At 72.6% G+C, this 112,752-nt stretch carries 102 protein-coding genes, 7 tRNA genes and 1 pseudogene (2 of these 110 only partly in view); 28 read left to right on the top strand and 82 right to left on the bottom strand.

Annotated features, from left to right (window positions below; translation table 11 throughout):
* The 6 genes from carB to pyrR form a co-directional block, all read right to left on the bottom strand.
* On the bottom strand, positions 1-2,458 hold the 5' portion of the coding sequence (carB, locus tag ACIQ9G_RS27680; RefSeq protein WP_403614617.1) for a carbamoyl-phosphate synthase large subunit. The gene continues 851 nt to the left of window position 1, outside the view; the window shows 2,458 of its 3,309 coding nt (coding positions 1-2,458); its start codon is at positions 2,456-2,458; its stop codon lies beyond the left edge, outside the window.
* A complete protein-coding gene (gene carA, locus ACIQ9G_RS27675) occupies positions 2,451-3,596 on the bottom strand; it encodes a glutamine-hydrolyzing carbamoyl-phosphate synthase small subunit (RefSeq protein ID WP_403614615.1) in 1,146 nt (381 codons plus the stop codon). Before carA ends, carB begins: the two co-directional genes overlap by 8 nt.
* Positions 3,593-4,186 carry a hypothetical protein gene (locus ACIQ9G_RS27670; protein ID WP_403614612.1) on the bottom strand — a complete coding sequence of 198 codons (594 nt, stop codon included), beginning with the start codon at positions 4,184-4,186 and terminating at the stop codon, positions 3,593-3,595. Before ACIQ9G_RS27670 ends, carA begins: the two co-directional genes overlap by 4 nt.
* Entirely contained in the window at positions 4,183-5,469 is a 1,287-nt protein-coding gene (locus ACIQ9G_RS27665) for a dihydroorotase (RefSeq protein ID WP_392193801.1), read from the bottom strand. The genes ACIQ9G_RS27670 and ACIQ9G_RS27665 overlap by 4 nt, the downstream gene beginning before the upstream one ends.
* A 5-nt stretch (positions 5,470-5,474) precedes the next feature.
* Positions 5,475-6,455 carry an aspartate carbamoyltransferase catalytic subunit gene (locus tag ACIQ9G_RS27660; protein WP_356185202.1) on the bottom strand — a complete coding sequence of 327 codons (981 nt, stop codon included), beginning with the start codon at positions 6,453-6,455 and terminating at the stop codon, positions 5,475-5,477.
* Between the two features lie 101 nt (positions 6,456-6,556).
* Positions 6,557-7,144: a bifunctional pyr operon transcriptional regulator/uracil phosphoribosyltransferase PyrR gene (pyrR, locus tag ACIQ9G_RS27655; protein WP_403614608.1), complete on the bottom strand. Its 588-nt coding sequence runs from the start codon at positions 7,142-7,144 to the stop codon at positions 6,557-6,559.
* A 253-nt stretch (positions 7,145-7,397) separates the two neighbouring features.
* Here pyrR and bldD point away from each other — a divergent pair, with 253 nt between their 5' ends.
* Entirely contained in the window at positions 7,398-7,901 is a 504-nt protein-coding gene (gene bldD / locus ACIQ9G_RS27650; RefSeq protein WP_004990661.1) for a transcriptional regulator BldD, read from the top strand.
* A gap of 178 nt (positions 7,902-8,079) precedes the next feature.
* Here bldD and nusB read toward each other — a convergent pair whose 3' ends face one another.
* The 17 genes from nusB to ACIQ9G_RS27565 all read right to left on the bottom strand — a co-directional run bounded on the left by nusB (position 8,080) and on the right by ACIQ9G_RS27565 (position 26,888).
* Complete coding sequence (nusB, locus tag ACIQ9G_RS27645; protein ID WP_392193799.1) at positions 8,080-8,511, bottom strand: transcription antitermination factor NusB; 432 nt, start codon at positions 8,509-8,511, stop codon at positions 8,080-8,082.
* 2 nt (positions 8,512-8,513) lie between these two features.
* Positions 8,514-9,080 carry an elongation factor P gene (efp, locus tag ACIQ9G_RS27640; protein WP_365649288.1) on the bottom strand — a complete coding sequence of 189 codons (567 nt, stop codon included), beginning with the start codon at positions 9,078-9,080 and terminating at the stop codon, positions 8,514-8,516.
* A gap of 56 nt (positions 9,081-9,136) precedes the next feature.
* Positions 9,137-10,243, bottom strand: coding sequence for an aminopeptidase P family protein (locus ACIQ9G_RS27635; protein ID WP_403614604.1), 1,107 nt, complete (start codon positions 10,241-10,243; stop codon positions 9,137-9,139).
* Positions 10,244-10,442: 199 nt separating this feature from the next.
* Positions 10,443-11,468, bottom strand: coding sequence for a Pro-rich N-terminal domain-containing protein (locus ACIQ9G_RS27630; RefSeq protein WP_403614601.1), 1,026 nt, complete (start codon positions 11,466-11,468; stop codon positions 10,443-10,445).
* A 164-nt stretch (positions 11,469-11,632) separates the two neighbouring features.
* Complete coding sequence (gene aroB / locus ACIQ9G_RS27625; RefSeq protein ID WP_403614598.1) at positions 11,633-13,279, bottom strand: 3-dehydroquinate synthase; 1,647 nt, start codon at positions 13,277-13,279, stop codon at positions 11,633-11,635.
* The gene (gene aroC / locus ACIQ9G_RS27620; RefSeq protein WP_403614596.1) at positions 13,276-14,460 is read right to left on the bottom strand and encodes a chorismate synthase; all 1,185 of its coding nucleotides are present in this window, start codon (positions 14,458-14,460) and stop codon (positions 13,276-13,278) included. Before aroC ends, aroB begins: the two co-directional genes overlap by 4 nt.
* Before the next feature lie 222 nt (positions 14,461-14,682).
* A complete protein-coding gene (locus ACIQ9G_RS27615) occupies positions 14,683-15,522 on the bottom strand; it encodes a shikimate dehydrogenase (RefSeq protein ID WP_403614593.1) in 840 nt (279 codons plus the stop codon).
* On the bottom strand, positions 15,503-17,215 hold the full coding sequence (mltG, locus tag ACIQ9G_RS27610; RefSeq protein WP_403614591.1) for an endolytic transglycosylase MltG: 1,713 nt from the start codon (positions 17,213-17,215) through the stop codon (positions 15,503-15,505). Before mltG ends, ACIQ9G_RS27615 begins: the two co-directional genes overlap by 20 nt.
* 120 nt (positions 17,216-17,335) lie before the next feature.
* Complete coding sequence (gene ruvX / locus ACIQ9G_RS27605) at positions 17,336-17,800, bottom strand: Holliday junction resolvase RuvX (RefSeq protein WP_403614588.1); 465 nt, start codon at positions 17,798-17,800, stop codon at positions 17,336-17,338.
* A gap of 14 nt (positions 17,801-17,814) precedes the next feature.
* Positions 17,815-20,487 carry an alanine--tRNA ligase gene (gene alaS, locus ACIQ9G_RS27600; RefSeq protein WP_403614585.1) on the bottom strand — a complete coding sequence of 891 codons (2,673 nt, stop codon included), beginning with the start codon at positions 20,485-20,487 and terminating at the stop codon, positions 17,815-17,817.
* Positions 20,487-20,840, bottom strand: a complete 354-nt coding sequence (locus ACIQ9G_RS27595) for a hypothetical protein (RefSeq protein WP_403614582.1) — start codon at positions 20,838-20,840, stop codon at positions 20,487-20,489. Before ACIQ9G_RS27595 ends, alaS begins: the two co-directional genes overlap by 1 nt.
* Positions 20,841-20,849: 9 nt before the next feature.
* A complete protein-coding gene (locus ACIQ9G_RS27590) occupies positions 20,850-21,299 on the bottom strand; it encodes a DUF948 domain-containing protein (protein ID WP_403614579.1) in 450 nt (149 codons plus the stop codon).
* 209 nt (positions 21,300-21,508) lie between these two features.
* The gene (gene rpsD, locus ACIQ9G_RS27585; protein ID WP_356185249.1) at positions 21,509-22,123 is read right to left on the bottom strand and encodes a 30S ribosomal protein S4; all 615 of its coding nucleotides are present in this window, start codon (positions 22,121-22,123) and stop codon (positions 21,509-21,511) included.
* A 301-nt stretch (positions 22,124-22,424) separates the two neighbouring features.
* Positions 22,425-23,780 (bottom strand): replication-associated recombination protein A, encoded by a 1,356-nt coding sequence (locus ACIQ9G_RS27580; RefSeq protein ID WP_403614576.1) that lies wholly within the window; start codon positions 23,778-23,780, stop codon positions 22,425-22,427.
* Between the two features lie 107 nt (positions 23,781-23,887).
* Complete coding sequence (locus ACIQ9G_RS27575; protein ID WP_392193787.1) at positions 23,888-24,544, bottom strand: vitamin K epoxide reductase family protein; 657 nt, start codon at positions 24,542-24,544, stop codon at positions 23,888-23,890.
* Between the two features lie 360 nt (positions 24,545-24,904).
* Complete coding sequence (gene hisS, locus ACIQ9G_RS27570; RefSeq protein WP_403614574.1) at positions 24,905-26,167, bottom strand: histidine--tRNA ligase; 1,263 nt, start codon at positions 26,165-26,167, stop codon at positions 24,905-24,907.
* 13 nt (positions 26,168-26,180) lie between these two features.
* Complete coding sequence (locus tag ACIQ9G_RS27565; protein ID WP_403614571.1) at positions 26,181-26,888, bottom strand: MBL fold metallo-hydrolase; 708 nt, start codon at positions 26,886-26,888, stop codon at positions 26,181-26,183.
* Positions 26,889-27,078: 190 nt separating this feature from the next.
* On the opposite strand from ACIQ9G_RS27565, the gene ACIQ9G_RS27560 reads away from it, so the two are divergent.
* The 4 genes from ACIQ9G_RS27560 (at position 27,079) to ACIQ9G_RS27545 (ending at position 30,179) form a co-directional block, all read left to right on the top strand.
* Entirely contained in the window at positions 27,079-27,906 is an 828-nt protein-coding gene (locus ACIQ9G_RS27560; RefSeq protein WP_403614569.1) for a peptidylprolyl isomerase, read from the top strand.
* 137 nt (positions 27,907-28,043) lie between these two features.
* Positions 28,044-29,273: a DUF349 domain-containing protein gene (locus ACIQ9G_RS27555; protein WP_403614566.1), complete on the top strand. Its 1,230-nt coding sequence runs from the start codon at positions 28,044-28,046 to the stop codon at positions 29,271-29,273.
* A 217-nt stretch (positions 29,274-29,490) separates the two neighbouring features.
* The gene (locus ACIQ9G_RS27550; RefSeq protein ID WP_403614563.1) at positions 29,491-29,976 is read left to right on the top strand and encodes a hypothetical protein; all 486 of its coding nucleotides are present in this window, start codon (positions 29,491-29,493) and stop codon (positions 29,974-29,976) included.
* Positions 29,977-29,999: 23 nt separating this feature from the next.
* Complete coding sequence (locus tag ACIQ9G_RS27545; RefSeq protein WP_403614561.1) at positions 30,000-30,179, top strand: hypothetical protein; 180 nt, start codon at positions 30,000-30,002, stop codon at positions 30,177-30,179.
* 54 nt (positions 30,180-30,233) lie between these two features.
* On the opposite strand, the gene ACIQ9G_RS27540 is transcribed toward ACIQ9G_RS27545, so the two are convergent.
* The 16 genes and pseudogenes from ACIQ9G_RS27540 to pgsA all read right to left on the bottom strand — a co-directional run bounded on the left by ACIQ9G_RS27540 (position 30,234) and on the right by pgsA (position 45,704).
* The gene (locus tag ACIQ9G_RS27540) at positions 30,234-32,771 is read right to left on the bottom strand and encodes a RelA/SpoT family protein (protein ID WP_403614558.1); all 2,538 of its coding nucleotides are present in this window, start codon (positions 32,769-32,771) and stop codon (positions 30,234-30,236) included.
* Positions 32,772-33,071: 300 nt separating this feature from the next.
* Entirely contained in the window at positions 33,072-33,611 is a 540-nt protein-coding gene (locus ACIQ9G_RS27535) for an adenine phosphoribosyltransferase (RefSeq protein WP_403614555.1), read from the bottom strand.
* Positions 33,608-34,723: a protein translocase subunit SecF gene (secF, locus tag ACIQ9G_RS27530; RefSeq protein ID WP_403614552.1), complete on the bottom strand. Its 1,116-nt coding sequence runs from the start codon at positions 34,721-34,723 to the stop codon at positions 33,608-33,610. The genes ACIQ9G_RS27535 and secF overlap by 4 nt, the downstream gene beginning before the upstream one ends.
* A gap of 1 nt (position 34,724) precedes the next feature.
* Positions 34,725-36,500 carry a protein translocase subunit SecD gene (gene secD / locus ACIQ9G_RS27525; protein WP_403614549.1) on the bottom strand — a complete coding sequence of 592 codons (1,776 nt, stop codon included), beginning with the start codon at positions 36,498-36,500 and terminating at the stop codon, positions 34,725-34,727.
* Positions 36,487-36,741: pseudogene (locus ACIQ9G_RS27520) on the bottom strand (hypothetical protein); the annotation flags it as partial. The pseudogene ACIQ9G_RS27520 and the gene secD, both read right to left, overlap by 14 nt.
* Positions 36,632-37,216 (bottom strand): preprotein translocase subunit YajC, encoded by a 585-nt coding sequence (gene yajC, locus ACIQ9G_RS27515; RefSeq protein WP_403614547.1) that lies wholly within the window; start codon positions 37,214-37,216, stop codon positions 36,632-36,634. The pseudogene ACIQ9G_RS27520 and the gene yajC, both read right to left, overlap by 110 nt.
* Positions 37,217-37,382: 166 nt before the next feature.
* Positions 37,383-38,453, bottom strand: coding sequence for a Holliday junction branch migration DNA helicase RuvB (gene ruvB / locus ACIQ9G_RS27510; protein WP_403614545.1), 1,071 nt, complete (start codon positions 38,451-38,453; stop codon positions 37,383-37,385).
* Between the two features lie 31 nt (positions 38,454-38,484).
* Positions 38,485-39,090, bottom strand: coding sequence for a Holliday junction branch migration protein RuvA (gene ruvA, locus ACIQ9G_RS27505; protein WP_403614543.1), 606 nt, complete (start codon positions 39,088-39,090; stop codon positions 38,485-38,487).
* A complete protein-coding gene (gene ruvC / locus ACIQ9G_RS27500) occupies positions 39,087-39,617 on the bottom strand; it encodes a crossover junction endodeoxyribonuclease RuvC (protein WP_403614541.1) in 531 nt (176 codons plus the stop codon). The genes ruvA and ruvC overlap by 4 nt, the downstream gene beginning before the upstream one ends.
* Before the next feature lie 127 nt (positions 39,618-39,744).
* Positions 39,745-40,497 carry a YebC/PmpR family DNA-binding transcriptional regulator gene (locus ACIQ9G_RS27495; RefSeq protein ID WP_403614538.1) on the bottom strand — a complete coding sequence of 251 codons (753 nt, stop codon included), beginning with the start codon at positions 40,495-40,497 and terminating at the stop codon, positions 39,745-39,747.
* Between the two features lie 48 nt (positions 40,498-40,545).
* A complete protein-coding gene (gene pdxT / locus ACIQ9G_RS27490; RefSeq protein WP_403614536.1) occupies positions 40,546-41,151 on the bottom strand; it encodes a pyridoxal 5'-phosphate synthase glutaminase subunit PdxT in 606 nt (201 codons plus the stop codon).
* Positions 41,152-41,182: 31 nt separating this feature from the next.
* Positions 41,183-42,031, bottom strand: a complete 849-nt coding sequence (gene pdxS / locus ACIQ9G_RS27485) for a pyridoxal 5'-phosphate synthase lyase subunit PdxS (RefSeq protein WP_403614849.1) — start codon at positions 42,029-42,031, stop codon at positions 41,183-41,185.
* A gap of 215 nt (positions 42,032-42,246) precedes the next feature.
* Positions 42,247-42,789 carry a hypothetical protein gene (locus tag ACIQ9G_RS27480; protein WP_356185297.1) on the bottom strand — a complete coding sequence of 181 codons (543 nt, stop codon included), beginning with the start codon at positions 42,787-42,789 and terminating at the stop codon, positions 42,247-42,249.
* A gap of 49 nt (positions 42,790-42,838) precedes the next feature.
* Positions 42,839-44,002, bottom strand: a complete 1,164-nt coding sequence (locus ACIQ9G_RS27475; protein ID WP_403614533.1) for a glycosyltransferase family 4 protein — start codon at positions 44,000-44,002, stop codon at positions 42,839-42,841.
* Positions 43,999-44,928, bottom strand: coding sequence for a phosphatidylinositol mannoside acyltransferase (locus ACIQ9G_RS27470; protein WP_403614530.1), 930 nt, complete (start codon positions 44,926-44,928; stop codon positions 43,999-44,001). Before ACIQ9G_RS27470 ends, ACIQ9G_RS27475 begins: the two co-directional genes overlap by 4 nt.
* Positions 44,925-45,704 carry a phosphatidylinositol phosphate synthase gene (gene pgsA / locus ACIQ9G_RS27465; RefSeq protein WP_403614528.1) on the bottom strand — a complete coding sequence of 260 codons (780 nt, stop codon included), beginning with the start codon at positions 45,702-45,704 and terminating at the stop codon, positions 44,925-44,927. Before pgsA ends, ACIQ9G_RS27470 begins: the two co-directional genes overlap by 4 nt.
* A 281-nt stretch (positions 45,705-45,985) precedes the next feature.
* Here pgsA and ACIQ9G_RS27460 point away from each other — a divergent pair, with 281 nt between their 5' ends.
* Positions 45,986-48,184 (top strand): elongation factor G-like protein EF-G2, encoded by a 2,199-nt coding sequence (locus tag ACIQ9G_RS27460; RefSeq protein WP_403614525.1) that lies wholly within the window; start codon positions 45,986-45,988, stop codon positions 48,182-48,184.
* Positions 48,185-48,631: 447 nt separating this feature from the next.
* Positions 48,632-50,287 (top strand): hypothetical protein, encoded by a 1,656-nt coding sequence (locus tag ACIQ9G_RS27455; RefSeq protein ID WP_403614522.1) that lies wholly within the window; start codon positions 48,632-48,634, stop codon positions 50,285-50,287.
* Between the two features lie 191 nt (positions 50,288-50,478).
* Here the strand turns inward: ACIQ9G_RS27455 and ACIQ9G_RS27450 are convergent, their stop codons facing one another.
* The 4 genes from ACIQ9G_RS27450 to ACIQ9G_RS27435 form a co-directional block, all read right to left on the bottom strand.
* The gene (locus ACIQ9G_RS27450; protein WP_356185315.1) at positions 50,479-51,039 is read right to left on the bottom strand and encodes an HIT domain-containing protein; all 561 of its coding nucleotides are present in this window, start codon (positions 51,037-51,039) and stop codon (positions 50,479-50,481) included.
* 80 nt (positions 51,040-51,119) lie between these two features.
* Positions 51,120-53,096, bottom strand: a complete 1,977-nt coding sequence (thrS, locus tag ACIQ9G_RS27445; protein ID WP_403614519.1) for a threonine--tRNA ligase — start codon at positions 53,094-53,096, stop codon at positions 51,120-51,122.
* Between the two features lie 95 nt (positions 53,097-53,191).
* Entirely contained in the window at positions 53,192-54,478 is a 1,287-nt protein-coding gene (locus tag ACIQ9G_RS27440) for a hypothetical protein (protein ID WP_403614516.1), read from the bottom strand.
* 34 nt (positions 54,479-54,512) lie between these two features.
* Entirely contained in the window at positions 54,513-55,079 is a 567-nt protein-coding gene (locus tag ACIQ9G_RS27435; protein WP_403614514.1) for a DUF4365 domain-containing protein, read from the bottom strand.
* Positions 55,080-55,247: 168 nt separating this feature from the next.
* On the opposite strand from ACIQ9G_RS27435, the gene ACIQ9G_RS27430 reads away from it, so the two are divergent.
* A complete protein-coding gene (locus tag ACIQ9G_RS27430) occupies positions 55,248-55,973 on the top strand; it encodes a 3'-5' exonuclease (RefSeq protein ID WP_403614512.1) in 726 nt (241 codons plus the stop codon).
* Positions 55,974-56,028: 55 nt separating this feature from the next.
* Here the strand turns inward: ACIQ9G_RS27430 and ACIQ9G_RS27425 are convergent.
* A tRNA-Val gene (locus tag ACIQ9G_RS27425) sits at positions 56,029-56,100 on the bottom strand.
* Between the two features lie 39 nt (positions 56,101-56,139).
* Entirely contained in the window at positions 56,140-56,586 is a 447-nt protein-coding gene (locus tag ACIQ9G_RS27420; protein ID WP_403614510.1) for an SRPBCC family protein, read from the bottom strand.
* An 86-nt stretch (positions 56,587-56,672) separates the two neighbouring features.
* Between ACIQ9G_RS27420 and ACIQ9G_RS27415 the strand changes: the two genes are divergently transcribed.
* Positions 56,673-59,321: an SCO7613 C-terminal domain-containing membrane protein gene (locus tag ACIQ9G_RS27415; protein WP_403614507.1), complete on the top strand. Its 2,649-nt coding sequence runs from the start codon at positions 56,673-56,675 to the stop codon at positions 59,319-59,321.
* 499 nt (positions 59,322-59,820) lie between these two features.
* Here ACIQ9G_RS27415 and ACIQ9G_RS27410 read toward each other — a convergent pair.
* Positions 59,821-59,892 (bottom strand) — tRNA-Val (locus tag ACIQ9G_RS27410).
* Between the two features lie 148 nt (positions 59,893-60,040).
* Complete coding sequence (locus tag ACIQ9G_RS27405; RefSeq protein WP_403614504.1) at positions 60,041-60,493, bottom strand: TIGR02611 family protein; 453 nt, start codon at positions 60,491-60,493, stop codon at positions 60,041-60,043.
* A 191-nt stretch (positions 60,494-60,684) separates the two neighbouring features.
* Here ACIQ9G_RS27405 and ACIQ9G_RS27400 point away from each other — a divergent pair, with 191 nt between their 5' ends.
* Positions 60,685-61,098: an SsgA family sporulation/cell division regulator gene (locus tag ACIQ9G_RS27400; protein WP_004002642.1), complete on the top strand. Its 414-nt coding sequence runs from the start codon at positions 60,685-60,687 to the stop codon at positions 61,096-61,098.
* A gap of 359 nt (positions 61,099-61,457) precedes the next feature.
* On the top strand, positions 61,458-62,018 hold the full coding sequence (locus ACIQ9G_RS27395) for a CGNR zinc finger domain-containing protein (protein ID WP_403614501.1): 561 nt from the start codon (positions 61,458-61,460) through the stop codon (positions 62,016-62,018).
* A 203-nt stretch (positions 62,019-62,221) separates the two neighbouring features.
* Here ACIQ9G_RS27395 and ACIQ9G_RS27390 read toward each other — a convergent pair whose 3' ends face one another.
* On the bottom strand, positions 62,222-62,374 hold the full coding sequence (locus ACIQ9G_RS27390) for a hypothetical protein (RefSeq protein ID WP_356185338.1): 153 nt from the start codon (positions 62,372-62,374) through the stop codon (positions 62,222-62,224).
* A gap of 173 nt (positions 62,375-62,547) precedes the next feature.
* Positions 62,548-62,973: a hypothetical protein gene (locus ACIQ9G_RS27385; protein ID WP_403614497.1), complete on the bottom strand. Its 426-nt coding sequence runs from the start codon at positions 62,971-62,973 to the stop codon at positions 62,548-62,550.
* A 218-nt stretch (positions 62,974-63,191) separates the two neighbouring features.
* Here ACIQ9G_RS27385 and ACIQ9G_RS27380 point away from each other — a divergent pair, with 218 nt between their 5' ends.
* Positions 63,192-63,716 (top strand): DsbA family protein, encoded by a 525-nt coding sequence (locus tag ACIQ9G_RS27380; protein WP_403614495.1) that lies wholly within the window; start codon positions 63,192-63,194, stop codon positions 63,714-63,716.
* Positions 63,717-63,749: 33 nt separating this feature from the next.
* Here the strand turns inward: ACIQ9G_RS27380 and ACIQ9G_RS27375 are convergent, their stop codons facing one another.
* From ACIQ9G_RS27375 to ACIQ9G_RS27365, 3 genes are all read right to left on the bottom strand, one after another.
* Positions 63,750-64,574 (bottom strand): GNAT family N-acetyltransferase, encoded by an 825-nt coding sequence (locus tag ACIQ9G_RS27375; RefSeq protein WP_403614492.1) that lies wholly within the window; start codon positions 64,572-64,574, stop codon positions 63,750-63,752.
* Between the two features lie 72 nt (positions 64,575-64,646).
* On the bottom strand, positions 64,647-65,468 hold the full coding sequence (locus ACIQ9G_RS27370) for an aminotransferase class IV (protein WP_403614489.1): 822 nt from the start codon (positions 65,466-65,468) through the stop codon (positions 64,647-64,649).
* Positions 65,465-66,520, bottom strand: coding sequence for a chorismate-binding protein (locus ACIQ9G_RS27365; RefSeq protein WP_403614487.1), 1,056 nt, complete (start codon positions 66,518-66,520; stop codon positions 65,465-65,467). Before ACIQ9G_RS27365 ends, ACIQ9G_RS27370 begins: the two co-directional genes overlap by 4 nt.
* 177 nt (positions 66,521-66,697) lie before the next feature.
* Here ACIQ9G_RS27365 and ACIQ9G_RS27360 point away from each other — a divergent pair.
* The 5 genes from ACIQ9G_RS27360 (at position 66,698) to ACIQ9G_RS27340 (ending at position 67,168) form a co-directional block, all read left to right on the top strand.
* A tRNA-Gly gene (locus ACIQ9G_RS27360) sits at positions 66,698-66,770 on the top strand.
* Positions 66,771-66,807: 37 nt separating this feature from the next.
* Positions 66,808-66,881, top strand: a tRNA-Cys gene (locus tag ACIQ9G_RS27355).
* A 1-nt stretch (position 66,882) separates the two neighbouring features.
* Positions 66,883-66,954: transfer RNA gene (locus tag ACIQ9G_RS27350), tRNA-Val, on the top strand.
* A gap of 36 nt (positions 66,955-66,990) precedes the next feature.
* Positions 66,991-67,062, top strand: a tRNA-Val gene (locus ACIQ9G_RS27345).
* A gap of 34 nt (positions 67,063-67,096) precedes the next feature.
* Positions 67,097-67,168 (top strand) — tRNA-Val (locus tag ACIQ9G_RS27340).
* Between the two features lie 119 nt (positions 67,169-67,287).
* Here the strand turns inward: ACIQ9G_RS27340 and ACIQ9G_RS27335 are convergent.
* The 3 genes from ACIQ9G_RS27335 to ACIQ9G_RS27325 all read right to left on the bottom strand — a co-directional run bounded on the left by ACIQ9G_RS27335 (position 67,288) and on the right by ACIQ9G_RS27325 (position 69,196).
* Entirely contained in the window at positions 67,288-67,578 is a 291-nt protein-coding gene (locus ACIQ9G_RS27335) for a zf-TFIIB domain-containing protein (protein WP_356185352.1), read from the bottom strand.
* 80 nt (positions 67,579-67,658) lie between these two features.
* Positions 67,659-68,789, bottom strand: a complete 1,131-nt coding sequence (locus ACIQ9G_RS27330) for a phosphotransferase (RefSeq protein WP_403614485.1) — start codon at positions 68,787-68,789, stop codon at positions 67,659-67,661.
* A 200-nt stretch (positions 68,790-68,989) separates the two neighbouring features.
* The gene (locus ACIQ9G_RS27325) at positions 68,990-69,196 is read right to left on the bottom strand and encodes a hypothetical protein (protein WP_403614483.1); all 207 of its coding nucleotides are present in this window, start codon (positions 69,194-69,196) and stop codon (positions 68,990-68,992) included.
* Positions 69,197-69,798: 602 nt separating this feature from the next.
* On the opposite strand from ACIQ9G_RS27325, the gene ACIQ9G_RS27320 reads away from it, so the two are divergent.
* Positions 69,799-71,280 carry a protein kinase gene (locus ACIQ9G_RS27320; RefSeq protein WP_403614481.1) on the top strand — a complete coding sequence of 494 codons (1,482 nt, stop codon included), beginning with the start codon at positions 69,799-69,801 and terminating at the stop codon, positions 71,278-71,280.
* A 245-nt stretch (positions 71,281-71,525) separates the two neighbouring features.
* Here the strand turns inward: ACIQ9G_RS27320 and ACIQ9G_RS27315 are convergent, their stop codons facing one another.
* The 9 genes from ACIQ9G_RS27315 to ACIQ9G_RS27275 form a co-directional block, all read right to left on the bottom strand.
* Complete coding sequence (locus ACIQ9G_RS27315) at positions 71,526-73,256, bottom strand: RecQ family ATP-dependent DNA helicase (RefSeq protein ID WP_403614478.1); 1,731 nt, start codon at positions 73,254-73,256, stop codon at positions 71,526-71,528.
* A gap of 136 nt (positions 73,257-73,392) precedes the next feature.
* The gene (locus tag ACIQ9G_RS27310) at positions 73,393-74,292 is read right to left on the bottom strand and encodes a TrmH family RNA methyltransferase (protein WP_403614476.1); all 900 of its coding nucleotides are present in this window, start codon (positions 74,290-74,292) and stop codon (positions 73,393-73,395) included.
* Between the two features lie 58 nt (positions 74,293-74,350).
* On the bottom strand, positions 74,351-75,592 hold the full coding sequence (cobA, locus tag ACIQ9G_RS27305) for a uroporphyrinogen-III C-methyltransferase (protein WP_403614473.1): 1,242 nt from the start codon (positions 75,590-75,592) through the stop codon (positions 74,351-74,353).
* Positions 75,593-75,737: 145 nt separating this feature from the next.
* A complete protein-coding gene (cobT, locus tag ACIQ9G_RS27300; RefSeq protein WP_403614470.1) occupies positions 75,738-80,288 on the bottom strand; it encodes a nicotinate-nucleotide--dimethylbenzimidazole phosphoribosyltransferase in 4,551 nt (1,516 codons plus the stop codon).
* 347 nt (positions 80,289-80,635) lie between these two features.
* Positions 80,636-81,844, bottom strand: a complete 1,209-nt coding sequence (gene cbiE, locus ACIQ9G_RS27295; protein ID WP_403614468.1) for a precorrin-6y C5,15-methyltransferase (decarboxylating) subunit CbiE — start codon at positions 81,842-81,844, stop codon at positions 80,636-80,638.
* Positions 81,845-81,969: 125 nt separating this feature from the next.
* On the bottom strand, positions 81,970-82,608 hold the full coding sequence (locus ACIQ9G_RS27290; protein ID WP_403614465.1) for a GNAT family N-acetyltransferase: 639 nt from the start codon (positions 82,606-82,608) through the stop codon (positions 81,970-81,972).
* A 172-nt stretch (positions 82,609-82,780) separates the two neighbouring features.
* Positions 82,781-83,611 carry a MetQ/NlpA family ABC transporter substrate-binding protein gene (locus ACIQ9G_RS27285; RefSeq protein WP_403614463.1) on the bottom strand — a complete coding sequence of 277 codons (831 nt, stop codon included), beginning with the start codon at positions 83,609-83,611 and terminating at the stop codon, positions 82,781-82,783.
* Between the two features lie 65 nt (positions 83,612-83,676).
* Entirely contained in the window at positions 83,677-84,414 is a 738-nt protein-coding gene (locus ACIQ9G_RS27280; protein WP_403614461.1) for a methionine ABC transporter permease, read from the bottom strand.
* Entirely contained in the window at positions 84,411-85,454 is a 1,044-nt protein-coding gene (locus ACIQ9G_RS27275; protein ID WP_403614458.1) for a methionine ABC transporter ATP-binding protein, read from the bottom strand. The genes ACIQ9G_RS27280 and ACIQ9G_RS27275 overlap by 4 nt, the downstream gene beginning before the upstream one ends.
* A 640-nt stretch (positions 85,455-86,094) precedes the next feature.
* Here ACIQ9G_RS27275 and ACIQ9G_RS27270 point away from each other — a divergent pair.
* Entirely contained in the window at positions 86,095-86,454 is a 360-nt protein-coding gene (locus tag ACIQ9G_RS27270; protein WP_403614455.1) for a hypothetical protein, read from the top strand.
* 1 nt (position 86,455) lies between these two features.
* Positions 86,456-86,887 carry a hypothetical protein gene (locus ACIQ9G_RS27265; protein WP_403614452.1) on the top strand — a complete coding sequence of 144 codons (432 nt, stop codon included), beginning with the start codon at positions 86,456-86,458 and terminating at the stop codon, positions 86,885-86,887.
* A 4-nt stretch (positions 86,888-86,891) separates the two neighbouring features.
* Here ACIQ9G_RS27265 and ACIQ9G_RS27260 read toward each other — a convergent pair whose 3' ends face one another.
* The 3 genes from ACIQ9G_RS27260 to ACIQ9G_RS27250 form a co-directional block, all read right to left on the bottom strand.
* Complete coding sequence (locus ACIQ9G_RS27260) at positions 86,892-87,389, bottom strand: GNAT family N-acetyltransferase (RefSeq protein ID WP_403614448.1); 498 nt, start codon at positions 87,387-87,389, stop codon at positions 86,892-86,894.
* Between the two features lie 45 nt (positions 87,390-87,434).
* Entirely contained in the window at positions 87,435-87,941 is a 507-nt protein-coding gene (locus ACIQ9G_RS27255) for an RNA polymerase sigma factor (protein WP_403614445.1), read from the bottom strand.
* A 75-nt stretch (positions 87,942-88,016) separates the two neighbouring features.
* Entirely contained in the window at positions 88,017-89,192 is a 1,176-nt protein-coding gene (locus ACIQ9G_RS27250) for a glycerophosphodiester phosphodiesterase (RefSeq protein ID WP_403614442.1), read from the bottom strand.
* Between the two features lie 370 nt (positions 89,193-89,562).
* Here ACIQ9G_RS27250 and ACIQ9G_RS27245 point away from each other — a divergent pair, with 370 nt between their 5' ends.
* Complete coding sequence (locus tag ACIQ9G_RS27245) at positions 89,563-90,234, top strand: lysophospholipid acyltransferase family protein (RefSeq protein ID WP_403614439.1); 672 nt, start codon at positions 89,563-89,565, stop codon at positions 90,232-90,234.
* A 110-nt stretch (positions 90,235-90,344) separates the two neighbouring features.
* Here ACIQ9G_RS27245 and ACIQ9G_RS27240 read toward each other — a convergent pair whose 3' ends face one another.
* The 5 genes from ACIQ9G_RS27240 to ACIQ9G_RS27220 form a co-directional block, all read right to left on the bottom strand.
* Entirely contained in the window at positions 90,345-91,868 is a 1,524-nt protein-coding gene (locus tag ACIQ9G_RS27240; RefSeq protein ID WP_403614436.1) for an MFS transporter, read from the bottom strand.
* On the bottom strand, positions 91,865-92,416 hold the full coding sequence (locus tag ACIQ9G_RS27235; RefSeq protein ID WP_403614434.1) for a TetR/AcrR family transcriptional regulator: 552 nt from the start codon (positions 92,414-92,416) through the stop codon (positions 91,865-91,867). The genes ACIQ9G_RS27240 and ACIQ9G_RS27235 overlap by 4 nt, the downstream gene beginning before the upstream one ends.
* A 132-nt stretch (positions 92,417-92,548) precedes the next feature.
* Positions 92,549-93,520, bottom strand: a complete 972-nt coding sequence (locus tag ACIQ9G_RS27230) for an aldo/keto reductase (protein ID WP_403614432.1) — start codon at positions 93,518-93,520, stop codon at positions 92,549-92,551.
* A gap of 75 nt (positions 93,521-93,595) precedes the next feature.
* Positions 93,596-95,032: an argininosuccinate lyase gene (gene argH / locus ACIQ9G_RS27225; RefSeq protein WP_403614429.1), complete on the bottom strand. Its 1,437-nt coding sequence runs from the start codon at positions 95,030-95,032 to the stop codon at positions 93,596-93,598.
* A 105-nt stretch (positions 95,033-95,137) separates the two neighbouring features.
* On the bottom strand, positions 95,138-96,331 hold the full coding sequence (locus ACIQ9G_RS27220) for an argininosuccinate synthase (RefSeq protein WP_403614427.1): 1,194 nt from the start codon (positions 96,329-96,331) through the stop codon (positions 95,138-95,140).
* A 213-nt stretch (positions 96,332-96,544) separates the two neighbouring features.
* On the opposite strand from ACIQ9G_RS27220, the gene ACIQ9G_RS27215 reads away from it, so the two are divergent.
* Entirely contained in the window at positions 96,545-97,132 is a 588-nt protein-coding gene (locus ACIQ9G_RS27215; protein WP_403614425.1) for a pyridoxamine 5'-phosphate oxidase family protein, read from the top strand.
* A 5-nt stretch (positions 97,133-97,137) separates the two neighbouring features.
* Here ACIQ9G_RS27215 and ACIQ9G_RS27210 read toward each other — a convergent pair whose 3' ends face one another.
* Together ACIQ9G_RS27210 and ACIQ9G_RS27205 are read right to left on the bottom strand one after the other, a co-directional pair.
* Positions 97,138-98,634: a sensor histidine kinase gene (locus ACIQ9G_RS27210; RefSeq protein WP_403614423.1), complete on the bottom strand. Its 1,497-nt coding sequence runs from the start codon at positions 98,632-98,634 to the stop codon at positions 97,138-97,140.
* Positions 98,631-99,398, bottom strand: coding sequence for a response regulator transcription factor (locus ACIQ9G_RS27205; RefSeq protein ID WP_403614420.1), 768 nt, complete (start codon positions 99,396-99,398; stop codon positions 98,631-98,633). Before ACIQ9G_RS27205 ends, ACIQ9G_RS27210 begins: the two co-directional genes overlap by 4 nt.
* Before the next feature lie 325 nt (positions 99,399-99,723).
* Between ACIQ9G_RS27205 and ACIQ9G_RS27200 the strand changes: the two genes are divergently transcribed.
* From ACIQ9G_RS27200 to ACIQ9G_RS27180, 5 genes are all read left to right on the top strand, one after another.
* Entirely contained in the window at positions 99,724-101,076 is a 1,353-nt protein-coding gene (locus ACIQ9G_RS27200) for a ferric reductase-like transmembrane domain-containing protein (protein WP_403614418.1), read from the top strand.
* Between the two features lie 7 nt (positions 101,077-101,083).
* Positions 101,084-101,596, top strand: coding sequence for an FMN-binding protein (locus ACIQ9G_RS27195; protein ID WP_403614416.1), 513 nt, complete (start codon positions 101,084-101,086; stop codon positions 101,594-101,596).
* Positions 101,597-101,689: 93 nt separating this feature from the next.
* The gene (locus tag ACIQ9G_RS27190) at positions 101,690-103,072 is read left to right on the top strand and encodes a ferric reductase-like transmembrane domain-containing protein (RefSeq protein ID WP_403614413.1); all 1,383 of its coding nucleotides are present in this window, start codon (positions 101,690-101,692) and stop codon (positions 103,070-103,072) included.
* A 53-nt stretch (positions 103,073-103,125) separates the two neighbouring features.
* On the top strand, positions 103,126-104,028 hold the full coding sequence (locus ACIQ9G_RS27185; RefSeq protein ID WP_403614410.1) for an FMN-binding protein: 903 nt from the start codon (positions 103,126-103,128) through the stop codon (positions 104,026-104,028).
* 58 nt (positions 104,029-104,086) lie between these two features.
* A complete protein-coding gene (locus ACIQ9G_RS27180) occupies positions 104,087-104,824 on the top strand; it encodes an FAD:protein FMN transferase (RefSeq protein WP_403614407.1) in 738 nt (245 codons plus the stop codon).
* Between the two features lie 90 nt (positions 104,825-104,914).
* Here the strand turns inward: ACIQ9G_RS27180 and ACIQ9G_RS27175 are convergent, their stop codons facing one another.
* From ACIQ9G_RS27175 to argC, 5 genes are read right to left on the bottom strand one after another with little or no spacing between them, the layout of a single operon-like run.
* Positions 104,915-105,460 (bottom strand): arginine repressor, encoded by a 546-nt coding sequence (locus tag ACIQ9G_RS27175; protein ID WP_403614405.1) that lies wholly within the window; start codon positions 105,458-105,460, stop codon positions 104,915-104,917.
* A gap of 19 nt (positions 105,461-105,479) precedes the next feature.
* Entirely contained in the window at positions 105,480-106,664 is a 1,185-nt protein-coding gene (locus ACIQ9G_RS27170) for an acetylornithine transaminase (protein WP_403614402.1), read from the bottom strand.
* A complete protein-coding gene (argB, locus tag ACIQ9G_RS27165; RefSeq protein WP_403614400.1) occupies positions 106,661-107,626 on the bottom strand; it encodes an acetylglutamate kinase in 966 nt (321 codons plus the stop codon). Before argB ends, ACIQ9G_RS27170 begins: the two co-directional genes overlap by 4 nt.
* The gene (argJ, locus tag ACIQ9G_RS27160; RefSeq protein WP_403614398.1) at positions 107,623-108,774 is read right to left on the bottom strand and encodes a bifunctional glutamate N-acetyltransferase/amino-acid acetyltransferase ArgJ; all 1,152 of its coding nucleotides are present in this window, start codon (positions 108,772-108,774) and stop codon (positions 107,623-107,625) included. The genes argB and argJ overlap by 4 nt, the downstream gene beginning before the upstream one ends.
* Entirely contained in the window at positions 108,771-109,799 is a 1,029-nt protein-coding gene (gene argC / locus ACIQ9G_RS27155) for an N-acetyl-gamma-glutamyl-phosphate reductase (protein ID WP_403614396.1), read from the bottom strand. Before argC ends, argJ begins: the two co-directional genes overlap by 4 nt.
* 188 nt (positions 109,800-109,987) lie before the next feature.
* On the opposite strand from argC, the gene ACIQ9G_RS27150 reads away from it, so the two are divergent.
* A complete protein-coding gene (locus ACIQ9G_RS27150; protein WP_403614394.1) occupies positions 109,988-110,449 on the top strand; it encodes a DUF6314 family protein in 462 nt (153 codons plus the stop codon).
* On the opposite strand, the gene ACIQ9G_RS27145 is transcribed toward ACIQ9G_RS27150, so the two are convergent.
* The 3 genes in view from ACIQ9G_RS27145 to ACIQ9G_RS27135 are tightly spaced (at most 52 nt apart) and all read right to left on the bottom strand, a layout consistent with a single transcriptional unit that may run on beyond the window.
* Positions 110,431-111,024: a histidine phosphatase family protein gene (locus ACIQ9G_RS27145; protein ID WP_403614392.1), complete on the bottom strand. Its 594-nt coding sequence runs from the start codon at positions 111,022-111,024 to the stop codon at positions 110,431-110,433. The genes ACIQ9G_RS27150 and ACIQ9G_RS27145 overlap by 19 nt on opposite strands.
* A gap of 52 nt (positions 111,025-111,076) precedes the next feature.
* Positions 111,077-111,535, bottom strand: coding sequence for a GNAT family N-acetyltransferase (locus tag ACIQ9G_RS27140; protein ID WP_403614390.1), 459 nt, complete (start codon positions 111,533-111,535; stop codon positions 111,077-111,079).
* Positions 111,536-111,570: 35 nt separating this feature from the next.
* A protein-coding gene (locus tag ACIQ9G_RS27135; RefSeq protein ID WP_403614388.1) for a PLP-dependent aminotransferase family protein crosses the window boundary here: on the bottom strand, positions 111,571-112,752 show its 3' portion. Its footprint extends 294 nt past the window's final position; only the last 1,182 of its 1,476 coding nucleotides appear in the window; its start codon lies off the right edge, out of view — the gene reads right to left on this strand; its stop codon occupies positions 111,571-111,573.

Below are 112,752 nucleotides of genomic sequence, written 5' to 3'. Positions count from 1 at the left end.
CGATGCCCTCGGTGGAGGCGCGCAGGCGCTTGATGTCGAACCCGCCGAGGGTGATCGGCGGCAGCGCGCACGCCGAGTCGCCGGAGTGGATGCCGGCCTCCTCGATGTGCTCCATCACGCCGCCGAGGTAGAGCTCCTCGCCGTCGTAGAGCGCGTCGACGTCGATCTCTATGGCGTCGTCGAGGAACCGGTCGACGAGCACCGGCCGGGAGGGGCTGATCTCGGTCGACTCGGCGATGTACGACTCCAGGCGGGCCTCGTCGTACACGATCTCCATGCCGCGCCCGCCGAGGACGTACGACGGCCGCACGAGGACCGGGTAACCGATCTCGTCGGCGATGGCCTTGGCCTGGGCGAAGGTGGTGGCGGTGCCGTGCTTGGGGGCGGGCAGGCCGGCCTCCGCGAGGACCCGGCCGAAGGCGCCGCGGTCCTCGGCGGCGTGGATCGCCTCGGGGGACGTGCCGACGATCGGCACGCCGTTGTCCTTGAGCGCCTGCGCGAGGCCCAGCGGGGTCTGGCCGCCGAGCTGGACCACGACGCCGGCGATCGGGCCGGCCTGCTGCTCCGCGTGGACGATCTCCAGCACGTCCTCAAGCGTGAGCGGCTCGAAGTACAGCCGGTCGGAGGTGTCGTAGTCGGTGGAGACGGTCTCCGGGTTGCAGTTGACCATCACGGTCTCGTACCCGGCGTCGGACAGCGCGAAGGAGGCGTGGACGCAGGAGTAGTCGAACTCGATGCCCTGGCCGATGCGGTTCGGGCCGGAGCCCAGGATGATCACCGCGGGCTTCTCGCGGGAGGCCACCTCCGTCTCCTCGTCGTAGGAGGAGTAGAAGTACGGCGTCCGCGCGGCGAACTCGGCGGCGCAGGTGTCGACCGTCTTGTAGACCGGGCGGATGCCGAGCGCGTGCCTGACCTCGCGGACGACGTCCTCGCGCAGGCCGCGGATCTCGCCGATCTGCTGGTCCGAGAAGCCGTGCCGCTTGGCCTCGGCGAGCAGGTCGGCGGTGAGCTCGGGGGCCCCGGCCAGTTCGTCCGCGATCTCCTTGATCAGGAAGAGCTGGTCGACGAACCACGGGTCGATCTTCGTGAAGTCGAAGACCTCCTCCGGGGTGGCGCCCGCGCGGATGGCCCGCATGACCGTGTTGATCCGGCCGTCGGTCGGGCGCACGGCCTCGCGCAGCAGCTCGTCCTTGTCCCCGGCCTCGCCGACGAAGGTGAACTGGCTGCCCTTCTTCTCCAGCGAGCGCAGCGCCTTCTGGAAGGCCTCGGTGAAGTTGCGGCCGATGGCCATGGCCTCGCCGACCGACTTCATGGTCGTGGTCAGCGTGGAGTCGGCCTGCGGGAACTTCTCGAAGGCGAAGCGCGGGGCCTTCACGACCACGTAGTCGAGGGTCGGCTCGAAGGAGGCCGGGGTCTCCCGCGTGATGTCGTTCGGGATCTCGTCGAGGGTGTAGCCGACGGCGAGCTTGGCGGCGATCTTGGCGATCGGGAAGCCGGTCGCCTTGGAGGCGAGGGCCGAGGAGCGCGACACACGCGGGTTCATCTCGATGACGATGACCCGGCCGTCCTCGGGGTTCACCGCGAACTGGATGTTGCAGCCGCCGGTGTCGACGCCGACCTCGCGGATGACCGCGATGCCGACGTCGCGCAGAACCTGGTACTCGCGGTCGGTCAGCGTCATCGCCGGGGCGACGGTGATCGAGTCGCCGGTGTGCACGCCCATCGGGTCGAAGTTCTCGATGGAGCAGACGACCACGACGTTGTCGTGCTTGTCGCGCATCAGCTCCAGCTCGTACTCCTTCCAGCCGAGGATGGACTCCTCCAGGAGCACCTCGGTGGTCGGGGAGAGCGTCAGGCCCTGGCCGGCGATGCGGCGCAGCTCGTCCTCGTCGTGGGCGAAGCCGGAGCCGGCGCCGCCCATGGTGAACGACGGGCGGACGACGACCGGGTAGCCGCCGAGCTCGTCGACGCCGGCCACCACCTCGTCCATGGTGTGGCAGATCACGGAGCGGGCGGACTCGCCGTGGCCGATCTTGCGCCGGACGGCCTCCACGACCTCCTTGAACTGGTCGCGGTCCTCGCCCTTGTGGATGGCCTCGACGTTGGCGCCGATCAGCTCGACGCCGTACTTCTCCAGGACGCCGTTCTCGTGCAGCGAGATCGCCGTGTTGAGGGCCGTCTGGCCGCCCAGGGTGGGCAGCAGGGCGTCGGGGCGCTCCTTGGCGATGATCTTCTCGACGAATTCCGGGGTGATCGGCTCGACGTAGGTGGCGTCGGCGATCTCCGGGTCGGTCATGATCGTCGCCGGGTTGGAGTTGACCAGGACGACCCTCAGGCCCTCGGCCCGCAGGACGCGGCACGCCTGGGTGCCGGAGTAGTCGAACTCGGCGGCCTGGCCGATCACGATCGGGCCGGAGCCGATGACCAGGACGGACTGGATATCGGTGCGCTTAGGCACGCTGGCCCTCCATCAGGGAGACGAAGCGGTCGAACAGGTAGGCGGCGTCGTGCGGGCCCGCTGCCGCTTCGGGGTGGTACTGGACGCTGAAGGCCGGCCGGTCGAGGAGCTGGAGGCCCTCCACCACGTTGTCGTTCAGGCAGACGTGGGAGACCTCGGCGCGGCCGAAGGGGGTGTCGGAGACCCGGTCGGCCGGGGCGTCGACGGCGAAGCCGTGGTTGTGCGCGGTGACCTCGACCTTGCCGGTCGTACGGTCCTGCACCGGCTGGTTGATGCCGCGGTGGCCGTACTTGAGCTTGTAGGTGCCGAAGCCCAGCGCGCGGCCCAGGATCTGGTTGCCGAAGCAGATGCCGAACAGCGGCGTGCCACGCTCCAGGACGCCCCGCATGACGGAGACGGGGTGGTCGGCGGTGGCCGGGTCGCCCGGCCCGTTGGAGAAGAACACGCCGTCGGGGGCGACCGCGTACACGTCCTCGACCGTGGCCGTGGCGGGCAGCACGTGCACCTCGATGCCGCGCTCGGCCATCCGGTGCGGGGTCATGCCCTTGATGCCGAGGTCGATCGCGGCGACGGTGTACTTCTTCTCGCCGATCGCGGGGACGACGTAGGCCTCCTTGGTGGCCACCTCCGCGGACAGGTCGGCGCCCACCATCTCGGGCGCCTGCTGGACGCGGGCCAGCAGCGCGGCGTCGTCGGCGATCGCGTCGCCGCTGAAGATGCCGACGCGCATGGCGCCGCGCTCGCGCAGATGGCGGGTGAGGGCGCGGGTGTCGATGCCGCTGATGCCGACCACGTTCTGCGCGGCGAGTTCCTCGTCCAGGGAGCGCACGGAGCGCCAGTTGGACGGCACGCGCGCGGGGTCGCGCACCACGTAGCCGGAGACCCAGATCCGCTTCGACTCGGGGTCCTCGTCGTTGACGCCGGTGTTGCCGACGTGCGGGGCGGTCATCACGACGACCTGGCGGTGGTACGACGGGTCGGTGAGGGTCTCCTGGTACCCGGTCATGCCGGTGGAGAACACGGCCTCGCCGAACGTCTCCCCCACGGCCCCGTAGGCACGGCCGCGGAAGACCCGGCCGTCCTCCAGGACGAGTACGGCGGGAACCCTTTGTCCGGTTCCCCTGGTGGAGGTGGTCATCGTTCGGCGCCTTCCGTGGTGTTCGTTTCGGTCATGGAGTTGAGTGCGGCGACCCACTCGGCGTGCTCGGCCGCGCGGTCCGAGCGGAACCCGGAGTCGATCAGCCGCTCGCCGTGCGCCCAGGTCACCACCAGCAGGCCGCCCTCGGTGAGGACCTTGCCGGCGATGCCCTTGTCGAGCCGGGCCCCGCGCAGCCGCTCCGCCGGGACGAAGAAGTCCGTCGCCCCGGGGCGTACGACGTCCAGGCCCGCGTCCGTCAGCGTGAGCTCGGCCCGGCTTCGGGTGCCCAGGCCGCGCGCCACGATGCGGTCCAGCCACTGACCGGCGGTGGTGGAGCCGTGGTAGCGCCCGCTCATGGTCAGTCTGGCCTCGCCGGGTTCATCCGGCGCGCCCGGCAGCTCCGGCAGGTCGCCCTGGAGGGTGCCGCGCCACTTCCAGCCCTCGCGCATCAGCCAGTAGACGAGGGCGACGAAGAGGGCGAGACCGACGAGCCAGCCGAGCCGTGCGGCCCAGTCGGTGACCGCGGCCGACTTCCTTTCGGCCGCGAGCCCGCCGGCGAGCCCGGCTGCGAGCAGAGGTGCAGGTGTCACGTGAGCTTCCCGTCGACGAGCGTGGCCTTGCCCCGGAGCCACGTGTGGGTGACACGGCCCGGCAGCTCGCGTCCCTCGTACGGGGTGTTGCGGCTGCGCGAGGCGAAGCCCGCGGGGTCCACCTGCCCACGGTATGCCGTGTCGACGAGCGTGAGGTTGGCGGGCTCACCTGCCGAGACGGGGCGGCCGTGGCCGGTGGCCCGGCCGATCCGGGCGGGCTCGAAGGACATGCGGTCGGCGACGCCCGCCCAGTCCAGCAGGCCGGTGTCGACCATGGTCTCCTGGACCACCGACAGCGCGGTCTCCAGGCCGACCATGCCCATGGCGGCCGCGGCCCACTCGCAGTCCTTGTCCTCGTGCGGGTGCGGGGCGTGGTCGGTGGCGACGATGTCGATCGTGCCGTCGGCGAGCGCCTCGCGCAGGGCGTGCACGTCGCGCTCGGTGCGCAGCGGCGGGTTGACCTTGTAGACCGGGTCGTAGGTGCGCACCAGTTCGTCGGTGAGCAGCAGGTGGTGCGGGGTGACCTCGGCGGTGACGTCGATGCCGCGGGACTTGGCCCAGCGGACGATCTCGACGGACCCGGCGGTCGACAGGTGGCAGATGTGGACCCGGGAGCCGACGTGCTCGGCGAGCAGCACGTCGCGGGCGATGATCGACTCCTCGGCGACGGCCGGCCAGCCGCCGAGGCCCAGCTCGGCGGAGACGACGCCCTCGTTCATCTGGGCGCCCTCGGTCAGCCGCGGCTCCTGCGCGTGCTGGGCGACGACCCCGCCGAAGGCCTTCACGTACTCCAGCGCCCGGCGCATGATCACCGCGTCGTCGACGCACTTGCCGTCGTCGGAGAAGACGGTGACCCCGGCGGCCGACTCGTGCATGGCGCCGAGTTCGGCGAGCTTCCTGCCCTCCAGGCCGACGGTGACGGCGCCGATGGGCTGCACGTCGCAGTAGCCGTGCTCCCGGCCCAGCCGCCAGACCTGCTCGACGACGCCGGCGGTGTCGGCGACCGGGAAGGTGTTGGCCATGGCGAACACGGCGGTGTAGCCGCCGGAGGCGGCCGCCCGCGTACCGGTCAGGACGGTCTCGGAGTCCTCCCGGCCGGGCTCGCGCAGATGGGTGTGCAGGTCGACCAGGCCGGGGAGGAGCACCTTGCCGTCCGCCTCGACGACCTCGGCGCCCTCGGCGCTCAGACCGGTTCCGACCTCTGCGATCGTCTCGCCGTCGATCAGGACGTCCTGCGGGTCGCCGCCGAGCACCTTCGCACCACGGATCAGGATCTTGCTCATCGTCGTTACTTCTCCTCGGTGACGCGGGTGTGGGTGACGGCGGGTTCGTTGCCTCCGAGCAGCAGGTACAGCACGGCCATCCGGATGGAGACGCCGTTGGTGACCTGCTCGACGGCGGTGCAGCGCTCGGAGTCGGCGACCTCGGCGGTGATCTCCATGCCGCGGACCATCGGGCCGGGGTGCATCACGACGGCGTGCTCGGGCAGTTTCGCCATGCGGTCGCCGTCGAGGCCGTAGCGCCGCGAGTACTCGCGCTCGGTCGGGAAGAAGGCGGCGTTCATGCGCTCGCGCTGGACGCGCAGCATCATCACCGCGTCGGACTTGGGAAGGGTGCTGTCGAGGTCGTACGACACCTCGCAGGGCCAGGTCTCGACACCGACCGGGACCAGGGTGGGCGGGGCGACCAGGGTGACCTCGGCGCCGAGGGTGTGCAGCAGGTCGACGTCGGAGCGGGCGACCCGGCTGTGCAGGATGTCGCCGACGATGGTGATCCGCTTGCCGGACAGGTCCTGGCCGATCCCGGCGTCCCGGCCGACCAGGCGGCGGCGCATGGTGAAGGCGTCCAGCAGGGCCTGGGTGGGGTGCTGGTGGGTGCCGTCGCCGGCGTTGATGACGGCGGCGTCGATCCACCCGGAGTTGGCGAGGCGGTAGGGCGCTCCGGAGGCGCCGTGCCGGATGACGACGGCGTCGACGCCCATGGCCTCCAGGGTCTGGGCGGTGTCCTTCAGGGACTCGCCCTTGGACACGCTGGAGCCCTTGGCGGTGAAGTTGATGACGTCCGCGGACAGCCGCTTCTCGGCGGCCTCGAAGGAGATCCGGGTCCGGGTGGAGTCCTCGAAGAAGAGGTTGACGACGGTGCGGCCGCGCAGGGTCGGCAGTTTCTTGATCGGCCGGTCGGCGACCCGGGCCATCTCCTCGGCGGTGTCGAGGATCAGGACGGCGTCGTCGCGGGTGAGGTCGGCGGCCGAGATGAGATGACGCTGCATCTGTCAGGCTCCGTAAGGCAGTTCATTCGGGAGGATTCGGGCACGCGGGCGCGCGGCGGGGCGCAGCCGCGGGGCGTACGCCGGTGACGTACGCCGGAGCGCTATCGCTGCCGCTCGCCCGGGGCGTCCGGCGTGGCGCCGAGCAGCACGGTGTCGCGGCCGTCCTCCTCGGCGAGCTGGACCTTGACCGTCTCCCGCAGCGACGTGGGGAGGTTCTTGCCGACGTAGTCGGCGCGGATGGGCAGTTCGCGGTGGCCGCGGTCGACGAGGACCGCGAGCTGCACCGCTCGGGGGCGCCCGATGTCGTTCAGGGCGTCCAGGGCGGCGCGGATGGTGCGGCCGGAGAAGAGCACGTCGTCGACGAGGACGACCAGCCGGCCGTCGATGCCGTCACCGGGGATCTCGGTGCGGGCCAGCGCGCGCGGCGGGTGCATGCGCAGGTCGTCGCGGTACATGGTGATGTCGAGCGAGCCGCAGGGGACCTTGCGCTCGGTGATCTGCTCGAGCTTGGCGGCGAGCCGCTGGGCGAGGAAGACGCCCCGGGTCGGAATGCCGAGGAGCACCACGTCGTCGGCGCCCTTGGCGCGCTCGACGATCTCGTGGGCGATGCGGGTCAGTACCCGGGCGATGTCGGGCCCTTCGAGGACGGGCCTCGCGTCGGACGCTGGAGTGTGAGCGTTCGTGTCCATACGAAACGGACCTCCTTCTCCGCCTCACGGGACGGACCTTAAAGGACGTCGGATTTGCGCCACCAACGGTAGCAGGCCCGGGAGAGTGCCCTCATCACCCCCCTGGCCCTGCCGGACTCCACCGGAACGGAAGAGGCGTCCGGACCGTTCGGCTTGACGCGGCAGAGTAACGCTGCGTAACCTCACAGTGAGTTACCAGCCGCGCGGCCTGGAAGCCAAGCCAGTCGCGTCGACACAGTGTCCGGGGAGCCATATGTCCAGCGAATACGCCAAACAGCTCGGGGCCAAGCTCCGGGCGATCCGCACCCAGCAGGGCCTTTCCCTCCACGGTGTCGAGGAGAAGAGCCAGGGACGCTGGAAGGCGGTCGTGGTCGGTTCTTACGAACGCGGCGACCGCGCCGTGACCGTGCAGCGCCTCGCCGAGCTGGCGGACTTCTACGGAGTCCCCGTGCAGGAGCTGCTGCCGGGCACCACCCCGGGCGGCGCCGCCGAGCCCCCGCCGAAGCTGGTCCTGGACCTGGAGCGGCTGGCCACGGTGCCGGCCGAGAAGGCGGGCCCGCTGCAGCGCTACGCGGCGACGATCCAGTCCCAGCGCGGTGACTACAACGGCAAGGTGCTCTCGATCCGCCAGGACGACCTGCGCACACTCGCCGTCATCTACGACCAGTCGCCCTCGGTCCTCACCGAGCAGCTGATCAGCTGGGGCGTGCTGGACGCGGACGCGCGCCGCGCCGTGGCGTCCCACGAGGAGAGCTGAGCCGCAAGGACCACCGCAGAAACGTGCCGCCGGGGTGGCCGGAACTTCATGGTTCCGGCCACCCCGGCGGCGTTCTGCGGCCCTGCCCGGGGCTCGGGGCACGGGAACACGCCGGAGGGCCCGCAGCGTCACCGCTGCGGGCCCTCCGGCACGTCCGGCGCCTCTCGCACCCCGCTTCTCACGCCTCGCGGCGCAGCGAGGGCTTGAGGTCCTTCAGGCGGCCGAGCAGCCCGTTGACGAAGGAGGGCGACTCGTCGGTGGAGAACTCCTTCGCGAGCTGCACCATCTCGTCCAGCACGACGGCGTCGGGGGTCTCGTCGACCCAGATCAGCTCGTACGCGCCGAGGCGCAGCAGGTTGCGGTCGACGACCGGCATCCGGTCCAGCGTCCAGCCGACCGCGTACTGCGCGATCAGCTCGTCGATCCGCCTCGCGTGCTCGGCGTACCCCTCGACCAGCTGCATCGTGTACTCGCTCACCGGCGGCTGCCGGGTGTCGGAGCGGGCGTGCCGGATCCAGTCCGCGAGCACGGTCAGGACGTCGGTGCCGCGCTGGTCGCCCTCGAAGAGGATCTGGAAGGCGCGCTTGCGGGCCGTGTTGCGGGCAGCCACGGTTAGCTGTTCACCCGGCCGAGGTAGTCGCTGGTACGGGTGTCGACCTTGATCTTCTCACCGGTGGTGATGAAGAGCGGGACCTGGATCTGGTGGCCCGTCTCCAGCGTGGCGGGCTTGGTGCCGCCGGTGGAGCGGTCGCCCTGGACGCCGGGCTCGGTCTCGGCGATGGTCAGCTCGACGGCGGCCGGGAGCTCCACGAAGAGCACCTCGCCCTCGTGCTGGGCGACGGTCGCGGTGAAGCCCTCGACCAGGAAGTTCGCGGCGTCGCCGACGGCCTTCCGGTCGATGTGCAGCTGGTCGTAGGTCTCCATGTCCATGAAGACGAAGTAGTCGCCGTCCATGTAGGAGAACTGCATGTCGCGCTTGTCGACGGTGGCCGTTTCGACCTTGACGCCGGCGTTGAAGGTCTTGTCGACCACCTTGCCGGACAGCACGTTCTTGAGCTTGGTGCGCACGAAGGCGGGGCCCTTGCCGGGCTTGACGTGCTGGAACTCGACGACGGACCAGAGCTGGCCGCCTTCGAGCTTGAGCACCATGCCGTTCTTGAGGTCGTTCGTGGAAGCCACGGTTGCGGAATCTCCTGGACTGACGTACGACCCGGGGGCAGGCGCACAGCGCGAGGCTAGAGCGCGAGCAGCTCCTTGGTCGTGATGGTGAGTAGCTCGGGTCCGCCGTCCGCCTCGGGGCGTACGACGAGCGTGTCATCGATCCGGACACCGCCCCGGCCCGGGAGGTGGACCCCCGGTTCGACGGTGACCGGCACGCAAGCGTCCAGTTTACCCATGGCCGCGGGAGCCAACTGCGGGTCCTCGTCGAATTCGAGCCCGACGCCGTGTCCCATGAGGGGTTGCAGGCCCTCGCCGTACCCGGCGCAGTCCAGGACCTGGCGTGCGGCACGGTCGACGTCGCGGTAGCCGGCGCCGGGGGCCAGGGCCTCCCGGCCGGCGCGCTGGGCGGCGAAGACCAGGTCGTAGAGCTGGATCTGCCAGTCCGCGGGGGACGTGCCGATGACGAAGGTACGGCCGATCTCGCAGCGGTAGCCGCGGTAGGCCGCGCCCAGGCACACGGAGAGGAAGTCGCCCTCCTCCACCCGCCGGTCGGTGGGCCGGTGGCCGCGGCGACCGGAGTTCGGGCCGGTGGCGACCGAGGTCGGGAAGGCGGGGCCGTCCGCCCCGTGGTCGACGAGCCGCCGCTCCAGTTCCAGCGCGAGATGGCGCTCGGTGCGGCCGACGAGGATGGACTCCAGCAGCTCGCCGAGGGCCTGGTCGGCGATCTCGGCGCCGATCCTCAGACAGGAGATCTCCTCCTCGTCCTTGACGACCCTGAGCTGTTCGACCGCGTGGCCCAGGTCGGCGAGGCGGAGCCGGGGTACCACCGAGGCGAGGGCGCGGTGCCGGGCCACGGTGAGGTGGTGCTCCTCGACGGCCAGGGAGTCGGCGCCCTGGCCCTCGGCGAGGTCTGCGGCGGCGACGGCCGCATCGGCGCCCGGGCGGGGCAGGACCTGCACACGCAGCGCCTCGTCCGGCCGTCCCTCGTAGGGCCGGTCCTCCGGTGGGCTCGTGCACACCAGCAGGTCCTCGCGCTTTCCGAGGAGCAGGACGGCACACCGCGGGGCCGCGCCCGCGAGGTACCGCACATTGGCGGGACGAGTCACCAACGCCGCCGCGCTGCCGCCCGCGTTGCAGCGCTCCCGTAGCCGGGTCCGGCGGGCCGCGTACACCTCTGACATGAACCGAGCGTAAGAGCGCGCGCCGGATGTCGCCGGTCGGGAGGGCCGAGTGGGCGGTGAGGAGGCGGCGCGCACGCGCCCGGAGGGGGCGCCGGAGGGTGGTCCTGCCGCAGGTGGGAGCGGCTGCGCCGACGCTGCGGTCCGCACCTCCCGGCCTGTCGCCCGTCCCACCCTCCCGCCGGGACCGGTCAGGGCGTGGTCACCACTGCGGGGGGCTGGCGATGGCGCGGGACAGGACCTCGTCGAGGACCTGGGCGGTGGCCGGGACGTCGAGCTGGGAGTTGTCGATGATCGGGAGGCCCGAGCCGTACCAGCCGGCCATGCGGCCGTGGATGCGGGCGACCTCCTCGTCGGTGAGGCGGCGGTTGCCGGTGCGCTCGGCGTTCCGCTCCAGGACGACGTCCAGGCCGGGCAGGAGCACGACCGGGAGCAGTCCGGGACCGACGTGCCGCTTCCAGCCGCCGAGCCCGACGACCGGGCGGTCGGGGAAGACCGCGTCGTCGAGGATGCAGGAGATGCCGTTGGCGAGGAAGTTGCGCGCGGCGAAGCCGCAGGTGCGGCGGGCCAGGCGGTACTGCGCCTCGGAGTTGTCGTTCCAGCCGGACTGGGGGTCGGCGAAGCCCGAGCGGACCCATTCGCGTACGTCGTCGAGGCTGATGTGGGCGGTGGGGACCCGGCGGTGGTCCGCCCAGTACTTGGCCACGCTCGTCTTGCCCGCGCCGGCCGGTCCGATCAGCAGCACCGCGAGGGTGGTGCCGGACGGGTCGGGCACGGCCTGGGCGGCCGGGGCGCTCGGCATGGCGACCGGGCCGCCCGGGGGCAGCCGCACATGGCCGGTGGTGTCCGGAGCCGGGACGGGCGGTCCGGAGACGGACTGCGGCGCCGCCGGCGGAACCGGGACGGGCTGCTGCGGAACACCCGGCGGAACCGGAACGCCCTGCTGCGGCGCACCCTGCGGGACCGGAGCGGGCTGCCGCGGCCCGGCGGGCGGGGCCGGGACCGGGGCGGGCTGGGGCGCGGGCTGCGGCGGAACCACCGGCTGGGGCGCGTGCGACGCCGGGGCGGCGCCCGGGTAGCCCGGTGGGGGCGGGGGCACGGGGGCGGAGCCCCGGTGCCCGCCCGCGTGGTGCGGACCCGGCTGGTGTGCGGCCGACGACCAGCCGGCGGCCGGTCCGTGCCCCGGCTGGTGGGGCGGCGGCAGCGGATTCCCCACTGCGTGCTGCATCCGGTGCCACTCCGTCTCGTACAAGGCAATGAGCGCTGGCAGCGGGGCGGGCCCGCCGTGCTACCGAACGGTACCGTCCCCGGCCGTCGCATGGTGAACGGCCGGGGACGGTCCGAAGTGCCCGGCGCCGCAGGCGAAACGGATGGACCGGAGCGAGGCGGGACTTACTGCCCGACCTCTCCGTACGCGGCGAGCAGCACCGCCGGGTCCGGCCCCTCCAGGACGGTCGGCTTGGCGAGCCCGTCGAGGACGATGAAGCGCAACAGGTCGCCGCGGGACTTCTTGTCCACCTTCATGGCCTCCAGCAGCTTGGGCCACTGGTCGTAGCGGTAGTGCAGCGGCAGCCCGACGGACTCCAGGACGGTGCGGTGACGGTCGGCGGTCGCGTCGTCCAACCGGCCCGCGAGACGGCCGAGTTCGGCGGCGAAGAGCATGCCGACCGCCACGGCCGCGCCGTGCCGCCACTTGTAGCGCTCGTTCTTCTCGATGGCGTGGCCGAGGGTGTGCCCGTAGTTGAGGATCTCCCTGAGGCCCGACTCCTTCAGGTCCGCGGAGACGACGTCCGTCTTGACCCTGATGGAGCGTTCGATCAGCTCGGCGGTGTGCGGGCCCGCCGGGGTGCGCGCCGCCTCCGGGTCGGACTCGATGAGGTCGAGGATCACCGGGTCGGCGATGAAACCGGCCTTGATGACCTCCGCGAGACCGGAGACATAGTCGTTGACCGGGAGCGAGTCGAGGGCCGCCAGGTCGCACAGCACTCCGGCCGGCGGGTGGAAGGCGCCCACCAGGTTCTTGCCCTCGGCGGTGTTGATGCCGGTCTTGCCGCCGACCGCCGCGTCCACCATGGCGAGCACGGTGGTCGGAACGGCGATCCAGCGCACCCCGCGCAGCCAGGTCGCGGCCACGAAACCGGCGAGGTCGGTGGTGGCGCCGCCGCCCACGCCGACGATGACGTCGGTGCGGGTGAAGCCGGACTGGCCGAGCGCCTTCCAGCAGTAGGCGGCGACCTCGGCGGTCTTGGCCTCCTCGGCGTTCGGCACCTGGATGGCGACGGCCTGGTAGCCCTGCGCGGCCAGGTCGGCGCGGAGCGCGTCACCGGTCTCGGCGAGCGCCTCGGGGTGGATCACCGCGACACGCTTGGCCTTCGGCCCGACCAACCCGCCCAGCTCGCCGAGGAGTTGCCGGCCGACCAGCACCTCGTACGGGTCCGTGCCCGCCGTGCCGGCCACCTGAATCCTTGTCACCTGGTCTGCCACGACGTCCTCCGGCCGGGGGTCCGGGGTGTGTCCCCCGGGGAATGCGGTCTTCAACTCCAGTGCGTCCAGGGCGGCTCGGGTGACCTCCTCGGGCGTACGCCCGTCGGTGGGCACGACCGCCGTGGCGACCTCCTCGTAGAGGTGCCGGCGGGCCTCCATCAGCTCGCGCCACTGCTTGCGCGGGTTGACGGCGAGCAGCGGGCGGGCCGCGTTGAGTCCCGTACGCCTGACCGCTTCCTCGACGTCCATCGACAGGTAGACCACGCGGTGGCCGGCCAGCAGCGCCCGGGTGTCCGCGTCGAGGATCGCGCCGCCACCGAGGGCGAGGACGCCGTCGTGCCCGGCGAGCGCCGTGTGCACCGCGCGCTTCTCGACGGCGCGGAAGACCGGCTCGCCCTCGTCGACGAAGATCTCCGCGACGGTCCGGCCCTCGGCGGCGACGATGTCGTCGTCGGTGTCCCGGTAGCCGACGCCGAGGCGCTCGGCGAGCATCCGGCCGACGGTGGACTTGCCCACGCCCATCGGCCCGACCAGGACGACCAGGGGCGCGCTCATCGGATGGGGAGGTGGTCGAGGTACGACCGGACGTTGCGGCGGGTCTCGGCCACGCTGTCGCCGCCGAACTTCTCCGCCACGGCGTCCGCCAGGACGAGCGCGACCATGGCCTCCGCGACGATGCCGGCCGCGGGGACCGCGCACACGTCGGAGCGCTGGTGGTGGGCCTGCGCCGGCTCGCCGGTGCTGACGTCGACGGTCCGCAGCGCCCGCGGCACGGTGGCGATCGGCTTCATGGCGGCGCGCACGCGCAGCAGCTCGCCGGTGGTCAGCCCGCCCTCGGTGCCGCCGGAGCGGCCGGTGGCCCGCCGGATGCCCTCGTCCGTGGTGACGATCTCGTCGTGCGCCTTGGAGCCGGGCACCCGGGCCAGCTCGAAGCCGTCACCGACCTCGACGCCCTTGATGGCCTGGATGCCCATGAGGGCGGCGGCGAGGCGCGCGTCCAGACGGCGGTCCCAGTGCACGTGCGAGCCGAGGCCGACCGGCACGCCGTACGCCAGGACCTCGACGACCCCGCCGAGGGTGTCGCCGTCCTTGTGGGCCTGGTCGATCTCGGCCACCATCGCCTTCGAGGCGTCGGCGTCCAGGCAGCGCACCGGATCGGCGTCCAGGCGCTCGACGTCGGCCGGGGTCGGGTGGACGCCGTAGGGCGCCTTGGCCGCGGCCAGCTCGACGACGTGGGAGACGATCTCGATGCCGGCCGTCTCCTTCAGGTACGACCGGGCCACCGCGCCGAGCGCGACCCGCGCGGCCGTCTCACGGGCGGAGGCGCGTTCCAGGATCGGACGGGCCTCGTCGAAGCCGTACTTCTGCATACCGGCCAGGTCGGCGTGGCCGGGGCGGGGGCGGGTCAGCGGGGCGTTGCGCGCGAGTTCGGCCAGCTCCGCCGGGTCGACCGGGTCGGCGGCCATGACCTTGTCCCACTTGGGCCACTCGGTGTTGCCCACCATGATCGCGACCGGGGAGCCGAGGGTGAGGCCGTGCCGGACACCGCCGAGGAAGGTGACCTCGTCCCGCTCGAACTTCATCCGCGCACCGCGGCCATAGCCGAGCCGCCGCCGCGCGAGGTGGTCCGCCACCATGTCGGTGGTGATCGGCACGCCGGCGGGAAGGCCCTCCAGCGTCGCGACGAGTGCGGGACCGTGGGACTCCCCCGCGGTCAGCCAACGCAGCCTGCTCAACGGTGCTCCTCAGTGCTCGCGCCCTGGTACTGCCCTGCGTACGCGTGTCCTCGCGTACGGCGACGGCGCGGCCGGGTGCGCGGCTCCGGCCCGCCACCTCCGATCCTCCCACGTCCCGGGGCACGAACCGGTCGTCGGTCCAGGAAGCGGACGCGTCCGTGGAGCGGGCTCCCGGGGGCGCGGCCCCGCACCGGTCTCCCGGCCGGTCCGCGCGGAGGGCCGTCAGCGTTCCGACAGGGCCTTCTCGCCCGCCGCGCGCAGGGCGTCCAGCGGGACCGGGGAGCGGCCGGTCATCAGCTCCACCTGCAGCACCGCCTGGTGCACCAGCAGGTCCAGGCCGCTGATCACGGCGCCGCCGGCCAGGGACCAGCGGGCCGCCAGGGCGGTCGGCCAGGGCTCGTACAGCACGTCGAAGAGGACGGCGGGCCGCTCCGGCACGGCGGTGGCGAGCGCGTCCGTGGTCCCGGCCGGGGTGGTGGCGACGACCAGGGGTGCGCGCAGCGCCTCGGCCGCGTCCGCCCAGTCGGCGGTGCGGACCTCGACGTCCAGCCGCTCGCCCCACTGCCGCATCTCGGCGGCCCGCGCCTCGCTGCGGACGTAGGAGGTGACCTCGCCGGTGCAGACGCGGGCGAGGGCGGCCAGCGCGGAGGAGGCGGTGGCTCCGGCGCCGAGGACCGCCGCCGAGTCGACCTGCTCGATGCCGCGCTCGCGCAGGGCGGCGACCATGCCGGGGATGTCGGTGTTGTCGCCGACCCGGCGGCCGTCCTCGGTGAACACGACGGTGTTGACCGCCTCGACCGAGGCCGCCGTCTCGCTGATCTCGTCGAGCAGCGGGATGACCGCCCGCTTGAGCGGCATGGTCAGCGACAGCCCCGCCCACTCCGGACCGAGGCCCTCGAAGAACGCGGGCAGCCCGGCCTCGTCGACCTCGAACCGGTCGTACGACCAGCCGGTGAGCCCCAGTTCGCCGTAGGCGGCACGGTGCAGCACCGGCGAGAGGGAGTGGCCGATGGGCGAACCGAGCACGGCGGCCCGGCGGGCGTCAGTGGCCCGAGCTGGCATTGAACTTGTCCTTGAGCTTCTGGAACTCGGCGTAGGTGCGGGCGAACTCGGTCTTGTTCATGCCGTCGGTCGCCACGAAGTAGATCCAGCCGTCACCGGTCGGATTGAGTGCCGCCTTCAGCGCGTCGTCGCCGGGATTGCCGATCGGCCCGGGCGGCAGACCCTTGTTGGTGTACGTGTTGTACGGGCTGGTGTTGCTGTTGATCTCCTTCTCGCTGATATGGATGTTGCTCTCGCCCTTGAGGTAGTTGAAGGTCGAGTCGAACTGCAGCAGCTGGTTGGTCTCGGTGTTGGTGGGCTTGAGGCGGTTGTAGACCACCTCCGCCATCTTGCGGAAGTCGTCGTGGGTCTTGCCCTCGGCCTGGACGAGGCTCGCGACCGTGACGAGCTGGAGCGGGTTCTGCAGGTTGAGCGCCTTGGCCTTCGCGGCGAGGTCGACCTGGCCGTAGGCGCCCCTGGCCTCGCTCACCATCTCCTTGAGCACCGCTTCCGGCTTCATGCCCTTGGCGGCGGGATAGGTGCCCGGGTAGAGGAAGCCCTCCAGCGGGTCGAGGATCCTGGAGTTGCTGTTCGCCCAGCTCGGCAGGCCGAGGGTCTTGTACTGCTTCGCGGCGGTCTTCTTCGTGGTGCCGGCGGACAGCTCGAGCTGCTTGTCGATCGCCGCGTAGACCTGGGCGTTCCGGTCGCCAGGCCTGACCAGCACATTGCTCTGGCTCTTGGGGTCGAGCATCAGCTCGACCGCGCTCGCCGCGGACATCTGCTTCTTCAGCAGATAGGCGCCCGCCTGGATCTGCTTGCCCCGGGGGTTCTGCGACTGGGCGGCCACGAAGGCGTCGACGCTCTTGACGACGCCGGCCTCCTTGAGCGCGCGGCCGATGTCGTTGCCGAGGGCGCCCTTGGGGATCTCGACGGTCACCATCTCGCCGGTGCCGTCGCCCGCGTAGTCCGGGGCCGCGCCGAAACGATTTTGGTAGAAGGTGTAGCCGAAGTAGCCGACCCCGGCCACGCCGCCACCGAACACCAGCACGACCACCAGGCAGGCGCAGCCGTTGCGGCGCTTCTTGCCCTTGCCGCCCTTGCCCTTGCCCTTGTCCCCCCGGCCCCGGCGCCCCCGGTCGTCGGTGGAGTCCGCGGCGAGGTCGTCGTCATCGTCGCCGCCGCCCGTGAAGAACGGGTGCTCCTCCGGGCCCTGGTCCGCCTCGGGGTCCCAGTCCGGCCGCGGCTCGGGCTCGGCGCGCCTGCGGCTCGGCGGCTCCGGCGGGGGGTACGCGCCGGGGGTGGCGTAGAAGTCGGGCTGCTCACCCTCGTAGGACGCGGCCTGCTGTCCGTAGGGGTCGGCCGGGTCGGCGGGGTACGGGACGTGCGGCTGCCCGCCGGTCTCGCCCGGGTAGGGGACCTGCGGCTGCGCACCGGTGCCGTCCCAGCCGCCCTGCTGGTACTGCGGATGGCCGGCGTAGGTCTGGTGCCCCTGGTCGCCGTACTGCTGCTGCGGGTACTGGCCGCCGTAGCCGCCCTGCTCGTGGCCCTGGCTCCAGTCGCCGTACTGCGGCTGCTGCGGATGCTGCTGCGGCCGGCCGCCGTAGGGGGACTGCCGGCCGTCGTGGGCCTGCTGTCCTCCCCATCCGCCGTCCCCGTACAACGGGTCCTCCGGATGCCACGGTTCGGAGCCTGGGCCCCGGCCATACTCAGTCATCGATCCCCTAGAGCCGCGAGACGGCGGTCACACGGCCCTGGGCCCGGTTCCCGTTCCGCCTCTCCTGTGCGTCGGCTGTTCGAACACCGGCGCATCGCGCGGAACGTTACCGTATCGCGATCAGATGACCACTTCGACGCCCTCGCCGGGTGCTTTCCCTGACACCCGTTCGGATTCCAGGGCCTGCTGGAGAATGACGACGGCGGCCGCCTGGTCGATCACCGAACGGCCCTTCCTGGACTTCACGCCCGATGCGCGCAGCCCCTGACTGGCTGTCACGGTCGTCATCCGCTCGTCGACGAGTCTGACCGGTACCGGCGCGATCATGCGCGCCAGGTCCTGGACGAATCCGCGGACCTTCACGGCGGCCGGGCCCTCCCCCCCCTTGAGAGAGCGAGGGAGACCGACGACGACCTCGATCGGCTCGTACTCCTCGACGAGCTGCCTCAGACGGCGCTGAGCAGCCGGGACGTCACGGCCGGGGACCGTCTCCACCGGGGTGGCGAGGATCCCGTCGGGGTCGCAGGAGGCGACCCCGATACGGGCGTCCCCGACGTCGATCGCGAGCCGGCGTCCTCTTCTCATCTCTTGACCGTTTCTTACTTGGCGGTCTCGGCGACCATGCGCTCCACGGCCTCGACGGCCTCGCCGAGCGCGGCCGGGTTCTGGCCGCCGCCCTGGGCGACGTCCGGCTTGCCGCCACCGCCGCCGCCGAGCGTCTTGGCGGCCGTGCGGACCAGGTCGCCGGCCTTCAGACCGCGGTCGCGGGCCGCGTCGTTGGTGGCGATGACGGTCAGCGGCTTGCCGTTGTTCACCGTGAACAGGGCGACCACGGCGGCCCGGCCGCCCTGGATGCGGCCGCGCACGTCGAGGACCAGCCTGCGCAGGTCGTCCGGCGTGGTGCCGTCCGGGACCTGCCCGGTGACCACGGCGACCCCGCGGACGTCCTTGGCGGACTCGGCGAGACCGGCGGCGGCCTGCAGCACCTTCTCGGCGCGGAACTTCTCGATCTCCTTCTCGGCGTCCTTCAGCTTCCCGAGCATGCCGGCGACCTTCTCCGGCAGCTGCTCCGGGCGGCCCTTGAGCAGCTCGGTGAGCTGGTTGACGACCGTGTGCTCGCGGGCGAGGAAGGAGTAGGCGTCGACACCGACGAGGGCCTCGATACGGCGCACACCGGAGCCGATGGAGGACTCGCCGAGCAGCTTCACCAGACCGAGCTGGGCGGTGTTGTGGACGTGCGTGCCGCCGCACAGCTCCTTGGAGAAGTCGCCGATGGTGACCACGCGAACGCGCTCGCCGTACTTCTCGCCGAACTCGGCGATGGCGCCCTGCTTCCTGGCGTCGTCGATGCCCATGACCTCGGCGTGCACGTCGAGGTCGCGGGCGAGCACCTCGTTGATCTTCTGCTCGACGTCGGTCATCACGGCCGTCGGAACGGCGGACGGCGAGCCGAAGTCGAAGCGGAAGCGGCCGGGCTGGTTCTCGGAACCGGCCTGGGCTGCCGTCGGGCCGAGCGCGTCGCGCAGGGCCTGGTGGGTGAGGTGCGTGGCCGAGTGGGCGCGGGCGATGGACTTGCGGCGGCGGGCGTCGATCGAGGCGTGGGCCCGGGCGCCGACGGTGATCTCGCCGACCTGGACCACGCCCTTGTGGACGTACACGCCCGGCACCGGCTTCTGGGTGTCGCGGACCTCGACGACGGCACCGGAGTCGGTCCTGATGCGGCCGGTGTCGCCGATCTGGCCGCCGCCCTCGGCGTAGAACGGGGTGCGGTCCAGGACGACCTCGACCTCGTCACCCTCGGAGGCGGCCGGGGAGGAGACGCCGTCGACCAGCAGGCCGACGACCGTGGTCTCGGACTCGGTGTCGGTGTAGCCGGTGAAGTCGGTGGCGCCGGCCGAGTCGGCGATCTCGCGGTAGGCGCCGAGGTCGGCGTGGCCGGTCTTCTTGGCCCGGGCGTCGGCCTTGGCGCGCTCCCGCTGCTCCTTCATCAGGCGGCGGAAGCCGTCCTCGTCCACGGAGAGCCCCTGCTCGGCGGCCATCTCCAGGGTGAGGTCGATCGGGAAGCCCCAGGTGTCGTGGAGCAGGAAGGCCTTGTCGCCGGACAGCACGGAGGAGCCGGAGGCCTTGGTCTCGGTCACGGCGGTGTCGAGGATGTTGGTGCCGGCCTTGAGCGTCTTGAGGAAGGCGTTCTCCTCGGCGAGGGCGACCTTCTCGATCCGCTCGCGGTCGGTGACCAGCTCCGGGTACTGCTGCCCCATCATGCCGATGACGACGTCGATGAGGTCCTTGACGACCGGGCCGGTGGCGCCGAGCAGGCGCATGTTGCGGATGGCGCGGCGCATGATGCGGCGCAGCACGTAGCCGCGGCCCTCGTTGCCGGGGGTGACGCCGTCGCCGATGAGCATGGTGGCGGTGCGCATGTGGTCGGTGACCACGCGCAGGGACACGTCCGAGGCGTGGGCGTCGCCGTAGGCCACGCCGGTCAGCTCGGTGGCCTTGTTGATCACGGCCATGGAGGTGTCGATCTCGTACATGTTCTGCACGCCCTGCAGAATCATGGCGAGCCGCTCCAGGCCGAGGCCCGTGTCGATGTTCTTGCTCGGCAGTTCGCCGAGGATCTCGAAGTTGTCCTTGCCGGTGCCCTCGCCCCGCTCGAACTGCATGAAGACGAGGTTCCAGATCTCCACGTACCGCTCGTCGTTGACGGCGGGGCCGCCCTCGACGCCGAACTCGGGGCCGCGGTCGTAGTTGATCTCGGAGCAGGGGCCGCAGGGTCCGGGGACGCCCATGGACCAGTAGTTGTCCTTCATGCCCAGGCGCTGGATGCGCTCCTTGGGCACGCCGACGACCTCGTGCCAGATGCGCTCGGCCTCGTCGTCGTCCTTGTAGACGGTGATCCACAGGCGCTCGGGGTCGAGGCCGTAACCGCCCTTGTCCTGGGGCGCGGTGAGCAGCTCCCAGGCGAGCTTGATGGCGCCTTCCTTGAAGTAGTCGCCGAAGGAGAAGTTGCCGCACATCTGGAAGAAGGTGCCGTGCCGCGTGGTCTTGCCGACCTCTTCGATGTCGGGCGTGCGCACGCACTTCTGCACGCTGGTGGCACGCGGGAACGGCGGCTTGACCTCACCCAGGAAGTAGGGCTTGAAGGGCACCATGCCGGCCGGGACGAGGAGCAGAGTCGGGTCGTCCGCGATGAGCGACGCCGAAGGGACGACGGTGTGCCCGCGCTCCTCGAAGAAGCTCAGCCAGCGGCGGCGGATCTCAGCCGACTCCATCAGTGGTCCTCATTCCGGTTGTACGAATGCGTCTGGTACGTCGAACCCTCGACGTACTTCGGGTGGTTGCGGTTCTCGATGGCGGGGTGGCGCCGGGGGGCGGGGAGTTCGGGGTCCGCGTTGATGCCCAGCGCGTCGCCGAGTTCGGCCTCCCGCCGGGCCATGTTCTCGCGGACGTCGACGGCGAACCCCACCGCTCGGTCCTTGAGCCGGTGGCCCGCCTCGATGGCCCGGTTCGCCGCGGCCGCGGCGAGGTTCTCGGGGGTGAGCTGCCTGAGCTTGCGGTTGACCTTGGTGGTGGCCCACACTCCGGCGGCGACACCGGTGGTGAACCAGAACGTACGGCGGAACATCGCTAGTCCTTACTTCTCCCGGTTGTTCCGCTTCCCCCGCCGCGCGGCCGGGACGGTGCGGCCCACGATCACCGTACGCCTGGGCGTACGGGCGGGCCCCTCCTCCTTGCTGCCGGCGAGGGCGCGGCGCACGCCGTATCCGAAGGCGGCGACCTTGACCAGAGGGCCGCCGAAGGTGGAGGCGACGGTCGTCGACAGCGCGGACGCGTTGGACGTGACCTCCTGGACGTCGGAGGCGATCGCGTCGACGCGGTCGATCTGGGTCTGTGCCGAGCGCACCGCCTGCGAGGCGTCGGACAGCAGCGGGACGGCCTGGTCGGTCACGTCCGCCACGAGCTTGGTGGTCGCCCTGAGCGTCTGGGCCAGCCTCGCCAGTGCCACGGCGAGGAAGGAGACCAGGATCGCCCAGAAGACGGCCACCAGGATCCCGGCCACCTCTCCACCGGACACAGTGCGCACCCGCTCCCTGAAATGTGCGTGATCATCGGAACCAAAAGAATCAGTGCACCGAGCCTATCGCGCCGGGAGCGGGGCTCCGTACCGGATTAAGGCCCGCGCACCGCGTGGTCCACGGCGGGCACACACGAGCCCGCCGCCTCACCCGCCCGGAAGGGCGGGGAGACGGCGGGCTGCGGTGGTGCTGCGGTGGTGCTACGGCCTGCTGAGGATCAGCGGGCGTAGTACTCGACGACGAGCTGCTCGTCGCAGATCACCGGGATCTCCTTGCGGTTCGGCTCGCGGTCCAGGCGGAACGCCAGGGCCTTGAGGTTCACCTGGAGGTAGCGCGGGGTCTCGCCCTCGGGAGCGAAGCCACCCTCGCGGGCGATCTGGAAGAGCGTCTTGTCCTTGCTGCGGTCGCGGACCTGGATCACGTCGTCGGGACGGACGCGGAAGGACGGCTTGTCGACCTTCTGACCGTTGACCGCGATGTGACCGTGGACGACCATCTGGCGGGCCTGGTAGATCGTGCGGGCGATGCCCGAACGCAGGACGAGCGCGTCGAGACGGCGCTCGAGCTCGACGATCAGGGCCTCACCGGTCTTGCCCTGGACCTTGGAGGCACGCTCGTAGGCGCGGACGAGCTGGCGCTCGGACACGTCGTACTGCGCGCGCAGACGCTGCTTCTCGAGCAGACGGACCTTGTAGTCCGAGTTCTGCTTGCGGCCGCGGCCGTGCTCACCCGGCGGGTAGGGGCGGGCCTCGAAGTACTTGACGGCCTTCGGGGTCAGCGCGATGCCGAGGGCACGCGACTTCTTGACCTTGGGGCGGGACTGGTTCGCCACTGTGTGTCTCTTTCCTGGTTTCCGGCTTGTCAGGGTGATGGGAGGTCGCATCCGCAGCCGGGGAATCCCGTCGGGTCCACATCGGACCTGCCGGGCAGCCGCTCCCCTGGTCTGGGCACATACGTGCAGCACGCGAGTGGCCCACCGACCTCTCCCGGGCTCCGGGTGGTGGTGGGCTGCCCGCGACACCGATCGACGGTGCGCGACGCTCCTGGAGTCGGTCCCGAGGGACCGGGTCTCCGGCCGGCTGTCCCGCTCTGACTGCGCGGGACTCGGCGCTTCGGGGAAGTCTACAGGGCGCTCAGGACCGCTTCCGACCGAGGTGCTTCCGGGTCCACTCCACCGCGTCCGCGTACCGCGCCTCGGCGCCGTGCCGGGTCGGGGTGTAGTACTCGCGCTCCTTGAGGGCGTCCGGCGCGTACTGCTGTGGGGCGATGCCCTCGGGCAGGTCGTGCGGGTAGACGTAGCCCTGTGCGTGGCCGAGCTTGGCCGCGCCCTTGTAGTGGCCGTCCCGCAGGTGCGGCGGCACCGGTCCGGCCAGGCCCTTGCGCACGTCGTCCAGGGCGGCGCCGATCGCGGTGGTCGCGGCGTTGGACTTGGGGGCCAGCGCGAGGGCGATGGTGGCGTGGCTGAGGGTGAGCGCGGCCTCCGGGAAGCCGATCATGGCCACGGCCTGGGCGGCGGCCACCGCCGTCGGCAGGGCGTTCGGGTCGGCCAGGCCGATGTCCTCGCTGGCGGAGATCATCAGCCGGCGGGCGATGAAGCGGGGGTCCTCCCCGGCCTCGATCATCCGGGCCAGGTAGTGCAGGGCCGCGTCGACGTCGGAGCCGCGGATGGACTTGATCAGGGCGCTGGCCACGTCGTAGTGCTGGTCGCCGTCGCGGTCGTACTTCACGGCGGCGCGGTCGACCGTCTCCTCCAGCGTCCGCAGGCCGATCTTCGCCTCGCCCTTGTCCAGGGCGGCCCCGGCGGCGGCCTCCAGGGCGGTGAGGGCGCGGCGGGCGTCGCCGCCGGCGATCCGCAGCAGGTGGTCCTCGGTGTCCTCGGGGAGGGCGACGGTCTCCTTCAGGCCGCGCTCGTCGGTGAGCGCGCGGCGCAGCAGGCCGCGGACGTCGTCGTCGGTGAGCGGTTCGAGGGTGAGCAGCAGGGAGCGGGACAGCAGCGGGGAGATCACCGAGAAGTACGGGTTCTCCGTGGTCGCCGCGATCAGGGTCACCCAGCGGTTCTCCACGGCCGGGAGCAGGGAGTCCTGCTGGGCCTTGCTGAAGCGGTGGATCTCGTCGAGGAAGAGGACCGTCTCCTGGCCGTAGCCGCCGGAGGCGCGGCGGGCGCCGTCGATGACCGCGCGGACCTCCTTGACGCCCGCGGTGATCGCCGACAGCTCCACGAAGCGCTTGTTGGTGGCCTTGGAGACGACGTACGCGAGGGTCGTCTTGCCGGTGCCGGGCGGGCCCCAGAGGATCACCGAGGACGGTCCCGCCGGGCCGCCCGCGCCCTCGCCCACCAGCCGGCGCAGGGGCGAGCCGGGCTTGAGCAGATGCTGCTGGCCCACCACCTCGTCGAGGGTGCGCGGGCGCATCCGGACGGCCAGGGGGCTTGCGGCCGGGTCCTTCTCCTGGCGTTCTTCTGCTGCGGCGGTGAACAGGTCGGGCTCCACGTCGGCAACCCTATGTCACCCCACCGACAACGCCGCCGGGCCCGGATCCGGGGGCCCGGCGGGGCCCCGGATCCGGGCCCGGAGACTGCTTGCGCGTGGGGAACGGCTCAGGCCCAGAGGCTGCTGCCCCAGCGGGTCAGGATCAGCATGGCGATGACGCCGGTGTGCGTGACCGGCAGGACCCAGGTGAACTCGGCGAGGAAGTTCTTCACCGGGCGCGGGGCGGGCAGGAAGTCGTTGCGGACGTTGAACGAGGTCACGTACCAGAACATGGTGAGCGTGGCGACCCAGGCCAGCGAGCACCACAGGCACAGGGCGTTGATGCGGTACAGCGACTGGAACATCAGCCAGGTCACGAAGCACACGCCGAAGAGCGTGCCGAAGTTGAAGGTCAGCCAGTACCAGCGGGGGAAGCGGGCGCGGGCGAGCAGGCTCATGCCGACGCAGATCACGATGCCGTAGGCGACCAGTCCGAGCATCGGGTTGGGGAAGCCGAAGACGCCGGCCTGCTTGCTCTCCATGACGCTGCCGCAGGAGACGATCGGGTTGAGGCTGCAGCTCGGGGTGAACGTCTTGCCGCTCACCTTGCCCTCGAGGATCTTGAACTTGTCGATCGTGATGACCCACGCGGCGAGCAGACCGGCGGCGCCGGTGATCACCAGGAGCAGGGCGAAGGCGCGGCTGCCGCCCTCCGTCCGTGGCGCGCGCACCGCGTGCTCCGGCTCGGGCTCGGTGGAGACGTCCTTGACTGTCGTCTTGCTCATCACGCCGATTCCGTCACTAGAGGGTCGGGCTTTCTTCGGTCACGGCCATTGTGCCGCACCCGGGCCCGGGTCCACCGTGCGGCGGACACCGGAAGATACGCACGAACGCCCCCGGACGTTCGATTTTCGGCCGGGTTCGGCCGGGCGGGAGGGGCGTCCCCGCCGTCGGCGGCGTCCGTCGCGGGCGGCGCCGCTCGCACACCGAAATCGCCTGGCCGGACGAACCGGCGTGCGCGGAGTTGACCTGCCGGATTGACGGATCGCGGCGACGGCCCGCCCGGCCCGTCCCATGACGAAGGCGCCGGGCACCCTGTGCGGGCGACCGGCGCCTTCGCGGGACGCGCGGGCGGGGCTCCGCCGCTAGCCGAGCCGCGACTCCAGTTCCGCCACGATCTCGTTGACGCCGATCGCCGACTGCTCACCGGACTCCATGTCCTTGAGCTGCACCACGCCCTCGGCGAGGTCGCGCTCGCCGGCGACCAGGGTGTAGCGGGCGCCGCTGCGGTTGGCGCTCTTCATGGCCCCCTTGAGGCCCTTGTGGCCGTAGGAGAAGTCCGCGGCGATGCCGACCTTGCGCAGCTCGGTGACCTTCGCGAACAGCACGCGGCGCGCCTCCTCGCCGAGCGGGACCGCGAACACGCTGGTCGACGCGGGGAGTTGGAGCTCGATGCCCTCGGCCTCCAGCGCGAGCACCGTGCGGTCGACGCCGAGCGCCCAGCCCACCGAGGGCAGCGCGGGACCGCCGATCATCTCCGACAGTCCGTCGTAGCGGCCGCCGCCGCCCACCGCGGACTGCGAGCCCAGGCCGTCGTGGACGAACTCGAAGGTGGTCCGCGTGTAGTAGTCCAGGCCGCGCACCAGCTTGGGGTCGTCCTCGAAGGAGACACCCGCCGCCGTGATCAGCTCGCGGACCTCCTCGTGGTACGCCTTGCAGCCGTCGCACAGGTAGTCGCGCAGCAGCGGGGCGCCGGTGAGCTGCTTCTGGACGGACTCCCGCTTGTCGTCGAGCACCCGCAGCGGGTTGATGTCGACACGGCGGCGGGTGTCCTCGTCGAGGTCCAGGCCGCGCAGGAAGTCCTGGAGCGCGGCGCGGTAGACCGGGCGGCACTCCTTGTCACCGAGGGAGTTGAGCAGGATGCGGAACTCGCGCAGGCCCAGCGAGCGGTACGCCTGGTCGGCGAGGATGATCAGCTCGGCGTCCAGCGCCGGGTCCTCGGCGCCGATGGCCTCCGCGCCGACCTGGGAGAAGTGGCGGTAGCGGCCCTTCTGGGGACGCTCGTAGCGGTAGTACGAGCCCGAGTACCAGAGCTTGACCGGCAGGTTGCCCGCCTTGTGGAGGTTGGCCTCCAGCGCGGCGCGCAGCACGGACGCCGTGCCCTCGGGGCGCAGGGCGAGCCGGTCGCCGCCCTTGGTCTCGAAGGCGTACATCTCCTTGGTCACGATGTCGGTGGACTCACCGACGCCGCGCGCGAACAGCTCGACGTTCTCGAAGCCGGGCGTCTCGACGTAGCCGTAGCCGGAGTTGCGCAGCGGGGCCGCGATCGCCTCACGGACGGCCAGGTACTTGGCGGAGTCCGGCGGGATCAGGTCGTACGTGCCCTTGGGGGCCTTGAAGGTGCTCACGGGAGGTCTCTCGTCACATTCCTCGTCGGGGAGCGGGCTGCGCTCCCTGGCCGGCGGCCACCTGCCGCAGATACGGGTTGGTGGCGCGCTCCTGGCCGATGGTCGTCTGGGAGCCGTGGCCGGACAGCACCACGGTCGAGTCGTCGAGCGGCAGGCACACGCGGGCCAGCGAGTCGAGCATCTCGGCCATGTCGCCGCCGGGCAGGTCGGTGCGTCCGACGGAGCCGGCGAAGAGCAGATCCCCGGAGAACAGGACCGACGGGATGTCGGCCGTCTCGGGCATCCGGAAGGTCACCGACCCCTTGGTATGGCCCGGCGCGTGCGCGACCGACAGCTCCAGACCGGCCAGTTCCAGCTTCGCGCCGTCGGTCAGCTCCGCGACGTCGTCGGGCTCCCCCACGGTCAGCTCGCCCATCAGCGGCATCCCGATGGAACGGCCGAGCGCCTTCTCCGGGTCGCTCATCATGTACCGGTCGGCGGGGTGGATCCAGGCGGGCACGTCGTGGGCGCCGCAGACGGGGACGACCGAGGCCACATGGTCGATGTGGCCATGGGTGAGGACGACCGCGACGGGCTTGAGCCGATGCTTTCTGATCGCGTCCTCGACGCCCTGGGCGGCCTGGTGGCCGGGGTCGATGATCACGCACTCCTCACCGGCGGCGGGGGCGACGAGGTAGCAGTTCGTCGCCCAGGCCCCGGCGGGGAACCCGGCAATGAGCACGATCGTCCTTCGTTGTGTCGGTTGGGGTGGACTTCGGCGGGGCCGCGCGTGGCTGAGCCCGTCGTCAGAGCCTACCGGCGCTGCCGAATCCTCAGCGAACCCATATACGGTACGGGTCACACCCCCAGCGGTCGGCTCACTCGACGCACGTGCACCGGTCGACCCAACAGACGCATGAGGAGAGAACCCGGTGGTCAGCCAGGAACAGCGGCGGCGTCAGCTCGCCCGGGAGAAGTTCTTGCGGCAGCAGCAGCGGCGCACCGCCTCGCGGCGCAAGGCCCGCGTGCGCAACTCCGTGATCGCGTCGGTCCTCGGCGTGGTGGTCATCGGCAGTGTGGCGCTCTACACGACCGGCGTTCTCAAGAACGACGACAAGGCCAAGGCGAGTTCGGACGTCTCCCCCAGCCCCTCCGCGCCCAGCAAGGCCCCGGACCCGTGCGCGAAGCCCGCCGCCGGCTCGGTGAAGAAGCTGAGCTGGAAGAAGGAGCCGGCGATGACGGTCGACACGTCGGCGAAGTACACGATGAAGCTCGCGACGACGTGCGGCGACATAGACCTGGCGATGAAGACGGCGGCCGCGCCGCACACGGTCAACTCCTTCGCCTTCCTCGCGGGCAAGGGCTTCTTCGACCACACCAAGTGCCACCGGCTCACCACCAGCGGCATCTACGTCCTGCAGTGCGGCGACCCGACGGGCTCGGGCAGCGGCGGTCCCGGGTACACGATTCCCGACGAGAACCTCAAGGACCCGAGCCTCAAGGGCAACGTCTACCCGGCGGGTACGGTGGCGATGGCGAACACCGGGCAGAAGCACACCGGAGGAAGCCAGTTCTTCCTCGTCTACCAGGACAGTCAGCTTCCGCCCAGCTACACACCGTTCGGCACCGTTTCCGAATCGGGTATGAAGGTGCTGAAGAAGATCGCCGCCGCCGGCGCGCAGCCGGCCGATCCGAGCACGGGCAACACCGCCCCGAACGCAACGGTCGTGGTCAACAAGGCCTCGGTCGGCAAATCCTGACCGTCAACTGCGAAATTTCGGTCGCGCTGGATGCGGACAGGCCGCCCGCCGGTCGCCTATGTTGGCCGTGACGAAACTGTGGACGATGCCCGGGGGAGCTTCGAGGCCCCTCGCAGGCATCATGTGGAGGAGGCGCTGTGAGCAGCGACCCGTGGGGCCGCGTCGACGAGACGGGGACCGTGTACGTGCGGACGGCCGAGGGCGAGCAGGTCGTCGGTTCCTGGCAGGCCGGCTCCCCTGACGAGGCACTGGCCTACTTCGAGCGCAAGTACGAGGGCCTGGTTGTCGAGATCGGCCTCCTCGAGAAGCGAGTGCAGACCACCGATCTGTCGGCCAAGGACGCGCAGGTCGCCATCGACCACATCCGTGAGCAGGTCGACGCGCACCACGCGGTGGGCGACCTGGACGCGCTGCGGGTCCGGCTGGACAAGCTGGTCGCGGCGGTCGAGTCGCGCCGCGAGGAGCGCAAGGCGCAGCGCGCCCGGCAGACGGACGAGGCCCGGCACGCCAAGGAGGCGCTGGTCACCGAGGCGGAGGAGCTCGCGCGGTCCGACCAGTGGCGGGCGGCCGGCGAGCGGCTGCGGTCCCTGGTGGACACCTGGAAGGGGCTGCCGCGGCTCGACCGCAAGTCGGACGACGAGCTGTGGCACCGCTTCTCGCACGCGCGGTCGGCGTTCTCCAAGCGGCGCAAGGCGCACTTCGCGCAGCTTGACGCGCAGCGCGAGGAGGCGCGGAAGGCCAAGGAGCGGCTGGTCGCCGAGGCGGAGGCGCTGTCGGACTCGACGGACTGGGGACCGACGGCGGCCCGCTACCGCGAGCTGATGGCGGAGTGGAAGGCGGCGGGCCGCGCCCAGCGCGAGCACGAGGACGACCTGTGGAACCGCTTCCGCGGCGCCCAGGACGTCTTCTTCGCCGCCCGCGGCTCGGTCTTCGCCGAGCGCGACGCCGAGCAGGCGGAGAACCTGAAGCTGAAGGAGGAGCTGGCCGAGGAGGCCGAGAAGCTCCTGCCGATCACGGATCTGAAGGCCTCCCGGGCCGCCTTCCGCTCGATCAACGAGCGGTGGGAGGCCATCGGTCATGTGCCCCGGGACGCCCGTCCGCGGGTCGAGGGCCGGATGCACGCGGTCGACCGGGCGCTGCAGGACGCCGAGGAGACCGAGTGGCGCCGGACCAACCCGGAGGCGCGCGCGCGTGCCGAGGGTCTGACCGGCCAGCTCCAGGCCGCCGTGGACAAGCTGCGGGGCCAGGTCGAGCAGGCCCGGGCCCAGGGCAACACCGCCAAGGCGGACAAGCTGGAGAAGGAGCTGGAGGGCCGTCAGGCGCTCCTCGACCAGGCTCTGAAGGGGCTGCACGAGTTCGGAGGCTGAGACGGACGTCGGCCGCCGCGGCCGACGTAGCGTGGGAGGATCCCGGCCCAGGGCCGGGATCCTCCCACGACTCTTTTTCGGGACAGTCGGTTCCACCCGGCGCGGTGATGCTTCCCTCAGGGCCCGCGTTTGAAGGCGGGCGATCTTCTGTGATTCAGTTGATCACACGGCGGAATTAACCAATCCACCGTATGACGAACTGAAAAACGAGGGGAAAATGCGAATCCGCATCGCAGGGATCGCCGTGACGCTGGCTGCCGCCACCGTCACGGCGGGCACGGTCATGACGTCGAATGCCTACGCCGCAAATCATGTCTCCAGCCAGGAATACAGGTTCTACCCTGGCGGCGGAGCAGGCAGCACCCGGACCGGGGAAATCGACTTCATAGTGACCACCACCCGCGACGGCAAGGGGAAGCTGGTCGACGTCAAGGCCACGCTGTCCGGGCACAACAACATGCAGGGCCAGGCCCTGGGCATCAAAATGGATTTCACCCAGCCTTATGTGAAAAAGGGCGAGAGCGGGCGTTACCACGTCCAGGGAAAGGTTGTGCTCCAGGCGTGCATTGCCAAGAAACTGCCCGTGTGCGGCCCCTCGGGAACCGTGACATTCAGTGATGTGGTGAACATGTACGGCCCGCAGAGTCCGGCAACCGCCACGAGTTCCAATCCGCGGGTGTGGCCGATTTACACGAGCCCCTGAACAACAGAACCGGGGAGGCAGGGTTGAAAAAGATCTGGGCCGAGGTGGCGGGCGTCGTACTGGCCCTGATCCTCATGGCAGTGGGCCTCGGCTATCTGGCGGACGAGCCGGACAAGTCTCCGTGGATCGCGGGTGCCGGCGGTTTCCTCGTCGTGGCCGGGACCGTCCTCTTCGTGAAGTACGTCCGACGGCTCCGGTCCTGACGGGTCCGAGGCAATGGAAGCGGGCCGGGCGGACGGACTGCCCGGCCCGCTTCGTCACGCCCGGCTGCGGGCCGACGTCATCCGGTACACGTCGTAGACGCCCTCCACGCCGCGGACCGCCTTCAGGACGTGCCCCAGATGCTTGGGGTCGCCCATCTCGAAGGTGAAGCGGGAGATGGCGACGCGGTCGCGGGAGGTCTGGACGGCCGCGGACAGGATGTTGACGTGCTGGTCGGACAGCACGCGCGTGACGTCCGACAGGAGCCGGGAGCGGTCCAGGGCCTCGACCTGGATGGCGACCAGGAAGACCGAGGACTGCGTGGGCGCCCACTCGACGTCGAGGATCCGCTCCGGCTCCCGGGACAGTGACTCCACGTTGGCGCAGTCGCTGCGGTGAACCGATACGCCGTTACCGCGGGTGACGAAACCGATGATCGGATCGCCGGGGACGGGCGTGCAGCAGCGGGCCAGCTTGACCCACACGTCGTCGACGCCCTTGACGACCACGCCCGGGTCGGCGCTGGTGCGACGCTTGCGGCCGCGCCCGCGCGACGGCGGCACGCTCTCGTCGATCTCCTCGGTGGCCGCCTCCTCGCCGCCGAGCGCCTGGACCAGCTTCTGCACGATGTTCTGGGCGGAGACATGGCCCTCGCCGATCGCCGCGTAGAGCGCGGAGATGTCGGAGTAGCGCATCTCGTGCGCGAGGGTGACCAGCGAGTCTCCGGTCAGGATGCGCTGGATCGGCAGGTTCTGCTTGCGCATCGCGCGGACGATGGCGTCCTTGCCCTGCTCGATCGCCTCGTCGCGCCGCTCCTTGGAGAACCACGCCCGGATCTTGTTGCGGGCGCGCGGCGACTTCACGAAGCCGAGCCAGTCGCGGGAGGGGCCCGCGCCGGTCGCCTTGGAGGTGAACACCTCCACCAGGTCGCCGTTGTCGAGGGTCGACTCCAGCGGGACGAGGCGGCCGTTGACCCGTGCTCCTATGGTGCGGTGGCCCACCTCGGTGTGGACCGCGTACGCGAAGTCCACCGGGGTCGCCCCGGCCGGAAGCGCTATGACGTCGCCCTTGGGCGTGAAGACGAAGACCTCGTTGCGGGAGAGGTCGAAGCGCAGCGACTCCAGGAACTCGCTGGGGTCCTCGGTCTCCTTCTGCCAGTCCAGCAGCTGCCGCAGCCACGCCATGTCGTTGATGGCGTCCTTGTCCTTGCCGGACGCCTTGGGCACGTCGGTGCGCACCTTGGAGGCGCCCGCGACGGCCTCCTGCTTGTACTTCCAGTGCGCGGCGATGCCGTACTCGGCGCGGCGGTGCATGTCGAACGTGCGGATCTGGAGTTCGACCGGCTTGCCGCTCGGTCCGATGACCGTCGTGTGCAGCGACTGGTACATGTTGAACTTGGGCATCGCGATGTAGTCCTTGAACCGCCCCGGAACCGGGTTCCAGCGGGCGTGGACCGTGCCCAGAGCCGCGTAGCAGTCGCGGACGGTGTCGACCAGGACGCGGATGCCGACCAGGTCGTAGATCTCCGCGAAGTCGCGGCCGCGGACGATCATCTTCTGGTAGACGCTGTAGTAGTGCTTCGGGCGTCCGGTGACGGTGGCCCGGATGCGGGCGGCGCGCAGGTCGGCCTGGACCTCGTCGATCACCTTGGCGAGGTACTCGTCGCGCTTGGGGGCGCGCTCGGCGACCAGGCGGACGATCTCGTCGTACATCTTGGGGTAGAGGATCGCGAAGGCGAGGTCCTCCAGCTCCCACTTGATGGTGTTCATGCCCAGGCGGTGGGCGAGCGGCGCGTAGATCTCCAGGGTCTCGCGGGCCTTCTTCTCCTGCTTCTCGCGCTTGAGGTAGCGCATGGTGCGCATGTTGTGCAGGCGGTCGGCGAGCTTGATGACCAGGACCCGCGGGTCCTTGGCCATGGCGACGACCATCTTGCGCACGGTCTCCGCCTGCGCGGCCTCGCCGAACTTGACCTTGTCCAGCTTGGTGACACCGTCGACGAGCAGCGCGACGGTGTCACCGAAGTCGCGGCGCAGCTGGTCCAGGCCGTACTCGGTGTCCTCGACGGTGTCGTGCAGCAGGCCGGCCATGAGCGTGGCCGGGTCCATGCCGAGCTCGGCGAGGATGGTGGTGACGGCGAGCGGGTGCGTGATGTACGGGTCGCCGCTCTTGCGCTTCTGGCCGCGGTGCCAGCGCTCGGCGACCTGGTAGGCGCGCTCGATCTGGCGGAGCGTGGCGGCGTCGATCTTCGGGTCGTTGCTGCGCACTATCCGCAGCAGCGGCTCCAGCACCGGGTTGTACGGGTTGGCGCGCTGGACGCCGAGACGGGCGAGGCGGGCGCGGACGCGGTTCGAGGAGCCGGAGCGGGCGGGCTGGCCCGCGGACGGCCGCACGGCCGGCGGGTTCACCGGACGCTCGGACGAGGCCGGCTTGGGGCGCGAGGGCTCCGACGACTTGCCGACGGGCGCGGCCTGGGCGTGCTCGACCGCCCCGCGGCTGTCGTTGACCGCGTGGGGCGCGGTCGGCGCGGGCTTGGCCGCGGGCGCCGAGCCGGGCTCGGGCTTGGCGGCGGTCAGTGGCTGGGCCTCGTCTGGCAAGAGGGCTCCTCGTGCGCGGTCCGGGTCCCCCGGTCAGGCTCCGGAGACCCCATGGTATCGATCCCGGGCTCCGGGATCGCCTCCAGCCCGGTGCGCGGGCCGGCTGCTCGGGGAAACACCGCGGGCGGCCGTAGGATTCCTCCGGCCCCGGGTCTCCCCTACCCAAGGGTACGGGCGAGGAGGTGCCTGTGGAGTGCCCACGGCACGGGCGGGGACACGGGAACGGGCGCCCCGGGACGAATCCCGGGGCGCCCGTCGGGTCCGTGGGGCATGCCCCCGGACGGTGCTCGGTGCCTGCCGTCAGACCGTGATCAGCGCCTTCAGCGGAGCCCCGGCGAGCGCGGGCTCCAGCCGGGCGCGGCCGGCCAGAAAGGCGAGCTCCATCAGGACCGCCACGCCCGCCACCTCGGCGCCCGCCCTGCGGATGAGCTGGAGCGAGGCCTCGGCGGTGCCCCCGGTGGCGAGGACGTCGTCGACCACCAGAACGCGATCGTCCCCACAGAGGTCCTCCGCGTGCACCTCGATCTCGGCGGAGCCGTACTCCAGGTCGTACGCCTGGCGGAGGGTGGCCCCGGGGAGCTTGCCCGCCTTGCGCACGGGGATGAAGCCGAGGCCCGCGCGGACGGCGACCGGGGCGCCGAGGATGAAGCCCCGGGCCTCCAGGCCGACGACCTTCGTCGCGTCGGTGCGCACGGCGATCTCCGCCAGCGCGTCGGTGAGCGCGGTGAAGGCCGGCGGGTCCGCCAGGAGCGGGGTGATGTCCTTGAACATCACGCCCGGCTCCGGATAGTCGGCCACGTCCCGGATCCGGCTGAGCAGCAGCTCTTCTATGTCGGTCATCGGCGCTTCCCGGACGGGCGGCCGCGGCCGCGGCCACGGGAGGCGGGCTGGTTGCGCGGGCCCACGACGGCAGCGGCGGCGACGTCCTCGGAATCGTCGCCGTGCGCGTCGGCCGCGGCGGCGGCGAGGGGCTCGTCCTGGGCCGGGCCCTGCGCCCGCTTGGCGAGGACGCGCTTGCGCAGCGCCTTCATCTGCGGCTCGCGCTCCTTGAGGTCGGCGACGAGCGGCGTGGCGATGAAGATCGAGGAGTACGCACCGGCCGCGAGGCCGACGAACAGCGACAGCGAGATGTCGTTGAGCATGCCGGCGCCGAGCACACCGCCGCCGATGAACAGCAGGCCCGCCACCGGCAGCAGCGCGACGACGGTCGTGTTGATCGACCGCATCAGGGTGCTGTTGATGGAGCGGTTGGCGACGTCGCTGTAGGTCCAGCGGGTCTGCTTGGTGATGTCCTTCGTCTGCTCCTTGAGGCTGTCGAAGACGACGACCGTGTCGTAGAGCGAGTAACCGAGGATGGTGAGCAGACCGATCACCGTGCCCGGCGTGACCTCGAAGCCGACGAGGGCGTAGATGCCGGTGGTGATGGTGATGTCGTGGACCAGGGCGACGAGCGCGGCCACGGCCATGCGCCACTCGAAGGCGATCGCGAGGTAGATCACGACCAGGACCATGAAGATCGCCAGGCCCTCCCAGGCCTTGTTGGCGATCTGCTCGCCCCAGCTGGGGCCGACCAGGTCGGCGTTGATCTTGTCGGAGGGCAGGCTCAGGTCCTTGGCCAGCTCCTCCTTGATCTGGTCGGACTTGCCGGTGTCGATGCCCGCGATCTGGATGCGCAGACCGCCGTTGCCGAGCTTCTGCACCACCGCGGTGTGGCCGGAGGCGTCCTGGGCGAAGCTCTCCCCCTGGGCCACCGACGCGCTCGTCTTCGGGGTGGTGAAGACCGCTCCGCCCTGGAACTCGATGCCCATGTTCAGGCCGCGCACCGCCAGGCCGAGCACGGCCGTGATGGTGATCAGGATGGAGACGCCGTACCAGATCTTGCGGTTGCCGACGAAGTCGTAGCCGACCTCGCCACGGTGGAGTCGGGCGCCGAGGTTGCCGAGCTTCGACATCTCACGCCTCCTTCGGGTCGACAGGACGGGCGGGGCGGCGGGTGCGGCGCAGCGGGGGCTTGGCACCCAGGGCCTTCGGGTCGAGGCCGGACCACTTGTGGCCGTTCGCGTAGAACTTCCTGCGGGCGAGGATCGTCATCAGCGGCTTGGTGAAGAGGAAGACGACGACCACGTCGAGGAGGGTGGTCAGGCCCAGCGTGAACGCGAAGCCCTGGACCTTGCCGACGGTGACGATGAACAGCACCGCGGCGGCGAGGAACGACACGAAGTCGGAGACCAGGATGGTGCGCCGGGCACGCGGCCAGGCACGCTCGACGGCGGGGCGCAGGGAGCGGCCCTCCCGGATCTCGTCGCGGATCCGCTCGAAGAAGACGATGAACGAGTCCGCCGTGATGCCGATGGCGACGATGGCGCCGCAGACGGCCGGCAGGTTGAGCGCGAAGCCGATGGTCGGGCCGAGCAGGGCCATGATCACGTAGGTGAGGATCGCGGAGACCAGCAGCGACGGAACGGCGATGACCGACAGGCCGCGGTAGAAGAGCAGCAGGTAGATGACGACCAGGGCCAGGCCGATCGCGCCCGCGATCAGGCCGGCGTGCAGCTGCTCACCGCCGAGCGCGGCGGTCACCGTGGTGACGCTCGCCTCCTTGAAGGTGAGCGGGAGCGCACCGTAGGACAGCATGTTGGACAGGCTCTGCGCGTCCTCCTGCGTGAAGCTGCCGGAGATCTCCGCGCTGCCGCCGGTGATGGACGTCTGCACGTACGGGTGCGAGACGACCTCGTCGTCGAGGACGATCGCGAACTCGTTCTGCGGGGTCTGCTTCTGGGAGAGCTGACCGGTGATGTCCGCGAACTTCTTCGTGCCGCTGTCGTTGAAGGTCATCTGGACCTGCCAGCCGGCGCCGCCCTGCGTGTCGAAGACCGCCTGGGCCTTCTTGACCTCGGTGCCGTCGACGGCGACCGGGCCGAGCAGGAACTTGCTCCAGGTCTTGCCGTCCTTGCCGCAGGCGACGGTGGGGTCGCCGGGCTGGGCGCCCTTGCCGGCGTTCGCCCGCTGGTCGGGCTTGGCGCAGTCGAGGGCGGTGTACGCGGCGGCGAGCTTGCCGGTCGCGTCGCCCGCGCCACCGCTCGGGGTGGGCGAGGCGGGGGTGGAGGGCTTGGCGGAGCCGGAGGGCTTGGCGGAGGCCGAGCCGGTCGCGGACGGGGTGGCGTCCGCCTTCAGCCCGTCGGTGACGGCGCGGCCCTGCGAGGTCGCGGACGCGGTGGGGGCGGCGGAGCCGGGGGTCGCCTTGCCCTTGGCGCCGCTCGACGCGCTCGGAGAGGGGCTGCCGCTCGGGCTGGTGCCGGGGCTCGGGGAGGCGCCGGTCGTGGAGGCCTCGCGCTGGAGGACCGGACGGAAGTAGAGCTTCGCGGTGGTGCCGACCTGGTCCCGGGCCTCCTTGGAGTTGGTGCCCCGGGGGATGTTGACGATGATGTTGCGATCGCCCTGGGTCTGGACCTCTGCCTCGGAGACACCCAGACCGTTGACACGGCGGTTCATGATGTCGACCGCGGTGGCCATGTTGGTCTTGTTGATCGCGTTCGGCTGGCCCGGCTCGTTGACCGCCTCCAGCGTGATGCTCGTACCGCCGGCCAGGTCGATGCCGAGACGCGGGGTGGTGTGCCCGGAGGCGAACATGCCTCCGGTGAGCGCCACGATGGCGATCAGGATGAGGGCCAGCGAGCGCCACGGCCTGCTCTGGGCGCCCGCGCTCCGGCCCTTCTTAGGTGCTGCCACCTTCTCGTACTCCCTCTCGGGCCGCCCCGGGCCGGGTGGGCTCGGTGGCGGCCATGACAGTGTGTCGGGATCCCGCGCAACTAGAGCACGTCCCAGGGCGCGCGGCCGGTGCCGCGCGCCCTGGGAGGTGACTACTTCGCGTCGGAGTCGCCGTCGGTCTTCTTCGGCTCTTCGTCCGCCTTCGCCTCGACAGCCGGCTTCTCGACAGCCGGCTTCTCGACAGCCGGCTTCTCGACAGCCGGCTTCTCGACAGCCGGCTTCTCGACAGCCGGCTTCTCGACAGCCGGCTTCTCGGCCGCGTCCTTCTTGCCGAGGTCGAGGGGCTTGTCGTCGGAGGCGGCGGCGGCGCCGGCGGCGGCGGCGGGCTCGTCGGTCGCGGTGAGGGAGGAGGCGTCGTCGGGGACGAGGTCGGCGTCGGACTTCAGGTCGTGCTCGATGCCGTGGACGATGCGGTTGTACTCGTCGTCGGACAGGACGGCGCCGATCGAGTTCTTGGCGAAGAGCAGCTCGACACCCGGGCCGGCGTCGAGGAGGACCGTCTCGTCGCTGACCTCCTTGACCGTGGCGTACATGCCTCCGATGGTGCGGACGCCACTGCCGGGCTGCATCTGGTTCCGCATGTTGGCGGCCTGCTGCTGCTTCTTCTTGGCCGACCGGGTCATCAGGAACATGGCCCCGATGAGCACGATGAACGGGAGGAGGGTCACGAGACTCACGGGTCGGAACTTCCTTCACACGACCGCGGTGGTGAGCGGCCTGATGGATGGGGGTGTATGTGTGCTGCCGACAACGGCGGCATCGGCGGAGTCTAAGCGAGTCCGCGTGCAAGGAACAACGCTCAGCATGGCACCTGGGTTCCTCCTCCGGCGAATGCGCTCGCCGTCACGCCCCGAAGAGGTCCTGTTGTCCGTTTCCCACGGCTGACGTGCCGGGCGGGGTCAGACCGAGGTGGGCCCAGGCGGCGGGGGTGGCGATCCGTCCGCGCGGGGTGCGGGCGAGGAGGCCCTCCCGGACGAGGAAGGGTTCGGCGACCTCCTCCACGGTCTCACGCTCCTCCCCCACCGCGACCGCGAGCGTGGACAGGCCGACGGGCCCGCCGCCGAAGAGCTTCAGCAGTGCCTGGAGGACGGCCCGGTCGAGCCGGTCGAGGCCGCGGGTGTCGACCTCGTACACCGCCAGGGCCGCCGCGGCGATCTCCTGGGTGACCAGGCCGTCGGCCTTGACCTGCGCGTAGTCGCGCACCCGGCGCAGCAGGCGGTTGGCGATGCGGGGCGTGCCGCGGGAGCGGCCGGCGATCTCCGCGGCGCCGGGGGCGTCTGTCTCGACCTCGAGGAGGTTCGCCGAGCGGTGGATGACGCGCTCCAGCTCGGCGGGCTCGTAGAACTCCATGTGCGCGGTGAAGCCGAAGCGGTCGCGCAGCGGGGGCGGCAGCAGGCCCGCGCGGGTGGTGGCGCCGACCAGGGTGAACGGCGGCAGCTCCAGCGGGATGGCGGTGGCGCCGGGGCCCTTGCCGACGACGACGTCGACCCGGAAGTCCTCCATCGCCATGTAGAGCATCTCCTCTGCGGGCCGGGACATGCGGTGGATCTCGTCGAGGAAGAGGACCTCGCCCTCCTGGAGGGAGGACAGGATCGCGGCGAGGTCCCCGGCGTGCTGGATGGCGGGACCGCTGGTGATGCGGATGGGGGCGCCCATCTCGGCCGCGATGATCATGGAAAGGGTGGTCTTGCCGAGGCCGGGGGCGCCGGAGAGGAGCACGTGGTCGGCGGTGGCGCCGCGGGCGCGGGCGGCGCGCAGCACGAGGTCGAGCTGCTCGCGCACCTTCTCCTGGCCGATGAACTCGTCCAGGTCCTTGGGGCGCAGGGCGGCTTCGACGGCCTGGTCCTCACGGTCGGCGACGGAGCCCACCAGCCGCTCGGAGGCGGGGGTGCCGGTCGTGTCGTCCCAGTTCACTGAGATCTCCTAGCTGGGGTGGCGCAGGTGGTCAGCGGGCGCGGTTCAGGGTCTGCAGGGCCGCCTTCAGCAGCCGGCCGACCTGGGGGGTGCCCTCGGTCGCCTCGGCCTGCGGGGCCACGGCGGCCACCGCCTCGTCGGCCTCGCGGGTCGCGTAGCCGAGGCCGATCAGGGCGGCGTGCAGCTGGTCGCGCCAGCCCTGGGTGACCGGAGCGCCGACCGCCGGGGCGCCGATCGGCTCGCCGAGGCGGTCCTTCAGCTCCAGGAGCAGCTTCTGGGCGCCCTTCTTGCCGATGCCGGGGACGGCGGTGAGCGCCTTCTCGTCGCCGGTGGCCACCGCGCGGCGCAGCGCGTCCGGGCGGTGCACGGCGAGCATCGCCTGGGCCAGTCTCGGGCCGACGCCGCTGGCCGTCTGGAGCAGTTCGAAGACCTGGCGCTCGTCGTCGTCCGCGAAGCCGTACAGCGTCAGCGAGTCCTCCCGGACGACCAGGGAGGTGGCGAGCCTGGCCTGCTGGCCCCGGCGCAGTCCGGACAGCGTGTCGGGCGTGCACTGGACGGCGATGCCGATCCCGCCCACCTCGACCACGGCGGAGTCCGGGGCGAGGGCGGCGACCGGGCCGCTGACGAAGGCGATCATGCCGTACGGCCTTTCGATGCGTGCAGGGCGACGGCCTGCTGCAGACGGTTCTGGGCGGGGGCCCGCCAGATGTGGCAGATGGCGAGCGCGAGGGCGTCGGCGGCGTCGGCGGGCTTCGGGGGCGCGTCGAGCCGGAGCAGCCGGGTGACCATGGCGCCGACCTGGGCCTTGTCGGCGCGGCCGCTGCCGGTGACGGCGGCCTTGACCTCGCTGGGGGTGTGCAGGGCGACGGGGATGCCGCGGCGGGCGGCGCAGAGCATGGCGACGGCGCTGGCCTGGGCGGTGCCCATCACCGTGCGGACGTTGTGCTGGCTGAACACGCGCTCCACGGCGACGAATTCGGGCCGGTGCTCGTCCAGCCACGCCTCGATGCCCTGCTCGACGGCGACGAGACGGTTGCCCAGTTCGGCGTCCGCGGGCGTGCGGACGACGCCGACGCCGAGCATCGTGAGCGGCCGTCCGGGGACCCCCTCGACGACGCCGACACCGCACCGCGTGAGTCCGGGGTCCACCCCGAGTACGCGCACGCGTCCCTCCCCTCCTCGCGACGGCGATCTTCGACTGCCGCAAGGCTAGCCGCTGCCACCGACAACGGCTGCGGGCCGGTGGGACGTGTCCCACCGGCCCGCCGAAAACGCTGTGCCCGCGGCGGCGTTACGCCTCGACCTTCTCCATGATCTCGTCGCTGACGTCGAAGTTGGCGAAGACGTTCTGCACGTCGTCGCTGTCCTCGAGCGCGTCGATCAGCCTGAAGATCTTCTTGGCGCCCTCCTCGTCCAGCTCGACCTGCATGGTCGGGACGAAGTTGGCCTCGGCGGAGTCGTAGTCGATCCCGGCGTCCTGGAGGGCGGTGCGGACGGCGACCAGGTCGGTGGCCTCGCTGAGCACCTCGAAGGACTCGCCGAGGTCGTTGACCTCCTCGGCGCCGGCGTCCAGGACGGCGCCGAGGACGTCGTCCTCGGTCAGCTCGCCCTTGGGGACGATGACGACGCCCTTGCGGTTGAACAGGTACGACACCGAGCCCGGGTCGGCCATGGAGCCGCCGTTGCGGGTCATGGCGACGCGGACGTCGGAGGCGGCGCGGTTGCGGTTGTCGGTGAGGCACTCGATGAGCACCGCGACACCGTTCGGGCCGTAGCCCTCGTACATGATCGTCTCGTAGTCGGCGCCGCCGGCCTCGAGACCGCCGCCGCGCTTGATCGCGGAGTCGATGTTCTTGTTCGGGACCGACTGCTTCTTGGCCTTCTGGACGGCGTCGTAGAGCGTCGGGTTGCCCTCGAGGTCGACACCGCCCATCCGCGCGGCGACCTCGATGTTCTTGATCAGCTTCGCGAAGAGCTTGCCGCGCTTGGCATCGATGACGGCCTTCTTGTGCTTCGTCGTGGCCCATTTAGAGTGGCCGGACATCTGCCTGTCTCCTTCGCGTAACCCATCTCTGCAACGAACGCAGAGATCCTACAAGGACTCGGGTGTCCGGTTCGCCCGCACCATGTCGACGAACAGGGCGTGCACCCGGTGGTCGCCGGTCAGTTCCGGGTGGAACGACGTGGCCAGCGCGTTGCCCTGGCGGACGGCGACGATGTGGCCTTCGTGCTCGGCGAGCACCTCGGCCCCGGCGCCGACGGACTCGACCCAGGGGGCGCGGATGAAGACACCCTCCACAGGATCGCCCTCGACGCCCCGGACGTCGACCGCCGCCTCGAAGGACTCGTTCTGCCGTCCGAAGGCGTTGCGACGCACGATCATGTCGATGCCGCCGATGGTCTCCTGGCCCGAGCGCGGGTCGAGGATCTTGTCGGCGAGCATGATCATGCCCGCGCAGGTGCCGTAGACGGGCATGCCGTCCCGCACGCGCGCGCGGAGGGGGTCCATCACTCCGAAGAGGACGGCCAGCTTGGAGATGGTGGTGGACTCGCCGCCGGGCAGGACGAGGGCGTCGACCTCGGCGAGTTCTTCGGGGCGCCGCACCGGCCTGGCCACGGCGTCCGCCGCGGCCAGGGCGATGAGGTGCTCCCGGACGTCGCCCTGGAGGGCCAGGACGCCGATGACAGGAGTGTTCATGAGGAAGTGACCAGGTCCTTCGCCGGGCTCGTCACCAACCGCGGTTGGCGTAGCGCTCGGCCTCGGGGAGGTTGTCGCAGTTGATGCCGACCATGGCCTCGCCGAGGTTGCGGGAGGCGTCCGCGATGATCTTCGGGTCGTCGTAGAAGGTGGTGGCCTTCACGATGGCGGCGGCGCGCTTGGCCGGGTCGCCGGACTTGAAGATGCCGGAGCCCACGAAGACGCCCTCGGCGCCGAGCTGGCGCATCAGGGCGGCGTCGGCCGGGGTGGCCACGCCACCGGCGGAGAACAGCACCACCGGGAGCTTGCCGAGCTCGGCGACCTCCTTGACCAGTTCGTACGGGGCGCGCAGCTCCTTGGCGGCGGCGAAGAGCTCGTGGTTGTCGAAGCCGCGCAGCTTGGCGATCTCGTTCTTGATCTGGCGCAGGTGACGGACGGCCTCGACGACGTTGCCGGTGCCGGCCTCGCCCTTGGAGCGGATCATCGCGGCACCCTCGGCGATGCGGCGCAGGGCCTCGCCGAGGTTGGTGGCACCACAGACGAAGGGGGTGGTGAAGGCCCACTTGTCGGAGTGGTTGACCTCGTCGGCCGGGGTGAGGACCTCGGACTCGTCGATGTAGTCGACGCCGAGGGACTGGAGCACCTGGGCCTCGACGAAGTGGCCGATGCGGGACTTGGCCATGACCGGGATCGAGACGGCGTCGATGATGCCCTCGATCATGTCCGGGTCGGACATGCGCGCCACGCCGCCGTCCTTGCGTATGTCGGCCGGGACCCGCTCCAGGGCCATGACGGCGACGGCGCCCGCGTCCTCGGCGATCTTCGCCTGCTCCGGCGTGACGACGTCCATGATCACGCCACCCTTGAGCTGCTCGGCCATGCCGCGCTTCACGCGCGCGGTGCCGGTCTCGGGGGTCTGGGCGGAGTCGGGAATCGTGGTGGACACGGGTGACCTCACTCGGTGAAGACGGTGTTGTGCTGCACCGAGGAAACGTGAGTGGACCAGGCCACGACAAGGGCCAATGGCAACCCGGTGGATCCTTTTTCTCGTGAAACGCCCCGGGCCGGCCGCGCGGACCGTGCCGTCGGCAGCCCCTACGCCGCCCGGTCCACCAGGGCGGCCGGCGGCTCGTCGTCCATTTCGAAGGCCAGCGGGAACGGGGCGTGACCGGCCAGCCGGAACCAGCGCACCTTGCGGTGTTCGCGCAGCCTGCGGGCCGCTCCGACGGCGTCGTTGTGGAAGCGGCGGGCCATCGGCACCCTGCGCACCGCCTCGGTCAGCTCGCGGGCCGCCGCCTCGCCGCCGGGTGCCGCGCGGACCGCCTCCACCTGCTGGGCCTCCGCGAAGACGGCCCGCAGCGCCTGGGTCAGTTCGCTCTCGGCGACCTCCCGCTGGTCCTCCTCGGCCTGGCGGGCGGCGTGCGCGGCCTCGTACAGCACGATGGAGGCGGCCGGGTCGAGCACGCCGGAGGTGGCCAGTTCCTGGGCCACCGAGGCACGGCGCAGCAGTTGGGCGTCGAGCGCGGCACGGGCGGCGTCGATGCGGGCGTGCAGCCGGTCCAGCCGCCCCGCCGTCCAGCTCAGGTACAGGCCGACGGCGACGAGCGCGACGAGGATCCAGATGAGGGTTGCGGTCACGGGCGGCAAGGCTACCGGGATGATCCAAGGCCCTGGCCGCCGGTTCTGCTCAGTCCCGGGCCAGCCCCAGTCGGGCCCGCAGGCCCGTGGCCCGCTCGTCGGTGGCCACCGCGGCGGCTCCGGCCGTCACCGTCTCGTACACCGACAGGATGTCCGCGCCGACCGTCGACCAGTCGAAGCGGCGCACATGGGTGCTCCCGCGTTCGCGCAGTTCGTGCAGCCGGTCCGGGTCGGCCAGCAGCCGTACGGCCGCGTCGGCGAGCGCGTCCGCGTCCTCGTTGGCGAACAGCTCGCCGGCCTTGCCCTGGTCCAGGACCTGGGCGAAGGCGTCCAGGTCGGAGGCGAGGACGGGGGCGCCGGCGGACATGGCCTCGACGAGGATGATGCCGAAGCTCTCGCCGCCGGTGTTGGGAGCGACGTAGAGGTCGACGCTGCGCAGGAAGCGCGCCTTGTCCTCGTCGCTGACCATGCCGAGGAACTCCACGCGCGAGCGCAGTTCGGCGGGCAGCGTCCGCACGGCCTCCTCCTCGTCCCCGCGTCCGGCGACCAGCAGCCTGGTCCGCGGGCGGGCGGCGAGGATCTTCGGCAGGGCCCGCATCAGCACCGGCAGCCCCTTGCGGGGCTCGTCGATGCGGCCGATGAAACCGATCGTGTCGCCCTGCCACTCGGCCTTCGGCTCCGCCTCGGCGAAGAAGTCGACGTCGACGCCGTTCGGGATGACCACCGCGTCGCCGCCGAGGTGCTCGACGAGGGTCCGCCGGGCGTACTCGCTCACCGCGATCCGCGCGCTGATCTTCTCCAGGGCGGCCTGCAGGATCGAGTAGGCGGCGATCATCGCCCGGGAGCGCGGGTTGGAGGTGTGGAAGGTGGCGACGATCGGGCCCTGGGCCGCCCAGCAGGCCAGCAGACCGAGGGAGGGCGAGGTCGGCTCGTGGATGTGGATGACGTCGAACGCGCCGTCGTGCAGCCAGCGGCGCACCCGGGCCGCCGACAGGAAGCCGAAGTTCAGCCGGGCCACCGAGCCGTTGTACGGCACCGGGACCGCGCGGCCGGCCGAGACGACGTACGGCGGCAGCGGCGTGTCGTCGTCGGCGGGCGCGAGGACGGACACCTGGTGTCCGAGGCCGACGAAGTACTCGGCCAGATCGCGGATGTGGAACTGGACGCCGCCCGGCACGTCCCAGGAGTAGGGGCAGACGATGCCGATCCTCACGGGGTTCCCTTCGCGGGGCTTTCAGGATCCCTCGCGGGATCGAGGTCGGCGAGCCAGAGCCGCTGCAGCATGTGCCAGTCCTCCGGGTGGCCGGCGATGCCGGTGGCGAAGGCGTCCGCCAGCGCCTGTGTCATGACGGACGTCTTCTCGGCCCGCGCACCTGTCTCGGGCACCTCGACCGGGGGGTGCACCCGGCCCCGCATGACGGGCGAGTCGTCGTACCAGAGCGTGACGGGCAGCAGCAGTGCGCCGGTCTGCTGGGCGAGCAGGGCCGGTCCCGCGGGCATCCGGGCCGTCTCGCCGAAGAACTTCACCTCGACTCCGGAGGCCGACAGGTCACGGTCGGCGACCAGGCAGACCAGGCCGCCGTCGCGGAGCCTGCGGGCCAGCGTGCCGAAGGCGGAGCCGCCGTTGTGCGGGAGGACCTCCATGCCCAGGCCCTCGCGGTAGGCGACGAAGCGGTCGTACAGCGTCTCCGGCTTCAGGCGCTCGGCGACGGTCGTGAAGGGCACTCCCAGCTTGGTGGTGACCCAGGCGCCGGCCAGGTCCCAGTTGGCCAGGTGGGGCAGGGCGAGGACGACGCCCCGGCCGGAGGCGAGGCCGTCGGTCAGGTGGTGCAAATCCTCGGGGTCGAAGCCGTCCGCTATCCGCCGCGCGCTCCAGGCCGGGAGCCGGAAGGACTCCATCCAGTAGCGCAGGTACGAGCGCATGCCCGCGCGGGACAGTTCGGCCAGGCGCTCGGGGGTCGCGTCGGGCACCACGCGCGCGTAGTTGCCCTCCAGCCGCCGCACCCCCTTACCGCGCTGCTTCCAGGCGAGGTCGGCGATGCCGCGGCCGAGCCGCACGGCTACCGGCTCGGGCAGCGTCTTCACGGTGCTCCAGCCGAGGCCGTACAGAGCGTCGGTCAGCCGCTCACGTGCGCTCACTTCGCCGCCTCGCTGCCCCGGGGGGCGTTCTTCGGACGGTCAGGGGCCGTCTCGCTGCCGCGGGAGGCGTTCTCCGGCCGGTCCTGGGCCGCCTCACTCCCCCGCGGGGCGTTCCCCGGCTCGTCCAGGGCCGACTCGCCCGCCTGCGCCTCCGCCTCCGCGGACTCCCGGCGGACGGTGACGACGCGCTGGATCAGCGTGACCAGGCTGCCCACGGCGACGATCCACAGGGCGATCGGCAGCAGGTACTGGATGCCGGGCACCCCGAACTTGTGCAGGCCCGCCAACCCGGCCGCGACCAGCGAGATCACCAGCCGCTCGGCGCGCTCGACCAGCCCGTTGACCGCGACCGGCAGGCCGATCGACTCGCCGCGGGCCTTGGTGTACGACACCACCTGGCCGCTCGCCAGGCAGAAGATCGAGACGGCGCACAGGACGTTGTCGGCGCCGTTGCCCGCGTACCACAGGGCGAAGCCGCCGAAGACGGCCCCGTCGGCGACCCGGTCCAGGGTGGAGTCGAGGAAGGCGCCCCACCGGCTGGAGCGGCCGAGCTGGCGGGCCATGTTGCCGTCGACGAGGTCGGAGAACACGAACAGCGTGATCACGACCGTGCCCCAGAAGAACTCGCCCCGGGGGTAGAAGACCAGCGCGCCCACGACCACACCGGCCGTGCCGATGAGCGTGACCGTGTCGGGGCTCACGCCCCGGCGGATCAGAAACGCGGCGAACGGTGTGAGGACACGCGTGAAGAAAGCACGCGCGTACTTGTTCAGCATGGCCTGCCCAAGGGTCGGGTCGCCGGGCGCCCCTGCTGGCCACCGGCTGGCCCATCGTAGCCACGCGCGCGCGTACGCGACCGTCTGGCACCCGGACCCCCGCCGGCGGACCGGCGCGGGACACGGGAGCGCGGTGGACGGTGGGATCGGGTCGCTCGTATGGACGCAGCGTGACGGGAGTGGAAAGCTCGAAGGACCGCGGGCGTCGCCGGAGCCGCCAGAGCACGCGGTCCCGCGTGTCCGCGCCCACAGTGACCTCACCGTGCACGGGAGGCAGGATCATGGGCGACAAGGCGCATACACACCCCGGAGCCGCCGGCAGGGCAGTGGCGGCCGACCACCCCGCGTCCGTACGGAATGTGGTGCTGGTCGGCCACTCCGGTTCGGGCAAGACGACTTTGGTGGAGGCTCTCGCGCTCACCGCGGGGGCCGTCAACCGGGCGGGCCGCGTGGAGGACGGCGGCACCGTCTCCGACCACGACGACATCGAGCACCGGCAGCAGCGTTCCGTACAGCTGTCCCTGGTGCCCGTCGAATGGGACGGCATCAAGATCAATCTTCTGGACACCCCCGGCTACGCCGACTTCGTCGGGGAGCTCAGGGCCGGTCTGCGGGCGGCGGACGCGGCCCTCTTCGTCGTCTCGGCCTCGGACGGCGTCGACGGCTCGACGCGCATGGTGTGGGAGGAGTGCGCGGCCGTCGGCATGCCCCGGGCCATCGTCGTCACGCACCTGGAGGCCGCCCGCGCGGACTTCGAGGAGATGACGCGGGTGTGCGCCGAGGCGTTCGGCGCGGACGACCCCGACGCCGTGCTGCCGCTCTACCTGCCGCTGCGCGGCCCGCAGGGGCCCGACGGGCACGCGCCGGTGACCGGCCTGACCGGGCTGCTGTCGCAGAAGCTGTACGACTACTCCACCGGGGAGCGCAAGGAGTCCGAGCCCGGCGAGGACGAGCTGCCGCGGATCGAGGAGGCCCGCAACCGCCTCATCGAGGGCATCATCGCCGAGAGCGAGGACGAGACGCTCATGGACCGCTATCTCGGCGGTGAGCGCATCGACATCAAGACGCTGATCCAGGACCTGGAGCGGGCCGTCGCCCGCGGGGCCTTCTTCCCCGTCCTGGCCGCCGCCCCCGCGGCCGAGGGCGCCCGGCAGGGTCTCGGCACGGTCGAGCTGCTGGAACTGGTGACCGGCGGCTTCCCGACCCCGCTGGAGCGCGAGGCGCCCCGGGTCACCACCGTGGACGGCGCGCCCCGCGAGCTGGAACCGGGCGATCCGGACGGGCCGCTGGTCGCGGAGGTGGTGAAGACCGCGTCCGACCCCTACGTCGGCCGCGTCTCGCTGGTGCGGGTCTTCTCCGGCAGGCTGCGCGCCGACGAGACGGTGCACGTCTCCGGGCACGGGCTGGCCGACCGCGGGCACGAGGACCACGACGTCGACGAGCGCGTCGGGGCCCTGTCCACGCCGTTCGGCAAGCAGCAGCGCGCGGTGACGCACGCCGTGGCGGGCGACCTCGTGTGCGTAGCCAAGCTGAACCGCGCCGAGACCGGGGACACCCTCTCCGCGAAGGACGACCCGCTGCTCATGGAGCCGTGGGAGATGCCCGACCCGCTGCTGCCGCTCGCCATCCAGGCGCACAGCAAGGCGGACGAGGACAAGCTGTCCCAGGGCCTGTCCCGGCTGGCCGCCGAGGACCCGACGATGCGTCTCGAGCAGAACCAGGACACCCACCAGGTGGTGCTGTGGTGCCTGGGCGAGGCCCACGCGGACGTCGCCCTGGAGCGGCTGCGCAGCCGGTACGGCGTCCAGGTGGACGTGGTCCCGCACCGGGTGTCCCTGCGGGAGACGTTCGCCGGGCGGTCGGCGGGGCGCGGGCGGCACGTCAAGCAGTCCGGCGGGCACGGGCAGTACGCCATCTGCGAGATCGAGGTGGAACCGCTGCCCGGCGGCTCGGGCATCGAGTTCGTCGACAAGGTCGTCGGCGGAGCCGTGCCGCGGCAGTTCATCCCGTCGGTGGAGAAGGGCGTACGGGCCCAGGCCGCCAAGGGCGTCGCCGCCGGCCATCCGCTGATCGACGTGCGGGTCACGCTGCTCGACGGCAAGGCGCACTCGGTGGACTCCTCCGACGCCGCGTTCCAGACGGCGGGCGCGCTCGCGCTGCGGGAGGCCGCGGCCGACGCGAAGATCCACCTGCTGGAACCGGTCGCCGAGGTGAGCGTGCTGGTCGGCGACGACTACGTGGGCGCCGTGATGAGCGATCTGTCCGGGCGGCGCGGCCGGGTGCTGGGCACCGAGCAGACGGCCGGCGGCCGCACCCTGGTGCGCGCCGAGGTGCCCGAGATCGAGATCGGCCGGTACGCGGTCGACCTGCGGTCCCTGTCGCACGGCACGGCCCGGTTCGGCCGCCGGTACGCGCGGCACGAGCCGATGCCACCGCAGGTCGCCGAGCGGCTTCGGCAACAGGAGCGGGAGGCGTCCTAGCCGGGTCCGGGAAGCCGCGCGGGCGCGAGCCGGCCGGCGGGCGTCGCACGCCTGTCCGGCCGGGTGCGCCCGCGCGTGGTACCTGCCGGCCGAGGCCGGCGAACGGGCGCGGGGAGCTTGCGAGTCGGGGCCGCCCAACCGGCACTCGGGACTCGCGAGTCGGGGCCTGCGAACCGGCACGCGGGACGCGCGAGCCGGGTACACCGAACCGGCGCGCGCGACTTGCGGGTGGGGTCCGCCGAACCGGCGTGCGGGGCTGGTGAGTCGGCGCGCCCGGCGCACAACCGGGGTGCCGTAGAAGGCTTCCCGCCGAGTGGGCGGGCGGCTTCGGCCGTCCGCCCCCGTGCGCCCGTGCCTGCGGATACGCTGATGACCTGATCAACAGGTGTGCGCGGCGGGGAAGTCGGGAAGGCCGCAGGTGCAGAGGCGGCAGCGAGGGGGGCGGCAGTGACGGACGGATTCGATTTCAGTCCCGGGGCCCAGGTGCCCCTGTCGGGCTCGGCGGGGCAGACGGCGGCGACCAACGCGCTGGCCTCGGCGGCCTACCGGGACGACGAGGTGGCCAAGATCCTCGAGGCCGACAACGAGTGGCACAAGTCGACGGTCAAACCGCCCCGCCCGTGGGCGAGGATCTTCCGGCCCAAGCTCGGTGAGGCCTTCTCCCGGGCCGTCATCGACCGCACGCTGGGCGCCAAACGCGAGCCGCTCATCCAGTCCTTCGGCGTGGAGCCGCAGGTCGTCGTGGAGCACTGCCTGGCGGCGCACCGCATCCGCCGGGAACGCGACAACTGGCTGACCGCGGTGACGGTGCTCTGCGGGGTGCTCTTCCTCCCGGGGTTCTTCGTGTGGCTGCTGGTGTTCACGCTGCGCACCACCGTCAGCCGGCGCGAGGACAGGCGTTCCGGGGCGCTCGGCACGACCCTGCTGGTCGCCATGGGCGCCCTGGCCGTCCTCTTCCTGGTCAAGATGCCGTTCACCGGATTCTGGGCCTGGTACGGGCGCGCGGCGGTGGTCATGCCGGTCGTCGGCTGGTTCTGGGCCAAGCGGATCTGCGAGCGTTCGGCGCATGACCTGCGGGAGCGCTGGGAGAGCCTGCTGTCGGGCGGCGGCCCGGGCGCCAAGATCCCCGAGGCGGTGCCGGGCAACCCGGGCGACGCGGCCGAGCAGGTGCGCAAGGAGCTCGCGCGGCTCAGCGCCGAGCAGCGGTCCAACTCGGTCTTCTACGCCGGCCCCAAGGGCATACTCGGCATGGGCACGCGCTGGGGCAGCTGGCAGCTGGCCGAGGATCTGGTCTCCGCCGAACCCGGCAAGGACTTCCACCCGTTCCGCAGCTGGGACGTCATCACCGCGATCCAGCGCGGGCTGGGGATGCTGGAGCGCACCCCCATCAACACCGGTGGCTTCCCCAAGCCGTCGATCACGCACTGGATCGTGACCCCGATCGGGGAGAACGCGAAGTCGGTGTCCCGGCCCAGCGGCACGGACGTGGACGCGTACACGGTCAAGACGCACGCCATACAGGACATCTGCAACAAGCAGCAGTTCGGCGGCGGCGACCGGCACTACCTCGGCGTCCAGTGGACGCTCTGGGACGGCCATCTGGTCATCACCATGCTGATCACGGTGACGGTGCTGCACGACACCCTGCGCATCGAGGTCACCGGCCACGCCCTCGGGCCGGTCCACCCGCTGTTCAACGACAAGCCCGCGGCGAAGGAGAAGGAGGTGCAGAAGGCGCTCCGGTTCTGGGAGACCCGGAAGGTCAAGCTGCCCCTGGTCGACGCCGACGAGGTGGTACGGCTCGCCGCGCGCGCCCCGCTGACCTCGTATCCGCCGCTGCTGAACTGGCTCGGCGGGAGCCTGACCCTGCCGGAGCCGTTCGGTCTGCGGCACGCCTGGGCGGACCAGCCGTGGCGGCACCGCTTCATGGCCGACGACGCGCTGCGCGCCGCGACCCCCGTGCTGCGGGTGGTGCACGCGGCGGCCCTGAAGACGCTCCGGGAGAACGGCGTGGACGTGGAGAAGTTCGGCTCGCGGTCGGCGGTGCTCAGCGGGGCGGTGCAGGAAGTGGCGCCGAAGAAGGCGGACGTCTACGACGCGTGAGCCTCCGGCGGTCCGGGAGGGCGTCGGCCCGGGCGGCCCTCTGGGGTGGCCGCCGTTCCGGGGGCGGCGCCCCCGGACCCCCGCTTTCGGCCTTGACGGCCTCGTCCTGGAACGCCGGACGGGCTGGGTGACGCGGACGTGGGCCGAAGGCTCACGTAGTGGGCGGACGGCTCACGTAGTGGGCGGACGGCTCACGTAGTGGGCCAGGCCTCCGCCAGCATCTTCCGGGTGTCGGCCAGCAGTTGCGGCAGCACCCGGGTGTGGCCGACCACCGGCATGAAGTTGGTGTCGCCGCCCCAGCGGGGCACGATGTGCTGGTGGAGGTGGGCGGCGATGCCCGCGCCCGCCACCGTGCCCTGGTTCATGCCGATGTTGAAACCGTGGGCGCCGGAGGCGGCGCGCAGGGCCCGCATCGCCTGCTTGGTCAGCTCGGCGAGCTCGACGGTCTCCGCCGGGGTCAGATCGGTGTAGTCGGCGACGTGCCGGTACGGGACGGTCATCAGGTGGCCGCCGTTGTACGGGTACAGGTTGAGCACGGCGTACACCTGCTCGCCGCGCTTGACGATCAGGCCGTCCTCGTCGGACTTGGCCGGGATGGAGCAGAACGGGCAGCCGTCACCGGCCCCCGGACCGGTGGGCTTGTTCTCGCCCTGGATGTAGGCCATCCGGTGGGGCGTCCACAGGCGCTGGAACGCGTCCTGCGTCCCCACTCCGATCTGCTGCTCCGGCTCACTCGTCATGCAACGCAGCATATGGCTTCACGCCCCGGCGCAGGGCCCGGCCCCCGGTGAGAGAAGATCACCGGGGGCCGGGGGGCAGCCGTCGCGGCCGCTCAGACCTGGGTCCGCTCCTCGACGACCTTCGCGATCTTCGCGATGGCCTCGTCGAACGGGATGCCGTTCTCCTGGGAGCCGTCGCGGTAGCGGAAGGAGACGGCGTTGTTCGCCATGTCCTCGTCGCCCGCGATGACCATGAACGGCACCTTCTGCTTCTGCGCGTTGCGGATCTTCTTCTGCATCCGGTCGGAGGACGAGTCGACCTCGACCCGCAGGCCCTTCCTCCTGGCCGCCGCGGTGAACTTCTCCAGGTACTCCACGTGCGCGTCGCCGATCGGGATGCCGATCGCCTGCACCGGGGCCAGCCACGCCGGGAACGCGCCCGCGTAGTGCTCCAGCAGGACCGCGAAGAAGCGCTCGATGGAGCCGAACAGCGCGCGGTGGATCATGACCGGGCGCTGCTTGGAGCCGTCCGCGGCCGTGTACTCCAGGTTGAACCGCTCGGGCAGGTTGAAGTCCAGCTGGACCGTCGACATCTGCCAGGTGCGGCCGATCGCGTCCTTGACCTGGACGGAGATCTTCGGGCCGTAGAACGCGGCGCCGCCCGGGTCCGGGACCAGCTCCAGGCCCTGCTTCTCGCCGACCTGGCGCAGGACCTCCGTGGCCTCCTCCCACACCTCGTCCGAGCCGACGAACTTCTCCGGGTCCTTGGTGGACAGCTCCAGGTAGAAGTCGCTCAGACCGTAGTCGCGCAGCAGGTTCAGCACGAAGGTGAGCGTCTTGTCGAGCTCCTCGGCCATCTGCTCGCGGGTGCAGTAGATGTGCGCGTCGTCCTGGGTGAAGCCGCGCGAGCGGGTCAGGCCGTGCACGACACCCGACTTCTCGTACCGGTACACGGTCCCGAACTCGAACAGGCGCAGCGGCAGTTCGCGGTAGGAGCGGCCGCGCGCGTCGAAGATCAGGTTGTGCATCGGGCAGTTCATGGGCTTGAGGTAGTAGTCCACGCCCTCGTCGAGCTGCATGGGCGGGTACATGCCGTCGGCGTACCAGTCCAGGTGGCCCGAGGTCTCGAAGAGCTTCCCCTTCGTCGCGTGCGGGGTGTAGACGAACTCGTAGCCCTCCTCCTCGTGGCGGCGGCGCGAGTAGTCCTCCATGACCCGGCGGATCGTGCCGCCCTTGGGGTGGAAGACGGCGAGGCCGGAGCCGATCTGGTCGGAGATCGAGAACAGGTCCAGCTCGTTGCCCAGCTTGCGGTGGTCGCGCTTCTCGGCCTCGGCGAGGAAGTCGAGGTACTGCTTCAGCTCGTCCTTGGACGGCCAGGCGGTGCCGTAGATGCGCTGGAGCATCGGGTTCTTCTCGCTGCCGCGCCAGTAGGCGGCCGCGTTGCGCATCAGCTTGAACGCCGGGATGAGGCGGGTGGAGGGCAGGTGGGGACCGCGGCAGAGGTCCTTCCAGCACAGCTCGCCGGTCTTGGCGTCCAGGTTGTCGTAGATGGTCAGCTCGCCGGCGCCGACCTCGACGTCCGCGCCGTCGTCGCTGGAGGCGGAGCCCTTGAGGCCGATCAGCTCCAACTTGTACGGCTCGCCGGCCAGCTCCTCGCGGGCGGCCTCGTCGGTGACCACCCGGCGGGAGAATTTCTGCCCGCGCTTCTGGATCTCCTGCATCTTCTTCTCGACGGCCTTGAGATCTTCGGGCGTGAACGGCCGGGCGACGTCGAAGTCGTAGTAGAAGCCGTCCCTGACCGGCGGGCCGATGCCCAGCTTGGCCTCGGGGAAGATCTCCTGCACGGCCTGCGCCATCACGTGCGCGGTGGAGTGACGCAGGATGTTCAGGCCGTCCTCGGAGGAGATCTCCACGCCCTCGACGGTCTCGCCGTCCGCCACCTCGTAGGTGAGGTCCCTGAGTTCTCCGCCCACGCGCGCGGCGACGATCGAGCGCTCGCCGGCGAAGAGGTCGGCGGCCGTAGTGCCCGTCGTCACCACGCGCTCTTCCCGCTCGGAATCGCGTTGGATGATCACACGGACGTCTGACACCGGTCTCTCCTGACTGCAGGTGGGGTGCGGCGCCATACCGGGAGCGCGCGCATGACTGGGATCGTACCGAGCCGGGGCCGCCGACCGCGAAACGGTTACCGTCCGTCCTCCCCCGCGCACACCTCCCCGAAGCCGTCCGGGTCGCCGGTGTCCTCCCGCAGGGACTTCATCAGCCGGTCCCGCTCCTCGTCGTCCACCTCCACGGGTACGACCCCCCGGGCGCCGGTGAGCCGCCGGAAGCCGCCCCGGCTCTCCAGCCGGCCCTCCACCCTGACCGGCAGGCCGACCAGGTGCGCGTGCCCGGCGGTCCGGTAGCCCTCCTCGTCCAGGGTGACGCGGAGGTGCGGCACCTCGGCGCCGGCGATCACCCGCAGCCGTACGGTGCCCTCGCCGCGTGGCTGCGACCGGCGCATCCGCACCACCGCGCCGGTGACCCGCACGGGTACGGACGGCTCCGCGCGCAGGTAGCGGGCGCCGGCCTCGCGCAGCACGGGCAGGTCGCCCGGCGAGAACTCGACGGGTTCCGCGGTCGCCGCGCAGTCCCCGGGGACACCCGCCGCGGGCGCCCACCCGACGGCGATCCGGGCGCCCTCCGTGCCGCGCACCAGTGCGACGAGGGCGTCGGTGAGCTCGCGGCTCACGCCCGCCGCGACGGCACCGTCGAAGGCGTCCATCCCGCCCGCGGCCCGCCGGTAGTCGACGGCCTCCCGGACCGCGTACAGGGCCTGGTGCAGCCGTACCGCGAGCGGCCGCCCGGTGCCGACGGGGACGAACGCGGTCAGGCGGCGGCCGTCGGCCACGGAGCCGACGAGGACGTGGTCCAGGGAGGCGGCGGCCGTGCGCCGGTAGCGGGCGCCGTAGTAGCCGGCCCGGGCGCAGCCGGCGAGCGCGGCGGCGAGCAGCATCCGGCGGGCGGCGGTGCGCAGTCCCTCCTCTGCGTACCAGGGCGCCGCGTCGCCCGGCCCGCCGGGCACGTCCCGCCACCAGCGGATCTCGTCGCTGGGGACGGCGAGCGAGACCAGCACCTCGCGTGCGGACGGCGTGCCGCTGCGGGCCAGGGCGTCGATCGCCTCGCCGAGCAGGTCGTCGCTGTCGGGGAAGGCGCGGCTCTCGGGCACCAGCAGGCTGGTCCCGGCGCCGCCCGGGCCGGGCGGGGTCCAGCGGCCGTAGCGCCCGGGGGCGCCGCCGCGCCGCTGCCAGCCGTGCCGGTGCAGCAGGGCGCCGAGCACGGCGGGGTCGACGTCGCAGGGGTCGATGTCGGCGGGGCCGGGCGGCCGGTGCCAGGAGGCGTCGACGGGCCGCGGCCGTACCTGCCGCACCGGTTGCACCGGTCGCACCGGTCGCCCGGGGCGCGGGGACTCGCCGAGGGGGCGGTGCGTCATGGCCGGCCTCCCGGCCCCTCGAGTGGCCGGAGCGTCACGGTCTGCCTCCCGTCCCGACCCGCGTCATGATCTCGCAGAGCGCCCGGTCGTCGAAGATGCGCGAGGTCGGTATCCGCACGGTGGTGCGGTGCCGGCCGGTGATGGGGTGGCCGGCCAGGTTGACCCAGTAGCAGCAGTGCCTGAGGTCGAGCCGGTCGTGCCCGGCCCGCAGCCACTGCTCCTGCGAGCGCGGGACGATCATCACGACCAGGATCTTGTGCACCGTGACCGGGGTGCGGGCGAGCTTGGCCAGGTGGCCGTTGTCGAGCGTGAAGGAGAAGAAGCGGCCCGGGGGGTTCGGCGCGATCTGGTACGTGCACTTCAGCTGCACCTTGATGGTCACCTCGTCGTCGACGGTGTGCCCGGGGGCGCTGTGGCTGACGTGCCAGTCGATGCCGTTGTCCGGGAAGGGCTGCGACAGCGAGCAGCCGGCCGCCGCGGCCACCGCGTGCAGATAGCCCACCTGCAGTGTCTCCATGCACGCGGTGGTGGCGAGTGTGCCGCGAAGGGGGCCCGCACGTTCGGGCAGCAGCCCGCCCCGCTCGGGCTGCGCAATCGCCATGACGAACAGCCTTCCACGCCGAAGAAATCCCCGCTGCGGGCCTCTGAACTGCAAAGACCCGTACTCCTGTTGTCTCCATCCGGCGTACGACGCAAACAGCCCGGGTATCACCAAACGGGCAGAAGACGGGACGTCAGCTGCCGGGAGTGCGGGAGGAGTTGGGGACGTATGACGTGCTGGTACGAGGGCCCGCTGGCCGCGTTCGACACGGAGACCACCGGCGTCGACGTCGAGACCGACCGCATCGTGTCGGCCGCCGTCGTCGTCCAGGACGCCCCGGGCTGCCGGCCGCGGGTGGCGCGCTGGCTGGTGAACCCGGGGGTGCCGGTGCCCGAGGCGGCGACGGCGGTGCACGGGCTGACGGAGGAGCACCTCCAGCGCAACGGCCGCTGGCCGGCGCCGGTGATGCACGAGATAGCCGAGGAGCTGGCGGAGCACGCGGCGCGCGGCCGTCCGCTGGTGGTGATGAACGCGCCGTTCGATCTGACGCTGCTGGACCGGGAGTTGCGGCGGCACCGGGCCTCCTCGCTCGCCCGCCGGCTCGAGGCGTCGCCGCTGCACGTGCTCGATCCGCGGGTCCTCGACAAGCATCTCGACCGCTACCGCAAGGGCCGCCGTACGCTCACCGACCTGTGCGCGCACTACGAGGTCGCGCTGGAGGACGCGCACGACGCGGCGGCGGACGCGCTGGCCGCGCTGGACGTCGTCCGCGCGCTCGGCCGCCGCTTCTCGGCCCGGCTGGAGCGCCTGACCCCGGGCGAGCTGCACACCCTCCAGACCGGGTGGCACGCGGCCCAGGCCCGCGGCCTGCAGGCGTGGTTCGCGCGCAGCGGCTCGGAGGAGTCGGTGGATCCGTCCTGGCCGCTGCGCCCGGAGCTGCCGGCGGCAGCGTAGCCGTGCCGGGGGCATGCAAAAAGCCGGTCCGCTGGTGCGGACCGGCCTTTCCCGGTGGGCGATACTGGGTTCGAACCAGTGACCTCTTCGGTGTGAACGAAGCGCTCTCCCACTGAGCTAATCGCCCGGGAACGCACTGAACCATACAGGCCCGTGCGGGCTTCCTTCAAACCGCTGCCAGCCGGAGGGCGAGTCCGCGCCGTCCGGCGCGCATCATCAGCCGGTGGTTGAGCCGGAAAACCGGCCGTCCGGGTACGGCGAGGCGCCTGAGCAGCGGTTTGTTCACGTAGACGAGCTGGTCGTAGCGGGCCAGGGTGCCGGAGCCGTGGGCGGTGACGGTCCAGCGGGCCCAGCCGTCGAGATCGCCGGTCATAGCGGTCTCCAGCACGCCGGCCCGCGGGTCGCGCCGGGCCTCGCGGACGGTGACGGTCAGGTCGTACGGGAGGAGGGAGCGGATCCTCAGCACGGCCGTCGTGCCGTCGACCCGTGCGACCTCGCGCACCTGGGGCCACCAGCGCGGATAGTCCTCGACCCGCTCCAGCTCCGCGTACACGGCGGCGGGCGGCGCGCTGAGGGGCCAGAGGCTGCGGAAACGGTAACGGTGCAGGTCCACGGGGAGAGTGTGGCAGCGCATCTGAGTACGCCGCCTGAGTACGCGCGCTCATGCCCGGGACCATGACCGGCGTCACACTCCGAGGCATGACGCACTTTCCGCCCCCCGCCGAGGAGTTGCGGCTCGTCGACGCCGAGCTGGGCCGACTGGACGCCCGCCGCGCCCAGTTGCTGGCCCGTCGCGGCTGGCTGATCGCCGTGCTGCGACAGCACCCGGCGCCGCCCGCGCCGCCGTTGCCCCGGATGGCGGCGGCCGCCGTCAAGCCCGCCAAGGACACCACCGCACCGCGCGTGCAGAACGTACTGCTGGTGCTCGGCGGTGTCCTGCTGACCGTCGCGGCGATGGCGTTCACGCTGGTCGGCTGGGGACATCTGGGCATCGCGGGGCGGGGCCTGGTACTCGGCGCGGTCACCCTGGGCGCCCTCGCGGCGCCGGTGCCGCTGCTGCGGCGGGGACTGACGTCCACGGCCGAGTCCCTGGCCGGTCTGGGGCTCGCCCTGACCGTCCTCGACGTCTACGCGCTGCACGAGACGGTGTTCGCGGACACCGACGGCACGGGCTACGCGGCGGTGGCGTCGGCGCTGCTCGCGGCCGTGTGGGCGGCGTACGGGCACCTGCTGCGGACGGTACGGCCGCCGCGGCCGGCGGAACCTTCGCCGGCGGACCCGCGGAGCCCGCGCCCGGCGGAGGCCGGCGCGCCGGTGGGGCCGGCCGGGCTGCGGCTGCCGCTGCCCGCCGCGCTCGGCGCGGCCCAACTGCCGCTGCTGCTCTGGGCGGTCGCCGCCGCCACGGGCCCGTGGGGCATCACCACCGCGCTCCTGCTGACCGGCGGGTTCGACACCGTCCTCGCCCTGCGGGCACGCACGGGGTACCTGCGGGTGACCGCCGCAGTCGGCGCGTGCGCGCTGGGCGGCTGGGGCGCGCTCGCGGCCGGCCTGCTGGCGTGGACGGCCGCCGGTCCGGCCGACGCCGTCCGGGGCGCGGCGCTCCTCCTGCTCGCCGCGGGCATCGCCCTGGCCACCGCCGGGCGGCTCCCCGCGCCGAAGGCCGCCACCGGCGCCGCCCTCGGCGCCGGGCTGCTCACGGTCGCCGCGCTGGGCAGCGTGCCGCACGCGGTGCTGCCGGGCACGTGGACCGTGCCGGTCCATCTGGCCTGGGGCGTCGCCCTGCCGGCGGTGGCCCGGACGGGCCGGCTGCCGGAGGCGGTGCGGCAGGGCCTGGCCCGGGCCTCGGCCGTCGTTCAGGGCCTCGCGGTGCTGTGGGCGCTGCCGGCCGTCGTCGTGGTCCTGCTCGGGCCGGTCGGCTGGGCCACGCGGGCGTGGTCCGGGGCGCCGGACGACGTCCGTGCCGCGGTGACGGCCGACCTGCCGTGGCCGCCGCACGCGGTCACCGCTCCGCTGGTCCTCGCGGTGGTCGCCGGGTTCCTGGCGGTGACCGTCCGCGACCCGGCCTGGCGCCCGCGCGCGCTCGCCGGTGCCCTGCCGCTCGCCTGGGCGGCGGCCCTGGTCCTGCCCGCGGCGCTGGAACTGCCGTACGCGGTGGGCCTGGTGACCGAGGGTGTGGCGACGGCGGGGCTGGTGCTCCTGGCCCACGGCGTGACGCGGACCCCGGCAGCCACAACGGCCACCGGACCGTCCTCGTCCGCCGGATCCTCCTCGTCCGCCGGACCGCCCGCGACCGCCACGCCCATCACCGTCGGCGGGCCGACCGCACCGTCCGACCCGACGTCCCAGGCACCTCGCGCCCCTCACGGACCCCACGCGCCCACCACTCCCACCGCGCCCTTCCCCTCCCCTCTCCTCATCCCCGTCACCGCCACCGTCCTCGCGCTGGTCACCTCCGCCGGTCTCGCGCTCCTCGCGCTCGCCTCCGAGGCGGCCACGCTGGTGGTGCTCGCGTTCCTCACCGCGCTGTTCGCGGCCGTCCCGCGCCGTCCCGCGCCGGCTGCCGCCGCCGGTGGGTACGCCACCGCCCTCGCCTGCGCGGTCGGCGCCAGCCTCGACTGGCAGCCGCAGCACACCGCGCTGCTGGTGCTCGCCGCGCCGGCCGCCGGCGCGCTGGTCGCGCCGCGCGTCACCGGCGCCGCCCGGTACGCGGTCGAGGTGACGGGCGCCGCCTCGGCCCTGGTCGGCGTCGGCCTGGCGGTCACGGACCCGCCGATGCTGGCGCTGGTGCTCGCCCTGTGCGGTGTGATCGCCGCGGGCACGGCGGTCCGGCCGGACCGGAGGCAGGCGGGCTACGCGGCGGCCGCGCTGTTCGTGCTGGCCGGCTGGGTGCGGCTGGCGTCCTGGGGCGTGGGGACCCCGGAGGCGTACACGCTGCCGGTGGCCGTCCCGGCGCTGGTGGTCGGCGTGCTGCGCAGGCGCCGCGATCCGCTGACGTCGTCCTGGACCGCGTACGGCCCCGGGCTCGCCACCGGGCTGCTGCCGAGCCTCGGCGCCGCCTGGTCCGACCCGCACTGGCCGCGCCCCCTGCTGCTGGGAGCGGCGGCGCTGCTGCTCACCCTGCTCGGCGCCCGGCACCGGCTGCGGGCACCCCTCCTGCTCGGCGGCGCGGTGCTCGCCCTGGACGCCCTGCACGAGCTCGCCCCCTACCTCGTCCAGGTCACCGACGCCCTGCCGCGCTGGGTGCCGCCCGCCCTCGCCGGGCTGCTGCTGCTCGCCGTCGGGGCCACCTACGAGCAGCGGCTGCGGGACGTCCGCCGGGTGCGGGACCTGCTGGGGAGGATGCACTAGCCGCGCGGCCGCCGCTCCGGCCGACCTGGCTCCGTTGCGGCAGGCGGCGGTGGACCTGCGCATCCCCTTCAGCCGCCCGGCCCTGTGGAAGGTCATCGGCCCGCCGGCGCCGAGTGACGGCGGGCCGGTGCCGAGTGACGGCGGGCCGTGCGCGACACAGGGCGAATAAAAGTGACGGTGTTTTGGAATACGTACCGGGGATTTCCGCCGGACACCCGCCTTCGGAACTTCTTCCGGAAAGAGCCACAGTCCCGAAAGTCCGCCTCGCCTTGATCCTATTGATCCTCTTCGCGCGTTCTTGTACGTCCCGTCGCGAGTAACGGATCGTCACCGTCCGGAACGTGGAACCGCTTTCGCCACCGCGCTCCCGGATCGCCCGGTGTCGCGGACGGCGGCAGGAGGGAGCCGGGGCGCGGCCGGTGGGACTCGTATCGCACGGACACGGCGGACACACGACGGCGGCCCGTCTGCCGAATCGCAGACGGGCCGCCGTGCCGGGTGGGCGATACTGGTTTCGAACCAGTGACCTCTTCGGTGTGAACGAAGCGCTCTCCCACTGAGCTAATCGCCCGGACGCAGGAAGAACATTACCCCATGTCAGGGGGTGGCCGGGACCAGCGGGCGACCACGGGGCGACCACGGGCCGGGGAGCAGCCGGAGGGCGGGCTCCGACGGGCCGGAGCGGCCCGGTCCGCGCGGGCCGGCCCGGGCGTCCCGGATCACTGGTTCTTTATGCTCCAGGGCGACTGAAGGCCGAATTTCCACACGTAGACGCCCACCAGGACGGCGATGATCAACAGCCCGGTCACGGTGAGGACGATGTTGCGGCGGCGCACCCTGGGATCGAGGGCCCGCTGGGCGGCCTCGGTGACCTTGCGCTTGGTCCAGCGGAGCACGAGCTGGGCCCAGACGAACTCGGTCGCCCAGATCGCCATACCGCCGAAGATCACGACCCAGCCCGGTCCGGGCAGCGGGAGCATGACGACGCCGGCGCCGACGACCGCCAGCCCGACGACGAAGACCCCGACCTGCCAGCTCACGTGCAGCGCGCGGCGTGACCGGATGAAGCGCGGCGCGCGCGACCCGAGGCCCTGCCGGTCCCGCGCCTCGTCCGCCCTCGTCTCGTCCGACGTCACGGCGACCTCGCCAGACCCGTCACTCCCCGTATTCATACAGCCCGACCCTACCCGAGAGATTCGAGTCACCGGAATGGTGGTACCTCGCGAACAGGTTCTCGGCCGGAAGAGTTACGTAAAGGCAGGCAAAACACTCAGAGGGGTTTACAACGGCACCGTAGGTGGCATGTCGATTTCGCCGACGTGCGAATCCCCGAGCGCACACTGAGCGAAAGGCCCCGGCGCTTATGAACACCACGGTCAGCTGCGAGCTGCACCTGCGCCTCGTTGTGTCGAGCGAGTCATCCCTGCCTGTCCCCGCAGGCCTGCGGTACGACACGGCCGACCCCTACGCCGTGCACGCCACCTTCCACACCGGAGCCGAGGAGACCGTCGAGTGGGTGTTCGCCCGCGACCTCCTCGCCGAAGGGCTTCACCGTCCCACCGGGACCGGCGACGTCCGTGTCTGGCCGTCGCGCAGTCATGGCCAGGGCGTCGTGTGCATCGCCCTGAGCTCACCGGAGGGCGAAGCCCTGCTGGAGGCCCCGGCGCGAGCCCTGGAGTCCTTCCTGAAGCGAACCGACGCCGCCGTGCCCCCCGGCACGGAACATCGACATTTCGATCTGGATCAGGAGCTCTCGCACATCCTCGCGGAAAGCTAGCCCCGGATTTTTCCAGGGCCTCAAGCTGCCCGGCGCCGTCCACTCGGGGAGACGGCTCGGGCCAGGACAACCGCATACGGGATGCAGCGGCACCGTTCCCAGCCAGGGGACGGTGCCGGTGTGCGTGGAGCGATGTGCGCGCAGTGCAGAGATGCCCTCCGGACGCACCGGCCGAGGGTGCCCGTCACGCAGGGTGAGGGCCGGCGGCGACGGCCGTGGGAACCCCGGACCGCGCCACGGCGTTGTCATCGACGGACGCTGGTGCGTGGTGAGGCCGGGTCGGCCGGCGGGCCGAGCCACTACCATCGGCCAGCATCGGCGGGCGTGTGTGCCCGATCCCCAGGGCCAGGGAGCGAAACGTGCTGATCACCCACGACACCCGGTGCGCGCTCGACACCGTGGTCGATCTGGTGAACACCGCACCGGAGGAGGACACGGCGCCGGACGGGCTGTCCGACGTCACGGCACTCGAGGAGTTCGTGCGGTCGCACCGGATGAGCGACGTCGGGGTGCTGTCGGAGTTCGACCTCTCGGCGGTGCGCAGGATCCGCGGACGCTTCGCCGGGATCTTCGCCGCCCCGGACAGCCGGACGGCCGCCGGGATGATCAACGAGCTGGTCGCCGCCGCGGGCACCACGCCCCGGCTGACGGACCACGACGGCTACGACTGGCATGTGCACTACTTCGCCCCCGGCGCGTCCGTCGCCGACCACCTGGCCGCCGACTGCGGCATGGCGCTGGCGTTCTTCGTGGTGGCCGGGGAGCGGGAGCGTCTGCGGCGCTGCGAGGCACCCGACTGCCGTCGCGCCTTCGTCGATCTCTCCCGCAACCGCTCGCGGCGCTACTGCGACAGCCGCACCTGCGGCAACCGGCTGCACGTGGCCGCGTACCGGGCACGGCGCAAGGAGGCGGCGGGCTGACAACCGGGGTGTTCGTGGTCGACGCCGGAGCGTCCGCGGCACTGGCCGACACCGGTGCGCCCGTGGCGGACGCCGAAAGGCTCGCAGGCCGACGCCGGAGCGGCGATTGCGGACACCCGAAGGCTCGGCGGCCGACATCCGGAGCGGCGGTGGGCTCGTGGTCGTGGTCCCCGGCGGGTGACGCCGAGGACCCACGGTACGGCTCACAGCAACAGCAGGTCGTGCAACGAAGCCATGAGCAGCAGACACCCGATCACCGCAAGGAAGATCATCAGCGGCGGCTGGGAAAGGGCGAAGAGGCACCCGCGCGGCTCGTCCTTCGGCGGCGCGGCCTCGCTCTGTGTCGTGTCCACCATCTCGCGGCGATGATGACGCAGCGGGCAACTGCCGCGCGATCCACACGCGAGGAACGTCCGGGAGTTCGCCGATTCCGTGATCTTCGTTTCGGTTCGGGTCAGGTCCTGAGCACTTCCCGGCCCACCCCTGACTCCCGAGCCGTTCCGGGCGGCACACGCCGGCCGCGCTCCGGTCAGATGCCGTGCTTCTTCAGGATGGCCTCGATGTCGCTGAAGTCGTCCTCGGCTCGGGGCGCGGCCGCGGGGCGGTCGGCCGGGCGCAGGGCCGGGGCCGACGTCCCCGGCGCGGCCACCTCCTGCCGCCCGGCCCGGGCCGCCGCCCTGCGCTCCTTGCGGGTGCCGCCGCGGCGGCGCTCCACCCCGCGGGTGGTCAGGAGGAGCGCCCAGGCGACGCCGAGCACGGCGAAGCCGGCCCAGGCGGTGGGGCTGAAGGCGGTGTCGGCCAGCCAGGCCACGACGCCCGTCATCACCAGGCCGACCGGGACGAGGGAGTACGCGGCGATCCGGGCCGCCGCGAGGAAGCGCTTGCGGTACGCCGTGACCGCGGCGATGCCCAGGCCGGCCGCGGAGACGGCGGAACAGACGGTCTCGGCAATCATCCGGGCCTCCAGGCAGGGCTCACCGGTCAGGACGGTTTCCTCCCTTCCATCCTGCACCCCGCCCGCGGCGCCGTGCCACGATCCGGGCGGACATCAGGGACATCTCCGGGTCGCCTCCTCCCCGGGGCCGGGTGGGCCGTACGACGGGCGCGGGACCCCGCCGGGCCAGGCGTGATCCCGGATTGGGCGGTCCGGCGCGGGGCTGGGAGACTGGGACCATGAGCGACTCCTCCCCCGCACGCACCGCCGCCCCGGTCCTCGACGTCTGGTGCGAACTCCAGTGTTCGGACTGCCGCACCGCGCTGGCCGACCTGCGCGCCCTGCGCGAGCGCTACGGCGACCGGCTGGAGCTGCGGCTGCGGCACTTCCCGCTGGAGAAGCACAAGTACGCCTTCGCCGCCGGGCAGGCCGCCGAGGAGGCCGCGATGCAGGGGCGGCTGTGGCCGTACGTGGAGGCGGTGCTCGAACGGGTCGAGGAGCTGGACCGCCGGGGTGAGTCCTTCCTGGTCGAGGTGGCCCGCGAACTGGGCCTGGACGCCGAGGAGTTCGACACCGCGCTCATCGACGGCAGGCACATCCTGATGGTCGACGCCGACCAGGCCGAGGGCAAGGCGATCGGCGTGACCGGCACACCGACGTACGTGGTCGGGGGCGAGCGCCTGGACGGCGGCAAGAGCCAGGAGGGGCTGCGCGAGCGCGTCGAGGAGATCGTGGACCGGCTCCTGGCCGGCCAGGAGCACTGACCCGGTCCCCGCGCAGGGGGCTGCGGCGGCGGGCTACAGCAGGGGCTTGTACAGGGCGTACCGCGTCGTCGCGTAGCCGAGCGACTCGTAGAGCCGCTCGGCCGGGGTGTTGCCCGCGAACACGTTGAGGCCGAGGCGGCGCCGCCCGGCGGCGATCGCCTGCGTCTCCGCGAGCCGCATGAGCGTACGGCCGTGGCCTTCGCCGCGGTGGGCGGCGTCCACCTCCACGTCGAACACGAACGCCTCGTCGTCGCGCAGCGCCAGCCACAGGACGCCCACCCGCGCACCGTCGTGCTCCAGGACGCTGAGGAGTGTGTCCTCGGTGGCGAGGCCGCGCGGCAGGAGCTGTTCGTGGTCGCGGCGCGACTTGGCGTACGCCTCGGCCTCGGGCACGCCCCGCTCGATCCAGGTGCGGGCGTAGTGCTCGGCCTGGTACGCGTGCCAGACGGTGAACTCCGCCTCCGTCATGGGGCGCGCGCGGCTGCCCGCGGGCAGGTCGGGCGGCACGTCGCCGAGCTGCTTCGCCATGCCGCGGTTGCGCTGCACGTAGCCGAGCGCCCGGGTGAGCCGCAGGGCCGCCGGGGCGTCGGCGCGGACGAGGGTCTCGATCTGGCGGCAGCCCCAGCCGCGGACGACCTCCTCCGCGGCGAGCGCGGCCACGGTGGCCCGGCCGCGCCGGCGGTCGGGTTCCTCGATGCGCAGGTGGACGATGCGTGCCACCGAGTCGCCGAAGGAGGGCGACGTGGCCAGGTGGATCACGCCGACGGGGCGGCTGTTCACGCACACCTGGTAGCGGCGCGAACGGGTCCCGTCGGCGTGGTGCTGAAGCGGCTCGCTCGGCCGCAGGGTCGTGGTCATCAAGGGTGTTCTACCCGCCGGGGCCGCGGGCGTCAGCCTGTTTTCCGGCTCCGGGGCGAGTGCGACGCGGTGCTACGGATCGAGGTCGTCCCCGGACCGCTCCTGGAAGATCCGCATGGCCTTGGCGGTCACCGGCCCCGGCGCGTCCCCCAGGTCGCGGGCGTCGACCCGGCGCACGGCCTGGACGTCCCGCAGGGTGGAGGTGAGGAAGATCTCCTCGGCACGCTCCAGCACGTCCAGCGGCAGATCGGTCTCCTTCGCCCCGGTCCACTCGACCGTCAGCTCGCGCGTGATGCCGGCGAGGCAGCCGGAGGCGAGCGGCGGGGTGTGGATCTCGCCGTCGAGGACGACGAAGACGTTGGAGCCGGTGCCCTCGCACAGCTGCCCGACCGTGTTGGCGAACAGCGCCTCGGAGGCGCCCTGTTGGTGGGCCCGGGAGAGGGCGACGACGTTCTCCGCGTACGAGGTGGTCTTCAGGCCGGTGAGCGCGCCCCGTTCGTTGCGGGTCCACGGCACGGTGATCACGGCGGTGGTGTCGGGGCGGCGGGCGGTCTCGCCGAGGGCGACCACCAGGGTGGGGCCGTGGTCGCCGCGGTCGGAGCCGAGAGGGCCGTGGCCGCCGGTGTACGTGATCCGCAGCCGGCCGAGCGGCATCGGGTTGGCCGCGAGGACGGCCGCGCAGGCGCGGCGGACCTCGTCGTGGTCGGGGTCGGGCAGCCCCAGGCCGCGGGCCGAGCGGGTCAGCCGGTCCAGGTGGCGGGTGAGCGCGAACGGCTTCCCGTCGGCCGCCTTCACCGTCTCGAAGATGCCGTCGCCCACGGTCAGCCCGTGGTCGAAGACGGAGACGCGGGCGGTCTCGGTGTCCTGCAGCCCGCCGTCGAGCCAGATCTTCACGTGTGCAGTCCCTCTCCGATGGCCTCGTAGGCTCCCGACGCTACCGCGAGGAGCCGGGCCGCCTTCAGCTCGGTCTCCCGCCACTCCCCCTCGGGGTCGGAGTCCCAGGTGATGCCGGCGCCGGTGCCGAAGCGCAGCAGGGCGGCGCCGTCGGCGGTCCGGTCGATCCAGAAGGTGCGGATGCCCACGGCCAGCTCGCCCGTGCCCCGGTCGGCGTCGACCCAGCCGATGCCGCCGCAGTAGGGGCCGCGGGGCGCGGTCTCCAGGGCGTCGATGATCCGCAGGGCGCTGGACTTGGGGGCTCCGGTGATGGAGCCGGCCGGGAAGGTGGCGTCGAGCAGCTCCGGCCAGCCGGCGCCGGGGAGCAGTTCGCCGCGGACGGTGGAGACGAGGTGGATCATGCCGGGGTGCTTCTCGACGGCGCAGAGGTCGGGGACGGTGACGGTGCCGGTGCCGCAGACACGCCCGATGTCGTTGCGGACCAGGTCCACGATCATCACGTTCTCGGCGAAGTCCTTCGCCAGCAGTTCCGCCTCGGTGGGGGCGGTGCCCTTGATGGGGCCCGACTCCACGGTCCGGCCGTCGCGGCGCAGGAACAGCTCGGGGGAGGCGGTGGCTATCTCCACGCCGTGCTCCGGCAGCCGTATCGTTCCCGCGTACGGCGCCGGGTTGCCGCGGGCCAGGACGGCGGTGAGGGCGTCCACGTCGGCGTCGGGGGTGACCGGCGCGGACAGCACCCGGCAGAGGTTCGCCTGGTAGACCTCGCCGGACGCGATGTGCTCGTGGATGCGCCGCACCCCGGCCGTGTACGCGGCGCGGTCGAGGGACGACGTCCAGTCACCCACCGCCGGACCCCGCCACCGGCCCGGCACGGGGCCGGGCACCGGCTCCTCCCGTACGTCCCGGAAGCGGGCGCAGGTCAGCCGGCCCTCGTAGTCGGCGGCGACGGCCCAGAAGCCGGTGGAGTCGAGGGCGGAGGGGTCGTCGGTGACGTCGAGGAGGCCGGTGGCGACGCGGTCGCCGAAGCGGGCGAGAGGAGGCAGGTCGGGCACGCAGTCGAGTCTATGGCGGGTGTCCGCCGGGCGACCCGGGCGTGTCCCTCCGGGTGCCCGCCCGGGTCCTCCCGGGGACGCAGCGCAGCACGCTGCACAAACGCGTTTTTGTACTGGCCCCGGAATCCGCTAGAGTTCAACACGTCGCCGGGCCGCGGAAGCGGACCGAAACGACAGGCGGACGTAGCTCAGTTGGTAGAGCGCAACCTTGCCAAGGTTGAGGTCGCGAGTTCGAGCCTCGTCGTCCGCTCGAAGGAAGCAGGGGACTCCCGGTCCCCCGCGCTCCTGGTGGAGTGGCCGAGAGGCGAGGCAACGGCCTGCAAAGCCGTCTACACGGGTTCAAATCCCGTCTCCACCTCCAAGGACGATTAGCTCAGCGGGAGAGCGCTTCCCTGACACGGAAGAGGTCACTGGTTCAATCCCAGTATCGTCCACTGGACCTGCGGGTCCGCCGGATCCCCGGATCCTCCGCGCGATTAGCTCAGCGGGAGAGCGCTTCCCTGACACGGAAGAGGTCACTGGTTCAATCCCAGTATCGCGCACGCAGTGCCCGTGATCCTCGGATCGCGGTCCCGAGGACGATTAGCTCAGCGGGAGAGCGCTTCCCTGACACGGAAGAGGTCACTGGTTCAATCCCAGTATCGTCCACGCACCGAAGCCCCCGGCCGTCTCGTACGGCCGGGGGCTTCCTCGTGGTGCCGGCGGGCTGTCCGCGGAGGCGGCCGCCGCCCGTCCCCGGGGTCAGCCGGAGAACAGCATCCGCCGGGTCAGCTGGAGAACAGCATGTGGCCGAAGCTCTTGTGGCGGTGGTGGCCGTAGTGACCGTGACCGCCGCCGTGGTGGCCGCCGTGCGGGGCGCCCCAGGCAGGGGCGGAGGGGTACGCCTGCGGGGCGGGCGGGGCCGGCGGCGCGGGCTGGGACCACTGCGACTCCAGGCGGGTCAGAGACTCCAGCTCGCCGTAGTCGAGGAAGATGCCGCGACAGCCGCTGCACTGCTCGATCTGAACGCCGTTGCGGTTGTACGTGTGCATCGGCGCATGGCACTTCGGACACTGCATGGTCGGCTCAACTCCTCGCCGGTCGGTCCTGCTTCGGGTGTCGCCAGGACAGACTCTGTCCGGCCGCGGTCGGTTGCACCCTACTTCGGCACGCCGTGGGTCAACTCCGCCGGGATGCCCATCATTCGGTCACAGGCGTCCACCACGGCCCGCTCGACCTCGTCCAGCGGCCGGCCCGCCGCGGTCGCCCGGACGACGGCGAGGGCCGCGGTCTGGACGGTGAGCGTCCGGGCGGGTACGTCGAGAGCGGGCCAGGGATCGCCGTCCGCCGGCACGGCCGGGCCGCCGGCCGCCCGGTAGGCGGTCAGGAAGCGGGTCCACTCGTCGGGCGGCAGCAGCCCGCAGGCGAACCAGGCCGCCGGGCGGGCCAGGTCCCAGGCCGGTACGCCGGTGCCCAGGTCGTCGACGTCGATGAGCAGCCAGGGGCCGTCGGGCGCGGGGTGGCGCACGAGCTGACCGAGGTGCAGGTCGCCGTGGCAGAGGACGGCGGAGTCCGGCATGGGCGCCTCGCCGCGGGCCCAGGCGGGGAGGGTGTCCCAGGCCCGCAGCACGGGAGCCGCGGCGGGATGCCCGGGCGCCACGGCGAGGAGACGGTCCCGCGCCCGGGCGGCCTTGAGGGGGCCGCGCATGGGCGGCGGGACGGTGGCGGGACGGACGTCCGGGGCCCCGGCGCGCGTCGCGGGCGGGGTGACGGAACGGGAGTCCGGCTCACCGGGGCGCGTCGCGGCCACGGTGACGGAACGGGCGTCCGGAGGCCCGGCGTTCCTCGGGGGCGGGGTGACGGGACGGGCGTCCGGCGCGCCCCGGTCGCGCGCCGGGGGCACGGTGGCCGGGGCGGGGAGCGGGCTGCGGTGGAGGCGGGCCAGGAGGGTGGCGGCGGCTTCCCAGGGGGCGGCGTCCGGGGCGTCGGGGTCGACGGGGACGCCGTAGGGCCAGAAGGTGACGAGGCGGCCGTGCAGGTCGGCGGGGGCCGGGCACAGCGGGGGCAGCAGGATCCCGGGCAGCCGGGCCGCCACCGCCAGGCGCGCGGCCAGCTCGGCGCGGTCGGCGTCCGGGGCGTGGGCCTTGGCGACGGTGTCCGCGTGGCGGACGACGGTGCCGTCCGGGCGGTCGGCGAGGGTGCCCGCCGTCTCGCAGGCGCAGTCGCCCGCGCGCGCGTGGGCGGCGGCCCTCGCGCGGCCGGTCAGGGCGGGCAGCAGGTCTGCGGTCACGGTCCCCCCGGGTGGTCGGCACTGGGGGTGAGCGTACGGGGACGGGCCCGGCGGAGGGCGAGGGGCCCGGGGGAAAAGCAATGCCGGCGCAGCCGTTCGGCTGCGCCGGCATTTGTGCCGTCCGCCGCACCCCCGTCCCCACGGGGTTTCATGGGTGGATGTCCCCGCCCGGACCGCTCTTCCGGGCCTGGGGTCGCCGCTCAGCGCCCCAGCATCACGCCCACGGACGACGCCTGTGTGGTCACCGTCTCCCACCCGTCGAAGACGAGCAGGAGCAGGACCGCCAGGGGAAGGGCCATCAGCGTCGCCACCAGGGGGTGGCGAGGGCCCTGACGGCGGGGGCGGAACGCGGTGTACACCCGGCGTCCCTCCGTGCGGAGCCGTGCCCGCGGTGCCGTGTGGGCCATGGTCCCTCTCCCGACCTTTCGGTTGTCCTTCGGCAGCGGCGGGTGTCTGACCTCGGGGGACGAGTGCTGCACCCGCCGCTTGACCTCAAATCTAGGCGCGCGGCGGGCACCGGGCGTCATGCCTTCGTATCGATTGCCGGGCCTCCCGGAGGATGAGCCGTGACGCCGGGACTACTCCCCTGGGTGGAGACGCGCCGCCCGATCTCCGGGTCTTCCCCGAAGGGGTGCCCGATGCGCCCCGGCCCTGCCGCTCCGTCCGGCCGGGGGCGTGCGTGACTTCGCTCACTTCCCCGGCATTCCGGTGCACCTCGGACTCCCCGCCACGGCGCCTTCCGCCCGCCGCGGCCGCGCACCCGCGCACCGGGGCCGCGGCGCCCCCGACCGGCGCCATGGCACGGCCGACGGCGTGATCAACCACCCGTGTGCGGGCGGCGGTTGAGTTCCGACACTTCCTCAAGACCGGCCACCGGCCGCCTTCCTGACCGCACTTCAGCCGCACCGTGCGGCGGTCACAATCGTTCGGGACGAGAGGGCGCGGCCTCTGCGCGCGGACGGCCCCGGAAACGTAAGCTGTGGCTCGTCACAGGGACCGGGCAGCGGGGATGAACATGGCGATGATGCGCCTGAGGCGCGAGGACCCGCGTGTTGTCGGCTCGTTCAGGCTTCACCGACGGCTGGGCGCGGGCGGGATGGGCGTGGTCTACCTGGGCTCCGACCGCAAGGGCCAGCGCGTCGCCCTCAAGGTCATCCGGCCGGACCTGGCCGAGGACCAGGAGTTCCGGTCGCGGTTCGCCCGCGAGGTCTCCGCGGCCCGGCGGATCCGGGGCGGGTGCACGGCGCGGCTCGTCGCGGCGGATCTGGACGCGGACCGGCCGTGGTTCGCCACCCAGTACGTGCCCGGCCCCTCGCTGCACGACAAGGTCGCCGGCGAGGGCGCGCTCGGCGCGGCGGAGGTGGCCGGCATCGGGGCCGCCCTGTCCGAGGGCCTGGTGGCCGTGCACGAGGCCGGGGTCGTGCACCGGGACCTGAAGCCGTCCAACATCCTGCTGTCCCCCAAGGGCCCGCGGATCATCGACTTCGGCATCGCCTGGGCCACCGGCGCCTCGACGCTCACCCACGTCGGCACCGCGGTCGGCTCCCCCGGGTTCCTCGCCCCGGAGCAGGTGCGCGGCGCGGCCGTCACCCCGGCGACCGACGTGTTCTCCCTGGGGGCGACCCTGGCCTACGCGTCGACGGGTGACTCCCCCTTCGGGCACGGCAGCTCCGAGGTCATGCTCTACCGCGTGGTGCACGAGGAGCCGCACCTGCACGGCGTGCCGGACGCGCTGGCCCCGCTCGTCCGGGCCTGTCTGGCGAAGGACCCCGAGGAACGGCCGACCACGCTGCAGCTGTCGCTGCGGCTGAAGGAGATCGCCGCGCGGGAGGCGCAGGACCTGAACGACCTGCGCCCGCCCGCGCCGCGCTCCGCCGAGGCGGACCGCCCGACGGGGCGGCTCGTCGACACCTACCCGGACAACCAGCGCGGCAGCCTCTCCGCCCGGCAGCGGGCCGGCCAGCCGGAGCAGCAGCGGGGGCAGCGGCGCCCGCAGGGCTCTCCCGGCACTCCCGCTCCGCGCGGCTCCGTCCCGTCCTCCCGGGCCGGCACCCCGTCGCGCGCGGGCGGCGCGTCCCGGGGCGGGAGCGCCGCACGCGGGAGCTCCACGGCGTCCCGTACGGGCGGAACGCGGTCGACGCCGGCGCCCCGGGGCGGCTCCCGCTCGGGCAGCCGTCCCGTGCGCGCTGGCACCGGTCGGCCGGGGCCGCGGAACACGTCGACGGGGCGGCGGCCCGCCAACCCGCGGCTGCTGCGCCAGCGGCTGTTCGTGTTCGTGGTGGTGACGCTGCTGGTCGCGCTCGGCATCGCGGTGGCGCAGGGCTGCCAGGGACCGGCGCGCGGCCTCGGCGGCGACGGCGGCGGGGACCGGGTACAGCTGGAGCAGGTACGGCAGGAGCAGGTACGGCAGGAGCCGGAGCGGCGGGGAGCGTGGGACGCCCGGCCGGGCCGGCCGGTACCGGACGCGCGGCCGGCCGCCGCCGGCGAGTGACCCGGAGCGACTCTCCGTCCCCTCGATCACGAGGGGTTCGAGAAGTTCGGCGGTTCGGGCCCGCGCCGCTCCGGCACGTTCGGGCCCGCGCCGCAGCCGCCGGTCCGGCGCGCCGGTCTCAGGTGCGGGGACGGCCGGTCGCCACCGCGTAGAAGGCGACGGCGGTCGCGGCGCCCACGTTGAGCGAGTCGACGTGGGGTCGCCGTGGGAGCGCCGGAACGCGTGCCGACGACGTCGAGGCGGCGTCAGCCCCTCGTCGCGGCCGACGGCACCGGCGTCAGCAGGCCTCGCGCCTGGACGGCGGGGAGGGACAGCGTGCGATAGCCCACGCTCTCGAACAGAACCGTGATCCTGTTCCCCTCTTCGCTCATCACCTCACCCTCGCCCCACGTGCTGTGCCCCACCCGCGTCCCGGGCGGGAAGGCGCCGTCGGCCGCCACGGGTTCCAGCGGGTCAGGGCCCGTACCGGACAAGATGTCTCCTGTCCGGACGGGGGCCTCCTTCAACTCCTGTCTACGGGTGCATGTGTCGCAGCCCGCGCAGTCACCCTCTGCCAGACTCTCACCGAAGTACCCGAGCATATGGCGCCGGCGGCAGCCGTTCGTCTCCGCGTACGCCCGCATCATCTCCACGCGGGAACGCTCCAGGTCGACACGGGCGGAGGCGATCCGCATCGCCTCGCGGACGCACACGTCCCGCCGCGCTCCGGGCACGGCCCGGACGCCGCCGCGCTTCTCCGTCGTCACGGCTCCGGCCTCCTCCAGCAGGTGCAGCATCGACGTCAGCGGCGTCTGGGACAGCCCGGTGCGCTCGCGCAGAGCGGTCGCCGTGACCGGTCCCCGGTGCTCGCGCACCGTGTCGATCAGCCCGCCCAGCGCCTCCGGGTCGGGGTGAGCGCCCGTCCGGAACCGCTGCACGCCGAGGTCCTCGGGCCGGTACGCGAGGATCGCCCTCGACGGTTCCCCGTCACGGCCCGCCCGGCCGATCTCCTGGTAGTAGGTGTCGAGGGAACCCGGCACCGACGCGTGCAGCACGAAGCGGATGTTCGGCTTGTCGATGCCCATCCCGAACGCGGAGGTGGCGACGACCACGTCGAGTTCGCCGTCCCGGAAGCGGTCGTGCGTCCGGGAGCGCTCAGCCGCCGTCAGCCCCGCATGGTAGGCGGCGCTGTCGAATCCGAGCGCCGACAGTTCCTGCGCGTACTCCTCGGTCTCCCGCCGCGTTCCCGCGTAGACGATGCCCGGTTTGGCCTCGGCCGCGGCCCGTTCCACCACCCACCGGCGCTTCTCCGCGTTCTCCCGGTGCCGTACGACCTCCAGCGTGATGTTGCGGCGGTCGAACCCCGCGACCACCTCGCACGCCTCGTGCATGCCGAGCCGCTCCACGATGTCCGCCCGCACGGGGGCCGCCGCGCTGGCGGTGAGAGCGAGGAGCGGAGGCCGGCCGATGCGTTCGCGCACATGGCACAGGGACAGGTAGTCGGGCCGGAAGTCGTATCCCCACGAGGACACGCAGTGCGCCTCGTCGACCACCATCAGCGCGGGAGCGGCCGCGGCGATCTGATCCACCACCTCGTCCTTCGCCAGTTGCTCGGGCGAGACGAACAGAAAGTCCAGACTGCCTTCGCGTACGCGCTCCCACACGGCTTCGTTGTCCCGTGCGCGCTGCGCGGAGTTGACGGCCGAGGCGTCGGATCCCTCGATACGGGCGAGATGGGCGACCTGGTCCCGCTGGAGCGCTATCAGGGGGGAGACCACGACGGTCGGCCCCTCAAGCAGCACACCCGGCACCTGGTACACGGCGGACTTCCCCGCACCCGTCGGCATCACCACGACGGTGTCGCGTCCCTCCATCACGGCCGTCATGGCGGCGAGCTGGGACGGGCGCAGGCTCTCCCAGCCGAACACCTCACGGGCACAGCGGTGCAGGCGTCTCCTGAGTGACCTGGTCTTGAAGCATCCGACCTTGACACGCATAGCACTCCTGACGCCGCTCTCCAGTGGGGTTCGGCGCTCATGTACCCCCCACGGGACGAAAAACGGGCCGGCCGCGGGGAGTTCTCGTTCCGTGTGCCGTCGAAACGATCGGACGCGTGATCCTCGTCCTCCGGGGTCAGTCAGACCTCGGCCGGGTGGCGTAGAAGGCGACAGCCGAGGCGGCGGCCACGTTCAGGGAGTCGACACCGGCATCCATCGGGATGCGCACATGCTCGTCGGCGGCCCGTAGCGCGCCGGCCGACAGCCCTTCCCCCTCTGTGCCCAGCATCAGGGCCAGCTTCTCGTAACGGCGGTCGGCGAGCTCGTCGATGGTGATGGAACTCCCCGAGAGGCAGAGGGCCGCGAGCACGAAGCCGTGCTGCCGGACGACGTCGGCGTCACGCGGCCATGACTCGAACCTGGCGTACGGGACGGTGAAGACAGCCCCCATGGACACCTTCACGGCCCGCCTGTAGAGGGGGTCGGCACAGCGCGGGGTGAGAAATACGGCGTCCACTCCCAGAGCCGCCGCATTGCGGAAGGCCGCACCCAGATTGGCGTGATCAACGATGTCCTCGAAGATCGCAATACGACGTTGATCAGCACGCTCCTGTAGATCCGATGGCAACACCGCGCCGATGTCGGTGTGGTCGTCGACCGCCTCCATCACCACGACCCGGCGCGCGGTCCGCAGCAGTTCGCCCGCCGTGGGCAGCGGCTTGCGCCGCATGGAGGCGAGCGCGCCGCGGTGCACGTGGTAGCCGGTGACCCGCTCGGCGAGCTCCGGGCTGACCGCGTAGACCGGGGCCGCGAGCTCGTCGATGACGTCCCGCATGACGTCGACCCACTTGGCCGACAGCAGCATCGAGCGCATCTCGTACCCGGCGTCCCTGGCCCGGCGGATGACCTTCTCGCCCTCGGCGATGAACAGGCCCTCGGCCGGTTCGCGCCTGCGGCGCAGCTCGACGTCGGTCAAGCCCGTGTAGTCGCGCAGGCGCGGGTCGTCGGGGTCCTCGATGGTGATGAGATCGGCCACGGAGTGATACTGCCTCGTCCTGGGTGCGGTGCGGTGCCAACGGCTCGGTGGGGGCTGTTCACCCGGGGTTACCCGGTTGTCCGGGGCCGACCGCGACGACCTCTCCGACGACGATGACGGCCGGCGGCCTCACGTCCTCGGCGCGCACGGTCTCGGCGACCGTGGCGAGGGTGGCGTCGACCCGGCGCTGGGCGGCGGTCGTGCCCTCCTGGACCAGGGCGACCGGGGTGTCCGGGGACCTGCCGTGCGCGACGAGCGTCTCGGCGATCCTGCCTATCTTGTCGACGCCCATGAGGATCACCAGCGTGCCGGTGAGCTTCGCCAGACTCGGCCAGTCGACCAGGGAACGCTCGTCGTCCGGGGCCACATGGCCGCTGACCACCGTGAACTCGTGGGCGACCCCGCGGTGGGTGACGGGGATGCCCGCCGCGCCGGGGACCGAGATGGAGCTGGAGATGCCGGGGACCACCGTGCACGGGATGCCGGCCTCGGCCAGCGCCTGCAGCTCCTCCATGCCCCGCCCGAAGACGTAGGGGTCGCCGCCCTTGAGGCGTACCACCGACTTGCCCTGCCGGGCGTGCTCGATCAGGGCGGCGTTGATGGCCTCCTGGGCCATGTAGCGGCCGTAGGGGATCTTCGCCGCGTCGATCACCTCGACGTGCGGCGGGAGTTCGGCGAGGAGGTCGCGCGGGCCGAGGCGGTCGGCGATGACGACGTCGGCCTCGGCGAGCAGGCGGCGGCCGCGCACGGTGATCAGGTCCGGGTCGCCGGGTCCGCCACCGACCAGGGCGACGCCCGGGGTGCGGGTGCGGAAGTGCGGGGCGACCAGGGTGCCGTCGCGCAGGCCCTCGACGACCGCGTCGCGGACGGCCGCGGTGTGGCGCGGGTCGCGCCCCTTGGCCTCGGTGGTGAGCACGGCCACCGTGACGCCCTCGCTGTGCCCGGTGGCCGGGGTCCAGGCGGTCGCCGCGTCGGCGTCGTCGGAGCGGACGCACCAGACCCGCCGGCGCTCCGCCTCGGCGGAGGCACGGGCGTTGGCCTCGCTGTCGTCGCTGGCGACCAGGGCGTACCAGGCGTCCGCGAGGTCGCCGTCCTCGTAGCGGCGCCGTGTCCAGGCGATCTCGCCCGCGTCCGCCATCGCCTCGACGGAGGGGGTCGCCTCCGGGGAGACGAGCACGACGTCCGCGCCCGCGGCGACGAGTGCGGGGAGGCGGCGCTGGGCGACCTGGCCGCCGCCGACGACGACCACGCGGCGGCCGGTCAGACGGAGACCTACGGGGTAGGCGGGGTGTTCGGCCATGTGCGGTGCGGCTCCTCGTCCGGGCGGTACGCATGGGCGCTACGGCGCTGGAGCAGCCCTGACATGCGGATTTTAGAGGCGGTTTCAGCGTACGGCCGCGCCGGGGGCACGCGGGAGGGCGTACCCGCCGGGCGCGGCCGCCGGCTCACTTCTCGGTGACGCCGGCCGAGTCGAACGTCGCGACCTCGTGCATGGCCCGCGCGGTGCTCTGCACCAGCGGCAGTGCCAGCAACGCGCCCGTGCCCTCGCCCAGGCGCAGGTCGAGGTCGACCAGCGGGCGCAGGCCCAGCTTGTTGAGGGCGGCGACATGACCCGGCTCGGCGCTGCGGTGGCCCGCGATGCAGGCCGCCAGGACCTCGGGCGCGATGGCGCGGGCGACCAGCGCGGCGGCGCCGGCGCTGACACCGTCCAGGATCACCGGGGTGCGCAGGGAGGCGCCGCCGAGCAGCAGACCCACCATGGCCGCGTGCTCGAAGCCGCCGAGCGCGGCCAGGACGCCGATGGGGTCCGCCGCGTCCGGCTGGTGCAGTTCGAGCGCCCGGCGGACGACCTCGGTCTTGCGGGCCAGCGTCTCGTCGTTGATACCGGTGCCCCGGCCCGTGACCTCGGCAGGGTCCGCGCCGGTGAAGACGGAGATCAGGGCCGCGGACGCCGTGGTGTTCGCGATGCCCATCTCGCCCGTGAGCAGCGCCTTGTTGCCCGCCGCGACCAGGTCGCGGGCGGTCTCGATGCCCACCTCGATGGCCTTCTTGGCCTCCTCGCGGGTCATCGCGGGGCCGGCGGTCATGTCGGAGGTGCCCGCGCGGACCTTGCGGGGCAGCAGGCCCGGGGTGGCCGGGAGGTCGGCGGCGACGCCCACGTCGACGACGCAGACCTCGGCTCCCACCTGGCCGGCGAACGCGTTGCAGACCGCTCCCCCGCCGAGGAAGTTGGCCACCATCTGCGCGGTGACCTCCTGCGGCCAGGGGGTGACGCCCTGGGCGTGCACGCCGTGGTCGCCGGCGAAGATCGCGACGGCCGCGGGCTCCGGGATCGGCGGCGGGCACTGGCGGGACAGGCCGGACAGCTGCGCGGAGATGATCTCCAGCATGCCGAGCGCGCCCGCGGGCTTGGTCATCCGCTTCTGCCGCTCCCAGGCCTCGCCGAGCGCCTTGGCGTCCAGCGGGCGGATCTGGGAGACGGTCTCGGCCAGCAGGTCGTGCGGGTCCTCGCCGGGCAGCGCGCGACGGCCGTACGTCTCCTCGTGCACGACCCACGACAGCGGGCGGCGCTTGGACCAGCCGGCCTGCATCAGCTCGGGCTCGTCCGGGAACTCGTCGACGTATCCCACGCACAGGTAGGCGATGACCTCCAGGTGCTCGGGCAGGCCGAGGGCGCGGACCATCTCGCGCTCGTCGAAGAAGCTGACCCAGCCGACGCCGAGGCCCTCGGCACGCGCGGCGAGCCAGAGGTTCTCGACCGCGAGCGCGGCGGAGTACGGCGCCATCTGCGGCTGGGTGTGGCGGCCGAGGGTGTGCCGGCCGCCGCGGGTCGGGTCGGCGGTGACGACGATGTTCACCGGGGTGTCGAGGATGGCCTCGATCTTCAGTTCCTTGAACTGCTTCGCGCGGCCCTTCGGCAGCGACTTCGCGTACGCCTCGCGCTGGCGCATGGCCAGTTCGTGCATGGCGCGGCGGGTGTCGGCCGAGCGGATGACGACGAAGTCCCAGGGCTGCGAGTGGCCCACGGAGGGCGCCGTGTGGGCCGCCTCCAGGACGCGGAGCAGCACCTCGTGCGGGATGGGGTCGTTGCGGAAGCCGTTGCGGATGTCGCGGCGCTCGCGCATCACCTTGAGCACGGCCTCGCGCTCGGCGTCGTCGTAGCCGGGTGCGGCGGGACCGGTCGGCTGTCGTTCCTCTGCCACTGCGGCCGTGCTCTCTTCCTGGTCGGCGACCTGTGTGTCCAGGTCGTCCGCGTGCTGCACGACCTCGATCCGGGAGTCCCCGCCGGGCGCGGCGGGGACGGTGTCCGCCCCGCGGGGAGCGGGGAGGGTGACGACGGGTTCCGCGGGGCCCGTGGGGGGCTCCGCGGCCTGCCCGGCGAGCTGCTCGGCCGGGACGACGAGCGGGTGCGGCGGCGCCGGGGCCAGGTGCGGGGCGGTGGGCACCGAGCCCTCCACCGGCACGAACCGGCCCAGCGGCTGGCCCGGCTGCGCCTGAAGCGGCACGCCGGCCGGGAGGGGCGCGCTCTGGCCGGGGTCCTCGGCGTGGGCCGGCTCTTCCGGCGGCTGGGCGGCGGCCGCGGGGACGCCGTCGGCCGTGACCGTGGGGCCGGCCGGTTCGGCGGTGCCGGGCTCGGCGGTGCCCGGCTCGGCGGTGCCCGGCTCGGTGAACTGGGCCGGTGGCACCGCCTGGATGCCGGCCGGATCCCCGGGGGCCGCGGCTACGGCCTGCTGGGCGTCGGTGAGGGCGTCCTGGTCCTGCGCGCCGGGGACGGCGGAGTCGGCGGCGCCGGCCTCGCCCGCCTCGGAGGGCGGTGCCGGCTGCGGCAGCCCGTCCGCCTGCGCGGGCCCGGGGGACGAGGTGGGGTCCACCGCCTTGGCGGCGTCACGGGCGATCGCGGCCTCCAGGGCGGACTGCTGCGAGAAGTGCGGGAGGTGCGGGTCCGGCTCCGGCAGCGCGGCCGGGTCCTCCCCCGGTACGGCGCCGTCCGCGAGGTGGGCCGCGGGAACGGCGGTGACCGCGTCCGCGCCCTGCGGTTGCTCCGCCGGCAGGGCCTGCGCGGGCTGCGGCTCGTGGGTGCCGGGTCCCGCGTCGGCCGACCGCTGGGGGACCTCCGCGTCGAGAGACGCGGGGACACCCTCGGCGGGAATCGCGGTGCCCTCGGCGGGCGTCCGCGCCGGGTCGGCGTCCGCGGCCGCCGGCACGGGCGTGTCAGCGGGCGCGTCCGGGACTGGAACGGGGGTCTGCGGGGTGCCGGAGTCGGCTGCGGCCCCGGTCGCCCGCGGGTCCTGGGCGCCCTGGGTGTCCTGGATGCCCTGAGCGCCCTCGGCGGCGCCCTGGCCGGGCTCGGCGGCGGGCGCGGCCTCGTGGTCCCACGGGATCTGCGCGGCGCGGACGGCCTCCGGCGCCTGAGCGCCCTCGGCGGCGGCCGGGTCCAGGTGCTGCTCCGGTCCGGCGGCGGCCTGGTCCGGAATCTGGCCCTGGCCCTGATCGGCGGCGGGTGCGGCCGTGACCGCGTCGGGAGCCTCACCGGAGTCGGCCGGGACCGCGTCCGGGGACGGGCCCGCCTCGGCGGCGGCCGGGATCTCGGTCGGATCCGCACCGGCGACCTCGGCGTTCGCGGCGGCCGGTGCCGCACCGGTCTCCGACGCCCCGTCGGGCACGGCGCCGTCCGGGTTCCGGGCCGCCGCGGGGACCTGCCCGGTCTCCGTGCCCGGCGCGACCGCGTCCGGGGCCGGTCCGGCGTGCGCGCCGTCCAGTGTCACGTCGGCGTCGGCGGCGGGCACGCCCCCGGCCGTCGCCGCGCCCGTGTTCTCGGGCGGGGCGTCGGCCGCGGGCTCCTGCCCGCCGGGCACGGCGTGGCCGCCTTCCGGCTCCTGGCCCGGCGGGGAGGCGTGCGCGTCCTCCGGAGCGAGACCCCCCTCGGGCCCCTGACCGGGGCCGGAGACCTGTGCACCGTCCGCACCGGGCACCACCGTCGCGGCGGCGTCCGCACCGGGCGCCACCGGCTCGGCTCCGTCGGCACCCGGAAGCACCTGAGCACCGCCGTCCACCACCGGCACGGCCTGCGCACCGTCGCCCACCCCGGGCTGCGTCCGTACATCGCCGACCGCTCCGGGAACCGCCGCGCCCCCGTCCACACCGGGTAGCGCGGACGCACCGGCCACACCGGGCACCGCCGACGCGGCACCGTCGGTTCCCGGCACCGCCTGCACGCCGTCCGTGCCGGAGACCGGGTGCGCGCCGTCGCCGCCCTGCACCGCCCGCGCACCGCCGTCCGCCCCCGGTGTCACCGGCGCGCCGGTCTCCGGGTCGTAAGCCGTGGCGGCCGTGGCCGTCGGGGCGGGACCGGTGGCGGACGTCTGGGTCGCGAGGCGGGCCAGGGCGGCCTGGGCCGGTCCGCCCGCTTCCGCGCCACCCTCCGGAATAACCGTTTCCGCAGCCGGGACCTGCGCGCCGACCGGTGCCGGGGCGACCCCCGCGGTGGGGACGTACGCGCCCAGGGGCGCGACACCCTGCGAGGCGGTCTCGCGCGCCTGCTGGGCCTCGAGGTACTCCGGGCCGATCGTCGCCGGGCCGGGCCGGACCGGCGCGCCCGCCGGGCCCCGGTCGGCCAGGGAACGGACCGGGCTGGCGGAGGTGTCCGGGATCGGCGGGCCGAGGTGCAGCGGACGTCGCGGGGCCGCCGGCGCGGCGGGCGGCGCGTACGCCGGGTTGGGGTGCAGGACACCGCCGAGGTCGACGGAGCCGCTGTCACGGCCGGACAACTCGTGCGGACCCGGCTCGTGGACGGCCTCGACCACCGGCTCCGGGGCGGGCGGCGGCACCTCGTTGCCCCACGCGCCGTGCGAGCCGGGCAGCAGCAGGTCTTCGTCCTCGGCCGGGGTCTCGGAGAGGTAGGCGTACGACGCACCGTGCGTGGGGACGCCCGGCTGCTCCACCATGCCTGCGCTCTCCGGCAGTCCCTCGGCCGGGACCTGGCCGGTGTCGGTCATGCGTACCCCTCGCCCATCGGTTAAGTGCTTCTGCGACCAGCTCACCGGGAACGGCGCACCGACCGCCCCGCAGTGAAGAACGAGCGTGCGTGCCCAGCGGCACGAACGACCCGCCCGTAAAAGACGACAAAGCCATTGAGTGGCATTGTCGCGGGCGTGCCGCCGCCACGACAGCTTGATCCGTGTCGGTCCGCTGTGGACTGCGCCACGTTGCGCGTCCTCCGGTTCTGCCGTACCACACTCACCTCAAAACGGGCGGGGTTTCCGGACATTGGCGAACGAAGTTCCGGACCACCCCATGCGGTACAACGATCGGCCAGCCTACCCCGGGCGGTACGACGACCCGATCACGGGGAGCGGTCGGGAAGTACCCCGCTGAGCAGGAAGGCAACGCTCCGTTCCTTCTCCGTCCAGGCCCGCGTGTCGAGTTCGACGGACTGCAGGAGGGCGCACTCGACTTCGTACCCGTGCTCCGTGAGGTCGCGGCCGACGAGTTCGGCCTCGTCCCGGGTCGCGGCGTGCGTGACGATGCGCTGCGGGCGCCGGTCGGCGACCGCGGAGACGACGGCCGCGCCGCCGCCGCCGATCCGGACGACGTCCGGTTCGGGCAGGATCTCCAGAATGTGCGGGGCGGTCCCGTGCACCACTTGGAGGTGGACGCCGAAGCGGCGGGCGGCCGACTCGGTGCGGGCGCAGGACTCCGGGTCGCGGTCGACGGCGATGACGGCGGCGCCGCCGCGCGCGGCCTCGGTGGCGAACGCGCCGCCGCCGCAGCCGATGTCCCAGACCAGGTCGCCGACGCGCGGTCCGAGGCGGGCGAGTTGGGCGGCCCGGAGCAGATCCGTTTCTCCCTCGCCGAACACGCCGCCGTAGACCTCGGCGGGCTGGGTCCAGCCGCGCGGTCCGGCGGCGGGGTCGCGCCCGGCGATCCAGCCGCCGTCGCCGCCGGCGGCCGGGCCGCCGATGACGATGACCACGTTCGGGTCCCGCCAGACGTGGTCGGCGGCCTTGTCGGAGGTGACGACGGTGACCCGTTCCCGTTCGGTGCCCAGTTCCTCGCAGATGACGAAGGTGCGGTGGACTCCGTCGAGGAGCAGGCCCAGTTCGGCGGGCCCGGCGCCGGGGGCGGTCAGAACGGCGACCTTGCTGTGGGCGCGGCACACGTTCACCGCGCGTCGCAGGGTGCGCTTGTGTGCGACGACCACTTGGGCGTCGTCCCAGGGCATCCCGGCGCGGGCGAAGGCGGCGGCCACCGAGGAGACGGCGGGGACGACCTCGACCTCGAGGCCGAACTCCGGGGCGCGCAGGGTCCGTACGACGCCGAAGAAGCCGGGGTCGCCGTCCGCGAGCACCACGGCGGTGCCGCGGTGGGCGGCGATGCGGCGGGCGGCGAGGTCGAGGCTGCCGAGGCGGATCCGCTCGGCCGTGCCGGGCACCTCGGGCAGTGCCAGATGGTGGGCGGCGCCGGCCACGAGGGTGGCGGCGCCGAGCGCGCCGCGTGCCGCTTCGGTCAGCGGCGAGCCGTCCCAGCCGATCACCGTGACCCGGTCGGCCATCGTCGTCAGTCTCCAGGGGGTTTGCGCAGGTCGTCAGGGGCCGCCCGTACGGGCCCCGTGAGCGTACCCCGTCGCGTCGTACGGCGTGGCCCCGGCCGTGCCGCGTCGCCGCGGTTCCCGTCCGGTCAGCTCCATTCCGGGAACGACGTGAAACCGTCCGAGCCGGAGAGGCCGTCCCCCGCGCCCTCCAGGTCCTCCGGGAGCAGGCTCCAGACGATGAAGTCGGTGCGGACGTCGGTCCAGCCGCCGTCCTCGGTCCGCACGTGGGCTATGCAGGCGTTGCGCAGGACGCCCTCGCTGATGCAGCCGATCTTCTGCGCGACCTGCTGGGAGGCGGTGTTGTCGGCGGCGGTGCGCAGTTCGACGCGCTCGAACTTCTGGTCCTGGAACAGCCAGCGGGCGGTGGCGAGCGCCGCCTCGGAGGCGTAGCCCTCGCCGCGGGCCCAGGGGGCGACGATGTACGACAGCTCGGTGGAGCGGATGTGCCAGCTGGTCTTGGTCAGCTGCACGACGCCGACCAGGCGCTGGGTGAGGAACTCGGTGACGGCCAAGTCCAGGCCGCGGCCCTCGGCGCGTTCGGTGGGTGCGTATTCGGTGATCCAGGTGCGGGCGCCGTCCTCGGTGAAGGGCTGGGGGACGTCGGTCCAGGCGGCGACCTGTTCGTCGTTCATCATCGCGGCCAGGGCGGGGACGTCGTCCTCGTCGAGGGGACGCAGCACCAACCGCTCCGTGCTGATGGAGATGTTGGGGAAGGTGCTAGTCATGCGCCGCTCCGTAACCTTCGGTGAACCTTCAGGGCCAGGCTGAACTGCCCAGCATGCAGCATGCAAGCATCGCACCGCACCACGGGGTCCACACCCCGTGAGGGTGCGGACCCCGTGCGTGGCGATACGCCGTGACGAGCCGTCAGGCACGAGCCGGCGGTACCGGCCGTGCTCAGAAGGAGGGGATGACCGAGCCGGCGTACTTGTCCTGGATGAACTTCTTGACCTCGGGCGAGGTGAGCAGCTTGGCGAGCTTCAGCACCCGCGGGTCCTTCTCGCTGCCCTTCTTGACGGCGAGGAAGTTGCCGTAGGGGTTGTTCTTGGCGGACTCCAGGACGAGGGCGTCCTGGGCGGGCTTCAGGCCCGAGGAGATGGCGTAGTTGCCGTTGACGACCGCGGCGTCCACGTCGTCCAGGGAGCGCGGGGTCTGGGCCGCCTCCAGCTCCTTGAACTTGAGGTTCTTGGGGTTCTTGGTGATGTCCCGCGGGGTCGCCTCGGTGCCCACGCCGCTCTTGAGGGTGATGAGTCCGTTGGCGGCGAGGAGCTTCAGGGCCCGGGCCTCGTTGACCGTGTCGTTGGGGACGGCGACGGTCGCACCGCTCTTCAGGGCGTCGGCCTTCTTGACCTTGTGGGAGTACAGGCCGAGCGGCTCCAGGTGCACCGTGACGACGGGCACGATGTGGGTGCCGTTCTTCTTGTTGAAGTCGTCGAGGTACGGCTGGTTCTGGAAGTAGTTGGCGCCGACGGAGCCGTCCTCGGTCGCCGTGTTCGGCGTGACGTAGTCGGTGAACTCCTTGACCTCCAGGTCGAGGCCCGCCTTCTTCGCCAGGTTCTTCTTGACGAAGTCGAGGATCTCGGCGTGCGGGGTCGGGCTCGCGGCGACGACCAGCGGGCCGCTGGTGTCGGAGGCGGAGTTCTCGCTGTCCGCGCCGCAGGCGGTGAGCCCGAGGGTGAGGGCCGAGGTGGCGAGGACGGCTGCGGTGATCTTGGCGGTGTTACGCACGAAAAGTGCCTTTCCTTCGGGGTGGTGCGACCCCGTCGTGGGTGGGACGGGGAGTTCTGGGGGGGTCAGGCGACCTTGCCGACGTCGGCGGCCGCGGGCTCCTTCGCCTTCAGCAGCCGCAGCTTCGGCGCCGGGCCGGAGCGGCCGCCGCGGTGGTGCAGGGAGCGGGCCGCGAAGTCGCCGGCGAACTGGATGAGCGAGATGACGACGGCGAGAATCGCCACCGTGATCCACATCAGCTGGGTCTCGAAGCGCTGGTAGCCGTAGCGGATGGCGATGTCTCCGAGGCCGCCGGCCCCGACCGTGCCGGCCATCGCGGAGTAGCCGATGAGGGCGACGACCGTGGTGGTGGCGCTGGAGATCAGCGAGGGCAGGGACTCGGGCACGAGCACCTTGCGGACGACGGTCCAGGTGTTGCCGCCCATCGCCTGCACGGCCTCGACGAGCCCGCCGTCCACCTCGCGCACGGCCGTCTCGACCAGGCGCGCGAAGAAGGGGATGGCGCCGATGGCCAGCGGCACGATCGCGGCCTCGCGGCCGATGGTGGTGCCGGTGATCGAGCGGGTGAAGCCCATCAGCGCGACCATCAGGATGATGAACGGCATCGAGCGGGCGACGTTCACGACCTGCCCGATGAGCTTGGCGGCGGGCAGGTTCTGCAGCAGCCCGCCCCGGTCGGTGAGGACCAGCAGGATGCCGAGCGGGAGTCCGCCGACGACGGCGACGAGCGTGGACCAGCCGACCATGTAGAGGGTGTCCGCGGACGCCTGGGACAGCAGCGGCTGCATCTCGGACCAGGTCACTTGGCCCCCTCCTTCACCAGCGGGGCCTCGAAGGCCGGGTCGTTCACGACGTCGATCTGCAGTCCCTGTTCGCGCAGGAAGCCGATCGGCACCACGTTGTCCTCGTAGCGGCCGGGCAGTTCGACGCGCATCCGGCCGACCTGGAGACCGCCCACGGTGTCGAGGGCGGCGCCGAGGATGGAGACGTCGATGTTGTAGGTGCGCGCGAGCTGCGAGACGACCGGCTGGGTGGCGGCCTCGCCGTGGAAGGTGACGTCGACGACGGTCCGGTCGGCGCCGGAGGCCTCGCCGCCCACCGGGAACAGCGCGGCGGCCAGCTCCGAGCCCGGGGTGGCGAGCAGTTCGCCGACGGTGCCGGACTCGACGATGCGGCCCTTCTCCATGAGCGCGGCCGAGTCGCAGACCGACTTCACGACGTCCATCTCGTGCGTGATGAGCAGGACGGTCAGGCCGAGCTGCCGGTTCAGGTCGCGCAGCAACTGGAGGATCGAGCGGGTGGTCTCCGGGTCCAGGGCGCTGGTGGCCTCGTCGGACAGCAGCACCCTGGGGTCGCCGGCGAGGGCGCGGGCGATGCCGACGCGCTGCTTCTGCCCGCCGGAGAGCTGGGCGGGGTAGGCGCGGGCCTTGTCGGCGAGGCCGACCAGGTCGAGCAGTTCGAGCGCCTTGCGGGAACGTTCCCGCCCCGAGGTGCCGAGGATCTCCAGCGGCAGTTCGACGTTGTCCTGGACCGTCCGCGAGGACAGCAGGTTGAAGTGCTGGAAGACCATGCCGATACGGCTGCGCGCCCGGCGGAGTTCCCGGCCGGCGCGGGGGCCTCGCCCGGCGAGGGCCGTGAGGTCCTGGCCGGCGACGGTGACCGTGCCGGAGGTGGGGCGTTCCAGCAGGTTGACGCAGCGGATGAGCGAGGACTTGCCGGCGCCGGACTGGCCGATGACGCCGAACACCTCGCCTTCGCGGACTTGCAGGTCGACGCCGTCGAGGGCGGTGACCTCGCGGCCGCGTGAGCGGTAGACCTTGGTCAGGCCCGTTGTCGTGATCACGTGGGGTTTCCGTCACTGTCGAGTGCGCGGCGCGTCGTGGGCACCGGCGCACGGCGTTCATGGTCGTGGGCAGCCAGAACGCGGCACGATTCCCGGCAGGACGCGGAAGACGGCGGGAAACGTGCGCGTGATGGGAGTCCCCTCACGCCGTTCCGGCGGTGAGGGAGGGAGCTCGGTCGTCCGCGCCGGGCACGGCGGTGGACACGAGCGGGCTCTCGCTTCGGGGCGCGAGGCTCAGGTGGTGCGGGGGCCCTCTAGCAGGCGCACATTCGACGCACTGGACACAGACAACGAGCACCGGGCGTCATCGTCGCCTCGGTCGCAGGGATGCGGTCGCTCGTCGTGGTCATGCGAGCAGTAAAGCAGACCGACGGTGCCGGCCCGGCATTGCTGTCCGCATGATGGACACGCGTGGACACCTCGCGGCCCGGGCCGGGTCGCCGCCTCCGCCCGCCCGTGACCAGCAAGGACGCGGCAGGCACCGGGACTTGCGCCGCTCCCCCGCGCGCGAGGGGCGACCCGGGGCTGTGGCCGACACCACGACCGCGGTGCCAGCCCCCGGAGCCCCGGCACGTACCCCCGGGGGGCACGTGCCGGGGCCGGGGACACCGGGGTATTTGGGCCGTAATAAGGTCGCACCATGCTTGATGCCCTGACGCTGGTGACCGGCGTCGCCGCGCTGCTGCTCGCCGCCTGGTGCGGCTTCGCGGCCTACCGCGACCAGCCGACGAAGGACTGGCACTTCATCGGGATGGCCGTGGTCACGCTGCTGGCCACGGTGCAGCTGGTGATCGGGATCGTGGCGCTGGCGCGGGGCGGGAAGCCGGAGCAGGGGACGGCGATCTTCGTGGCCTATCTGCTGGGCGCCTTCGCGTGCGTCCCGGCGGCCGGCTTCATGTCGCTGGCCGAGCGGACGCGCTGGGGCTCGGTGACGGCCGCGGCCGGCGGTGTCGTCCTCGCCGTCCTCGAAGTGCGGCTCTACGACATCTGGGGAGGGTGAGATGGCGACCACGCAGCAGAAGCCGCAGCGGACGCGGCTGATCAGCGGTCCGGGGATGCTGCTCGTCTGGCTGTACGGGGTGATGGTCGTCGGCGCGGTGTCGCGCTCCGTCTTCCAGATCGCCACCGAGTTCGACCGGGCGCCGCTCGCCTACACCCTCTCCGCGCTGGCGGGCCTGGTGTACGGGTTCATCACCTACTCGCTGGTCCGCGGCGGCGAACGGGCGCGCAGGGCGGCGCTGGTGTGCTGCGCCGCCGAACTCGCGGGGGTGCTGGTCGTCGGGACCTGGACGCTCGTCGAGCCGTCCGCCTTCCCCGACGCGACCGTGTGGTCGGACTACGGGATGGGCTACCTCTTCATTCCGGTGCTGCTGCCGGTCTCGGCGCTGTACTGGCTGCGCAGGGCCGAGAAGCGGCAGCCGGACGCCGTCTGATCCGCTACGCCGTCGCCACGTAGGTGCCGGCCGGCTTCTCCAGGACGATCATCGGTACGCCGTCCTCGCCCTGGGAGGTGCCCACCGCCTGGTAGCCCACGCGCCGGTACAGGCGCAGGCTGCTCTCGCTGCGGTGACCGGTGTGCAGCCGGAACCTGGTGGCCCCGCGCTCCCCGGCCAGCGCCGCCTCCGCCGCGCGCAGCAGCCGCGCGCCGATGCCGTGGCCCTGGAGGCGCGGGTGGACGCAGAGCTTGCCGATGGAGGCGGCGCCGTCGCCGGTCAGGCTGCCCCGCACCGAGCCGACCACCTCCTCGCCGAGCCGCGCGACGAACACGCAGTCCTCGGTGACCTCCCCGCGGACCGAGTCCAGGCTCTGGACGAGCGGGTCGATGCGGTAGTTGCCGTAGAGCGCCGCCTCGCTCTGGAAGCACAGGTACTGCAACCTGAAGATCTGCTCCGCGTCCTGCTCGGTCGCCGCAGAGATGGTCACGCTCATGCCCATGTGCGCACGCCTCCCGCTCACCTGATCCGCTGTCGTTCCCGACTTCTATCCCCGCGCTTCGCGGGCCGCAACCTCCGAGGTGAGCAATCGCCGCAGACATCCCAGGCATCGGGAACGTTCCGGACCGAGGCTGCCCTGTGAGATACCCAACTCCCCCGCGATCTCCCGGTAGGTGAGGTCCCGCGGCGACAGCAGCGCCTCCAGCAGCCGCGGGCAGCGGCCCGGCAGCCGGCGCACCGCGTCGCGCAGCGCATGCCGCCGGGAGGCGGCCAGGGCGAGGTGTTCGGGGGTGCGCTCGTGGTCGTCGGCGGGTTCGAGGCCGTACGGCAGTTCCAGCCGGACCGTGCGGCGGGTGCGGCGCGCCTCGATGCGCACGGCCCGGCGCAGCCAGCCCTGCGGATCGGGCGGCGGGCCGCCCGCCTCCAGGTGCTCCAGCAGCCGGACCCAGACCGCCTGTTCCAGGTCGCCCGGTTCGGATCCGGACGCGTACGCCTCGGCCGACGCCTCGGCGGCGAGCAGCGGGCGCAGGGCGGTGAGCAGGTCGTGCGTCATATGCGGCACGACGCGGCCGCCCCGGCGCGGGTTGCCGGAGCGGCCGTCGTTTCACCCCAACCGGGGCCGGGTCTCTCAGCCGTTGACGAAGTCCTCGCGGGCCAGCAGACCGGTGTCCGCGTTGTCGGTGAAGACGCCGTCGACGCCGGTCGCGAAGTACGCCCGGAAGACGCCGAAGACGTCACCGTAGGCGTCCGGGTCCGTGCCCCTGCGGAACTTCGGCGGCAGGAAGGGGTTCTCGTTGCGGACGGTCCACGGGTGCACGACCAGGCCCGCCGCGTGCGCGTCGCGGACGAGCGAGCTGGGCGTGGTGAGGTTGCCGTCCTTGTCCTTGGGGATGACCAGGTCGAAGGTCGGGCCGATGCCCTGGGCGTAGGAGGCGATCTCCTTCAGGCCCTTGGGGGTGATGAGGTCGGCCACGGTGCGCGGGTCGCCCGCCTCGACGAAGTCGTAGGGACGGCTGTCGGCGCCGGAGAGCAGCACGGCGAGCGGGTTGCCGACGAGCCGGTTCAGGCGCTGGATGCTGCTCGGCTCGAAGGACTGGATGATGACCGGCGCGTCCTTCCCGTCCTTGCCGTGCTTGCGCAGCAGCCGGGCGACCCGCTCCTCCAGGCCGAGGCCGAGCTTGCGGAAGTAGGTGGGGTGCTTGGTCTCGGGGTAGATCCAGACCTGCCGGCCGCGCCTGCGGGTCTGCTCGTCCTGCCACTTCAGGACCTCTTCGAAGGTGGGGATCTCCCAGCGCCCGTTGTAGAGGGTGTTGTGCGGGCGGTTCGCCGGGATGCGCTCGACCGCGCGCAGCGTCTTCAGCTCCGCCAGCGTGAAGTCCTCGGTGAACCAGCCGGTGGTGGGGACCCCGTCGAGGGTCTTGGTGGTCTTGCGGTCGGCGAACTCCGGGTGGTCGGCGACGTCCGTGGTGCCGCCGATCTCCGGCTCGTGCCGGCACACCAGGTGACCGTCCTTGGTGGGCACCAGGTCACCGGCCTCGACGATGTGCGCGCCCAGGTCCAGGGCGAGGTCGTACGAGCCGAAGGTGTGCTCCGGCCGGTAGCCGCTGGCGCCCCGGTGGCCGATGATCGTGGGCACCGGCAGGCTCTTCAGGCCGCCGCCCGCCGACCCGGCCGTGGTGCCGCCCGCCGCCCGCGCGGCGCCCGGCAGCCCGAGGACCGCGCCGCCCGCGCCGAGCACCGCCGCGCCGAGCAGCGCCCGCCGTCCGGTCGCGTGTACCTGTTCGTCCGACCCCTGCGTGGCCATGACCGTCTCCTGCCCGTCGTGTCGTGGGTGGTGCGGGCCGATGGTAGGGGGGTGCGCATGACATGAGGGAGACCTCGAGCCGAACACAGGGGTGACGCCGGATGTCGTGAGCGGCACGGCGGGTGACGCACCGTCGGCATGACCGGGGCCGGGCGGGGAACCCGGAAGGGGACGCGGCCGGCGCGGCGCGCGCGACCTCCGTCACATCGTTCCGTCCCGGTTTCCGGGGCGCTACGCAGTGCCGTCGCAGGTAAACATGCGTCAACAGTGCGTAAGACGTGGTGAGCCCGATGTGCAATCCGCCCTGGGCCGCGAGTATCGTCCTCACCTGCACAGACTCATACCGAATCCCTTGACACCGGAGGGCCCGTTGTCCCGCTTCGCGCTCATCAAGGCAGTGCTCGGTCCGATCATGCGCCTGATGTTCCGCCCACGGGTGGAGGGCGCGGAGCGCATCCCGGGCGACGGTCCGGTGATCCTGGCCGGCAACCATCTGACGTTCATCGACTCGATGATCCTGCCGCTGGTCTGCGACCGTCAGGTCTTCTTCATCGGCAAGGACGAGTACGTCACCGGCAAGGGCCTCAAGGGCCGGCTGATGGCCTGGTTCTTCACCGGCGTCGGCATGATCCCGGTCGACCGCGACGGCGGCAAGGGCGGCGTCGCGGCGCTGATGACCGGCCGGCGGATCCTGGAGGAGGGCCGGATCTTCGGCATCTACCCCGAGGGCACCCGGTCCCCCGACGGCCGCCTGTACCGGGGGCGCACCGGCATCGCGCGGCTGACACTGATGACCGGGGCCCCCGTCGTCCCGTTCGCCATGATCGGCACGGACAAGATCCAGCCCGGCGGGTCGGGGATGCCGCGGCCGAGCCGGGTCACCGTCCGGTTCGGCGAGCCGATGGAGTTCTCCCGCTACGAGGGGATGGACCGGGACCGGTATGTGCTGCGGGCGGTGACCGACTCGGTGATGACCGAGGTCATGCGGTTGTCCGGGCAGGAGTACGTGGACATGTACGCCACGAAGGCGAAAGCGGCGTAGGCCTCCGGCGGTCGGGCGGGACTGCGCCGTCGGGGGACCGACGTCTTCCGGGTGCGGGTGATCTGTGGCTGAGCGCGCAGTTCCCCGCGCCCCTTTGGGGCACGCCTGACTCAGGGCGCTTCTTCGAGGCGCCGGCCCTTCAGCAGGAACCATGCCGCCGCCGCTGTCGCCAGGAGGACCGCCGCGCCGGCGCCCGAGGCCAGGTGGAGGCCGTGGACGAAGGAGTCGCGGGCCGCCGTCAGCAGCGCTTCCGCGGTGGGCCGGGGCAGGGCCGACGCCGCCTCCACGGCACCGCCCAGTGACTCGCGGGCCTGGGCCGGGGTGCCGGGCGGGCCGGGGAAGCCGCGGTAGACGCCGGTCACGATCGAGCCGAGCAGGGCGATCCCGAGGGCGGCACCGAGTTCGTACGCCGTCTCGGAGACCGCGGAGGCCGCGCCCGCCTGCTCCTTGGGGACTCCGGCCAGGATGACGTCGGCGGTCACCGTGAAGGAGAAACCGGCGCCCACGCCGACCACCAGCAGGACCGCGCCCAGGAGCGGGTAGCCCGTCGAGGCGCTCAGCGTCGTCAGCGCGGCCAGCGCCAGGCCCACCGCGGCGAGTCCGCCGGAGACCACGGCCCGCACCGAGAAGCGGCGGGCCGCGCGGCCGGCGACCAGACCCGCGGCGACCGCGCCGACGGCGGCGGGCACTTCGGCCAGCCCCGCCTCGAACGGCGCCCTGCCCTGCACCAGTTGCAGGTACTGGGAGAGGAAGAAGACCAGCCCGGACATGCCGAGGACGGTCAGGAGGTCGGCGAGGACGGCGCCGCTGAAGCCGCGGTCGCGGAACAGCCGCATGTCCAGCAGCGGCACCGGCAGTGTGAGCTGGCGGCGCACGAATCCGTGGAGCGCGGCCGCGCCGAGCAGTCCGGCGGCGAGGGCCACCGGGGTGGGCCCGTGGGCTGCGGCGTCCTTCACCGCGTACACGACGCCGATCACGCCGGCCAGCGAGAGCGCCACGCTCAGCAGGTCCCAGGGGCCGGGGCGCGGGTTGCGGGACTCCGGCAGCGTCCGGACGCCGACGAGCACGAGGACCGCCATCACGGGCAGGTTGATGAGGAAGACCGAGCCCCACCAGAAGTGTTCGAGCAGGAATCCGCCGGCGACCGGGCCGACGGCCGTACCGGCGGAGGCGGTCGCGCCCCAGACGCCGACGGCGAGGCTGCGCTCGCGCGGGTCGGGGAAGATGTTGCGGATCAGGGCGAGGGTGGCGGGCATCAGGGTGGCGCCCGCGACGCCGAGCAGCGCCCGCGCCGCGATCATCAGCTCGGGCGTCGTGGCGTAGGCGTTGAGGACGGAGACCGCGCCGAACGCCGCGGCACCGCCGAGCAGGACGCGCTTGCGGCCGACGCGGTCGCCGAGGCTGCCCATGGAGACGAGCAGACCGGCGATGACGAACGAGTAGACGTCGCCGATCCACAGCAGCTGGGTGCCGGAGGGCTTCAGGTCCTCACTGATGTAGGGGGTCGCGAGGCCGAGGACGGTCGCGTCGACGGCCACCAGCAGCACGGCCAGGACGAGGACGGAGAGCGCGAGCCAGCGGCCCGGACGCCTCTCCGCCTCCGTCACCGTCGCCGGCCGCAGGGTGCTGGTCATGGTTCCTCTCTTCGTGTGGCTCCGCCGAGCAGCAGCTCGACGATCATGTGGGTGAAGTCCTTGGGGGCAACGCGGCCCTCGGCCACGGCCCAGGCGCCGGAGGCCAGCAGGCCGTACAGCGCCTCGGTGAGCCAGGCCGGGGTGAGGTCGATGCGGAACTCGCCGGCCGCCTGGCCGCGCCGGAACAGGGCCGCGACGCGGTCGTCGATGCGGGTCCAGCCGGCGTTCTGCTCCTCGCCCTCGAAGAGCTGGTTCTCGGTGTAGAGGAAGGCGAGCAGCCCGGCGGCCGGCTCGATCGCGCGCACCAGACGCCGTACGGCCTCGCCCGCCGGTCCCTCGTCGAGGCGGGCCGTGTCGAGCGCGGCCTCGCACTCGGCGATGCCGAGCGACTCCAGCGCCCGGACGAGCGCGTCGCGCCCGGCGAAGTGGCGGTGCAGCGTGGCCCGGCTGATCCCGGCCGCCCTGGCGACCTCGTCCATGGTGGCGGTGGATTTCCGGGTGAGCAGGGCGGCTGCGCTGCGCAGCACGCGGTCACGGTCGACGGCCATGAGACAAGGGTAACCCATGTGAGACATTCATGTCTCAAAAAAGGCGCGCCCGTCTCACGGTGGAGACGGGAGACGGTGAAGTGGGCGGCGGGAGCTGTGAGAGGCGGTGGGGGCGGGTGGGGCGGTGAGGGCTCAGTGCCAGGGCAGCTGTCCGCGCCGCTCCCAGTAGGCGCGCGGCTCCTCGGCCAGTGCGTCGAGGCGGGCGAGCTGGTCCTCGTCGAGGTCCACGGCCGGGGCGTGCAGGTTGGACGCGAGCTGGGCGGCGGTGGCCGCGCCGGACAGCACGACGCCCGCCCACGGCCGGTGCAGGACCAGCGCGAGGGCGACGGTGTCGCAGTCCATGCCGGTCTCCCGGGCCACGGCCCGCAGCACCTCGGGCGCGTCCGGCCCGGCGAGCCGCCCGTTGGCCATGCCCTCCTTGACGATCACCGTGAGCCCGGCGTCGTGCGCCTCGGCCAGGGCGGGCCCCGCCGAGGTCTCCAGGGCGTTGTACGTCGACTGGACGGCACGGAAGAGGGGCTCGCCGTCGACCGTCACGGCGAGCGCGGCGCGGATGGCGTCGGCCTGGGCGGGGCCGCTGGTGGAGAAGCCGATGGTGAGGCCCCGCCCGGCGGCCTCCGCCAGCGCGGCGTGCAGCTTCTGGTCGGTGAGGGCGGGGCTGTCCGGCGTCACCGAGTGGATCTGGTAGAGGTCGAGCCGGTCCCCGAGCAGTTCGTCGCTCTCCGCGCGCTGCCGCTCGTAGGTGGCGAGGCTGTGGTCCTTGACCTCGTGGTGCTCGGCGTCGGTGCGCCAGTCTGCGGTGTAGGTGTAGCCCCACTTGCTGCCGACGACGACGTCGCCGGCCTCGGGACGGGCGCGCAGCCAGTCGGCGAGGAACTCCTCGGAGCGGCCGTAGGAGCGGGCGGCGTCGAAGTAGCGGACGCCCTGCGCGTAGGCGGCGTCCAGGAGTTCGTGGGTGCGCGCGCGCAGGGCGTCGACGGTGCGGTCGGCCGGGAGGTCCCGCTCGCGGCCGAGGTTGATGTAGCCGGGGCGCCCGACGGCGGCGAGCCCCAGGCCCATGTGGCAGGTGGGAGTCGTGGCTGAGGCCAGTCGGGCGAAGGGCATCACAGGCTCCGTTCGGTCGGTTCCTCGCGGTGTGCGGACCAACGTATCCCGTGCCGCCCCGCCCGTCGCGACCTGCTACTTCCTCGGCTGCTTGGCGTTGGCCCAGGCGTGCTGCGCCGCCACGTCCGCCTTCACCTCGGCGAGCTGGACGGCGACCGCGCTCGGTGCGGTGCCGCCGCGGCCGCTGCGGGAGGCGAGGGCGCCGGGAACGTCGAGGACCGTACGCACCTCGGGGGTGAGATGGGCGGAGATCTCCGCGAACTGCTCGTCGGTCAGCTTGTCCAGCTCCTTGCCCTCGGCCTCGGCGACCTTGACGCACTCGCCGGCCACCTCGTGCGCCACCCGGAACGGCACGCCCTGCCTGACCAGCCACTCGGCGATGTCGGTGGCGAGCGAGAAGCCGGCCGGGGCCAGCTCCTCCATGCGCTCGCGGTGCACGGTGAGGGTGGCCATCATGCCGGTGAAGGCCGGGAGCAGGACCTCCAGCTGGTCGCAGGAGTCGAAGACGGGCTCCTTGTCCTCCTGCAGGTCCCGGTTGTACGCGAGGGGCAGCGCCTTGAGGGTCGCCATGAGCCCCGTCAGGTTGCCGATCAGCCGGCCGGACTTGCCGCGGGCCAGCTCCGCGATGTCCGGGTTCTTCTTCTGCGGCATGATCGACGAGCCGGTGGAGAACGCGTCGTGCAGGGTCACGAAGGAGAACTCCTTCGTGTTCCAGATGATGACCTCCTCGGCGATCCGGGAGAGGTTCACGCCGATCATCGCGGTGATGAAGGCGAACTCGGCGACGAAGTCACGGGAGGCCGTGCCGTCGATGGAGTTGCCGACGCTGCCGTGTTCGAAGCCGAGGTCCGCGGCCACCGCCTCGGGGTCCAGGCCCAGGGAGGAACCCGCCAGGGCTCCCGAGCCGTACGGCGACACGGCCGTCCGCTCGTCCCACTGGCGCAGCCGCTCGGCGTCCCGGGACAGCGACTGCACGTGCGCGAGGACGTGGTGGGCGAAGAGCACCGGCTGGGCGTGCTGAAGATGGGTGCGGCCGGGCATCGCCACGTCGGGGTGGGCATCGGCCAGCCCGATCAGCGCGTCCTGGAGGTCGGCGATCAGGCCGCCGATGATCCGGGCGTGGTCGCGCAGGTACATGCGGAACAGGGTGGCGACCTGGTCGTTGCGGGAGCGGCCGGCGCGCAGCTTGCCACCGAGGTCGGGGCCGAGGCGCTCCAGCAGGCCGCGTTCCAGAGCGGTGTGGACGTCCTCGTCGGCGATGGTGCCGACGAAGTCGCCGGACGCCACGTCCGCCTCGAGCCGGTCCAGGCCCGCGAGCATCCTCGTCAGCTCGTCGTCGGTGAGGAGCCCCGCCTTGTGCAGCACGCGCGCGTGGGCACGCGAGCCGGCGATGTCGTAGGGCGCGAGCCGCCAGTCGAAGTGGACGGACGCGGACAGCTTGGCCAGGGCCTCGGCGGGACCGTCGGCGAACCGGCCGCCCCAGAGCCGTACGTCACCGCTGTTGCTGCTCACTGCGTTGCTCCTCGAGGGTCTGGATGTGCCACCGCCTCCCCACCCGGGAGCGAGGAGACGGTTGCCAGGCTAGTCCGTGCGGGGTGCCCCCGGCGGGTCGGGCGGTCAGGCCAGGTCGCGCTTGGCGGCGATCTTCGACGACAGGCCGTAGATGTCGATGAAGCCCTTGGCCGCGGCCTGGTCGAAGGTGTCGCCCGTGTCGTAGGTGGCCAGGTTGAAGTCGTACAGCGAGGACTCGGAGCGCCGGCCGGTGACGACGGCGCGGCCGCCGTGCAGGGTCATCCGGATGTCGCCGGAGACGTGCTGGTTGGCCTCGTTGATGAAGCCCTCCAGGGCGCGCTTGAGCGGGGAGAACCACTGGCCGTCGTAGACCAGTTCGCCCCAGCGCTGCTCGACCTGCCGCTTGTAGCGGGCCAGTTCGCGCTCGACGGTGACGTTCTCCAGCTCCTGGTGGGCGGTGATCAGGGCGATCGCGCCCGGCGCCTCGTACACCTCGCGGGACTTGATGCCGACCAGCCGGTCCTCGACCATGTCGATCCGGCCGATGCCCTGGGCGCCGGCGCGCTCGTTGAGCTGCTGGATGGCCTGCAGGACGGTGACGGGCTTGCCGTCGACGGCGACCGGGACACCCTCCTTGAAGGTGATGATCACCTCGTCGGCCTCGCGCGGGAGGGCCGGGTTCTGGGTGTACTCGTAGATGTCCTCGATCGGGGCGTTCCAGATGTCCTCGAGGAAGCCGGTCTCGACGGCGCGGCCGAAGACGTTCTGGTCGATGGAGTACGGGGACTTCTTGGTGGTCGCGATCGGGAGGTCCTTCTCCTCGCAGAACGCGATGGCCTTGTCCCGGGTCATCGCGTAGTCGCGGACCGGGGCGATGCACTTGAGGTCGGGCGCGAGGGCGACGATGCCCGCCTCGAAGCGGACCTGGTCGTTGCCCTTGCCGGTGCAGCCGTGGGCGACCGTGGTGGCGCCGTGCTTCTGGGCGGCGGCGACGAGGTGCTTGACGATGGTCGGCCGGGACAGGGCCGAGACCAGCGGGTAGCGGTCCATGTAGAGGGCGTTGGCCTTGATCGCCGGGAGGCAGTACTCGTCGGCGAACTCGTCCCTGGCGTCCGCGACCTCGGCCTCGACGGCACCGCAGGCGAGCGCGCGCTTGCGGATGACGTCCAGGTCCTCGCCGCCCTGGCCGACGTCGACCGCAACGGCGATGACCTCGGCGCTCGTCTCCTCGGCGATCCAGCCGATGGCGACGGAGGTGTCCAGACCGCCTGAGTAGGCGAGTACGACGCGCTCGGTCACGGGTTTCTCCTCACAGTGCATTCGCTGAACATGCATGAGTATGCAGGAGTCTGCATGATTCGTCAATCTCATCGGGCGTGAACACGCGGAGCCGCTTTCCCGTACCTCGCGCTGTGGCCGCCCCGAAGCAGCGCCGGCCGGGGCGGCCACCGCACGATCGTTCTCGGCCAAGTCCTTAGACAGCCGAAGGAAACACCTCGATAATCGGTCGGCATGGGAAAGACCTACGAGCGCATAGACGGCAGGCTGCGGGCGTTCATCGAGGCGCAGCCCCTTTTCTTCACCGCGACCGCCCCGCTGTCCGGCGACGGCACCGTCAACCTCTCCCCCAAGGGCCTCAGGGGATCCTTCGCCGTGCTCGACGAGCACACCGTGGCCTACCTGGACTTCGCCGGGTCCAACGCGGAGACCGTGGCGCACCTGCGGGAGAACGGGCGGATCACCCTCATGTGGTGCGCCTTCCAGGGGCCGCCGAACATCGTCCGCGTGCACGGCCGGGGCGAGCCGGTCTTCCGCGACGACCCGCGCTTCGGGGAACTACTCGCCCGCTTCCCGGACATCGACCCGTCCACGCACGGGCTGCGCGCGATCGTCGTCGTCCGCGCCGAACTGGTGCGGGACACCTGCGGCTACGCGGTGCCCTTCATGGCCTACGAGGCCGACCGCGACCTGCACGGCAAGCGGTTCGCGCGCGAGGACGACACCTCGCTGAGCGCGTACTTCGCCGGGAAGGACCACGTGGCCACCAGCCTGGACGGACTTCCCGGGCTGCCGCTGCCGCTCCCGCCGTCCACCGCCTGAGCCGCTCAGCCGAGCGGGAGGCGCACCGTGAACGTCGTCGCCCCCGTGCGGGACTCCAGCTCCACGCTTCCGCCGTGCGCCTCGGTCACCGCCGCCACGATCGACAGGCCGAGGCCCGCTCCGGCCCCCCCGGAGGCCCCGCTGCGGCGGCGGTCGGCGCGGGTGAAGCGCTCGAAGACGCCCGGCTGGACCTCCTCGGGGACACCGGGGCCGTCGTCGCGCACCTGGAGGACGGCCGCCGGGCCGTCGGTCTCCAGCGACACCGTCACCTTGGTGCCGGCAGGGGTGTGCAGCCGCGCGTTGGCCAGCAGGTTGGCGAGCACCTGCTGAAGCCGGTGGGCGTCGCCGGTCACCGTCACCGGCTCCTCCGGCAGCTCCATGGTCCAGCCGTGCCCGGGGCCGGCGGCGCGGGCGTCGGTCACCGCGTCCAGGACCAGACGGGTCAGGTCGACCGGGCGGCGCTCCAGCGGCCGGCCCGCGTCGAGACGGGCCAGGAGCAGCATCTCGTCGACCATCACGCCCATCCGGGCGGACTCCGCGGCGATGCGCTCCAGCGCGCGGGTGACCTCGGGCGGCACCGGCCCGGGGTGCAGCAGGGCGAGCTCCGCGTGACCGCGGACGGAGGCGACCGGGGTGCGCAGCTCGTGGCTGGCGTCGGCGGCGAAGCTGCGCAGCCGCTCCTCGCTGGCGTGCCGTTTGGTGAGCGCGTCCTCGACGTGGTGCAGCATCCGGTCGAAGGCGGTGGCGACCCGGCCCACCTCGCTGCGCGGGTCGGACTCCGGGCCCCGCGGCGGCAGCGCGACCTCACCGCTGGCCAGCGGCAGCTCGCTGACCCGGGTGGCGGTCGCCGCGACCCGGCTCAGCGGCCGCAGCGACCAGCGCACCCACAGGGCCCCGGTGACACCGGCCAGCGCGAGGGCCGCGCCGAACACGACGGCGGCGACCAGCTCGAGGCGGCGCACGGTGGCCTCCACCGGCTCCAGCGGCAGACCGGTGATCAGCACGTCGCCGTCCTCGCCGCGGGTGGCGACGACGCGGTAGCTGTGCAGGGACGACAGGCCGACGGTGTGCGCGGTGCCGTCGAGCGGCACCCGGGCCAGCTCGGCCTGGTCGTGCGGGGTCAGCCGGGCGGTCAGGTCGGTGGAGTCGTCGGAGTCCACGCCGGGCACGACGGCGGCGTTGGTCACCCGGCCGTGCAGCAGGCGGGCGCCGAAGGTGCCGGACGCCTGCCGGCGGGTGTCGCCGTGCTCGTCGCCGTCGTGGTCGGTGCGGGGCGGCACGCCGTGCTCCAGGCTCGCCGGGTAGCGGGCTCCGACGTCGCGCAGCTGCTGGTCGACGCGGCTGGTCAGGAAGCCGTCGAGCTCCACCACGGCGGCCACGCCGACGGCGGCGCAGCTGACCGCGAGCAGCACCACCAGGCCCGCCGTCAGCCGGGCCCGCAGGGTGCGAGGCCGGGGCAGCCGCCCGAGCCATCGGCCCGCCTTCGCCCACACCGCCCTCATCGCACCGCCGGCTTCAGCACGTAACCGGCCCCCCGCACCGTGTGGATCATCGGCTCGCGGCCCGCGTCCACCTTCTTGCGCAGGTAGGAGATGTACAGCTCCACCACATGGGCCTGACCGCCGAAGTCGTAGGACCACACACGGTCGAGGATCTGCGCCTTGCTGAGCACCCGCCGGGGGTTGTCCATCAGGAAGCGCAGCAGCTCGAACTCGGTCGGGGACAGCTCGATCAGCTCTCCGCCCCGGGTGACCTCACGGGCGTCCTCGTCCATGACCAGGTCCCCCACGGTGAGCCGCGGCCCGTCCTCCTCCACCTGCCGGGCCATGCCGGCGCGCCGCATCAGTCCGCGCAGCCGGGCGACGACCTCCTCCAGGCTGAAGGGCTTGGTCACGTAGTCGTCGCCGCCGGCGGTGATCCCCGCGATGCGGTCCTCCACCGCGTCCCGCGCGGTGAGGAAGAGCACGCAGACGTCCGGCTTCACCTCGTGCAGCGACCGCAGCACGGCGAAGCCGTCGGTGTCCGGGAGCATCACGTCGAGGACGACCGCGTCGGGCAGCAGGTCGCGGGCCTCGGCGACGGCTCCCGCGCCGTCGCCCGCCGAGCGCACCTCCCAGCCCTGGTAGCGCAGCGCGCCGCTGAGGACCTCGGCGAGGTCGGGGTCGTCGTCGACGACGAGGACCCGTATGGGGCTGCCGTCGGGCCGGGTGAGGGCGTGCGGACCGGGGCGGGCGGGACCGGTCGAGGGGGCGGGGGAATGGTTCATGGCCCTTCCAGCATCCCCCGCCGCGCGACCTCTCCGCGAGGCCCGTCCCTCTGAGTTTCCTGTGAGTGACCCCACGCCGTGAAGCCCGCGGAACCGCACGGACAGCCCACCGATCACCCGGCGGACCGCCGTCGAGCGCCCTTCGGACGCCGTGCGGGCACCTGCGGCGGGTCCCGCGTGAGATCTCCGTGAGATCCCGGTGAGACCCCGCTCAGAGTCCGCTCTGAGTTCCCTATGGGGCGGCCGGGCGGGCCCGGCGTCTCAGAGCGCCCTCAGAAGTTGGCGCCGCACAGTTGCGTCCTGGACAGGTGAAAGGACGCGAACCATGACGACGGTCCAAGAGCGGCGGGCTGCTCCGCCCGTACCGCCGGCCCCCCGGCGCTCCCCGGCCGCAGCCGTGCTCATGGCGCTGTGGGCCGGGGCCGCCGCGGTGATCGCCCTGTGGTGGTTCGGCACGGACTCGGTCGTGGGCACCGCGGGCTGGCTGACCGGCGCGGGCCGGATCGCCGGACTGCTGTGCGGGTACGCCTGCGCGGTGCTGGTCGGTCTGATGGCCCGGGTCCCGCTGCTGGAACGGCGGGTCGGCTCGGACCGGGTGGCCCGCTGGCACGCGATGGCCGGCCGGTACACCATCTGCCTGCTGGTCGCGCACGTGGTGCTGATCCTCGCCGGGTACGCGGCCCAGGACCGCGCCTCCCTGTGGCACGAGGCGGTCACGGTGGTCATGGACTACCCGGACATGCTGAAGGCCACGGCCGGCACGGTCGTCCTCCTCGCGGTCGGGATCACCTCGGCGCGCGCGGTGCGCCGCCGCACCAGCTACGAGTTCTGGTACTACGTGCACCTGCTCACCTACGCGGCGGTGTTCCTCGCCTTCGGGCACCAGCTCGCGCTGGGCAACGAGTTCAACGGCCATCTCCTGGCCACCGGCACCTGGTACGCGCTCTACCTGGGCGTCGCGGCCCTGGTGGTGTGGTTCCGGTTCCTCGCCCCGGTACGGCTGAACCTGCGCCACCGGCTGCGGGTGGAGTCCGTGCACCACGAGGCGCCCGGCGTCTACTCGGTCGTGATGCGCGGACACCGGCTCGACGAGCTCGGCGCGCAGCCGGGGCAGTTCTTCCGCTGGCGCTTCCTGGGCGAGGGCATGGGCTGGACGTCCACGCCGTACTCGCTGTCGGCGCCGCCGCGGCCGGACCTGCTGCGCATCACGGTGAAGGCGCTCGGCGACCACAGCGCGGCCGTGCCGCTGCTGCGGCCGGGCACACGGGTGTGGGCGGAGGGCCCCTACGGCTCGATGACCGCCGACCGGCGCACCTCGCACAAGTCCCTGCTGATCGGGGCCGGGGTCGGCATCACCCCGCTGCGGGCGCTGTTCGAGACGCTGCCCGGTGACGTCACGCTCCTGTACCGGGCCCGCACGGCGGAGGACCTCGCCCTCGGCGCCGAGCTGGAGGCGGTCGCGCGGTGGCGCGGTGCGCGGTTGCTGTACGCGCTCAACGGCCCGCGCGGGGAGCGGCCGCCGTTCACCGTCGAGGCCCTGCGGGGCGCCGTCGCCGACCTCCCCGGACACGACGTCTACATCTGCGGTCCCCATGCCTTCGCCCAGGACCTGTACCGGGTGCTGCGCGCCGCCGGAGTGCCGGACCGGCGTATCCACCACGAGTCGTTCGAGCTGTGAGGTCCCCTTGCACGCGTTGAAGAAGAACCGTCCGCTGCGCCGCGTCGTGCTGGCGAGCGCCGCCACCGTCTCCGGACTGGTGATGCTGCTGTCGCTGAAACCGCACACGCCGCCGGAGATCGCCGCGGCACCCGCCCCCGCCGCCTCCAGCGGCTCCGGCGCCACGGCCGGGTCGGACGGATCCGGGTCGTCCTCCGGCGGGTCGTCGTCCGGCGGGTCGTCGTCCGGCGGCAGGAGCACGGGGACGAAGACCGTCACGGGGCAGACGGTGCAGACCCGCTGGGGCCCGGTCCAGGTGCGGATCACCGTGAAGAGCGGGAAGATCACCGATGTGACCGCGGTCTCCTACCCTTCGGAGAACCCCCGGGACCAGCAGATCAGCGGCTACGCGATCCCCCAGCTGAGGAGGCAGGCGATGGCCGCGCAGAGCGCCCGGATCGACGGGGTGTCGGGCGCCACCTACACCAGCGACGGTTACCGGCAGTCACTCCAGTCCGCACTGGACTCGGCCGGACTCTGAACATCCGCCGGGCGCTGAACGCACCGCCGCCCCGGCACGTATTGCAGGGCCAAGGGACCACGCCACCCCCCTTGCCCCGTCCACGGAGGAACCGTGACCACCACGCTCGCAGGAGGCCGCGCCGCCCGGCGCCAGACGATGCGCCGCATCCGGCCGCGCCGCTCCCCCGCCGTTCCGCTGCTGCTCGCCGTCTGGGCGGGCGCGGCGGCCGTGCTCTGGCTGTGGTGGACGAACACCCCGTCCGTCGCGGGCACCGGCGGGCGGATCCTCAACGCGGGCCGGATCACCGGCCTGCTGGCCGGCTATCTCATGGCGCTGGTCGTGCTGCAGATGGCCCGGGTGCCCGCCCTGGAACAGCGGGTGGGCTCCGACCGGGTCGCCCGCTGGCACGCGATGAGCGGCCGCTACACGCTCTGCCTGGTCCTCGCGCACGTCTTCCTCACCATGTGGGGCTACGCGCTGCAGGCCGGCAAGACGCTCGGCGACATCGTCCAGCAGACCGTCGACTCCATCAACCAGCTGCCCGACATGGGCAAGGCCGCCGTCGGCACCGGCCTGCTGATCGTGATCGGCCTGGTCTCGATCGGCCCGGTCCGCCGCCGGATGCCGTACGACACCTGGTACCACGTGCACCTGTTCACCTACGCGGCGGTGTTCCTCACCTTCTGGCACCAGATCACCACCGGCAACGACTTCGCCGTCGAGCCGGCCGCCAAGACCTTCTGGTACGGGCTGTACGGCGCGGTGACGGCGCTGGTGGTCTGGTACCGGATCCTCACCCCGATCCGGCTGAACCTGAAGCACCGGATGCGGGTCGAGGCGGTGATCGAGGAGACGCCGGGGATCGTGTCCGTGCTGATCGGCGGCAGGAAGCTGCACCGGATGGGCGCGGAGGCCGGGCAGTTCTTCCGCTGGCGGTTCCTGGCGCCGGGGATGCGGTTCAGCTCCCACCCGTACTCGCTGTCGGCGGCACCCCGCCCGGACCTGCTGCGCATCACCGTGAAGGCGATCGGCGACCACAGCGCCCGGCTGCGCGAGCTCGCCCCGGGCACCCGGGTGTGGGCGGAGGGCCCGTACGGCGCCCTGACCGCGTCCCGGCGCAGCCGCGGCAAGGTGCTGCTGGTCGCGGGCGGTGTCGGCATCACGCCGATGCGGGCGCTGTTCGAGACGCTGCCCGGCGCGGCCGGGGACATCACCCTGCTCTACCGGGCCAACAGCACCCAGGACCTGGCCCTGTGGGACGAGCTGGCGAAGATCGCGGACGAGCGCGGCGCCCGGCTGATGTACGCGGTCAACAGCCCGGACGGGGAACGCCCCGACATCTCCGCCGAGTCCCTGCGGCGGAAGATCCCCGACATCGACCACCACGACGTCTTCATGTGCGGGCCGAACGGCTTCGCGCAGTCGGTGTACGAGGCGCTGCGCGGCGCGGGGGTCCCCGCCCGCCGTATCCATCACGAGTCGTTCGAGATGTGAGCGACGGGAACCCCGACCATCCGGACTTCACGGAATTCAGGAGCTCAGGAGCGATGAGGAAGAGCCACCCCGTCCGACGTGCCGTGCTCGCCGGTGCCGCCACCGTCTCCGGCATCGTGCTGCTGCTGTCGCTGAAGCCTGCGTCCGACCCGGCCTCCGCCGCGGCGGCGGGCGGCGCGGCGCCGCAGCAGACCGCGTCGGCGCAGGACTCGCCCCAGGGCGGCGCCCGGGGCACCGGTGACGGCACGGTCACCGGGACCGTGGCCCAGACGCAGTACGGGCCCGTCCAGGTCCGCCTCACGGTGAGCGGCGGAAAGATCACCAAGGCGGAGGCCGTGCAGGCCCCGAAGGGCGGGCTCAGCAGCCAGAAGACCGAACTGGCCGTGCCCAGGCTCAACCAGGAGACGGTGGCCGCGCAGAGCGCGCGGATCGACGCCGTGTCCGGGGCCACCTACACCAGCGGCGGCTACAAGAAGTCGCTCCAGTCGGCACTGGACCGGATGAAGACGGCCGGGTCCTCGTCCGGCGGGTCCGCGTCCGGCGGTTCCTCGTCCGCCCACAAGGGCGGCGGCACGCCGTCCGGAGCGACGTCCCCGGGCTCCGCCGCGTCCTCGGGCTCGTCGGGGTCCTCCGGCGCCTCGGGCACCTCGGGCTCCTCCGGGTCCTCCTCGGGCTCCTCCCGGACCCGCACGGTCACCGGCAAGGTCGTCCAGACCCAGTACGGTCCGGTCCAGGTCCGTGTCACGGTGAGCGGCGGAAAGATCACCAAGGCGGACGCGGTGCAGGCCCCCCAGGGCGGGCTCAGCAGCCAGAAGACCCAGCTCGCCGTGCCCAGGCTCAACCAGGAGGCGGTCGCGGCCGGCAGCGCGGACATCGACGCGGTGTCCGGGGCCACCTACACCAGCGGCGGCTACAAGAAGTCGCTGCAGTCGGCGCTGGACCAGGCCGGTGGCTGAGGCCGTGGCCGAGCAGCCGGCAGGAACTCCCGCCGCGGTGCGTCACGTGGAGGAGGTCATGGGGACCGTCTTCTCCTTCGACGTCCGCGGCGGGGAACTTGATGAGGTCCGGGCGGCGCTGGGCGAGGCCGTCGCCGGGCTGCGGCGGGCCGACGAGGTGTTCAGCACCTACCGCGACGACAGCCAGGTCTCCCGGCTGGCGCGCGGCGAGCTGACCGTCGAGGAGTGCGAGCCCGAGGTCGCCGAGGTGCTCGGTCTCGGCGCCGAGGCCGAGCGCGCCAGCGACGGCTGGTTCAGCCTGCGCTACGAGGGGCGGCTCGACCCGACCGGCATCGTCAAGGGCTGGGCGGCCGAACGGGCGGCCCGGCGGATCGCGGCGGCCGGCGCGAGCGGGGTCAGCGTCAACGGCGGCGGGGACGTCCAGCTGCTCGGCGCGCCCGAGCCGCGGCGGCCCTGGCGGATCGGGGTGTCGGACCCGCTCCGGCCGGGCGGGCTGGCCGCGGTGATCTCCACGGCCGGGGCGGCGGAGCTGGCCGTCGCGACCTCGGGCACGGCCGAGCGCGGCGCCCACATCGTGGACCCCCGCACGGGCCGCTCCGCGGTGACCGACCTGGTGGCCGTCACGGTGGTCGCCCCGCGGCTGACCTGGGCGGACTGCTGGGCCACGGCCGCCTTCGCGATGGGTTCGCGGGAGGGGCTGGCCTGGCTGGAGTCCCTCCCGGACGTGGAGGCCCTGCTGATCACGGCGGGCGACGAGGTGCGCTGCACGGGAGGTCTGGCGGCGCGGCTGGGCTGATCCGGCCCGCCCGGCCGGATCGGACCGGGCGCCGGGCGCAGGCGTGGCGGAGGGGGCGTACCGATGCGGGTACGCCCCCTCCGCGATGCCTCAGTTGCCGTTCTGGGCGAGCCTCAGCAGGTGGTCCGCGAGAGCCTGACCGCCGGTGGGGTCCCGGCTGATCAGCAGGAGCGTGTCGTCGCCGGCGATGGTGCCGAGGATGTCCTGCAGCTCGGCCTGGTCGATCGCCGAGGCCAGGAACTGGGCGGCCCCCGGCGGGGTGCGCAGGACCACGAGGTTGGCGGAGGCCTCCGCGGAGATCAGCAGCTCCTGCGACAGCCGCCGCATCCGCTCCTCCTTGGCCGACCCTCCGAGCGGGGCGCGCGGGGTGCGGAAACCGCCCTCGCTCGGCACCGCGTAGATGAGGTCGCCGTCGGTGTTGCGGATCTTCACCGCGTTCAGCTCGTCCAGGTCCCGGGAGAGCGTCGCCTGGGTGACACTCAGCCCGTCGTCGGCCAGCAGCTTCGCCAACTGGCTCTGCGAGCGCACCGGTTGCCGGTTGAGGATGTCCACGATCCGGCGGTGGCGTGCGGTGCGGGTCTGCGGCACGGCCGGTCCCGCCCCGTTCTGCCCGTGGTCCTCCTGCGCCTGAGTCATCGTCGTCCCATTCTCCGGATCATCCGTCCCCCTTGGCCACGTCCAGGATGCCGGGCAGCGCCCCGAGGAAGGCGTCCACCGCGTCGTCGTCGAGGTTCAGCGGCGGCATCAGCCGTACGACGTCGGGGGCGGGCGCGTTCACGAGGAAGCCGGCGTCCTGAGCCGCCTGCTGCGTCTGCGGCGCGAGCGGCTCGGTGAGCACGATACCCAGGAGCAGCCCCGCGCCCCGGACGTGGGCGATCAACGGGTGGCCGAGGGACTCGATCCCCTCCCGCAGCCGCTCGCTCTGCCGCTTGACGTTGTCCAGGAGCCCCTCGCCCGCGATGGTGTCGAGGACGGCGAGTCCGGCGGCGCAGGCGACCGGGTTGCCGCCGAAGGTGGTGCCGTGCTGTCCCGGCCGGAGCAGCTCGGCGGCGCGCCCGAAGGCGACGGTGGCGCCGAGCGGCAGCCCGCCGCCGAGGCCCTTGGCGAGGGTGACGACGTCCGGCAGGACGCCCTCGTGGGCCTGGTACTCGAACCAGTGGCCGGTCCGGCCGATGCCGGTCTGCACCTCGTCGAGGACCAGCAGCGAGCCGGTGGCCGCCGTGATCGCCCGGGCCGCCTTGAGATAGCCGGCCGGGGGCACCACCACCCCGCTCTCGCCCTGGACCGGCTCGATGACGACCAGGGCCGTCTCCTCGGTGACCGCGGCGGCCAGGGCCTGCGCGTCTCCGTAGGGCACGTGTGTGACGTCGCCGGGCAGCGGCCGGAACGGCTCCTGCTTGCCGGGCTGCCCGGTGAGCGCGAGGGCGCCCATGGTGCGGCCGTGGAAGCCGCCCTCGGTGGCGACCATGTGGGTGCGCCCGGTCAGCCGGCCGATCTTGAAGGCGCCCTCGTTGGCCTCGGCGCCGGAGTTGCAGAAGAAGACCCTGCCGTCCCGGCCGAAGAGCTGGAGGAGCCGTTCGGCGAGCGCGACCGGTGGTTCGGCGACGAACAGGTTGGAGACATGGCCGAGGGAGGCGATCTGCCGGCTCACGGCGTCGACGACGGCCGGGTGGGCGTGGCCGAGGGCGTTGACCGCGATGCCGCCGACGAAGTCGGTGTACTCCTTGCCGTCCGCGTCCCACAGCTTCGCGCCCTCGCCGCGCACCAGGGGCAGCCGCGGAGTGCCGTAGTTGTTCATGAGCGCGCCCTGCCAGCGCGCGGTCAGTTCCTCGTTGCTCATGACTCCCCCTGTTCGTGCCGGTCGGCCCGGTTGCCGCGGTCGCTCTGGCCGGCCGGCGTGTCGTCGGGCACGACCATGGTGCCGATGCCCTCGTCGGTGAAGATCTCCAGCAGGATCGAGTGCTGCACCCGGCCGTCGATGACGCGGGCGGTGGTGACGCCGTTGCGCACGGCGTGCAGGCAGCCCTCCATCTTCGGCACCATGCCCGAGGACAGCTCCGGCAGCAGTTTCTCCAGCTGGGAGGCGGTGAGGCGGCTGATCACCTCGTCGCTGTGCGGCCAGTCCTCGTAGAGGCCCTCGACGTCCGTGAGGACCATGAGGGTTTCGGCGCCCAGTGCCGCAGCGAGTGCCGCAGCAGCCGTATCAGCATTGACGTTGTAGACATGTCCGTCGTCCTGACTGCGGGCGATGGAGGAGACGACCGGGATGCGGCCGTCGGCGAGCAGGGCCTGGATCGCGCCCGTGTCGATCTCGGTGATCTCGCCCACCCGCCCGATGTCGACGAGCTCGCCGTCGATCTCGGGCGTGTGCCTGGTCGCGGTGATGGTGTGGGCGTCCTCGCCGGTCAGGCCGACCGCGAGCGGGCCGTGCTGGTTGAGCAGCCCGACCAGCTCCCGCTGCACCTGTCCGGCCAGCACCATGCGGACGACGTCCATGGCGTCCTCGGTGGTGACGCGCAGGCCGGCCTTGAACTCGCTGACGATGCCGTGCCGGTCGAGGGCGGCGCTGATCTGCGGGCCGCCGCCGTGCACGACGACCGGCTTGAGGCCGGCGTGCCGCAGGAAGACCACGTCCTGGGCGAAGGCGGCCTTCAGCTCCTCGTTCACCATGGCGTTCCCGCCGAACTTGATGACGACGGTCTTGCCGTGGTGCCCGGTCAGCCAGGGTAGCGCCTCGATGAGGATCTGGGCCTTGGGCAGCGCGGTGTGCTTGCGCGTGGTTCCCGTGCTCGCGTGGCTCATGAGGAGTAGGCGCTGTTCTCGTGGACGTAGTCGGCGGTCAGGTCGTTGGTCCAGATGGTGGCGGTCTCGGTGCCTGCGGCGAGGTCGGCGACGATGTGCACCTCGCGGTAGCGCATGTCGACGTGTTCGCGGTCCTCGCCGACACCGCCGTTCTTGCAGACCCAGACGCCGTTGATGGCGACATTGAGCTGGTCGGGCTCGAACGCCGCGCCGGTGGTGCCGATCGCCGACAGCACGCGGCCCCAGTTGGGGTCCTCGCCGTGGATCGCGCACTTGAGGAGGTTGTTGCGGGCGATCGAGCGGCCCACCTCCACGGCGTCCTCCTCGGTGGCCGCGTTGACCACCTCGACCCTGATGTCCTTGCTGGCGCCCTCGGCGTCCCGCACGAGCTGCTGTCCGAGGTCGTCGCACACGGCCCGCACGGCCTCCGCGAACTCCTCGTGGGCGGGGGTGACCTCGGCGGCGCCGGAGGCCAGGAGCAGCACGGTGTCGTTGGTGGACATGCAGCCGTCGGAGTCGACGCGGTCGAAGGTGACCCGGGTGGCGGCGCGCAGGGCGCGGTCCAGCGTCCCGGCGTCGACGTCGGCGTCCGTGGTGAGGACGACGAGCATGGTGGCCAGGCCCGGCGCGAGCATCCCGGCGCCCTTGGCCATGCCGCCGACGGTCCAGCCGTCCTTGGTCACCACGGACGTCTTGTGGACGGTGTCGGTGGTCTTGATGGCGATGGCGGCCTTCTCGCCGCCGTGCTCGGACAGCTGGGCGGCGGCCGTCTCGACCCCCGGGAGCAGCTTGTCCATGGGGAGCGTGACGCCGATCAGCCCGGTGGAGCAGACGGCCACCTCGACGGCGCCGACGCCGAGGACGTCGGCGGTCTTCTCGGCGGTGGCGTGCGTGTCCTGGAAGCCCTTGGGGCCGGTGCAGGCGTTGGCGCCGCCCGAGTTGAGGATCACGGCCGACAGCCGGCCGTTCTTCAGCACCTGCTGCGACCACAGCACCGGCGCCGCCTTGACGCGGTTGGAGGTGAAGACGCCCGCGGCGGCGCGGCGGGGACCGGTGTTGACCACGAGGGCCAGGTCCGGATTGCCGTTCTCCTTGATTCCGGCGGCGATGCCTGCCGCCGTGAATCCCTTGGCTGCCGTGACGCTCACGGTGCGACTCCGATCGTGGAAAGTCCGGTGGACTCGTCGAGCCCGAGGGCGATGTTCATGCTCTGCACGGCACCGCCCGCCGTGCCCTTGGTCAGGTTGTCGATGGCGCTGATCGCGATGATCCGGTGCGCGGCCTCGTCGTACGCGACCTGGATCTGCGCGGCGTTGGAGCCGTGGACGGACGCCGTGGCGGGCCACTGCCCCTCGGGGAGCAGGTGCACGAACGGCTCGTCGGCGAGGGCCTTGTGGTAGGCGGCGCGGACCGAGTCCGCGGTCACGCCGGGCCGCGCCTTCACGTTGCAGGTGGCGAGGATGCCGCGGGGCATCGGGGCGAGGGTCGGCGTGAAGGAGACGGAGACCGGCTCCCCGGCCGCCGCGCTGAGGTTCTGGATCATCTCCGGGGTGTGCCGGTGGACCCCGCCGACGCCGTACGGCGACATCGACCCCATGACCTCGCTGCCCAGCAGGTGCGGCTTGGGCGCCTTGCCCGCGCCGGAGGTACCGGAGGCGGCGACGACCACGGCCTCGTTCTCGGCGAGGTGGGCGGCGTACACCGGGAAGAGCGCCAGGGACACGGCGGTCGGGTAGCAACCGGGCACCGCGATGCGCTTGGACCCCTCCAGCGCAGCGCGGCCACCCGGCAGTTCGGGGAGGCCGTAGGGCCAGGTCCCGGCGTGCGGGGAGCCGTAGAACCGCTCCCAGTCGGCCGGGTCCCGCAGCCGGAAGTCGGCGCCCATGTCGATGACGAGGACGTCGGGCCCGAGCCGCTCCGCGACGGCGGCGGACTGGCCGTGCGGCAGGGCGAGGAAGACGACGTCGTGCCCGGCGAGGGTCTCGGCGGTGGTCTCCTGGAGCACGCGGTCGGCGAGGGGGAGCAGATGCGGTTGCAGCGCACCGAGCCGCTGCCCGGCGTTGGAGCCACCCGTCAGCGCGCCGATCTCGGCCTCCGGGTGCGCCAGCAGCAGGCGAAGCGCCTCTCCGCCCGCGTACCCACTCGCTCCGGCGACCGCCACACGTACAGCCATGAACCCTCCTTCGACGGCATGACTATACGTTTGCTTGCACGTTTATGCAATCCTCTGCCGACCGGGCCGGGCCGCCGCGCGGCGGCCCGGCTGTGCCGGCCCGTGCCCCGGACGGCAGGATGGGGAGGAGGCAGGGGCAGGTCGGGGGGTGTGCGGGAAGCGGGCGACGGAGAGTGGGAGCGGCGCGGGTGAGCAGCGGGGCCGACGGCGGCGGGTTCTGGCCGGTGGGCGATGTGCTGGCCCATCTGGCCGGCGGCTGGCGGGTCGAGCGGACGGTACGGGATCTGGCGGGCGGCGCCGAGGGGCGGTTCACCGGGACGACCGTCTTCGAGCCGCTCGACGGCGGCGGTCTGCTGCACCGGGAGTCCGGGGTCTTCGTCTGGCAGGGCGTCGCCCGGCCCGCCGAGCGGACCCTGCGCTTCCTCCCCGCCGACCCGCCAGGGACGGCTCAGGTGCGGTTCGCGGACGGGCGGCCCTTCCACGACCTCGACCTGCGGTCCGGGCACCATGTCGCCCACCATCCGTGCGCGGCGGACCGCTACCGGGGCGAGTTCACCGTCCTCGACGCCGCCCACTGGCGGACGGTGTGGCGCGTGGGCGGCCCCGCCAAGGACCTGGTCCTCACGACGGACTACGCCCGCAGGGGCTGAGCGGTCACTCCGTCCAGGTGCAGGTTCCAGCGGCCCGCCCAGCCGATGACGGTGCTCGTCGACAGCGGGTGGACGTCGATGTTCCAGTACGTCGCGGGCGGCGCCTTCAGGGCGTAGACCAGGGCGGCCCGGATCACCGACGGCTCCGCCACCGCCACGATCCGGCAGCCGTCCTCGACGGGACGGGTGTCCAGCCAGCCGCCGACCCGGGAGATGAAGCCGAGCAGCGACTCGCCGCCGTGCGGGGTGGCGCGGGGGTCGGCGAGCCAGGCGTCCACGGCGGCCGGCTCGCGGGCCATCGCCTCACCGAGGGTCAGTCCGCGCCAGCGGCCCATGTCGCAGTCACGCAGGGCGAGCTGCGCGAGCGGGGAGTAGCCCAGGGCGTCCCCGGTGGCCCGGCTGCGCAGGGACGGCGAGCAGTAGCGCAGTTCGGCGGCCGCCAGGGGCAGCAGGCCGGGGGCCACGCGGAGCACCTCGTCCCAGCCCGCCTGGTCCAGTGGCCGGTCGTCCTCGAAGCGTTCCGCGAGCAGCGGGGTGCTGCGCGACGTGGCGACGAACGTGACCCGAAGTGCCATGCGGCGATCGTGGGCCGACCCGGTGCACAGGTCAAGGGGTGTCACCGCGGAGTTACCCAGGCTGTACCGAGTCCTGCTCCAGGACGAGCGCCATCCACTGGCCGGGCCGCTCCAGCGCCCGGAAGCCGAGCCTCTCGTACACCCCGTGCGCGTCGTGGGTGGCCAGCAGGATCCGGCGCAGCCCGCAGGGCCGCAGGTGCCCGCACACGGCGGCGACGAGCGCGGTGCCGATGCCCTTGCCGCGGGCGGCCGGATCGACGTAGACGTCGCACAGCCAGGCGAAGGTGGCCCGGTCGGTCACCACCCGCGCGTACGCGACCTGGTCACCGGACAGCGAGTCGAACACCCCGAACTCGAGCGAGCCGGCGACCGCCCGCTCGTGCTTCTCGCGCGACCGTCCCAGCGCCCAGTACGCGTCGCTGGAGAGCCAGTGGTGGACGCGGTCCACGTCGATGCGGCCGGGGTCGGTGGAGATCTCGTAGCCGTCGGCGAGGCGGGGCGTGTCCGTCATGGCGCGAGGCTGCCAGGGCGGGCCGGTCCTGTCGATCAGTTTTCGTGCTCCCGCGGCACCGTCCGCGTCCGGGCCGCCTCGTCCCAGGCCGCGCGCAGCCGCCGTACGCCCTCCGTGATCTCGGCCGTCCCGCCGACCGCGGCGAAGCTCAGCCGGATGTGGGCGGCGGGGGGCTCCGCGCTGAAGTAGGGGCGGCCGGGGGCGAGCGCCACGCCCGCACGCAGGGCCGCGGCGGTCAGCGCGGACTCGTCCGTGCCGTCGGGCAGGCGCAGCCACAGGTGGTAGCCGCCGGACGGGATGTGCGGGAGGGCGAGGTCGGGGAGGTGCAGGCGCAGCGCGCCGGTCATCGCCTCCCGGCGTGCCCGCAGCTCCGCCGAGACCGCTCGCAGATGGCGCGGCCAGGCCGGCGAGCCGACGAGTTCGAGGGCCGCCTCCTGAAGCGGGCGCGGGACGAAGAAGCTGTCGACGACCTGGATGGCGCGCAGCCGCTCCAGCACCGGGCCGCGGGCGGCCAGCGCGCTGACCCGGAAGCTCGGCGAGGTCGCCTTGGTCAGCGAGCCGACGTGGACGACGACCCCGTCGGCGTCGTCGGCGGCCAGCGGGGGCGGCAGCGGCCCGGCGTCCTCGTGCACGAGGCGGCGCACGAAGTCGTCCTCGACGACGAAGGCGCCGGCCGCGCGGGCGATGCGCAGCACCTCCGCGCGCCGCCCGGGGGCGAGCACGGCGCCGGTCGGGTTCTGGAACAGCGGCTGGCAGACGAAGACGCGGGCGCCGCTCGCCCGGAACGCGTCGGCGAGCAGTTCCGGTCGCACCCCGTCGGCGTCCACCGGCACGGGCACCGGCCGCAGGCCGGAGGCGCGGGCGATGGCGAGCATGCCGGGGTAGGTGGGCGACTCGACCAGTACCGGAGCGCCGGGCGGGGCGAGCGCCCGCAGCGCGGTGGTCAGCGCGGACTGGCCGCCCGCGGCGATCAGGACCTCGGCGGCGGTGACGCAGCCGCCGGGCCCGCCGATGCCCCGCGCGAACCATTCGCGCAGCTCCGCCAGCCCCTCCAGCGGCGGCCGTCCCCAGGCGCCGGGGCGGCGGCCCGCGCGGGCGAGCGCCGCGGCCATGGCCCGCTCGGGTTGCAGCGAGGGGTGCAGATAGCCGCCGTTGAACTCGACGACCCCCGGTGGCGGGGCGGCCAGCGAGACGGTGACCCCGGAGGCGTCCACCGT

The sequence above is a fragment of the Streptomyces sp. NPDC096152 genome (assembly GCF_044763235.1).
GTDB lineage: Bacteria > Actinomycetota > Actinomycetes > Streptomycetales > Streptomycetaceae > Streptomyces.
This window is presented reverse-complemented; position numbering and strand designations above follow the sequence as displayed.

Bases quoted from the DNA above. Each gene is read 5' to 3' on its own strand.
- carA (WP_403614615.1), bottom strand. From the start codon at position 3,596: ATGACCACCTCCACCAGGGGAACCGGACAAAGGGTTCCCGCCGTACTC.
- ACIQ9G_RS27665 (WP_392193801.1), bottom strand. From the start codon at position 5,469: ATGAGCAAGATCCTGATCCGTGGTGCGAAGGTGCTCGGCGGCGACCCG.
- ACIQ9G_RS27660 (WP_356185202.1), bottom strand. From the start codon at position 6,455: ATGCAGCGTCATCTCATCTCGGCCGCCGACCTCACCCGCGACGACGCC.
- pyrR (WP_403614608.1), bottom strand. From the start codon at position 7,144: ATGGACACGAACGCTCACACTCCAGCGTCCGACGCGAGGCCCGTCCTC.
- bldD (WP_004990661.1), top strand. From the start codon at position 7,398: ATGTCCAGCGAATACGCCAAACAGCTCGGGGCCAAGCTCCGGGCGATC.
- ACIQ9G_RS27635 (WP_403614604.1), bottom strand. From the start codon at position 10,243: ATGTCAGAGGTGTACGCGGCCCGCCGGACCCGGCTACGGGAGCGCTGC.
- ACIQ9G_RS27630 (WP_403614601.1), bottom strand. From the start codon at position 11,468: ATGCAGCACGCAGTGGGGAATCCGCTGCCGCCGCCCCACCAGCCGGGG.
- aroB (WP_403614598.1), bottom strand. From the start codon at position 13,279: ATGAGCGCGCCCCTGGTCGTCCTGGTCGGGCCGATGGGCGTGGGCAAG.
- ACIQ9G_RS27615 (WP_403614593.1), bottom strand. From the start codon at position 15,522: ATGCCAGCTCGGGCCACTGACGCCCGCCGGGCCGCCGTGCTCGGTTCG.
- mltG (WP_403614591.1), bottom strand. From the start codon at position 17,215: ATGACTGAGTATGGCCGGGGCCCAGGCTCCGAACCGTGGCATCCGGAG.
- ruvX (WP_403614588.1), bottom strand. From the start codon at position 17,800: ATGAGAAGAGGACGCCGGCTCGCGATCGACGTCGGGGACGCCCGTATC.
- alaS (WP_403614585.1), bottom strand. From the start codon at position 20,487: ATGGAGTCGGCTGAGATCCGCCGCCGCTGGCTGAGCTTCTTCGAGGAG.
- ACIQ9G_RS27595 (WP_403614582.1), bottom strand. From the start codon at position 20,840: ATGTTCCGCCGTACGTTCTGGTTCACCACCGGTGTCGCCGCCGGAGTG.
- ACIQ9G_RS27575 (WP_392193787.1), bottom strand. From the start codon at position 24,544: ATGAGCAAGACGACAGTCAAGGACGTCTCCACCGAGCCCGAGCCGGAG.
- ACIQ9G_RS27550 (WP_403614563.1), top strand. From the start codon at position 29,491: ATGCGAATCCGCATCGCAGGGATCGCCGTGACGCTGGCTGCCGCCACC.
- ACIQ9G_RS27535 (WP_403614555.1), bottom strand. From the start codon at position 33,611: ATGACCGACATAGAAGAGCTGCTGCTCAGCCGGATCCGGGACGTGGCC.
- secF (WP_403614552.1), bottom strand. From the start codon at position 34,723: ATGTCGAAGCTCGGCAACCTCGGCGCCCGACTCCACCGTGGCGAGGTC.
- ruvA (WP_403614543.1), bottom strand. From the start codon at position 39,090: ATGATCGCCTTCGTCAGCGGCCCGGTCGCCGCCCTCGCCCCGGACTCC.
- ACIQ9G_RS27495 (WP_403614538.1), bottom strand. From the start codon at position 40,497: ATGTCCGGCCACTCTAAATGGGCCACGACGAAGCACAAGAAGGCCGTC.
- pdxT (WP_403614536.1), bottom strand. From the start codon at position 41,151: ATGAACACTCCTGTCATCGGCGTCCTGGCCCTCCAGGGCGACGTCCGG.
- pdxS (WP_403614849.1), bottom strand. From the start codon at position 42,031: ATGGCCGAGCAGCTCAAGGGTGGCGTGATCATGGACGTCGTCACGCCG.
- pgsA (WP_403614528.1), bottom strand. From the start codon at position 45,704: ATGCTGAACAAGTACGCGCGTGCTTTCTTCACGCGTGTCCTCACACCG.
- ACIQ9G_RS27460 (WP_403614525.1), top strand. From the start codon at position 45,986: ATGGGCGACAAGGCGCATACACACCCCGGAGCCGCCGGCAGGGCAGTG.
- ACIQ9G_RS27450 (WP_356185315.1), bottom strand. From the start codon at position 51,039: ATGCTGCGTTGCATGACGAGTGAGCCGGAGCAGCAGATCGGAGTGGGG.
- ACIQ9G_RS27440 (WP_403614516.1), bottom strand. From the start codon at position 54,478: ATGACGCACCGCCCCCTCGGCGAGTCCCCGCGCCCCGGGCGACCGGTG.
- ACIQ9G_RS27435 (WP_403614514.1), bottom strand. From the start codon at position 55,079: ATGGCGATTGCGCAGCCCGAGCGGGGCGGGCTGCTGCCCGAACGTGCG.
- ACIQ9G_RS27430 (WP_403614512.1), top strand. From the start codon at position 55,248: ATGACGTGCTGGTACGAGGGCCCGCTGGCCGCGTTCGACACGGAGACC.
- ACIQ9G_RS27415 (WP_403614507.1), top strand. From the start codon at position 56,673: ATGACGCACTTTCCGCCCCCCGCCGAGGAGTTGCGGCTCGTCGACGCC.
- ACIQ9G_RS27405 (WP_403614504.1), bottom strand. From the start codon at position 60,493: ATGAATACGGGGAGTGACGGGTCTGGCGAGGTCGCCGTGACGTCGGAC.
- ACIQ9G_RS27400 (WP_004002642.1), top strand. From the start codon at position 60,685: ATGAACACCACGGTCAGCTGCGAGCTGCACCTGCGCCTCGTTGTGTCG.
- ACIQ9G_RS27390 (WP_356185338.1), bottom strand. From the start codon at position 62,374: ATGGTGGACACGACACAGAGCGAGGCCGCGCCGCCGAAGGACGAGCCG.
- ACIQ9G_RS27385 (WP_403614497.1), bottom strand. From the start codon at position 62,973: ATGATTGCCGAGACCGTCTGTTCCGCCGTCTCCGCGGCCGGCCTGGGC.
- ACIQ9G_RS27380 (WP_403614495.1), top strand. From the start codon at position 63,192: ATGAGCGACTCCTCCCCCGCACGCACCGCCGCCCCGGTCCTCGACGTC.
- ACIQ9G_RS27375 (WP_403614492.1), bottom strand. From the start codon at position 64,574: ATGACCACGACCCTGCGGCCGAGCGAGCCGCTTCAGCACCACGCCGAC.
- ACIQ9G_RS27335 (WP_356185352.1), bottom strand. From the start codon at position 67,578: ATGCAGTGTCCGAAGTGCCATGCGCCGATGCACACGTACAACCGCAAC.
- ACIQ9G_RS27325 (WP_403614483.1), bottom strand. From the start codon at position 69,196: ATGGCCCACACGGCACCGCGGGCACGGCTCCGCACGGAGGGACGCCGG.
- ACIQ9G_RS27320 (WP_403614481.1), top strand. From the start codon at position 69,799: ATGAACATGGCGATGATGCGCCTGAGGCGCGAGGACCCGCGTGTTGTC.
- ACIQ9G_RS27315 (WP_403614478.1), bottom strand. From the start codon at position 73,256: ATGCGTGTCAAGGTCGGATGCTTCAAGACCAGGTCACTCAGGAGACGC.
- cobA (WP_403614473.1), bottom strand. From the start codon at position 75,592: ATGGCCGAACACCCCGCCTACCCCGTAGGTCTCCGTCTGACCGGCCGC.
- cobT (WP_403614470.1), bottom strand. From the start codon at position 80,288: ATGACCGACACCGGCCAGGTCCCGGCCGAGGGACTGCCGGAGAGCGCA.
- cbiE (WP_403614468.1), bottom strand. From the start codon at position 81,844: ATGGCCGACCGGGTCACGGTGATCGGCTGGGACGGCTCGCCGCTGACC.
- ACIQ9G_RS27290 (WP_403614465.1), bottom strand. From the start codon at position 82,608: ATGACTAGCACCTTCCCCAACATCTCCATCAGCACGGAGCGGTTGGTG.
- ACIQ9G_RS27270 (WP_403614455.1), top strand. From the start codon at position 86,095: ATGCTTGATGCCCTGACGCTGGTGACCGGCGTCGCCGCGCTGCTGCTC.
- ACIQ9G_RS27265 (WP_403614452.1), top strand. From the start codon at position 86,456: ATGGCGACCACGCAGCAGAAGCCGCAGCGGACGCGGCTGATCAGCGGT.
- ACIQ9G_RS27260 (WP_403614448.1), bottom strand. From the start codon at position 87,389: ATGGGCATGAGCGTGACCATCTCTGCGGCGACCGAGCAGGACGCGGAG.
- ACIQ9G_RS27255 (WP_403614445.1), bottom strand. From the start codon at position 87,941: ATGACGCACGACCTGCTCACCGCCCTGCGCCCGCTGCTCGCCGCCGAG.
- ACIQ9G_RS27250 (WP_403614442.1), bottom strand. From the start codon at position 89,192: ATGGCCACGCAGGGGTCGGACGAACAGGTACACGCGACCGGACGGCGG.
- ACIQ9G_RS27240 (WP_403614436.1), bottom strand. From the start codon at position 91,868: ATGACCAGCACCCTGCGGCCGGCGACGGTGACGGAGGCGGAGAGGCGT.
- ACIQ9G_RS27235 (WP_403614434.1), bottom strand. From the start codon at position 92,416: ATGGCCGTCGACCGTGACCGCGTGCTGCGCAGCGCAGCCGCCCTGCTC.
- ACIQ9G_RS27230 (WP_403614432.1), bottom strand. From the start codon at position 93,520: ATGCCCTTCGCCCGACTGGCCTCAGCCACGACTCCCACCTGCCACATG.
- ACIQ9G_RS27215 (WP_403614425.1), top strand. From the start codon at position 96,545: ATGGGAAAGACCTACGAGCGCATAGACGGCAGGCTGCGGGCGTTCATC.
- ACIQ9G_RS27210 (WP_403614423.1), bottom strand. From the start codon at position 98,634: ATGAGGGCGGTGTGGGCGAAGGCGGGCCGATGGCTCGGGCGGCTGCCC.
- ACIQ9G_RS27205 (WP_403614420.1), bottom strand. From the start codon at position 99,398: ATGAACCATTCCCCCGCCCCCTCGACCGGTCCCGCCCGCCCCGGTCCG.
- ACIQ9G_RS27200 (WP_403614418.1), top strand. From the start codon at position 99,724: ATGACGACGGTCCAAGAGCGGCGGGCTGCTCCGCCCGTACCGCCGGCC.
- ACIQ9G_RS27185 (WP_403614410.1), top strand. From the start codon at position 103,126: ATGAGGAAGAGCCACCCCGTCCGACGTGCCGTGCTCGCCGGTGCCGCC.
- ACIQ9G_RS27180 (WP_403614407.1), top strand. From the start codon at position 104,087: ATGGGGACCGTCTTCTCCTTCGACGTCCGCGGCGGGGAACTTGATGAG.
- ACIQ9G_RS27175 (WP_403614405.1), bottom strand. From the start codon at position 105,460: ATGACTCAGGCGCAGGAGGACCACGGGCAGAACGGGGCGGGACCGGCC.
- ACIQ9G_RS27170 (WP_403614402.1), bottom strand. From the start codon at position 106,664: ATGAGCAACGAGGAACTGACCGCGCGCTGGCAGGGCGCGCTCATGAAC.
- argB (WP_403614400.1), bottom strand. From the start codon at position 107,626: ATGAGCCACGCGAGCACGGGAACCACGCGCAAGCACACCGCGCTGCCC.
- argC (WP_403614396.1), bottom strand. From the start codon at position 109,799: ATGGCTGTACGTGTGGCGGTCGCCGGAGCGAGTGGGTACGCGGGCGGA.
- ACIQ9G_RS27145 (WP_403614392.1), bottom strand. From the start codon at position 111,024: ATGGCACTTCGGGTCACGTTCGTCGCCACGTCGCGCAGCACCCCGCTG.
- ACIQ9G_RS27140 (WP_403614390.1), bottom strand. From the start codon at position 111,535: ATGACGGACACGCCCCGCCTCGCCGACGGCTACGAGATCTCCACCGAC.